Annotated in this window: 89 protein-coding genes, 1 tRNA gene, 3 rRNA genes and 1 pseudogene (2 of these 94 only partly in view); 25 read left to right on the forward strand and 69 right to left on the reverse strand. The window is 72.9% G+C overall.

From position 1 onward, the window contains the following. The 4 genes from LG274_RS03230 to LG274_RS03245 form a co-directional block, all read left to right on the forward strand. Positions 1-1,510: the 3' portion of a leucyl aminopeptidase gene (locus LG274_RS03230; protein ID WP_298985504.1), read on the forward strand. 26 nt of this gene lie to the left of the window's left edge; only the last 1,510 of its 1,536 coding nucleotides appear in the window; its start codon lies off the left edge, out of view; its stop codon occupies positions 1,508-1,510. A 117-nt stretch (positions 1,511-1,627) separates the two neighbouring features. Further along, positions 1,628-3,007 carry a dihydrolipoyl dehydrogenase gene (gene lpdA / locus LG274_RS03235; protein ID WP_298985502.1) on the forward strand — a complete coding sequence of 460 codons (1,380 nt, stop codon included), beginning with the start codon at positions 1,628-1,630 and terminating at the stop codon, positions 3,005-3,007. 108 nt (positions 3,008-3,115) lie between these two features. Next, positions 3,116-4,960, forward strand: a complete 1,845-nt coding sequence (gene sucB, locus LG274_RS03240) for a 2-oxoglutarate dehydrogenase, E2 component, dihydrolipoamide succinyltransferase (protein WP_404465386.1) — start codon at positions 3,116-3,118, stop codon at positions 4,958-4,960. Positions 4,961-4,970: 10 nt separating this feature from the next. After that, on the forward strand, positions 4,971-5,321 hold the full coding sequence (locus LG274_RS03245) for a hypothetical protein (protein WP_248115670.1): 351 nt from the start codon (positions 4,971-4,973) through the stop codon (positions 5,319-5,321). Positions 5,322-5,407: 86 nt separating this feature from the next. Here the strand turns inward: LG274_RS03245 and LG274_RS03250 are convergent, their stop codons facing one another. Continuing rightward, positions 5,408-7,141 (reverse strand): serine/threonine protein kinase, encoded by a 1,734-nt coding sequence (locus LG274_RS03250; protein WP_298711229.1) that lies wholly within the window; start codon positions 7,139-7,141, stop codon positions 5,408-5,410. Positions 7,142-7,317: 176 nt separating this feature from the next. Here LG274_RS03250 and lipB point away from each other — a divergent pair, with 176 nt between their 5' ends. From lipB to LG274_RS03265, 3 genes are read left to right on the forward strand one after another with little or no spacing between them, the layout of a single operon-like run. Further along, on the forward strand, positions 7,318-8,019 hold the full coding sequence (gene lipB / locus LG274_RS03255) for a lipoyl(octanoyl) transferase LipB (protein WP_404465389.1): 702 nt from the start codon (positions 7,318-7,320) through the stop codon (positions 8,017-8,019). Next, complete coding sequence (gene lipA, locus LG274_RS03260; RefSeq protein WP_298711235.1) at positions 8,016-9,023, forward strand: lipoyl synthase; 1,008 nt, start codon at positions 8,016-8,018, stop codon at positions 9,021-9,023. Before lipB ends, lipA begins: the two co-directional genes overlap by 4 nt. A gap of 27 nt (positions 9,024-9,050) precedes the next feature. Further along, entirely contained in the window at positions 9,051-9,857 is an 807-nt protein-coding gene (locus LG274_RS03265) for a DUF4191 domain-containing protein (protein WP_298711240.1), read from the forward strand. A gap of 85 nt (positions 9,858-9,942) precedes the next feature. On the opposite strand, the gene LG274_RS03270 is transcribed toward LG274_RS03265, so the two are convergent. After that, positions 9,943-10,458 carry an RDD family protein gene (locus tag LG274_RS03270; RefSeq protein ID WP_404465392.1) on the reverse strand — a complete coding sequence of 172 codons (516 nt, stop codon included), beginning with the start codon at positions 10,456-10,458 and terminating at the stop codon, positions 9,943-9,945. 158 nt (positions 10,459-10,616) lie between these two features. Here LG274_RS03270 and glnA (LG274_RS03275) point away from each other — a divergent pair, with 158 nt between their 5' ends. Both glnA (LG274_RS03275) and LG274_RS03280 read left to right on the forward strand, forming a co-directional pair. Then, positions 10,617-12,041 (forward strand): type I glutamate--ammonia ligase, encoded by a 1,425-nt coding sequence (glnA, locus tag LG274_RS03275; protein ID WP_404465394.1) that lies wholly within the window; start codon positions 10,617-10,619, stop codon positions 12,039-12,041. A gap of 207 nt (positions 12,042-12,248) precedes the next feature. After that, entirely contained in the window at positions 12,249-13,253 is a 1,005-nt protein-coding gene (locus LG274_RS03280; protein WP_404465398.1) for an LLM class flavin-dependent oxidoreductase, read from the forward strand. 15 nt (positions 13,254-13,268) lie between these two features. Here LG274_RS03280 and LG274_RS03285 read toward each other — a convergent pair whose 3' ends face one another. Both LG274_RS03285 and glnA (LG274_RS03290) read right to left on the reverse strand, forming a co-directional pair. Further along, on the reverse strand, positions 13,269-16,358 hold the full coding sequence (locus LG274_RS03285; RefSeq protein ID WP_404465400.1) for a bifunctional [glutamine synthetase] adenylyltransferase/[glutamine synthetase]-adenylyl-L-tyrosine phosphorylase: 3,090 nt from the start codon (positions 16,356-16,358) through the stop codon (positions 13,269-13,271). Between the two features lie 8 nt (positions 16,359-16,366). Continuing rightward, entirely contained in the window at positions 16,367-17,707 is a 1,341-nt protein-coding gene (gene glnA / locus LG274_RS03290) for a type I glutamate--ammonia ligase (RefSeq protein WP_404465402.1), read from the reverse strand. A gap of 39 nt (positions 17,708-17,746) precedes the next feature. Between glnA (LG274_RS03290) and panB the strand changes: the two genes are divergently transcribed. After that, the gene (panB, locus tag LG274_RS03295; RefSeq protein ID WP_404465404.1) at positions 17,747-18,631 is read left to right on the forward strand and encodes a 3-methyl-2-oxobutanoate hydroxymethyltransferase; all 885 of its coding nucleotides are present in this window, start codon (positions 17,747-17,749) and stop codon (positions 18,629-18,631) included. Between the two features lie 60 nt (positions 18,632-18,691). Here the strand turns inward: panB and LG274_RS03300 are convergent, their stop codons facing one another. Further along, positions 18,692-18,916, reverse strand: a complete 225-nt coding sequence (locus LG274_RS03300) for an SPOR domain-containing protein (RefSeq protein WP_248115681.1) — start codon at positions 18,914-18,916, stop codon at positions 18,692-18,694. 36 nt (positions 18,917-18,952) lie between these two features. On the opposite strand from LG274_RS03300, the gene map reads away from it, so the two are divergent. Both map and ppgK read left to right on the forward strand, forming a co-directional pair. Continuing rightward, the gene (map, locus tag LG274_RS03305; RefSeq protein ID WP_298985474.1) at positions 18,953-19,897 is read left to right on the forward strand and encodes a type I methionyl aminopeptidase; all 945 of its coding nucleotides are present in this window, start codon (positions 18,953-18,955) and stop codon (positions 19,895-19,897) included. 74 nt (positions 19,898-19,971) lie between these two features. After that, positions 19,972-20,781, forward strand: a complete 810-nt coding sequence (gene ppgK / locus LG274_RS03310; RefSeq protein ID WP_298985578.1) for a polyphosphate--glucose phosphotransferase — start codon at positions 19,972-19,974, stop codon at positions 20,779-20,781. A 132-nt stretch (positions 20,782-20,913) separates the two neighbouring features. On the opposite strand, the gene nrdR is transcribed toward ppgK, so the two are convergent. From nrdR to dinB, 24 genes are all read right to left on the reverse strand, one after another. Beyond that, positions 20,914-21,408 carry a transcriptional regulator NrdR gene (nrdR, locus tag LG274_RS03315; protein ID WP_298711262.1) on the reverse strand — a complete coding sequence of 165 codons (495 nt, stop codon included), beginning with the start codon at positions 21,406-21,408 and terminating at the stop codon, positions 20,914-20,916. 67 nt (positions 21,409-21,475) lie between these two features. Next, the gene (gene dnaE, locus LG274_RS03320) at positions 21,476-25,078 is read right to left on the reverse strand and encodes a DNA polymerase III subunit alpha (protein ID WP_298985471.1); all 3,603 of its coding nucleotides are present in this window, start codon (positions 25,076-25,078) and stop codon (positions 21,476-21,478) included. Between the two features lie 120 nt (positions 25,079-25,198). After that, a complete protein-coding gene (locus LG274_RS03325) occupies positions 25,199-26,176 on the reverse strand; it encodes an RluA family pseudouridine synthase (RefSeq protein WP_298985469.1) in 978 nt (325 codons plus the stop codon). A 5-nt stretch (positions 26,177-26,181) separates the two neighbouring features. Then, complete coding sequence (gene lspA / locus LG274_RS03330; RefSeq protein ID WP_248117795.1) at positions 26,182-26,640, reverse strand: signal peptidase II; 459 nt, start codon at positions 26,638-26,640, stop codon at positions 26,182-26,184. A gap of 74 nt (positions 26,641-26,714) precedes the next feature. Next, on the reverse strand, positions 26,715-27,344 hold the full coding sequence (locus LG274_RS03335) for a DivIVA domain-containing protein (protein ID WP_298985467.1): 630 nt from the start codon (positions 27,342-27,344) through the stop codon (positions 26,715-26,717). A 125-nt stretch (positions 27,345-27,469) separates the two neighbouring features. Then, entirely contained in the window at positions 27,470-27,781 is a 312-nt protein-coding gene (locus LG274_RS03340; protein WP_404465408.1) for a YggT family protein, read from the reverse strand. Further along, the gene (locus LG274_RS03345) at positions 27,768-28,388 is read right to left on the reverse strand and encodes a cell division protein SepF (protein WP_298985465.1); all 621 of its coding nucleotides are present in this window, start codon (positions 28,386-28,388) and stop codon (positions 27,768-27,770) included. The genes LG274_RS03340 and LG274_RS03345 overlap by 14 nt, the downstream gene beginning before the upstream one ends. A 111-nt stretch (positions 28,389-28,499) precedes the next feature. Next, a complete protein-coding gene (locus LG274_RS03350; protein ID WP_298985575.1) occupies positions 28,500-29,279 on the reverse strand; it encodes a YggS family pyridoxal phosphate-dependent enzyme in 780 nt (259 codons plus the stop codon). 49 nt (positions 29,280-29,328) lie between these two features. Continuing rightward, positions 29,329-30,159 carry a polyphenol oxidase family protein gene (locus LG274_RS03355; protein WP_404465411.1) on the reverse strand — a complete coding sequence of 277 codons (831 nt, stop codon included), beginning with the start codon at positions 30,157-30,159 and terminating at the stop codon, positions 29,329-29,331. Then, entirely contained in the window at positions 30,156-31,415 is a 1,260-nt protein-coding gene (gene ftsZ, locus LG274_RS03360) for a cell division protein FtsZ (RefSeq protein WP_298711282.1), read from the reverse strand. The genes LG274_RS03355 and ftsZ overlap by 4 nt, the downstream gene beginning before the upstream one ends. A 311-nt stretch (positions 31,416-31,726) precedes the next feature. Beyond that, positions 31,727-32,509 carry a cell division protein FtsQ/DivIB gene (locus LG274_RS03365; protein ID WP_298985460.1) on the reverse strand — a complete coding sequence of 261 codons (783 nt, stop codon included), beginning with the start codon at positions 32,507-32,509 and terminating at the stop codon, positions 31,727-31,729. After that, a complete protein-coding gene (gene murC / locus LG274_RS03370) occupies positions 32,506-33,990 on the reverse strand; it encodes a UDP-N-acetylmuramate--L-alanine ligase (protein ID WP_298985458.1) in 1,485 nt (494 codons plus the stop codon). The genes LG274_RS03365 and murC overlap by 4 nt, the downstream gene beginning before the upstream one ends. Further along, positions 33,987-35,120, reverse strand: coding sequence for an undecaprenyldiphospho-muramoylpentapeptide beta-N-acetylglucosaminyltransferase (gene murG, locus LG274_RS03375; protein WP_298711290.1), 1,134 nt, complete (start codon positions 35,118-35,120; stop codon positions 33,987-33,989). Before murG ends, murC begins: the two co-directional genes overlap by 4 nt. Then, complete coding sequence (gene ftsW, locus LG274_RS03380) at positions 35,120-36,514, reverse strand: putative lipid II flippase FtsW (RefSeq protein WP_404465414.1); 1,395 nt, start codon at positions 36,512-36,514, stop codon at positions 35,120-35,122. Before ftsW ends, murG begins: the two co-directional genes overlap by 1 nt. A gap of 32 nt (positions 36,515-36,546) precedes the next feature. Further along, the gene (gene murD / locus LG274_RS03385; RefSeq protein ID WP_404465993.1) at positions 36,547-38,127 is read right to left on the reverse strand and encodes a UDP-N-acetylmuramoyl-L-alanine--D-glutamate ligase; all 1,581 of its coding nucleotides are present in this window, start codon (positions 38,125-38,127) and stop codon (positions 36,547-36,549) included. 14 nt (positions 38,128-38,141) lie between these two features. Then, positions 38,142-39,269 carry a phospho-N-acetylmuramoyl-pentapeptide-transferase gene (gene mraY, locus LG274_RS03390; RefSeq protein ID WP_404465416.1) on the reverse strand — a complete coding sequence of 376 codons (1,128 nt, stop codon included), beginning with the start codon at positions 39,267-39,269 and terminating at the stop codon, positions 38,142-38,144. Then, positions 39,266-40,789, reverse strand: a complete 1,524-nt coding sequence (gene murF, locus LG274_RS03395; protein ID WP_298985453.1) for a UDP-N-acetylmuramoyl-tripeptide--D-alanyl-D-alanine ligase — start codon at positions 40,787-40,789, stop codon at positions 39,266-39,268. Before murF ends, mraY begins: the two co-directional genes overlap by 4 nt. Continuing rightward, a complete protein-coding gene (locus LG274_RS03400) occupies positions 40,786-42,528 on the reverse strand; it encodes a Mur ligase family protein (RefSeq protein WP_404465419.1) in 1,743 nt (580 codons plus the stop codon). Before LG274_RS03400 ends, murF begins: the two co-directional genes overlap by 4 nt. Before the next feature lie 38 nt (positions 42,529-42,566). Continuing rightward, on the reverse strand, positions 42,567-44,390 hold the full coding sequence (locus tag LG274_RS03405; protein ID WP_298711304.1) for a penicillin-binding protein 2: 1,824 nt from the start codon (positions 44,388-44,390) through the stop codon (positions 42,567-42,569). Next, entirely contained in the window at positions 44,390-44,989 is a 600-nt protein-coding gene (locus tag LG274_RS03410; RefSeq protein WP_298711307.1) for a hypothetical protein, read from the reverse strand. The genes LG274_RS03405 and LG274_RS03410 overlap by 1 nt, the downstream gene beginning before the upstream one ends. A 20-nt stretch (positions 44,990-45,009) precedes the next feature. Next, a complete protein-coding gene (rsmH, locus tag LG274_RS03415) occupies positions 45,010-46,035 on the reverse strand; it encodes a 16S rRNA (cytosine(1402)-N(4))-methyltransferase RsmH (RefSeq protein ID WP_298711310.1) in 1,026 nt (341 codons plus the stop codon). 158 nt (positions 46,036-46,193) lie between these two features. Beyond that, positions 46,194-46,625, reverse strand: a complete 432-nt coding sequence (gene mraZ / locus LG274_RS03420) for a division/cell wall cluster transcriptional repressor MraZ (protein WP_248117707.1) — start codon at positions 46,623-46,625, stop codon at positions 46,194-46,196. Between the two features lie 395 nt (positions 46,626-47,020). After that, positions 47,021-47,368, reverse strand: a complete 348-nt coding sequence (locus tag LG274_RS03425; protein ID WP_404465423.1) for a DUF3040 domain-containing protein — start codon at positions 47,366-47,368, stop codon at positions 47,021-47,023. Positions 47,369-47,477: 109 nt separating this feature from the next. Beyond that, on the reverse strand, positions 47,478-48,749 hold the full coding sequence (gene dinB / locus LG274_RS03430) for a DNA polymerase IV (protein WP_298985444.1): 1,272 nt from the start codon (positions 48,747-48,749) through the stop codon (positions 47,478-47,480). Positions 48,750-48,785: 36 nt separating this feature from the next. Here dinB and LG274_RS03435 point away from each other — a divergent pair, with 36 nt between their 5' ends. Beyond that, positions 48,786-49,907 carry a polyprenyl synthetase family protein gene (locus tag LG274_RS03435; RefSeq protein WP_343281956.1) on the forward strand — a complete coding sequence of 374 codons (1,122 nt, stop codon included), beginning with the start codon at positions 48,786-48,788 and terminating at the stop codon, positions 49,905-49,907. Positions 49,908-49,951: 44 nt separating this feature from the next. On the opposite strand, the gene LG274_RS03440 is transcribed toward LG274_RS03435, so the two are convergent. Next, positions 49,952-50,350 (reverse strand): Rv2175c family DNA-binding protein, encoded by a 399-nt coding sequence (locus LG274_RS03440; RefSeq protein WP_298985441.1) that lies wholly within the window; start codon positions 50,348-50,350, stop codon positions 49,952-49,954. Positions 50,351-50,619: 269 nt separating this feature from the next. Between LG274_RS03440 and LG274_RS03445 the strand changes: the two genes are divergently transcribed. Then, complete coding sequence (locus LG274_RS03445; RefSeq protein ID WP_343281958.1) at positions 50,620-51,960, forward strand: LysM peptidoglycan-binding domain-containing protein; 1,341 nt, start codon at positions 50,620-50,622, stop codon at positions 51,958-51,960. Positions 51,961-52,004: 44 nt separating this feature from the next. Beyond that, positions 52,005-53,930, forward strand: coding sequence for a Stk1 family PASTA domain-containing Ser/Thr kinase (pknB, locus tag LG274_RS03450; RefSeq protein WP_343281959.1), 1,926 nt, complete (start codon positions 52,005-52,007; stop codon positions 53,928-53,930). A gap of 21 nt (positions 53,931-53,951) precedes the next feature. Here the strand turns inward: pknB and LG274_RS03455 are convergent, their stop codons facing one another. Both LG274_RS03455 and LG274_RS03460 read right to left on the reverse strand, forming a co-directional pair. Then, positions 53,952-55,352 (reverse strand): class II 3-deoxy-7-phosphoheptulonate synthase, encoded by a 1,401-nt coding sequence (locus LG274_RS03455; RefSeq protein WP_298711332.1) that lies wholly within the window; start codon positions 55,350-55,352, stop codon positions 53,952-53,954. 64 nt (positions 55,353-55,416) lie between these two features. Further along, positions 55,417-56,130 (reverse strand): 1-acyl-sn-glycerol-3-phosphate acyltransferase, encoded by a 714-nt coding sequence (locus LG274_RS03460; protein ID WP_298711337.1) that lies wholly within the window; start codon positions 56,128-56,130, stop codon positions 55,417-55,419. 70 nt (positions 56,131-56,200) lie between these two features. Between LG274_RS03460 and LG274_RS03465 the strand changes: the two genes are divergently transcribed. Together LG274_RS03465 and LG274_RS03470 are read left to right on the forward strand one after the other, a co-directional pair. Beyond that, the gene (locus LG274_RS03465; RefSeq protein ID WP_298985434.1) at positions 56,201-56,980 is read left to right on the forward strand and encodes a carboxylesterase; all 780 of its coding nucleotides are present in this window, start codon (positions 56,201-56,203) and stop codon (positions 56,978-56,980) included. A gap of 103 nt (positions 56,981-57,083) precedes the next feature. Next, the gene (locus tag LG274_RS03470) at positions 57,084-58,919 is read left to right on the forward strand and encodes a long-chain fatty acid--CoA ligase (protein ID WP_298985432.1); all 1,836 of its coding nucleotides are present in this window, start codon (positions 57,084-57,086) and stop codon (positions 58,917-58,919) included. Positions 58,920-58,944: 25 nt separating this feature from the next. Here LG274_RS03470 and LG274_RS03475 read toward each other — a convergent pair whose 3' ends face one another. The 8 genes from LG274_RS03475 to LG274_RS03510 all read right to left on the reverse strand — a co-directional run bounded on the left by LG274_RS03475 (position 58,945) and on the right by LG274_RS03510 (position 68,739). Further along, positions 58,945-60,408 carry a mycothione reductase gene (locus tag LG274_RS03475; protein WP_298711345.1) on the reverse strand — a complete coding sequence of 488 codons (1,464 nt, stop codon included), beginning with the start codon at positions 60,406-60,408 and terminating at the stop codon, positions 58,945-58,947. Positions 60,409-60,446: 38 nt separating this feature from the next. Further along, positions 60,447-63,977, reverse strand: a complete 3,531-nt coding sequence (locus tag LG274_RS03480) for a pyruvate carboxylase (protein ID WP_404465429.1) — start codon at positions 63,975-63,977, stop codon at positions 60,447-60,449. 80 nt (positions 63,978-64,057) lie between these two features. Further along, positions 64,058-64,636 (reverse strand): MerR family transcriptional regulator, encoded by a 579-nt coding sequence (locus LG274_RS03485; protein ID WP_248117737.1) that lies wholly within the window; start codon positions 64,634-64,636, stop codon positions 64,058-64,060. Between the two features lie 246 nt (positions 64,637-64,882). Continuing rightward, entirely contained in the window at positions 64,883-65,404 is a 522-nt protein-coding gene (locus LG274_RS03490; protein ID WP_404465431.1) for a bifunctional nuclease family protein, read from the reverse strand. After that, on the reverse strand, positions 65,397-66,077 hold the full coding sequence (locus LG274_RS03495) for a MerR family transcriptional regulator (RefSeq protein WP_248117802.1): 681 nt from the start codon (positions 66,075-66,077) through the stop codon (positions 65,397-65,399). The genes LG274_RS03490 and LG274_RS03495 overlap by 8 nt, the downstream gene beginning before the upstream one ends. A gap of 91 nt (positions 66,078-66,168) precedes the next feature. Next, positions 66,169-66,594 (reverse strand): FHA domain-containing protein, encoded by a 426-nt coding sequence (locus LG274_RS03500; protein WP_298711355.1) that lies wholly within the window; start codon positions 66,592-66,594, stop codon positions 66,169-66,171. A 101-nt stretch (positions 66,595-66,695) separates the two neighbouring features. Next, positions 66,696-67,082, reverse strand: coding sequence for a glycine cleavage system protein GcvH (gcvH, locus tag LG274_RS03505; protein ID WP_248117743.1), 387 nt, complete (start codon positions 67,080-67,082; stop codon positions 66,696-66,698). Between the two features lie 178 nt (positions 67,083-67,260). Next, a complete protein-coding gene (locus tag LG274_RS03510) occupies positions 67,261-68,739 on the reverse strand; it encodes a peptide MFS transporter (RefSeq protein ID WP_404465996.1) in 1,479 nt (492 codons plus the stop codon). Between the two features lie 201 nt (positions 68,740-68,940). On the opposite strand from LG274_RS03510, the gene LG274_RS03515 reads away from it, so the two are divergent. Next, positions 68,941-69,462 carry an adenine phosphoribosyltransferase gene (locus LG274_RS03515; protein ID WP_248117745.1) on the forward strand — a complete coding sequence of 174 codons (522 nt, stop codon included), beginning with the start codon at positions 68,941-68,943 and terminating at the stop codon, positions 69,460-69,462. A 97-nt stretch (positions 69,463-69,559) separates the two neighbouring features. On the opposite strand, the gene LG274_RS03520 is transcribed toward LG274_RS03515, so the two are convergent. The 9 genes and pseudogenes from LG274_RS03520 to LG274_RS03560 form a co-directional block, all read right to left on the reverse strand. Continuing rightward, a tRNA-Pro gene (locus tag LG274_RS03520) sits at positions 69,560-69,633 on the reverse strand. Between the two features lie 338 nt (positions 69,634-69,971). Continuing rightward, positions 69,972-70,460, reverse strand: a complete 489-nt coding sequence (locus LG274_RS03525; protein WP_248117747.1) for a hypothetical protein — start codon at positions 70,458-70,460, stop codon at positions 69,972-69,974. A 103-nt stretch (positions 70,461-70,563) separates the two neighbouring features. Further along, positions 70,564-72,102, reverse strand: a complete 1,539-nt coding sequence (gene der, locus LG274_RS03530) for a ribosome biogenesis GTPase Der (protein ID WP_404465435.1) — start codon at positions 72,100-72,102, stop codon at positions 70,564-70,566. After that, a complete protein-coding gene (gene cmk / locus LG274_RS03535; protein ID WP_404465437.1) occupies positions 72,099-72,872 on the reverse strand; it encodes a (d)CMP kinase in 774 nt (257 codons plus the stop codon). Before cmk ends, der begins: the two co-directional genes overlap by 4 nt. A gap of 2 nt (positions 72,873-72,874) precedes the next feature. Beyond that, on the reverse strand, positions 72,875-74,017 hold the full coding sequence (locus LG274_RS03540; RefSeq protein WP_404465439.1) for a prephenate dehydrogenase: 1,143 nt from the start codon (positions 74,015-74,017) through the stop codon (positions 72,875-72,877). Beyond that, positions 74,014-74,973 carry a pseudouridine synthase gene (locus tag LG274_RS03545; RefSeq protein WP_404465441.1) on the reverse strand — a complete coding sequence of 320 codons (960 nt, stop codon included), beginning with the start codon at positions 74,971-74,973 and terminating at the stop codon, positions 74,014-74,016. Before LG274_RS03545 ends, LG274_RS03540 begins: the two co-directional genes overlap by 4 nt. Before the next feature lie 129 nt (positions 74,974-75,102). Continuing rightward, a complete protein-coding gene (locus LG274_RS03550) occupies positions 75,103-75,963 on the reverse strand; it encodes a ParA family protein (RefSeq protein ID WP_248117807.1) in 861 nt (286 codons plus the stop codon). 207 nt (positions 75,964-76,170) lie between these two features. Continuing rightward, positions 76,171-77,553 (reverse strand): annotated as a pseudogene (locus tag LG274_RS03555) (cation:dicarboxylate symporter family transporter). A gap of 150 nt (positions 77,554-77,703) precedes the next feature. Then, the gene (locus tag LG274_RS03560; protein WP_343281965.1) at positions 77,704-79,659 is read right to left on the reverse strand and encodes an AMP-binding protein; all 1,956 of its coding nucleotides are present in this window, start codon (positions 79,657-79,659) and stop codon (positions 77,704-77,706) included. A gap of 156 nt (positions 79,660-79,815) precedes the next feature. Between LG274_RS03560 and LG274_RS03565 the strand changes: the two genes are divergently transcribed. The 4 genes from LG274_RS03565 to LG274_RS03580 are packed head-to-tail and all read left to right on the forward strand — an operon-like array spanning position 79,816 to position 84,167. Next, positions 79,816-80,502 (forward strand): GntR family transcriptional regulator, encoded by a 687-nt coding sequence (locus tag LG274_RS03565; RefSeq protein WP_298988010.1) that lies wholly within the window; start codon positions 79,816-79,818, stop codon positions 80,500-80,502. Beyond that, entirely contained in the window at positions 80,499-82,025 is a 1,527-nt protein-coding gene (locus LG274_RS03570) for an MmgE/PrpD family protein (protein ID WP_404465444.1), read from the forward strand. Before LG274_RS03565 ends, LG274_RS03570 begins: the two co-directional genes overlap by 4 nt. After that, positions 82,025-82,963, forward strand: coding sequence for a methylisocitrate lyase (gene prpB, locus LG274_RS03575; RefSeq protein ID WP_404465446.1), 939 nt, complete (start codon positions 82,025-82,027; stop codon positions 82,961-82,963). The genes LG274_RS03570 and prpB overlap by 1 nt, the downstream gene beginning before the upstream one ends. Before the next feature lie 58 nt (positions 82,964-83,021). Further along, entirely contained in the window at positions 83,022-84,167 is a 1,146-nt protein-coding gene (locus tag LG274_RS03580; RefSeq protein WP_404465448.1) for a bifunctional 2-methylcitrate synthase/citrate synthase, read from the forward strand. A 197-nt stretch (positions 84,168-84,364) separates the two neighbouring features. Here the strand turns inward: LG274_RS03580 and xerD are convergent, their stop codons facing one another. The 14 genes from xerD to LG274_RS03650 form a co-directional block, all read right to left on the reverse strand. Further along, a complete protein-coding gene (xerD, locus tag LG274_RS03585; protein WP_404465450.1) occupies positions 84,365-85,402 on the reverse strand; it encodes a site-specific tyrosine recombinase XerD in 1,038 nt (345 codons plus the stop codon). Next, on the reverse strand, positions 85,399-86,106 hold the full coding sequence (locus LG274_RS03590; protein ID WP_298988004.1) for an NUDIX hydrolase: 708 nt from the start codon (positions 86,104-86,106) through the stop codon (positions 85,399-85,401). Before LG274_RS03590 ends, xerD begins: the two co-directional genes overlap by 4 nt. Continuing rightward, positions 86,099-87,853: a DNA repair protein RecN gene (gene recN, locus LG274_RS03595; protein WP_404465453.1), complete on the reverse strand. Its 1,755-nt coding sequence runs from the start codon at positions 87,851-87,853 to the stop codon at positions 86,099-86,101. The genes LG274_RS03590 and recN overlap by 8 nt, the downstream gene beginning before the upstream one ends. Further along, on the reverse strand, positions 87,850-88,947 hold the full coding sequence (locus tag LG274_RS03600; protein ID WP_298988000.1) for an NAD kinase: 1,098 nt from the start codon (positions 88,945-88,947) through the stop codon (positions 87,850-87,852). Before LG274_RS03600 ends, recN begins: the two co-directional genes overlap by 4 nt. A 70-nt stretch (positions 88,948-89,017) precedes the next feature. Then, the gene (locus tag LG274_RS03605) at positions 89,018-89,830 is read right to left on the reverse strand and encodes a TlyA family RNA methyltransferase (protein WP_404465456.1); all 813 of its coding nucleotides are present in this window, start codon (positions 89,828-89,830) and stop codon (positions 89,018-89,020) included. Continuing rightward, positions 89,823-90,638 carry an HAD-IIA family hydrolase gene (locus tag LG274_RS03610; protein WP_298987996.1) on the reverse strand — a complete coding sequence of 272 codons (816 nt, stop codon included), beginning with the start codon at positions 90,636-90,638 and terminating at the stop codon, positions 89,823-89,825. The genes LG274_RS03605 and LG274_RS03610 overlap by 8 nt, the downstream gene beginning before the upstream one ends. Continuing rightward, entirely contained in the window at positions 90,635-91,603 is a 969-nt protein-coding gene (locus LG274_RS03615; RefSeq protein ID WP_404465458.1) for a hypothetical protein, read from the reverse strand. The genes LG274_RS03610 and LG274_RS03615 overlap by 4 nt, the downstream gene beginning before the upstream one ends. Positions 91,604-92,285: 682 nt before the next feature. Further along, positions 92,286-92,402, reverse strand: a 5S ribosomal RNA gene (rrf, locus tag LG274_RS03620). Positions 92,403-92,586: 184 nt separating this feature from the next. Then, positions 92,587-95,679: ribosomal RNA gene (locus LG274_RS03625) — 23S ribosomal RNA — on the reverse strand. Positions 95,680-96,120: 441 nt separating this feature from the next. Continuing rightward, positions 96,121-97,641: ribosomal RNA gene (locus tag LG274_RS03630) — 16S ribosomal RNA — on the reverse strand. The 16S, 23S and 5S rRNA genes sit together here, the layout of an rRNA operon. A gap of 726 nt (positions 97,642-98,367) precedes the next feature. Next, positions 98,368-99,696, reverse strand: a complete 1,329-nt coding sequence (gene tyrS, locus LG274_RS03635; protein ID WP_404465998.1) for a tyrosine--tRNA ligase — start codon at positions 99,694-99,696, stop codon at positions 98,368-98,370. Between the two features lie 92 nt (positions 99,697-99,788). After that, positions 99,789-102,077 carry a HelD family protein gene (locus LG274_RS03640; protein WP_404465460.1) on the reverse strand — a complete coding sequence of 763 codons (2,289 nt, stop codon included), beginning with the start codon at positions 102,075-102,077 and terminating at the stop codon, positions 99,789-99,791. A 186-nt stretch (positions 102,078-102,263) separates the two neighbouring features. Next, positions 102,264-103,724, reverse strand: coding sequence for an argininosuccinate lyase (gene argH, locus LG274_RS03645; protein ID WP_298987430.1), 1,461 nt, complete (start codon positions 103,722-103,724; stop codon positions 102,264-102,266). Between the two features lie 16 nt (positions 103,725-103,740). Then, positions 103,741-104,982, reverse strand: coding sequence for an argininosuccinate synthase (locus LG274_RS03650; RefSeq protein WP_298987425.1), 1,242 nt, complete (start codon positions 104,980-104,982; stop codon positions 103,741-103,743). Between the two features lie 575 nt (positions 104,983-105,557). On the opposite strand from LG274_RS03650, the gene rpf reads away from it, so the two are divergent. Then, a complete protein-coding gene (gene rpf, locus LG274_RS03655) occupies positions 105,558-106,556 on the forward strand; it encodes a resuscitation-promoting factor Rpf (RefSeq protein ID WP_404465463.1) in 999 nt (332 codons plus the stop codon). Positions 106,557-106,691: 135 nt separating this feature from the next. Here the strand turns inward: rpf and argR are convergent, their stop codons facing one another. The 6 genes from argR to argC form a co-directional block, all read right to left on the reverse strand. Continuing rightward, the gene (argR, locus tag LG274_RS03660) at positions 106,692-107,180 is read right to left on the reverse strand and encodes an arginine repressor (protein WP_248117105.1); all 489 of its coding nucleotides are present in this window, start codon (positions 107,178-107,180) and stop codon (positions 106,692-106,694) included. After that, positions 107,180-108,166 (reverse strand): ornithine carbamoyltransferase, encoded by a 987-nt coding sequence (gene argF / locus LG274_RS03665; RefSeq protein ID WP_404465465.1) that lies wholly within the window; start codon positions 108,164-108,166, stop codon positions 107,180-107,182. The genes argR and argF overlap by 1 nt, the downstream gene beginning before the upstream one ends. Positions 108,167-108,239: 73 nt before the next feature. Next, on the reverse strand, positions 108,240-109,499 hold the full coding sequence (locus tag LG274_RS03670) for an acetylornithine transaminase (RefSeq protein ID WP_319076208.1): 1,260 nt from the start codon (positions 109,497-109,499) through the stop codon (positions 108,240-108,242). Further along, positions 109,496-110,467 (reverse strand): acetylglutamate kinase, encoded by a 972-nt coding sequence (argB, locus tag LG274_RS03675; protein ID WP_319076210.1) that lies wholly within the window; start codon positions 110,465-110,467, stop codon positions 109,496-109,498. Before argB ends, LG274_RS03670 begins: the two co-directional genes overlap by 4 nt. 11 nt (positions 110,468-110,478) lie before the next feature. Continuing rightward, the gene (gene argJ / locus LG274_RS03680; protein WP_404465468.1) at positions 110,479-111,639 is read right to left on the reverse strand and encodes a bifunctional glutamate N-acetyltransferase/amino-acid acetyltransferase ArgJ; all 1,161 of its coding nucleotides are present in this window, start codon (positions 111,637-111,639) and stop codon (positions 110,479-110,481) included. Beyond that, positions 111,636-112,676: an N-acetyl-gamma-glutamyl-phosphate reductase gene (gene argC, locus LG274_RS03685; RefSeq protein WP_298713717.1), complete on the reverse strand. Its 1,041-nt coding sequence runs from the start codon at positions 112,674-112,676 to the stop codon at positions 111,636-111,638. Before argC ends, argJ begins: the two co-directional genes overlap by 4 nt. A gap of 62 nt (positions 112,677-112,738) precedes the next feature. On the opposite strand from argC, the gene LG274_RS03690 reads away from it, so the two are divergent. Then, positions 112,739-113,743 carry a quinone oxidoreductase gene (locus LG274_RS03690; protein WP_298713720.1) on the forward strand — a complete coding sequence of 335 codons (1,005 nt, stop codon included), beginning with the start codon at positions 112,739-112,741 and terminating at the stop codon, positions 113,741-113,743. A 196-nt stretch (positions 113,744-113,939) separates the two neighbouring features. Next, a protein-coding gene (locus LG274_RS03695; RefSeq protein ID WP_298713723.1) for a Pls/PosA family non-ribosomal peptide synthetase crosses the window boundary here: on the forward strand, positions 113,940-115,343 show its 5' portion. The gene runs 2,598 nt beyond the window's last position; 1,404 of the gene's 4,002 nt are visible here — the first part of the coding sequence; it begins with the start codon at positions 113,940-113,942; the stop codon falls past the right edge of the window.

Below are 115,343 nucleotides of genomic sequence, written 5' to 3' on the forward strand. Positions count from 1 at the left end.
GACCGCCCGCACCCTCGAGGACGTGACCGCGTCCGCCCTGGTGGTGGGGGTGGGTTCCGGACCGGACGGGCCGCTGCTGCTCACGGATGCCCTGCCGGCCGAGGCGGCCACCGCGCTCGAGGCCTCGCTCGAGCTGTTGGGCGTGCGCGGCGGCGCGGACGAGGTCCACCGCCTCCCCGGCGTCGGCGGCTCCCCCGTGCCCCTGCTCGTGCTCGTGGGCGTGGGCCCGCTGGACGAGGAGGGCGGCGTGAGCTCCGAGGCGCTGCGCCGCGCGGCCGGCGCCGCCGTGCGCTCCCTGGCCGGCACCGACGCCGTGGCCCTCGCCCTGCCCTCCGACTCCGCGGAGCGCCTCGCCGCCGTCGCGGAGGGCGCCGCCATGGGCGCCTACGCGTTCACGGCCCTGAAGTCCGAGACCGTCCGCGAGGAGTCCCGCCGCTCCCGCCCGGTGCGGTCCCTCGAGGTCGTCACCGACCTGGGCGAGGACGTCGCCGGCCCCGCCCTGCGCCGCGCCGCCGTCGTGGGCGACGCCGTGTGCGCCGTGCGCGACCTCGTGAACACGGCCCCCTCACACCTCTACCCCTCCACCTTCGCGGACGCGGTGGAGCAGGACCTGGCCGGGACGTCCGTGGACGTCACCGTGTGGGACGAGGGGCGGCTGGCCGCCGAGGGCTTCGGCGGCATCCTGGCGATCGGCCAGGGCTCCTCCCGTCCGCCACGCCTCGTGCGCCTCGAGCACGCCCCGGAGGGCGTCGCCGCCCACATCGCCCTCGTGGGCAAGGGCATCACCTTCGACACCGGCGGCATCTCCCTCAAGCCGGCCGCCTCCATGATGACCATGAAGTCGGACATGGCCGGCGCCGCCACCGTGTTCGCCGTCGTCCGCGCCGCGGCCGCCCTCCAGCTGCCCGTGAAGGTCACGGGCTGGCTGGCCCTCGCGGAGAACATGCCCTCGGACACCGCCATCCGCCCCTCCGACGTCGTGACCATGTACGGCGGCAAGACCGTGGAGATCATGAACACGGACGCCGAGGGACGCGTCGTGATGGCCGACGCGCTCGTCGCCGCCACGGACGAGCGCCCCGACGCCGTGCTGGACATCGCCACCCTGACCGGCGCCCAGCTCGTCGCCCTCGGCACGCGCTACACCGGCGTGATGGGGGACGAGGCCCTGCGCGCGGAGGTCGTGGCGGCGGCCGACCGCGTGGGCGAGCTGGCGTGGGCCATGCCCATCCCGGAGAACCAGCGCGCCTCGCTGGACTCGCGCGTGGCGGACCTCTCGAACATGGGCGACAAGTTCGGCGGGATGATGACCGCCGCCGCCTTCCTGCGCGAGTTCGTCGACGCCGGCCGCGACGCCGCCGAGCGCGCCGAGAGCCCGACCCCGTGGGCCCACCTCGACATCGCCGGACCCTCCTTCAACGACGCCGCTGCCCACGGCTACACCCCCCGCGACGCGACCGGCGTGATGGTGCGCACCCTGGTTGGTCTCATCGCAGGACGCGCCGGGTAAGGTGGGCTCCGACGTCCGTCCCCCGTCCCGGTCCCGGCTCTGTGCCGGGCCGGCGGGGAGGCGGTGACCAGCAGGGATCCCCTGCTCCACCCACTCCCAGCACAAGGAGCATGACAAGTGGCCGATTCGGCAACCGCTCAGGAATTCGACGTCCTCGTCCTCGGCGGTGGCTCCGCCGGGTACGCGGCAGCCCTCCGGGCCGTCCAGTACGGCATGACCGTCGGCCTGGTCGAGAAGGCCAAGCTCGGCGGCACCTGCCTCCACTGGGGCTGCATCCCCACGAAGGCCTACCTCCACGCCGCCGAGGTGGCCGACGAGACCCGCCACGCCGAGAAGTTCGGCGTCAACGCCACGCTCGAGTCCGTGGACATGGCGAAGGTGCGCGACTACAAGGACGGCATCGTCGCCGGCAAGCACAAGGGCCTCACCGGCCTCATGAAGATGCGCAAGGTCCAGGTCATCGAGGGTGAGGGCAAGCTCGTCTCCCAGGACGAGATCGAGGTCGACGGCACCCGCTACAAGGCCAAGAACATCGTGCTGGCCTCCGGGTCCGTCTCGAAGACGATGGGCCTGCCGATCTCCAAGAAGATCATGACCTCCACCGAGGCCCTGGAGCTGGACTACACCCCCAAGTCCGCCATCGTGCTCGGCGGCGGCGTCATCGGGTCCGAGTTCGCCTCCCTGTGGAACTCGTTCGGCGTGGAGGTCACCATCATCGAGGGTCTGAAGAACCTCGTGGCCAACGAGGACCCCGCGATCATCAAGATCGTGGAGCGCGAGTTCAAGAAGCGCGGCATCAAGAGCAGCCTCGGCACCTTCTTCGACAAGGTCGAGGAGACCGAGTCCGGCGTCAAGGTGACCCTGGCCGACGGCAAGGAGTTCGAGGCCGAGGTGTGCCTCGTCGCCGTGGGCCGCGGCCCGAACACCGAAGGCCTCGGCTTCGAGGAGCAGGGCATCACCCTGGACCGCGGCTTCGTCATCACGAACGAGCGCCTCCACACCGGCGTGGGCAACATCTACGCCGTCGGCGACATCGTGCCCGGCCTGCAGCTCGCGCATCGCGGCTACCAGCAGGGCATCTTCGTCGCCGAGGAGATCGCGGGCAACACCCCGATGGTCGTCGAGGACATCAACATCCCGAAGGTCACCTTCACCGATCCCGAGATCATGTCCGTGGGCTACTCCCAGCCCAAGGCCGAGGAGAAGTTCGGCAAGGACAACGTCGAGGTCGCGGAGTACAACCTGGCCGGCAACGGCAAGTCCTCCATCCTCGGCACCGGCGGCATCATCAAGCTGGTGCGCCAGAAGAACGGCCCCATCGTCGGCGTCCACGGCGTGGGCAAGCGCATCAGCGAGCAGATCGGCGAGGCGCAGCTCATCGTGAACTGGGAGGCCTACCCGGAGGACGTCGCCCAGTTCGTGCACGCCCACCCGACGCAGAACGAGTCGCTCGGCGAGGCCGCGATGGCCCTGTTCGGCCACCCGCTGCACGGCTGACCGACCGAGCCAGACCCTTGACGGGGCCGTCCGACGGTCCCACCCACCCACCCCGGCGCGGCGGCGATCCGCAGCCGCCGCGCCACCCCCGTGAGGAGAGACGGTCCCATGTCCGAAACCGTGAACCTGCCCGCCCTCGGTGAGTCCGTCACCGAAGGAACCGTGACCCGCTGGCTGAAGGCCGTCGGCGACGAGGTCGCCGTCGACGAGCCCCTGGTGGAGGTCTCCACCGACAAGGTCGACACCGAGATCCCGTCCCCCGTGGCCGGCGTGCTCGAGGAGATTCTGGCCGACGAGGACGAGACCGTCGAGGTCGGCGCCCCGCTGGCGACCATCGGCGACGGCTCCGGCTCCGCGCAGTCCGACGACGCCCCGTCCGAGGAGCCCGCCGAGGCCGAGGAGCCGGCCACCGAGGAGGCCCAGGAGGACGAGCAGCAGCAGGAGCCCGCCGGTGAGCCCGCTCCCGAGGAGCGCGCCAGCACCGAGGCGGACCAGCAGTCCTCCGGCGACCAGGCCGGCGAGGCCACCGAGGTGACCCTCCCCGCCCTGGGCGAGTCCGTCACCGAGGGCACCGTCACCCGCTGGCTCAAGGAGGTCGGCGACGACGTGGAGGTCGACGAGCCGCTGCTCGAGGTCTCCACGGACAAGGTCGACACCGAGATCCCATCCCCCGTGGCCGGCACCCTGGTGGAGATCAAGGCCCAGGAGGACGAGACCGTCGAGGTCGGCGCCGTGCTGGCGCTCGTGGGCTCCGGCTCCGCCGGCGGCTCGCAGCCCTCGTCGGACGCCTCCCCCGCCGGGGACGAGGCCACCCCGGAGGAGATCGAGGACGCCGCCACCGAGGCCGCGGTCCCGACCGAGACCGAGGAGGCCGCCGAGGACGCCGGCACCGAGCCCGCCGCCGAGGCCCCCGAGGAGTCCGCCTCCGAGAAGGCGATCGAGCAGGAGTCCTCGGCGAAGGAGTCCGGCGAGGCGAAGGCCGAGCCCTCCGCGACCGAGCCCGGCCAGGGCTACGTCACCCCGCTGGTCCGCCGCCTGGCGCACCAGAACGACGTCGACCTCTCCACGGTGCGCGGCACCGGCGTGGGCGGCCGCATCCGCAAGCAGGACGTCCTGGCGGCCTCGCTCGCCAAGAAGTCCTCCGGTGACGAGGCCACTGCCCCCGCCGAGTCCGCCACCCCGGCCGCCTCTTCGGCCCCGCAGGCCGCCGCGTCCTCCGTGGACCCCTCGGTCCGCGGCGAGACCGAGAAGGCCCCGCGCATCCGCCAGGTTATCGCCCAGCGCATGCGCGAGTCCCTGGACCTCTCGACGCAGCTGACCCAGGTGCACGAGGTGGACATGACCCGCATCGTGCAGCTGCGCGCCAAGGCGAAGTCCTCCTTCCAGCAGCAGTCGGGCGTCAAGCTCACCTACCTGCCGTTCATCACGAAGGCCGTGGCCGAGGCGCTCAAGCAGCACCCCAAGCTGAACGCGTCCTTCTCCGAGGACAACAAGGAGATCACCTACCACTCCTCGGAGGACATCGCGATCGCGGTGGACACCGAGAAGGGCCTCCTGGTGCCCGTCATCAAGGACACCGGCTCGCTGAACCTGACGGGCATCGCGCAGAAGATCGCGGACGTGGCCGAGCGCACCCGGACCAACAAGATCTCCGCGGACGAGCTCTCGGGCGGCACCTTCTCCATCACCAACATCGGCTCCGTGGGCGCCCTGTTCGACACGCCGATCATCAACCAGCCGCAGGTGGGCATCCTGGGCACGGGTGCGATCGTGAAGCGCCCGATGGTGGTGGCCGACGCCGACGGCAACGACACCATCGCCATCCGCCACATGATGTACCTGTCCCTGACCTACGATCACCGCCTCGTGGACGGCGCGGACGCCGGACGCTTCCTCCAGACGCTCAAGCAGCGCCTCGAGGCCGGCGAGTTCGCTCCCGAGCTCGGCCTCTGAGGGGACCGTCATGGACGTCCTGACCACCATCCTGGTGACGATCCACGTGGTCTCGGCCGCGGCGATCGTGGGCGGCTGGTTCGCCCACTTCCGCAACCCCACCGTGACCGCCTCGCAGTGGATCGGCTCGATCGGCATGATCCTCACGGGCATCGCGCTCTTCGGCGTGGCCATGGCCACGTGGGAGGACCCGAACCACATGAAGCTGGGGATCAAGTTCCTGATCGGCGTCATCGTGTTCGTGGCCGCCCTGCTGGGTCGGCGCCGCCTCAACCGCGGCGAGGCCGTGCCCACCGGCCTGGCCCACGCCGTGGGCGGCCTGGGCCTGGTCAACATGCTGATCGCGCTGCTCTGGCACTGATCCGCCTCTGCGGCTGAGCCGCGTTCACGCCGTGTGCCCCGAGGAGAGATCCTCGGGGCACACGGCGTTCCCCGTCCCCGGACGGCTCAGCGAGGGTCCACCCGTTCCACGCGCCACCGCGTCCCGTCCGCGCGCAGGGTCAGCTCCACGGCCTCGTCTCGCTCCTCCACGTCCCCGACGACGGCGCCGGCGCCGTCCTGCACCGCGTGCGCACTCGTGACGATCCGGGCCGGCACCCGCAGCGCATCCCCCTCGACCTCGGCGGCCCCGTCCGGCTCCACGGACACCGTGAGCCCGGCGAACGCGTAGCCGCCGCCGGCCAGGTCCCGCTGCACTGCGGCGTCCCTGCGCCACGCGGGACTGCCCGGCACGGCGTAGGCCTCCAGCCGCTCCGCCCGCGGGTCCTCGAGCGCGGCCGTCCGCGCGCGGCCCACCCCCGCCAGGACCTCCTCGAGCGCGACGGCGTCCTCCGACAGCTCCTCCGGGCGGGCCGAGGCCTCGGTGCCGGTGGACGGGTCCCCGGGCGCCTCCCCGGAGGCCTCCCCCGACACCCCGTGCCGGGTGGACGACGCCGCAGCGTCCGGCGGCCGGCCGGGCGCACTCGACGAGGGCGGGGTGCCCGACGCGGGGGCGGCACCCGACGGCGCCGTCGGCGCCGCCGGTCCCTGTCCCTCCCCGGCTGCGGGGCCGTCCGCGGTCCGGTGCAGCACGGCGCCCGCCACGGCCAGCCCCGCCAGGAGCGCGACGGCCCCCGCCGCGAGTCCCACGGCCGGTCCAGGCGCCCGTCGGCCTCGCCGGCCCACCGCACCTCGGCCCCCGGTCCGCCTCCGCCGTCCGTGCCTCGTGCCCGGCCCTCCGCCGCCGCCGGGCAAGAGCGTGGGCAGCAGGTGGGCCACCTCGATCGGAGCCGCCTCGTGGAGGGGAACGGCCTCCGGAGCGGCGGCCGCGTAGGCGGCGGAGGCGCCCTCCAGGGCGCTCGGCCTGCCCGCGGGGTCGGGGTCGAGCGCCGCGTCCAGCAGGATCGCGAGCTCCGGGGGGACCTCCGGCACGAGCACGGGCAGCGGCGCCCGGCTGCCGTGGGGCCCGGGCGCCCGGCCGGTCAGCGCGAACCACCCGAGGGCCGCCCACGAGAACACGTCCGACGCGGCGGTGAGCGGGTCCGGCGCAGCGGCCCGCTCCCCGTCCGCCGGCGCCTCCGCCTCCTGCAGCGCCCGCAGCACCTCGGGCGCCGCGAACCCGGGCGTGCCGCCGACACCCTGGGCTCCCCCGACGACGCGCGCCACCCCGAGGTCCGCGAGGGCCGGGCTGCCGTCCACGCCGAAGAGCACGTTGCCCGGGGAGACGTCCCCGTGGACGATCCCGTGCTCGTGCAGCCGGGCCAGGGCCTGGGCCATGGGCACGAGGACGGTCACCGCCTGGCCCGGGGTGAGCGGCCCGGCCTCGCGCACGAGGTCCGCGAGCGAGCCCGCAGGCCGATGCTCGCTCAGCATGCCCGTGCCCTGGTCCGTCGGCACGGTTCCCAGCACGGCGACGAGGTGCGGATGCCGCACGTGCGCGAGGGCAGCCGCCTCCGCCGAGAGCGAATCCCCCGCGGCCGGGGAGCGGGGCACCTTGAGGGCGGCCTCGCCCCCGGCGGCGTCCCGGACCAGCCACACGCGAGCCTGGGACCCCTCGCCCAGCAGCCGCACGGCCTCCCAGCCGGGGACCCGGGGAGCGCCGCCCTCGGCCGCGTCCTCCGGCGCCGTCCCCGGCTCCGCTCCCGCGGGATCCAGGCGCCCGTGCCGAGCCTCGGGCCCCTCGCCCCCTCCGTGCGCCCCCATCGCGCGCTCCCCTCCCGATCCCTCCGACCGCCTCCGACAGGCGCCCGGGAGGGCCTCCTCCGGCCCCCGCCACCATCGTGCCTCCTCCAGGACCCGCGATCCGGGTTGTCCACAGGCCGAGGCGGACCCGTTCCTCCGCGTCCGGCTCCCGGGGCCCGAGGGATACAGTGGACGGCATGTCCGACCCCCTCCTCCCTCCCCTGCGCGTGCTCGGCCTGGCCCCTGGCCTCGTCGACTACCACGCGGCATGGGACCGCCAGAAGTCGCTCCACGACGACGTCGTCGCCGGCCGCTCGGACGGCGAGTTCCTGCTCCTCGAGCACGCCCCGGTGTACACCGCGGGCCGCCGCACCGAGGACCACGAGCGTCCCGCCGACGGCGCCCCCGTGGTGGACGTGGACCGCGGCGGGAAGATCACGTGGCACGGCCCCGGCCAGCTGGTCGGCTACCCCGTGGTGCGCCTGAAGGACAGCGCGCACGTGAAGGACTACGTGTGGTTCCTGGAGGAGCTGCTGATCCGCACGGCCGCCGAGTACGGCGTCACCGCCGTCCGCGTGGACGGCCGGGCCGGCATCTGGGTCCTCAGCGACACGGACGCCGACGGCGCGGCGCGCCCGGACCGCAAGCTCGGCGCCATCGGCCTGGCCATCCACGACGGCGTGTCCACCCACGGCTTCGCCCTGAACTGCTCCAACTCCCTCGCCCCCTACGCGGGCATCATCGCGTGCGGCATCGCCGACGCCGCCACCACCACGCTCACCGAGGAGACGGGCCGGACCATCACGCCGGCCGACGTCGTCCCCGTGCTCACCCGCCACCTGGAGGAGCTCGGTCCCCGGTACATCGCCGTCACCCCCACGGAAGGACCCACCGCATGAGCACCGCACCCGAAGGACGCCGCCTGCTGCGCGTCGAGGCCCGCAACGCCGAGGTCCCCGTGGAGCGCAAGCCCGAGTGGACCAAGGCCAAGGTGCACATGGGCCCGGAGTACATCTCCCTGAAGAACAAGGTGAAGGGCTCCGGCCTGCACACCGTGTGCGAGGAGGCCGGCTGCCCCAACATCTTCGAGTGCTGGGAGGACCGCGAGGCCACGTTCCTCATCGGCGGCGACATCTGCACCCGGCGCTGCGACTTCTGCGACATCGCCTCGGGCCGTCCTCTCCCCCTGGACATGGACGAGCCGCTCAAGGTCGCCGAGAACATCCGGGAGATGGACCTGCGCTATGCCACCGTCACGGGCGTGGCCCGCGACGACCAGAAGGACGGCGCCGCGTGGCTCTACGCGGACACCATCCGGCGCATCCACGAGCTGAACCCCGGGACCGGCGTCGAGATCCTGCCCCCGGACTTCGGGGCGGTCCCCGAGCTCGTGCAGCAGGTCTTCGACGCCCGCCCGGAGGTCTTCGCCCACAACCTGGAGACCGTGCCGCGCATCTTCAAGCGCATCCGTCCCGCCTTCACGTACGAGAAGTCCCTCCGCGTCCTGACGATGGCCAAGGCGGACGAGCTGGTGACCAAGTCCAACCTCATCCTGGGCATGGGCGAGACGGACGAGGAGATCGACCAGGCGCTCGTGGACCTCCACGAGGCCGGCTGCGACATCATCACGATCACGCAGTACGTGCGCCCGTCCAAGCTCCACCACCCGATCGACCGCTGGGTGAAGCCCACCGAGTTCGTGCAGTGGTCGGAGCGCGCCGAGCAGATCGGCTTCACGGGCGTCATGGCCGGCCCCCTCGTGCGCTCCTCCTACCGCGCCGGGAAGCTCTACGCGCAGGCCATGGAGCGCCTCGGCCGCACGCTGCCCGCGAACCTCACCCACCTCGCCGGCGAGCGGACCGCGCGCCAGGAGGCCTCGGCCGTCGTCGCGCGGATGTCCTGATCCGGCCCCGGTAGACTGGACCCCGCTATGGCCAAGAACACGCAGACCCCCTCGCCCTCCGCCGGATCCACCTCCCTCAAGGAGGTCAAGGCCATGCAGCGCGAGCGGCGCCGCCAGATGAAGGTGGACGCGAAGGCGGACCGCCGGCGCAAGCGCTCCTCCGGCGGCCCCGGCATCCTCACGCAGCTCAAGCAGGTCTTCGCCATGACCCGCCAGCACAACCCGAAGGTCGTGCTGTGGATGGCGCTGGCCTTCTCGGCTGCGCTGGTGGTGGGCCTGGTCATCGGCCTGCTGCTGCACAACTGGATCACGTGGCTGCTGATCGCCATCCCCTTCGGCGTGCTCGCCGCGGTGATCGTGATGAACCGCCTCGCGGAGCGGGCCATGTTCGCCCAGCTCGAGGGGCGTCCCGGATCCGTCGGCGCCGCCCTGTCCACGCTGCGCCGCGGCTGGATCGTGCCCGAGCAGCCCGTGGCCGTGAACCCGAAGACCCAGGACGTCGTGTACCGCGCGATCGGCCGCCCCGGCGTCGTGCTCGTCACCGAGGGCCCCGCCCCGCGCCTGGCGAAGCTGCTGTCCAAGGAGGAGCGCAGCCTCGAGCGCTTCCTGCCCAACGTGCCCGTGCACGTGGTGCAGGCCGGCAACGGGGAGGGCCAGACGCCCCTGCACCTCGTGCCCAAGACGCTGAAGTCCATGAAGAAGACGCTCACCGACCAGGAGGTCAGCGCGATCGACAAGCGCCTGTCCGCCCTGAACACCTCCCGCCCTCCGATCCCCAAGGGGATCGACCCGATGCGCGCCCGCGCCGACCGCCGAGGCATGCGCGGCCGCTGAGGCCCGCTCGGTGCCACGTCCGGACCGGACGCGACAGGGGCGGCCCACCAGCACGGTGGGCCGCCCCTGTCGCGTCTCGGCGCGCTCACATGCGGATCTCGACGGTGCCCGCCACGCGGTCATGCATGCCGCGCCCATCGGGGTCCACCACGACGGCGGGCAGCACGAGGCACAGCAGGACCGTCCGGACGAGGACGCGGTGGACGGGCGCGGTGCGGCCGCCCACGCGCACCACCTGGGTGCGCAGCAGGGCCTTGCCCACGGTGGTGGCCAGCAGGGAGATCCCGACGACGTGCACCACCGCGAAGACGAGCAGCGTGGCGATCGCCTCACCGCCGAACACGAGGTTCGAGACGACGAGGGCGAGCGCCCAGTCGATGCACAGCGCCCCGAATCGGCGGGCGGCCGTCGCCATGGAGGCCGGGCCGCGCTGGGGGAGGCCGAGGAGGTCGCCGGGCCACCGCCCCGCCGCGCGGCCGCCGCCCGGACCGTCCACCCACCCCGCGAGGTCCGAGCGCGTGATGAGCGGCTCGGCGCGGTCTCCGGCGCCGCGCCGGGACTCGTCGGGCCGGTCAGGGGGGTCGGTCGCTCGGTGTGCCACCCCTCCAGCGTAGTCGTCGCCCGGCGCGCCACAGCAGTCACGAAGAGTCTCTGGCTACGCTGGAACGTCGCCCCCTGAGTAGTATGGAGGGCGTCGGCCGGCGGGCCCGGGTGTCTGCCGGCGCCCCCGTTCCGTCCCAGGAAGGCCAGGAGAGAACCGTGTTCACCTCCCCCGCAGAAGTCCTCGCGTACATCGAGCAGGAGGGTGTCGAGTTCGTCGACATCCGCTTCACCGATCTGCCGGGCATGCAGCACCACTTCAACGTCCCCGCCTCCTCCGTGGACGAGGACTTCTTCGTCACGGGCCAGCTGTTCGACGGCTCCTCCATCCGCGGCTTCGCCGGCCTGGCCGAGTCCGACATGCAGCTCATCCCGGATGTGGAGACCGCCTACCTGGACCCGTTCCGCGTGCGCAAGACGCTCGCCATGAACTTCTCCATCGTGAACCCCCGCACCGGCGAGCCCTACCGCCGCGACCCCCGCGGCGTGGCCCAGCGCGCCGAGGCCTACCTCACCTCCACGGGCATCGCGGACACCGCGTTCTTCGCCCCCGAGGCCGAGTTCCACGTGTTCGACGACGTGCGCTGGGAGTCCTCCGCGCGCGGCGCCTCCTACGCCGTGGACTCCGAGGAGGCCTACTGGAACACCAACCGCGTGGAGGAGGGCGGCAACCTCGGCTACAAGACGCCCAAGCAGGGCGGCTACTTCCCCGTCTCCCCCACGGACAAGCAGGCCGACCTGCGGGACGAGATCTGCACGATGCTCGCCGAGGTGGGCCTGACGGTGGAGCGCTCCCACCACGAGGTGGGCTCGGCCGGCCAGGCGGAGATCAACTACCGGTTCAACACCCTCACCCACTCCGCGGACGACCTGCTGAAGTTCAAGTACGTCGTGAAGAACGTCGCCGACATGTTCGGCAAGTCCGCCACCTTCATGCCGAAGCCGGTCTTCGGCGAGGCCGGCTCGGGCATGCACTGCCACCAGTCGCTGTGGATGGGCGGCGAGCCGCTGTTCTACGACGAGAAGGGCTACGCCAACCTCTCGGACACCGCGCGCTGGTACATCGGCGGCCTGCTGCACCACGCCTCCGCCGTGCTGGCGTTCACCAACCCGACGGTGAACTCCTACCGCCGCCTCGTGCCCGGCTACGAGGCCCCGGTCTCGATGGTCTACTCGCAGGGCAACCGCTCCGCGGGCATCCGCATCCCGATCACCGGCTCCAACCCGAAGGCCAAGCGCCTCGAGTTCCGCGCCCCGGACTCCTCGGGCAACCCCTACCTCGCGTTCGCCGCGCAGCTGATGGCCGGCCTGGACGGCGTCCGCAACCGCATCGAGCCGGCCGAGCCGATCGACAAGGACCTCTACGAGCTGCCCCCGGAGGAGGCCGCGGACATCCAGAAGGCGCCCACGAGCCTCGAGGAGGCGCTCGGCGCGCTCGAGGAGGACCACGAGTTCCTCCTCGCCGGTGACGTGTTCACCGAGGAGATCATCCGCACCTGGATCGACTACAAGCGGGAGAAGGAGCTCACCCCGCTCTCGCTGCGGCCGAACCCCTACGAGTTCGAGCTGTACTACTCCTGCTGACCCGCGCCTCCGCGCGGTCCACGACGCCGGCCGGTCGTCTCCCCCGGGGAGGCGGCCGGCCGGCGTCGTGCCCGGGGAGGGCGGCACCGGGCGTGCAGCACGTGGCCTGAGACGTGGAGCACGGGGCGGGGCAGCGCTGGAATAGCCAAGCCCCCGCGGACGCTCCACTGGGGGAGAGCACTGCCCGCCTGCCGCCCGAGGAGCACCATGACCGAGACGCCTGACCCCACACCCCTCCCGCTGTCCCTCCTGGACCTCGCCGTGGCCCGCCCCGGCGAGGGGGCCGGCGAGGCCATCGCGCAGTCGGTGCGCCTGGCGAGCGTGGCCGAGGAGGAGGGCTTCCGCCGTGTCTGGTACGCAGAGCACCACAACATGCCCGCGATCGCCTCGTCGGCGACGTCCGTGCTGATCGCCCACGTGGCCGCCCGGACGAGCACCATCCGCCTGGGCAGCGGCGGCGTCATGCTGCCCAACCACTCCCCGCTGGTGATCGCGGAGCAGTTCGGCACGCTGGCCGAGCTCCACCCGGGTCGCATCGACCTCGGCCTCGGCCGCGCCCCCGGCACCGACCAGCGCACGCTCCAGGCCCTGCGGCGCTCGCCCGATGCCGCCGAGCACTTCCCGCAGGACGTCCTGGAGCTGCAGGGCTACCTGAAGGGCGAGAGCCGGATCCCCGGGATCGACGCGTACCCGGGCAAGGGCACCGACGTGCCGCTGTACATCCTGGGCTCCTCTGCGTTCGGCGCCCAGCTGGCCGCCCGCCTCGGCCTGGGGTACGCGTTCGCGAGCCACTTCGCCCCGCAGATGCTCGAGCACGCCGCCCGGGTCTACCGCGAGCACTTCCAACCCTCGGCCGACCAGGCCGAGCCCCACTTCATCGCCGCCGCGAACGTGATCGCGGCAGACACCGAGGAGGAGGCGCAGGCGCAGTGGGAGCGGGCCAAGCGCGACCGCATCCGCATGATGCTCGGCCGCGGCCGCACCCTCGGCGACGACGAGGTCGAGATGCTGCTCGACTCCCCCGCCGGCGAGCAGGTGCTCGGCATGCTCGCGCGCACCGCCGTGGGCACGGGCGAGACCGTGGCCGCCTGGCTGCGGGACTTCGCCGCCGGTGTGCAGGCCGACGAGGTGATCGTCACGACGGCGGCCCCGGACCCAGCCGTGCGCGAGCGCACGCTGCGGATCCTGGGCGAGCACGTGGTCCGCGGCTGAGCCCGGGCGCTCCGGTCAGAGCCCGTAGAACCGCGTCTCGAACACGGAGCGGGCCTGCCGGGTGACCCGCAGGTAGCGCTCCTCGAACGCCGCGGGGCCCACGTTGCCGTCCGCCCCACTGAGGCGCGCGATCGCGGCCAGGTCGCGCGCGTTCGTGGGCAGCACGTCCCCGGGCTTGCCGCTCCACAGCACCGTGGCGGCGCGGATGCGGCTGGCCAGGAGCCAGGCCTCCTCGAGCACGCCGGCCTCGGCGTCGGGGAGCAGGCCGTGCCGGGCGAGGGCCCGCAGGGCGGGCAGGGTCGAGGTCACACGCAGGTCCTCAACCTCGGGAGCGTGGCGCAGCTGCAGGGACTGCACGAGCCACTCCACGTCGGAGAGCCCTCCGCGGCCGAGCTTGACGTGCCGGGCCGGGTCGGCGCCGCGGGGCAGGCGCTCGGCCTCCACGCGCGCCTTGATGCGGCGGATCTCGCGGGCGTCGGCGTCGGTGAGACCCTGGGCGTGGCGCACGGAGTCCGCCCAGCGGCGGAACTCGTCGGCCAGCCCGTCGTCCCCTGCCACGGGCCGGGCGCGCAGCAGCGCCTGCCGCTCCCACACCTCCGCCCAGCGCCGGTAGTACTCCCGGTACGAGTCCAGGGTGCGCACGAGCGGGCCCTGCCGCCCCTCGGGACGCAGGTCCGCGTCCACCTCGAGCGGCCTCTCCCCCGGCAGGGGCGGCGCCGCCGGCTGCTTCAGCAGGGAGACCACGTGGCGGGCCACCGCCTCCGCCTGGGCGCCGGCGGCCTCGTCGTCGGCTCCCGGCCGCGGGCGGTGCACGAACATCGCGTCGAGGTCGGAGCCGTACATGATCTCGCGTCCGCCCTGGCGGCCCATGGCCACCACCACGACGTCGGTGAGGGGCTCCTGCCTCTGCGTGGCGGCGTGCACGGCCACGCGCAGCGCCCCGGCGACGGCCACCTGGTCGATGTCGGCGAGTGCCGCCCCAATCGTCTCGAGGCCGAGCTGCCCGGACATGTCCGCGAGCGCCACCCGCAGGATCTCGCGCTGGCGGATCTGCCGGACGTGGCGGATCGACTGGGCGGGGGACCCGTCGTCGCCGTGCCGGTCCAGGCGGGCGGCGACCTGACGCCACAGCGTCGCGGAGCCGCGGGGCTCCAGCTCACGGTCCTCCCCGACCCACGCCACCGACTCGGGGGCGTGCTCGAGGAGGTCGCCGACGAACCGCGAGCCGGCCAGCACGAGGCACACGCGCCGGGCAGCCTCCCCCGAGTCCCGCAGCATGCGCAGGAACCACGGCGAGGTGCCGAGGGCCTCGGAGAGGCGCCGGAAGGCGAGCAGCCCCGCGTCGGGGTCGGGCCCGTCGGGGAACCAGCCCAGCATGGCCGGCAGCAGCTGGCGCTGGATGGCCGCGCGTCGGGAGACGCCCTGCGTGAGCGCCTCGATGTGGCGCAGGGCGCCCTTCGGGTCGCGGTAGCCGAGGGCGGCGAGACGTTCGCGCACCGCGTCCGCGGAGAGGCGCACCTCGTCGTCGGAGAGCGCCGCCGTGGTGGAGAGCAGGGGACGGTAGAACACCGTCTCGTGGAGCGAGCGCACGTGGCGGCGGACGGCTCCGAAGCGCTCCCTCAGGCCCTCGGCCGCGGCGGGCTCCGTGCGCCCCGCGCCGCGCAGCGAGCGGGCGATCACGCGCAGGGCGTCGTCCTTGGCCGGCAGGAGGTGGGTGCGGCGCAGGTGCACGAGCTGGATGCGGTGCTCGAGGGCACGCAGCCAGCGGTAGTGCTCCTCGAACGCGGCGGCGTCCGCGGTGCTCACGTAGGAGGCGGCGTGGAGGGCCGCCACGGCGTCGAGGGTGCCCCGCACGCGCACGGACTCGTCCGCGCGGCCGTGCACCAGCTGCAGCAGCTGGGCGGTGAACTCGACGTCGCGCAGCCCGCCGGCGCCGAGCTTGATCTCCCGGTCCCGCTCGGCGGGCGCGATCGTGTCCAGCACGCGCCGGCGCATCGCGCGGACGGCGTCCACGAACCCCTCCCGCGCGGAGGACTCCCACACGCGCGGCCACACGGCCTCCACGTAGCGCTCGCCGAGGGCGCGGGAGCCGGCGATCGGGCGGGCCTTGAGCAGGGCCTGGAACTCCCAGCCGTGCGCCCAGCGGCGGTAGTACTCCACGTGGGAGTCCACGGTGCGGCTGAGCGCGCCGTCCTTGCCCTCGGGGCGGAGGTTCGCGTCCACCTCCCACAGGCCCGGCTCGGGGGCGGCGCCGGTGATGACGCGCGAGATCCCTGCGGCCAGCTCGGCCGCCACGGAGGCGGCGGCGCCGACGGGCGCGGCGTCCTCGGCCACGTCGTGCACGAACACCACGTCGACGTCGGACGCGTAGTTCAGCTCGCGCGCCCCGCACTTGCCCATCCCGATGACGGCGAGCTCGACCCCGCGGGCGGCATCCCCGTCGCGAGCGACCAGCTCGGCGCGGGAGACGGCGAGGGCGGCGTCGATCGCCGCACCGGCCAGGTCGGCCAGCCACGCGCCGACGGCCGGCATCACGGCGGACGGGTCGGGCGCGGCGAGGTCCGCGAGCGCGATCGCGGTGAGCTGGCGGCGGTACGCCCGGCGCAGCGCGACGGCGGCGTCCGCCCCCGTGAGCCCGGCACAGGGCCGCTCGGCCTCCGGGTCCGCCTCGACGGCCGCGAGCAGCAGGCGGCGCAGGTCCTCGCCCGGGGCGGCGTCCGGCCCGTCCCCGTGCTCGAGGCCGGTGAGGGCGGGGGCCGTGGCGGCCGCGGCCTCCGGGTCCAGCACGAGGTCGAGGTGCTCGGGGCACCGGATGAGGAACTCGCCCAGGGCGTCGGAGGCGCCGAGCAGGCGGACGAGGCGCGTCGCGTGGTCCGGGTCGGCCAGCGCGGTGTGGACGCGGGGCTCGCGATCGGCCAGGCGCACCCAGAGCAGCAGGGCCCGGTCCGGGTCCGCGGCGTGGCGGAGCACGTCCACGAGCGGTCCCACGTCGACCCCCTGGAGCTCGGGGGACTCGAGGAGGCCGACGGCGCGGGGCACGGCCTGCACACCCGCGCGCGTCAGGGCGCGGCGGTGGGGGCTGCCGGACGGGGGCAGGGTCGGCATCGTCGGCCTCAGAGGGCGCTGAGGTAGCGGCGCAGCTCGTAGGGGGTGACCTCGACGCGGTAGTCGTCCCACTCCTGGCGCTTGTGGCGCAGGAACGCGTCGAACACGTGCTCGCCGAGCACGGAGGCCACGAACTCGGAGTCCTCGGCCAGCCGCAGGGCGTCGTGGAGCGTGCCGGGCAGCGGGGTGTGGCCCAGCACGCGGCGCTCGTGGGGGCTCAGGGCGCTCACGTCGTCCGAGGCCGGCTCCGGCAGCTCGTAGCCCTCCTCGATGCCCTTCAGCCCGGCCGCGAGCAGCAGCGCGTAGGTGAGGTAGGGGTTGGCGGAGGCGTCGATCCCGCGGTACTCGATGCGGGCCGAACCGGCCTTGTCCGGCTTGTAGAGGGGCACGCGGACGAGCGCCGAGCGGTTGTTGTGGCCCCAGGACACGTACGAGGGGGCCTCGCCCCCGCCCCACAGGCGCTTGTACGAGTTCACGAACTGGTGGGTGACGGCGCTGATCTCCTCGGAGTGCCGCAGCAGGCCCGCGATGAAGCTGCGGCCCGTCTTGGAGAGCCGGAACTCGTCCGCCGGGTCGTAGAACGCGTTGGCGTCCCCCTCGAACAGGGAGAAGTGGGTGTGCATGCCCGAGCCCGGGTGCAGCGCGAACGGCTTCGGCATGAACGTGGCGTAGCTGCCCTGCTGCGCGGCCACCTCCTTGACCACGGTGCGGAAGGTCATGATGTTGTCCGCGGTGGTCAGGGCGTCCGCGGCGCGCAGGTCGATCTCGTTCTGGCCCGGCCCGTTCTCGTGGTGGCTGAACTCCACCGAGATGCCCATCTCCTCGAGCATGGTGACGGCGTCGCGCCGGAAGTCCTGCGCCTCTCCCCCGGGCACGTGGTCGAAGTACCCGGCGGTGTCCACCGGCTGGGGCTGGCCGTCCGGGCCGAGCTCCGAGCTCTTGAGCAGGTAGAACTCGATCTCCGGGTGCGTGTAGCAGCTGAAGCCCATGTCCGAGGCCTTCTCCAGCACGCGCCGCAGGGCGTGGCGGGGGTCGGCCGGGGCGGGGGCGCCGTCCGGGGTGAGGAGGTCGCAGAACATGCGGGAGGTCTGCCCCTGCTCCCCCCGCCACGGGAGGATGGTGAAGGTGGCCGGGTCCGGCTGCAGGAGCATGTCCGACTCGGAGATGCGGGTGTAGCCGTCGATCGAGGAGCCGTCGAAGCCGAGGCCCTCCGTGAACGCGGACTCCACCTCGGCGGGGGCGAGGGCGACGGACTTGAGGGTGCCCACCACGTCGGTGAACCAGAGGCGCACGAAGCGCACGTCCCGGTCCTCGATGGTGCGGAGCACGGCATCCTGCTGACGATCCATGCCGCCCACTCTATCCACGCCCGCCGTAGACTCCGGGGCATGTCCGCCACCCCCTCCGCCACGCCCGCCCCCGAGTCCCCGGCCCCCTACGGCGGCGCCGCGCCCGCGTCAGCCGGCCCGCCCGCGCGCTGGCGCACGGTGCACCTGCAGCGCGCGAAGGACGAGGGCCGGCGCTTCGCGATGCTCACGGCCTACGATGCGATGACGGCCGCGCTCTTCGACGAGGCCGGCGTCGAGGTGCTCCTGGTGGGCGACTCGGTGGGCAACACGGTCCTCGGCCATCCCTCCACCCTGCCCGTGACCCTCGACGAGATGGTGCTCTTCTCCACGGCCGTGGTGCGCGGAGCGACGCGCGCGCTCGTGGTCGCCGACCTGCCGTTCGGCTCCTACGAGGCCTCCCCGCAGCAGGCGGTGGCCGCGGGCGTGCGCCTCATGAAGGAGGCGGGTGTGGCGGCCGTCAAGATGGAGGGCGACGAACGCTTCGCCGAGCACGTCGCGGCGCTGACCGCGGCCGGCGTCCCCGTGATGGCGCACATCGGCTTCACCCCGCAGTCCGAGCACGTCCTCGGGGGCTACCGCGTGCAGGGCCGCGGCGAGGGGGCCGTCGAGCGCATGACCGCCTCAGCACGGGCACTCGAGGAGGCGGGCGCCTTCGCCGTGCTCATGGAGATGGTGCCCTCGGACGTGGCCGCCGCCGTCGACGCCTCGGTGCGCGTGCCCACCGTGGGCATCGGTGCAGGGCCGGGGACCACGGGCCAGGTGCTCGTGTGGCAGGACATGCTCGGCCTGCGTGAGGGGCGCATGCCCCGGTTCGTGAAGCAGTACGCGCAGCTGCACGCGGTCATGGGCGACGCGGTGCGCGCCTTCCGCGCGGACGTGCTCGAGGGCTCGTTCCCGGCGCCGGAGCACGGGTTCGAGGGCTGAGACGCCCCTCGCGGACCACCCTGGCCGGGTGGGCCGCGACGGGCCGGGTGCCGGGACGGCTCAGCTCGCGTCGTCGAGCGGGTTGGCATTCCATTTCTCGTCGTGGTCCTCGGCCTCGTCGAAGGCCTCGTTGCGGGCCTGGACGCGGGCCAGCGCGGACTCCGCCTCGGCACGCGAGGCGTACGGGCCGAGGAGCTCCTTCCAGTTGGACTGGGCCCCTTCCTCCACCTCGTGGGTGCGGACGTTGAAGTAGTACTCCCGAGCGGTGCTCACGTCGTCGTTCATGCGGGCCACCCTAACGGGGCCGATACGCTGGAGGACATGTCCGATCGCCAGAGCCCCGCCGCCCCGTCCAGCCACAACGGCCCCCGCCCCGCGGGGCCCCCGGCGCCGGAGCCGGGCTCGAGGGCCCCGGTGGGCACGCTCGCGCCGGGCGTCCTCTCCCCCGCCCCTCCCGTGCCCGCCGCGATCCCGCGCCCCGAGTACGTGGGGAAGGCCACGCCGGACGAGGGCCACGCCTCGGACGTGTACGACGCCGCCGGGATCGAGCGCATCCGCACGGCCGGCCGGCTCGCCGCGCAGGCCATGGAGGCCGCGGCCGCGCACATCGCCCCGGGCGTCACCACCGACGAGCTCGACCGCGTGGCCCACCAGTTCCTCGTCTCCCACGGCGCCTACCCCTCGTGCCTGGGCTACCGCGGCTTCCCCCGCTCCATCTGCACCTCGCTGAACGAGGTCATCTGCCACGGCATCCCGGACGGCACCGTCCTGGAGGACGGGGACATCGTCAACCTGGACATCACCGCCTACGTGGACGGCGTGCACGGCGACCACAACCGCACCTACCTCGTGGGCGAGGTGGACGAGGAGTCCCGCCTGCTCGTGGAGCGCACCGAGGAGGCCCTGCGGCGCGGCATCAAGGCCGTGAAGCCGGGCCGGCAGGTCAACGTGATCGGCCGGGCCATCGAGTCCTACGCCAAGCGCTTCGGCTACGGCGTGGTGCGCGACTTCATCGGTCACGGCGTGGGCACGGACTTCCACTCCGGCCTGGTCATCCCGCACTACGACGCCGCGCCCCTGCACGACACCGTCATGGTCCCGGGCATGGTGTTCACGATCGAGCCGATGATCACCCTCGGCACCATCGAGTGGGACCAGTGGGACGACGGCTGGACCGTGGTCACGCGGGACCGCCGGCGCACCGCGCAGTTCGAGCACACGCTCGTGGTCACCGACGACGGCGCGGAGATCCTCACCCTCCCGTGAGGGGTGTCCGTACACTGGCGCACGTGAGCAACCTCGAAGCCTCCCCCCCTGACCAGCCCGGCACCGAGCAGTCCGTGAAGGACCCCGGGGCGTCGAAGTACCCGACCGTGCTCGGCGTCGACATCGGCGGCACCGGCATGAAGGGCGGCCTCGTGCGCCTCGGCACGGGCCCCAAAGCCGGGACGCTGCGCGGGGACCGCTTCCGCGTCGCCACGCCGCAGCCGGCCATGCCGCTGCCCGTGGCGGAGACCCTCGCAGCCATCACGGCCGAGCTGGACCGGCGGGAGAAGGCCCCCGCGCCGGACTCCCCGATCGGCGTGTGCTTCCCCTCGATCGTGCGCGCCGGCGTGTGCCGCTCGGCCAACAACATCGACCCCTCGTGGATCGGCACGGACCTGCGGTCGATGTTCGAGGAGCGGCTGGGCCGCCCCGTCACCGTGGTCAACGACGCCGACGCCGCGGGCCTGGCCGAGGCCCGCTACGGCGCGGGACGCGGCCACGAGGGGCTCGTCCTGGTCATCACCCTCGGCACCGGCATCGGCGGGGCGATGATCAACGACGGGGTGCTCGTGCCCAACTTCGAGGTCGGCTCCATGGAGCTCGACGGCGTCATGGCCGAGACCCGGGCGTCCGCGAAGGCCCGCGAGCGCGACGGCTTGAGCTGGGCCGAGTACGCGGTGCGCCTGCAGCGCTTCTTCTCCCACCTGGAGCGGATCTTCTCCCCCGACCTGTTCATCGTGGGCGGCGGCATCTCCAAGCGCCCCGACGACTACCTGCCCCTGCTGCGGCTGGACACCCCGATCATCCCGGCGCAGCTGCAGAACAACGCGGGCATCGTGGGCGCCGCGCTCGCGGCCCACGGCTCGGCGGCCGACCACACCTGAGCCCCGGCCGGTGGAGACACCGAGGGCGGTTCCGGCTTCCCCTCCGGAACCGCCCTCGGCAGTCTGTGCGTCGCCCGCTGGGGGCCTCGCCACCCCCACTGTAGCCCCTCGGCGGGCTCCCCTGTCCAGCCCCTAGCGCGTGAACAGCCGGGGCTGCACCGCGGGCCGTCCGGGGGCCTCGCCCTCGGCGTCGCGCAGGTCCGCGATCGCGTCCTCGAAGTCGCTCAGCGACTCGAAGTCCCGGTAGACGGAGGCGAAGCGCAGGAAGGCGACCTGGTCGAGGCGGCGCAGGGGGTCCAGGATCGCCAGGCCCACGTCGTGGGCGTCCACCTCGGCGTTGCCCGAGGCGCGGACGGTCTCCTCGACCTCCTGGGCGAGCATGGCCAGGTCGTCGCTCGTGACCGGCCGGCCCTGGCAGGCCTTGCGGACCCCGTTGATCACCTTGGAGCGGTCGAAGGGCTCGGCCACGCCCGAGCGCTTGACCACGGTGAGCGCGGTGGTCTCCATGGTGGTGAAGCGCTTGCCGCACGCCTGGCACTGGCGGCGGCGGCGGATCGCCGAGCCGTCGTCGAGGGAACGGGAGTCCACCACGCGGGAGTCCTCGTGACGGCAGTACGGGCAGTGCACTCTCTCGCTCCCTCCTCGTGGACGACCTCGGCCTGACCTGCGCCCACTCTACGGCGGCGGCCGGCGATCAGCCCAGGCAGGCCGGACCGAGCAGGATCTTCAGATCGCCGAAGAGCGCCGGGTTCGGGCTCACGCGGAACTGCGGGCCGAGCACGAACTCCTGCGCTCCGCGCTGGCCCATCAGCGTTAGCCGCACCTCGGAGGAGCCCTCGTGGGTGCGCAGCACGTCTGCGAGCTGGCCGATCACCTGCTCCGTGGCCTTGAAGGAGGGCATCTGGATGCGCACGGGCCCGGACGTGCCGTCCGTGAGCTCGGGGATGGTCAGCTCCATCGCGGAGAGGGACACGGAGCCGTCGTCGCGGCGCTGCACGCGCCCCTTCACGGCGACGACGAGGTCCTCCGCGAGCATCATGGCGATCGGGGCGTACACCTGGCCGAAGAACATCACGTCCATGGATCCGCCGAGGTCCTCGATCTCGCACCGCGCGTACGCGTTGCCGGAGGACTTGGCGATGCGCCGCTCGAGCGTGGTGATGAGCCCCGCGATGGTGACCTGGGAGCCGTCGGCGGGCCCGTCGTCGTCGAGCACGCGGGTGATCTGCGTGTCCGCGTGCTGGGAGAGCACGGCGTCCAGGCCCTGCAGCGGGTGGTCGGACACGTAGAGGCCCAGCATCTCCCGCTCGTAGGCGAGCTTGTCCTTCTTGGACCACTCGGGCAGCTCGGGCACGGCGACGCCGTCCGAGGCGTCGGAGGCGTCCTCGGCCTCCGCCGCGCCGCCGAGGGCGAAGAGGTCGAACGTGAACTCGCCGTGGTCCTCCTTGCGCTTCTGCGCCACCGTGGCGTCCACCGCCTCCTCGTGCACCGCGAGCAGGGCACGCCGGGCGTAGCCGAGGGAGTCGAAGGCGCCGGCCTTGATCATGGACTCGATCGTCCGCTTGTTGCAGACCACGAGCGGCACCTTGGCCAGGAAGTCGCCGAAGCCGGTGTAGAGGCCCTTCTCCTCGCGGCCCTGCACCATGCCCTTCACCACGTTGGCGCCCACGTTGCGCACCGCCCCCATGCCGAAGCGGATGTCCCGGCCCACCGGGGTGAACGTCAGGTGGGACTCGTTGACGTCGGGCGGGAGCACCGTGATGCTCATGTGGCGGCACTCGTTCAGGTACATCGCGAGCTTGTCCTTGTCGTCGCCCACCGACGTGAGCAGCGCCGCCATGTACTCGGCCGGGTAGTGCGCCTTCAGGTACGCCGTCCAGTAGGAGACCAGTCCGTACGCCGCGGAGTGGGCCTTGTTGAACGCGTAGTCCGAGAACGGCAGGAGGATGTCCCACAGCGCCTTCACGGCGGCCTCGGAGAAGCCGCGGTCCAGCATGCCCTGGTGGAAGGCGGCGTACTGCTTGTCCAGCTCGGACTTCTTCTTCTTGCCCATCGCGCGGCGCAGGATGTCCGCCTGGCCGAGCGAGTACCCGGCCACCTTCTGGGCGATCGCCATGACCTGCTCCTGGTACACGATCAGGCCGTACGTCGTGTCCAGGATCTCCCGCAGCGGCTCCTCGAGCTCCGGGTGGATCGGCGTGATCTCCTGCTGCCCGTTCTTGCGCAGCGCGTAGTTCGTGTGGGAGTTCGCACCCATGGGGCCCGGACGGTAGAGCGCGATGGTCGCCGAGATGTCCTCGAAGTTGTCCGGGCGCATCATCTTCAGCAGGGAGCGCATGGGACCGCCGTCGAGCTGGAACACGCCCAGGGTGTCGCCGCGGGCCAGCAGGTCGTAGGAGGCCTGGTCGTCGACGTCGAGGGTCTCGAGGTCCAGGTCCACGCCCTGGTTCGCCTTCACGTTCTCGATCGCGTCCGAGATGATCGTGAGGTTGCGCAGACCCAGGAAGTCCATCTTGATCAGGCCCAGCGACTCCGCCATGGGGTAGTCGAACTGGGTGATGACCTGGCCGTCCTGGAGGCGGCGCATGATCGGCACGACGTCCACCACGGGCACGGAGGACATGATGACGCCGGCCGCGTGCACGCCCCACTGCCGCTTCAGGCCCTCGATGCCCTTCGCGGTCTCGAACACCTGCGCCGCCACCGGGTCCGTCGCGATCAGCTCGCGGAACGGCGCCGCCTCCCCGTAGCGCGGGGCGTCCGGGTTCTCGATGTCCTTGAGCGGGATGTCCTTGGCCATCACGGCCGGCGGCAGGGCCTTGGTGAGCGCCTCGCCCATGGAGAAGGGCTGGTCCATCACACGGGCCGAGTCCTTCAGGGCCTGCTTCGTCTTGATCGTGCCGTACGTGACGATCATGGTGACGCGCTCGTCGCCGTACGTGCGGGTGACGTAGTCGATCACCTCGGAGCGGCGCCGGTCGTCGAAGTCCACGTCGAAGTCGGGCATGGACACGCGGTCCGGGTTGAGGAATCGCTCGAAGATCAGCCCGTGCTTCAGCGGGTCCAGGTCGGTGATGCGCAGCGCGTACGCCACCATGGAGCCGGCACCCGAGCCGCGGCCCGGGCCCACGCGGATCCCGTTCTCCTTGGCCCAGTTGATGAAGTCGGCGACGACGAGGAAGTACCCCGGGAACCCCATCGAGATGATGACGTCCAGCTCGTAGTCCGCCTGCTTGCGCACGTGGTCCGGGACGCCGTCCGGATAACGGTAGTCGAGGCCCTTCGTGACCTCCTTGATGAGCCAGCTGGTCTCGTCCTCGCCCTCCGGCGTGGGGAACACCGGCATGTAGTTGGCGTCCGTGTCGAACGTGGACTCGCAGCGCTCGGCGATCACGAGGGTGTTGTCGCACGCCTCCGGGATCTCCCGGAAGAGCTCGCGCATCTGCCGCGGCGACTTCAGGTAGTACTCCGTGCCGGAGAACGCGAAGCGCGAGCCGCCCTGGTCGTAGCTGGGCTCGTTGAGCTTGGAGCCGGACTGCAGGGCCAGCAGCGCCTCGTGGGCCTTGGCGTCGTGCTCGTGCGTGTAGTGCAGGTCGTTCGTGGCCACGAGCGGCAGGTTCAGGTCCTTGGCCAGGCGGCGCAGGTCCGTGATGACGCGCTTCTCGATGTCCAGGCCGTGCTGCATGATCTCGCAGTAGAAGTTCTCGGCCCCGAAGATGTCCCGGAACTCGGCCGCCGCCGCCACGGCCTCCTTGTACTGGCCCAGGCGCAGGCGCGTCTGCACCTCGCCCGAGGGGCAGCCCGTGGTGGCGATGAGCCCCGAGGAGTACTGGCTCAGCAGCTCCCGGTCGATGCGCGGCCACTTGGCGTACACCGAGTCCAGCGAGGCGATGGAGCCCATGCGGAAGAGGTTGTGCATGCCCGTGGTGGACTGCGCCAGCATGGTCATGTGCGTGTAGGCGCCGCCGCCGGAGACGTCGTCGCCGCGCTGGTGCGGCTCCCCCCAGCGGATCTTCTCCTTGTCCGTGCGGTGCTGCGTGCCCGGGGTCAGGTAGGCCTCGAGGCCGATGATCGGCTTGATGCCCGCCGCGGTGGCCTGACGCCAGAAGTCGAACGCGCCGAACAGGTAGCCGTGGTCCGTGATGGCCAGGGACTGCATGCCGAGGCGGTCGGCCTCGGCGAACAGCTCGTCCAGCTTCGCCGCGCCGTCGAGCATCGAGTACTCGGTGTGCGTGTGGAGGTGGACGAAGCCGCCGTCCTTGAGGGCCTCGGCGCGGGTCTCGGAGGTCGCGGTCATGCGGGGTGGAGCTCCTTCGGAGAGGACGACGGCGGGCCCGCCCCAGCCTACTGCGCGTCACGGGGGGCGGGCGGGACGGGCCCGGCGGGCGTCGGGCCTGCGGTCTCCGGTCCCCGGCGGTCAGTCTCGTTCGCCCGCGGCGTCGGCGGCGTCGTTGCCGCGCAGCGCCGCCAGCGCGTGGGCGAGGTCGTCCGGGTAGGGCGAGGTGATGCTCACGGGCTCCCCCGTGACGGGGTGCGGGAAGGAGAGGTGGTGGGCGTGGAGCCACTGCCGCGTGAGCCCCAGCTCGGCGGCCAGGCGCGGGTCGGCGCCGTAGGTGAGGTCGCCCACGCACGGGTGCCGCAGCGCGGAGGTGTGGACGCGGATCTGGTGCGTGCGCCCGGTCTCGAGGTGCACCTGTAGCAGCGTGGCGCGGCCGAAGACCTCGAGGGTCTCGTAGTGCGTCACGGAGGGCCGTCCGCCCTCGAGCACGGCGAACTTCCACTGGTGCCCCGGGTGGCGGCCGATCGGGGCGTCGATCGTGCCCGCAAGCGGGTCCGGGATCCCCTGCACCACCGCGTGGTAGACCTTGTGCGGCACGCGCTCGCGGAACTGGTCCTTCAGGGCGGCGTACGCGCGCTCCGTCTTGGCCACCACCATCACACCGGTGGTGCCGACGTCGAGCCGGTGCACGATCCCCTGGCGCTCCGGCGCCCCCGAGGTGGTGATGTCGTAGCCCAGGCCCGCGAGGCCGCCGACCACGGTGGGCCCGTTCCAGCCCGGCGAGGGATGGGCCGCCACGCCGGTCGGCTTGTCCACGGCGAGCAGGTGCTCGTCCTCGTGCAGCACGGTCATCTCGTCCACGGCCTCTGCCCTCACTTCCAGCGGATCGGGATCGTTCGGCAGGTCCACGGCCAGGGTCTCCCCCGGCACCGCCCTGGCCGACTTGGCGAGCACCCGGTCCCGACGCCCGCCGCGCGTCTCGGCGCGGACGAGCCCGCGCGCGAACCAGTCCGCCAGCCGTGCGCGGGACACGCCGAGGGCCTCCGTGAGGACGGCGTCGGCGCGCCTGCCCGCCTGCTCGGCCGTGACCTCCACGCGCCGCACGCCTGCGCCCATGCCGCTCACGCCTCGCGGGTGCCGTCGAGCCGGCGGCCGGTCACCAGCAGCAGGCACACGAGGATCATGGAGCACACGATGAAGGAGTCGGCCACGTTGAAGACCGCGAAGCGGGGCACGGAGATCATGTCCACCACGTGGCCCTGGCCGAACGACGGCGGCCGGAACAGCCGGTCCGTGAGGTTGCCGAGCACGCCGCCGGCCAGGCCGCCCAGGGCGAGAGCCCACGGCAGCGAGCGCACGCGGGCGATCTGCACGAGCGCGACCACGGCGACCACGGCCTGGATGAGGGTGAAGACCCAGGTGTGCCCCTCCCCGATCGAGAAGGCCGCGCCCGGGTTCAGGATGTAGTGCCACCGCAGCAGACCCGGGATCACGACGATCGACTCGCCGAGCTCCATGGTGCGCTCGACCCACAGCTTGCTCAGCTGGTCGAGCGCGTAGGCGAGCACGGCGAGGGTCAGGGCGACGCCGACGGCGCGGCGGCCGGAGACCGCCGCGCGGGGGGTGCCGTCCCCGGCCCCGTCGAGCGCTGTGCTCACGCGGTCTCCCCGCGGGGCTCCACCCGCTCCTGGGATCGGATCTCGCGCAGCTGCCCCTCGATGTAGGCGGTCAGGCGGAGGCGGTAGTCGGTCTCGAAGCCGCGCAGCCGCTCGACCTCGGACTCCAGCTCGGAGCGCTGGGAGGCCAGCTCCGCGAGGGTCGCTGCCTTGGTCTCCTCGGCCTGGCCGAGCACCTCGGCGGCCGTGGCCTCGGCCTCGGCGATGAGCGCGGCGCGGCGCTGCTCGCCGTCGGCCACGTGCTCGTCGTGCAGCCGCTGGGCCATGGCGAGCACGGCGGCCGCCGAGGAGCCGGCCTGAGCAGGCCCGTCGGACGCGGCGGGTGCGGCCGTCTCCTCGGCCTCGAGAGCCGCGGCCTCCGCCTCGCCGGCGGCCAGCACGAGCTCCGGGCGCTCCTGCGCGGGGGCGTCGCCGGGCGCGAACGAGACGCCCGCCTCGGGGGCCTTGACGGCCCCGCCCGCGCGCAGCCGCTCGATCTCGGCGTGCAGGAGCTTGAGCTCCTCCGCGACCGCGTCGAGGAAGTCGTCGACCTCGTCCTGGTCGTACCCCTCCCGGAACTTGGTGTGCTGGAACTGCTTGTTGAGCACGTCTTCCCAGGTCAGAGCCACGGAGGGGCACCCTTCTCTCGCGCGCGCCGAGCACCAGCACGGCCCGCGGTGGTGGGCGCGGCCGACTGCGCGCGCCTCAGGTCGTCACCGCACGATACCACCGGGTGCAGCGGCGACTCCGGGGGTCAGCGGGCGAGGGCGAGCACCAGGACGCGCAGCAGCACCACGGCCATGAAGACCACCAGGAAGGCCACGTCGAGGCTGACGCCGCCGAGCCGCACCGGCGGAATGCGCCGCCGCGCGGTGTCCAGGAGGGGATCCGTGACCGCGTAGATGCCGCTCGCCACGACGAGGACGGCACCCGAGGGCCGCCACGAGCGGGCGAAGGACTCGGTCACGTCGAACACGATGCGGACCGTGAGGGCCGCGATCACGAGCGTGAGCGCGAGGTAGACGAGGGCGAGCAGCAGGTCCACGGCAGCCTCAGTCGGCGTCATACGGCGCGTCGGCCTCGGCCGACTCTGCGGTGTCCGCGCCCACGACCTCGACCGTGGCGGGGGTCAGGAGGAAGACCTTGTTCGTGATGCGCGCGATCGAGCCGTGCAGGCCGAACACGAGGCCCGCGGCGAAGTCCACGAGGCGCTTGGCCTCGTTCTCCCCGAGCTCCGTGACGTTCATGATCACCGGCATGCCGGTGCGGAACGCCTCGCCGATCGCCTTGGCGTCGTCGTAGGAGCGGGGGTGGACGGTGGAGAGGGTGCGCACGGGGGCTCCTTCGGCCGACGAGGCGGCGGCTCGCTTGATGGGGGTGACGGGAGCCCGGTAGCCCTGGTCCGCCGGCTCGGGCCGCGCGGCCCGCCGGACCTCGGTGGGCTCGGACACCACGGGGGCGGCGGTGGAGCCGGCGGCGTGGGCGGGCTGCTCCACACGCGCGGGAGCCTCCTCAACTGCGGGAGCCTCGTCCGACACCGGGGCACGGCGAGCCTCCACCACGTCGCGGCGGGAGGCCTCCTCGCGCGGAGCGGCGGTGCGCTCGTGCTCCTCGTACTCCTCGCCGTCGGCGAGACCGAGGTAGATCATCGTCTTCTTCAGTGCGCCAGCCATGACTCTTCCTTCACCACGTCCTGCGATCCGCCGGGGCGCGGATCGCCGTCGTTCGTCGCCCGCGCACGGGGCGCGGGGTGTCGCCCGCCTCGCGGGCATGCCCTCCCCACGTTATCCCACGGCGCCGCGCGCGCCGAGGACGTCCGAGCCGATCCGGACGTGTGTCGCCCCCGCACGCACGGCGGCCTCGAGGTCCCCGCTCATGCCCATCGAGAGCCGGTCGGCCTCGGGGTGGGCCGCCCGCAGGTCGCGGCCGAGACGGGCCAGGCGGCGGAAGGACTCCTCCGCGTCGAGTCCGCGCGGGGCCACGCACATGAGCCCGCGCAGGGCGAGCCCCTCGACGGCGGCGATCCGCTCGGCGATCGCGGAGGCGTCCTCGGGGGACGCCCCCCCGCGCGGTCCGATGCCCTCCGGGCGCTCGTCGTCGGACCGCGGGTCCACGTCCACCTGGACGAGGCACTCGAGGTTGGGCACTCCGTCCGCTCCCCCGTCCTCCCGCTCGCGCCGCAGCACCACGGCGCGGGAGAGCGCGTCCGCGAGCTCGACGCGGTCCACGGAGTGCACGGCGCTCGCGTACCGCACGACGAGCTTGGCCTTGTTGGTCTGCAGCTGGCCGATGAAGTGCCACCGCGGGGCGTCGGCGCCGAGCGCCTCGGCGACCTCGGCCGCCTTGGGCCGGGCCTCCTGGTCGCGGTTCTCCCCCACGTCACGCACGCCGAGGCGCGCCAGCCGGGCGACGTCGGCGGCCGGGTGGGTCTTGGTCACCACGATCAGCTCGGGCACGTCGGCGCGTCCGGCCTCGGCCGCGGCCCGCGCGATGCGCGCACGGACGGCGTCCAGCGCGGCGGCCAGCTCAGCGGCGCGGGCATCGGCGGCACCGTCGCCGTCGATGGGGACGTCCCCGGTGCCGGCATCGGGGGTGCAGGTGCCGGCGGGGCGCTCAGCCACGCTGCGCCTCCCCGGTGGACGCGTCCGCGGGGGTGCGCCACACGAGCCCGGCGAACCGGCCTCGGCCCGGCGCCCGCCGGTGGGAGAAGAGCCGATCGTCCTCGAGGGTGCACGCCCGGACGCGCTCCACGGCGGCACCCAGGGACGCGAGGACGGCCTCGGCGCCGGCCGGCAGGTCGAGCGCGGGGGTGCCCCACGAGGTGCGCGAGGCGACGGCGGGGATCCGCTCGGCCGCGTCGGCGCACATCTGCGGGGGGACCTCGTAGCAGTTCCCGCACACGCCGGGACCGATCCACGCGCGGATCCCCGGGGCCTCCCGGTCCTCGGCCGGGCGGAGGGAGAGGAGGCGCGCATGCGTGTTCTCCAGGACGCCGCCCAGCAGGCCGCGCCGGCCCGCGTGCGCGACCGCGGTGGCGCCCGTGCGCTCGTCCATGAGGACCACCGGGAGGCAGTCGGCCACCATGACGGCGAGGGGACGGGTCCCGTCGCGGCTCACCGCGGCGTCGGCGGTCACGGGGGCGTCGTGCTCCCAGCCGCGGCCCTCGGCCCACACCACGTCCGCCGAGTGGACCTGGTCGAGGTAGACGGTGGACCCGGGCGTCACGCCCATCTCCGCCTCGAGGCCGCGGCGCGCCGCCGCGACGTCCGCGCGTGCGGCGGGGGCGTCCGAGTCCAGGACGTGGAAGGCGAGGCTGCCCGCGTCCACGGACGTCCACGCCACGTGCACCGCGCTCCCCCGGCCGTCTGCCGGGAGGTCCACACGGTGCACGAAGGGGCCGGAGCGGCCCACGACGGTCCCCTCCGGCCCCTTCGAGGCGGTCACTTCAGGAAGTCCGGCACGTCCAGGTCGGACGAGCCGGCGCCCAGGTCGGGCTCGACGACGGTGGGCAGCTCGGGACGCGGGCGGGACTGCTGCTGGCCCTGCTGGCCGGACTGCGTCGGGACCGTGCCCGGCACCGCGGCACGCTGCGGCTGCTGCTGGGTGTATCCCTGCGGAGCCGACTGCTGCGGGGCCTGCTGCTGCTGCGTGGACGGGGCCTCGCGCTGCTGCGGCAGCTGCTGCGCCTGCTGGTAGGAGGAGGACTGCGCCTGCGGGGCGGGCTGCTGGTAGGCCTGCGGGGCGGAGGTGGCGTCCACCTGGTCGAACCCGGCGGCGATCACGGTGACGCGGACCTCGTCGCCCAGGGCGTCGTCGATCACGGCGCCGAAGATGATGTTGGCCTCGGGGTGCGCGACCTCCTGGACGAGGCGCGCGGCCTCGTTGATCTCGAACAGGCCGAGATCGGAGCCGCCCTGGATGGAGAGCAGCACGCCGTAGGCGCCGTCGATCGAGGCCTCGAGCAGCGGGGAGGCGATGGCGAGCTCGGCGGCCTTGACGGCACGGTCCTCGCCCTGCGCGTGGCCGATGCCCATGAGCGCCGAGCCCGCGCCCTGCATCACGGACTTCACGTCCGCGAAGTCGAGGTTGATCAGGCCGGGGGTGGTGATGAGGTCGGTGATGCCCTGCACGCCGGAGAGCAGGACCTGGTCCGCCTGACGGAACGCGTCCATGACGGAGACGTTGCGGTCCGAGATGGAGAGCAGGCGGTCGTTCGGGATGACGATCAGGGTGTCGACCTCGTCCCGCAGCGCGTCGATGCCGTTCTCCGCGGAGCCCGCGCGGCGGCGGCCCTCGAAGGTGAACGGGCGGGTCACGACGCCGATGGTCAGCGCCCCGAGCGAGCGGGCGATGCGGGCCACCACGGGGGCGCCGCCGGTGCCGGTGCCGCCGCCCTCTCCGGCGGTCACGAAGACCATGTCCGCCCCGCGCAGGACCTCCTCGATCTCATCGGCGTGGTCCTCGGCGGCCTGGCGGCCCACCTCGGGGTTCGCGCCGGCACCGAGGCCGCGGGTGAGCTCGCGGCCCACGTCCAGCTTCACGTCCGCGTCGGACATCAGGAGCGCCTGTGCGTCCGTGTTGATCGCGATGAACTCCACGCCGCGGAGCCCCACCTCGATCATGCGGTTCACGGCGTTGACGCCGCCGCCGCCGATGCCGACGACCTTGATGACGGCCAGGTAGTTCTGGGGTGCAGCCACGGTGTTCAGTCCCTTTGCTCGGAATCGCGATGTCCACGCCCGACGGGGTACGGACCCCTTGACGAGCCGCCTTCAAGCTCAGCTTGAATGATGCCGCTCACGCGCGTTCAGGACCACCGTACTGGCACGGGCGCGGCCAGCGCAAAGAAATCCGCATCACGGCGGGGCTCGCGCGTGTCGTTTTTCAACCTTCACATGAGAGTTGAACTTCAGGCCTTCGTCGGAGCAGGTCGACCGGGGGCGCCGGCCCGCCGCGCACAACCTTCAGCTTCACTTTCACCTTGAGACCCCGTCGCCCTCGGGAAGCCGCGTCAGCGGGTGATCGGCCGCTCCGGGACCGAGACGTCCAGCTCCTTCACACGGCTCAGGTCCGGGCCGCCGCCGTCCTCGTCCAGGAAGGCCTCGACGACGTCCCCCTTGAGGTCGGCGTGCGAGTCGTCTCCCCACACGAGGACCGTGCCGCCGTCGAGCCCGAGCCTCACCTGACCGGGCGCGCCCGCGCCCACCGTCTCCACGCGGGAGCGGACCGCGTCCGGCAGCGTGGTGAGGACGCGGGCCGCCTCGGCGCGCACCGCCTCGTCCCCGCCGGGCAGGGGATCCGCCATGGAGGGCAGCGCGCCGACCCCGGGCGCCTCGTCCGCGATGCCGGACAGGACGGAGCCGTCCGCGAGCAGCACGTCGACCCCGTCCCCCGCCTCCTTCCGCGCCACGGGGGTCTCCTCGCGCACGACCACCTCCACACCGGTGGGCGGCTGGGCCACGGAGCGCACCTCGGCGATGCCCGGGACGTCCGCGAGCAGGCCCTCCACCCGGCCCGTCCCGATGCGCGGCAGCGGCTCGCCCCGCAGCGGCTCGAGACGGCGCTCGACGTCGGCCCGGTCTACCAGCCGCGTGCCGGTCACCGACACGCGGTCGACCGCGAGGACGGGAGAGAAGAACAGGATCCAGGCGACGAGGGCCAGGAGCGCGGCGACGCCGGCGCCGATCGCCCAGCGGGCGGCCCGGCGCTGGCGGGCGCTGCGCCCGGGGAAGCGGACCACCGTGGACCCGGCGTCCCCCACGGGAGGCAGCGGACGGCCCGGCCGCTCGCTCACGAGGCGGGGGAGGACGCCGTGCCCGCGTCGTCGGCCAGGGCCGCCACGAGGTCGGCGCCATGGGCGGTGACGTCGCCCGCGCCCATCGTGAGGATCACGTCGCCGTCCGCCGCACCGCGGGCCAGCTGGGCCACGGCGGCGGCGCGGTCCTCCGCCACGGCCCGGTCTGCCGGGTCGGCGGTGGTCAGGCCGGACGCGATGAGCGAGGAGTCCACCCCCTCCATCGGCTGCTCGCGGGCCGCGTACACGGGCAGCACGCGCACGACGTCCGCTTCGGAGAGCGCCGAGGCGAACTCGGCGGCGAACTCGCGCGTCCGGGAGAACAGGTGCGGCTGGAAGAGCACGTGCACGCGGTGCCCGTCCGCCACCGCACGGGCCGCCGAGACGGCGGCCGCCACCTCGGTGGGGTGGTGCGCATAGTCGTCGAAGACGCGCACGCCACGGCCGGCGCCGCGGAACTCGAAGCGCCGGGCGGTGCCTCGGAAGGCCTCGAGGCCGCGCACGGCGTCCTCGAACGCCATGCCGGCCTCGACGGCGGCGAGCGCCACGGCCGCCGCGTTCAGGGCGTTGTGGCGTCCCGGCACCAGCAGCCGGACCTCCGCGGAGGTCCCGTCGGCGAGCGTGAAGCGGGCGCGCTGGCCCACCCCCGACTCCCCCGGCTCCACCGTGAGGTCCGAGACCAGCAGGTCCGGACGCACTCCGTCGCGCTCGGCGGAGCCGTAGGTGAGGACCCGCGCCGCGGTGTGGACCCGCACCCACGCGGCCAGGGCGGCCGCGCCGTCGTCGTCCAGGCACGCCACGAGTGCTCCGCCGTCCGCGGCGGCCGGCAGCCCGGCCGCGAAGTCGCGGAACACCTGGTGCACAGCCTCCTCCGTGCCGTAGTGGTCCAGGTGGTCGGCCTCCACGGTGGTGACCACGGCGATCGTGCTGGGGTAGTTCACGAGCGTGCCGTCGGACTCGTCGGCCTCCGCGATGAACCACTCGCCCCGGCCGGCCTGGGCGTTCGTGCCGAGCCCGGCGACGGCGGCGCCGACGGCGAACGTCGGGTCCCAGCCCGCGGAGGAGAAGGCCATCGCCGCCATGGACGAGGTCGTGGTCTTGCCGTGGGTGCCGGCGACGGCGAGCACCCGGTGCCCCGCCATGGCGAGGGCGAGGCCCTCCGAGCGGTGCAGCACGCGCAGGCCGCGCTCCACGGCGGCGTCGTGCTCCGGGTTGCCTGGGCCGGCGATCGAGGAGGCGATCACGGTGGTGACGTCCTCCCCCACGTGCTCGGCCGCGTAGCCCACCGTGATGCGGGCCCCGCCCGCGGCGAGCTCGCGCATGACGGGCAGGTCCTTGGCGTCCGACCCGGAGATCGCGACGCCCTGGTCCTGGAGGATGCGCGCGACGCCGGAGACGCCGACGCCGCCGATCCCGAGCAGGTGGACGCGGCCGAGGTCGGCGAAGCGCCCCTCGGATGCGGGGGTGGTCTGGTGGCTCATCGCCGTGCTCCTTCCTGGGCCGCCGCGCGCACGAGGCCGGCCATCGTCACGTCCGCGTCCCGCACGCCCAGGCGCGCGGAGGCCTCCGCCATCGCGGACAGGCGCGCGGGGTCGGTGGCCAGGGGGATCAGCTCGCGTCGGACCCAGTCCGCGCGGAACATGTCGTCGCGCACGAGGAGGGCGCCGCCGGCCTCCACCACGGGCCCGGCGTTGAGCGCCTGCTCGCCGTTGCCCACGGGCAGCGGGACGAACACGGCGGGCAGCCCCACCGCCGAGACCTCGCACACCGTGCCGGCGCCGGAGCGGGCGACCATGAGGTCGGCGGCGGCGTAGGCCTGCTCCATGCCGCTCAGGAACTCGCGCTGGACGTAGCCGTCGCGCTGGACCCGGTGGCCGGCGTCGTCGGTGAGCTCCTTGCCGCGGCCCGTGAGGTGGAAGACCTGCAGGCCCGCTCCGAGGAGGTCGTCCAGCGACTCGCGCACGGTGCGGTTCACGGCCAGCGCACCGGAGCTGCCTCCGGTCACCACCACGGTGGTGCGCTCCGGGTCCAGGTCGAGCTCGGCGCGGGCGGCGGCCCGTGCGGCGCTGCGGTCGAGGCCCGAGATCTCCGGGCGCATGGGCATCCCGACCCACTCCGCGCGCGGCAGGCGGGTCTGGGGCAGGGCGGTGCCGACGCGCGAGGCCCGGCGGGCGCCGAGGCGGTTGGCCAGCCCCGGCTTCGCGTTGGCCTCGTGGACCACGTACGGGATGCCGGCCCGCTGGGCGGCGAGGTACATCGGCGTGGCGACGTAGCCGCCCACGCCCACGAGCACGTCCGCCTCCCGCTCGGCGAGGATGCGGCTCGCCGCGCCGATGGCCGCGCGGAAGCGCCCCGGAAAGCGGACGACGTCCATCGAGGGGCGTCGGGGCATGGGGACGCGGTCGATGAGGTCCAGCTCGAAGCCGGCCTCGGGAACCAGGCGGGTCTCCATGCCGGAGGCGGTGCCCACCATGGTGCACACGGCGGGGGCCTGCCCCTGGTCCGCCCCCAGGGCACGGGCGATGGCGAGCATGGGCGAGATGTGGCCGGCGGTGCCGCCGCCGGCCAGGACGACGCGGAGCGGACGGTCGGTCTCGGGGATCTGCGGCATCAGGACTCCTGCGGTGCACGGGTGGGGGAAGGGACGAGCGGGATGGGATCGGTCTCCGGCTCCGCCGAGTCGGTGTGCGCCCGGGAGGCGGGCCGGGCGTCCGGCACGGCGTCGGCCGCCGGCCCGTCGTCGAGGCCGGCGGCGCCGTCGTCGTCGTGGGCCAGTGCCCGCAGCTCTGCGGCGCGCTGGCGCTCGTGGCGGGCGAAGGAGAGGACCACGCCCACCGCGGCCAGGGACAGCGTGAGCGCCGAGCCGCCGTAGGAGATGAACGGCAGGGGCACGCCCACCACGGGGATCATCCCGGAGACCATGGCGATGTTCACGAAGGCCTGTCCCACGAGCCACGCGAGGATCCCCCACGTGGTCAGGCGGATGAACGTGGACGTGGTGCGGGCGGCCACGCGGTACATGCCGACGGCCAGGGCGGCGAACGCCAGGATCACGGCGAGGGTGCCGACGAGGCCGAGCTCCTCGCCCAGGATGGTGAAGATGAAGTCGTTCTCCGCCTCCGGGATGTAGCTCCACTTCTGGCGGGACTGGCCGAGGCCCACCCCCCACCAGCCGCCCGAGGCGAGCGCGAACATGCCGTGGTCCGGCTGGAAGCACGGGTCCGTGGGGAAGTCGCAGATCCCGCGCCACGCCTGCACGCGCACCATGCGGTGCTGGGCGAACACGGTCATCAGGATCGCCCCCACCGTCACCACGGCTCCGGAGACGAGGAACACCCCCCGGTGGGTGCCGGCCACGAAGAGGACGGTCATGAGGACGAGGGCGAGGATGAGGGCGGTGCCGAGGTCCCGGCCGGCGAGCACGAGGCCGATCAGGAGCGCGGCCATGGGGAGCACGGGCAGCAGCGCGTGCTTGACGTGGGAGATGAGGCGGGCCTTGCGTTCCAGCACGGCCCCGCTCCACAGCGCGAGGGCGAGCTTGGCCGCCTCCGAGGGCTGCATCCGGAAGCCGCCGATGCCGAGCCAGTTGCGGTTGCCGCCGACCTCCACGCCCAGCGGGGTGAAGGCCACGAGCACCAGGAGCAGGATCGCCATGCCGATCGCCGGCCACGCCAGCGCCTTCAGCACCCGCAGGGGCGTGAGGGAGAACCCGATGAGCACGGCCACGCCCACGCCGGCCCACATGAGCTGGCGCAGGAACAGGTCGTAGGAGCCTCCGCCGGTGCCGATGGCCTCGACCGAGGACGAGGAGAGGACCATCACGAGGCCCAGCACGGTCAGGAGGGCCGCGCTGGTCCCGATCAGGAACGCGGAGAGGTCCAGGGCGCGGGCGCCCTCCAGGCCCGCCCAGACCCGGGTCATCGGGCTGCCGGAGCGGGCAGGACGGCCCGGGGCGCCGTGCGCTCCGCGCGTCGCCGCCGGGCGGCTCGGTGCGCTGTGCGGCATGGTGCTCCTCGGGGTGGCGGTCGGTCGGGTGGTCAGGACGGGTCCGGGGCGTCGGGGCCGGGGCCCTCGCCGTTCACGTCCCAGCCGTGCTCCTGCATCAGGGCCGCGACGGAGGCGATGAAGCTGTCTCCGCGCTCGGCGTACGAGCGGAACTGGTCCATGGACGCCGCGGCCGGCGCCATGAGGACGGTGTCCCCCGGCCGGGCGAGCCTGTCCGCGAGCCGCACGGCCTCGGCCATGACGGCCGGGCCGTCCGGCGATCCGGCGCCGTCGGCGGCCGCCAGCGGCGCGTGGACGGGCACGTCCGGGGCGTGGGCCGCGAGGGCCGCGCGCAGCACGGAGGTGTCCGTGCCGAGCAGGACCACGGCGCGCAGCCGCCTCGCGTGCGTGCTCACGAGCTCGTCGAAGGTCACGCCCTTGGGCAGTCCGCCCGCGAGCCAGACGATCGAGGTGAACGCAGCCAGGGAGGCGTCGGCGGCGTGGGGGTTCGTGGCCTTGGAGTCGTTCACCCACATCACGTCGCGGGAGGTGGCCACGAGCTGGATGCGGTGCTCGCCGCGGTCGTAGCCGCGCAGGCCCTCCGCGACGGCCTCGGGGCTCACGCCCACGGCACGGGTGAGCGCGGCGGCGGCCGCGGCGTTCGCCACCGTGTGCTTCGGGGCGACGGTGCCCAGGTCGGAGCGCGCGGCGAGGGCGACGGCCTCGTGCCGGCGGTTCTCGGTGAAGGCGCGGTCCACGAGGATGCCGTCCACCATGCCCACCGTGGACAGCCCGGGGGTGCCCGTGGTGAAGGCGATCGCGCGGCAGCCCTCCTGCACGTCCGCGCGCTCCACGAGGGTGCGCGTCAGGGCGTCGGCCTCGTTGTAGACACAGGCCACGCGCGCGTTCTGATAGACCTTCCCCTTGTCCGCGGCGTAGGCCTCCAGGGAGCCGTGCCAGTCGACGTGGTCCTCGGCGAGGTTGAGCACGGCGGCGGCGGCCGGGGCGAGGCTGTGCGTCCAGTGCAGCTGGAAGCTCGAGAGCTCGAGGGCGAGGACGTCGAAGCCCTCGGGGTCGCGGACGGCGTCGAGCACGGGCGTGCCCACGTTGCCGCACGCGATCGCGCGGCGCCCGTCGGCGCGCAGGATGGCCTCGACCATCGTCACGGTGGTCGTCTTGCCGTTGGTGCCCGTGAGGCAGACCCACTCGGCGGTCGGGCGGCCGGGCCGCTCCCGCACGCGCCACGCCAGCTCGATGTCCGACCAGATCGGCAGGCCGGCGGCGTGCGCCTCCATGAGCAGCGGCTGGTCCGGGCGCCAGCCCGGGGAGGTCACGACGAGGTCCGCCGGCTCCCCGGCCACGGCGGGCAGGGAGCGGGTCGCCTCGGCGTCGAGGAGCACCTCGGAGACGCCGACGATGCGCAGGGTCTCCGCGCGGGCCTGGTTCTCCGGGCCGTCGTTGCCGTCCACCACCGTCACGACGGCGCCGAGCTCGGCCAGCGTGTCCGCCACGGAGAATCCGCTGACGCCCAGCCCGGTGACCACGACGCGCAGGCCGCGCCAGCCCGGCGCGTCCCACCCGTGCAGGGACTCCGTGCGGGGGGTGTCCGCACGGGGGCTCAGCACGAGGCCCATCCCCTCGACGACGCTCACGGGGTCACCCCGGCGAGGCCGCCCTGGGCGAGCAGCCACTCGCCGTAGAAGACGGCGAGGGCGGCGATGACGCACATCAGCGCCACGAGCCAGAACCGGACCACCACGGTGACCTCGGCCCAGCCCTTCAGCTCGAAGTGGTGCTGCAGCGGCGCCATGAGGAACACGCGCTTGCCGCCGGAGATCTTGAACCAGCCCACCTGGATGATCACGGAGAGGGTGATGGCCACCATGAGGCCGGCGAGCAGCACCACGAGGATCTCGGTGCGCGTGAAGATCGCGAAGCCGGCGAGGGCGCCGCCGAGGCCGAGGGAGCCGGTGTCGCCCATGAAGATCTTGGCCGGCGAGGTGTTCCACCACAGGAAGCCGAGCAGCGCGCCGGTGAGCACGGCGGCCAGCAGGGCGAGGTCCATGGGGTCGCGGACCTCGTAGCACCCGGGCGCTCCGCCGAGCCCGCAGTGCTGGCTCGCCTGGAACAGGGACATGAGCACGTACGCGCCGGTCGCCATGGCGGTCGCGCCCGTGGCCAGGCCGTCCAGGCCGTCCGTGAGGTTCACCGCGTTCGTGGTGGCGGTGGTGATGAGGTTGGACCAGATCACGAACAGCACCACGGCCAGCACGGGGCCGGCGAAGGCGAGGTCGAGCCACGGCACGTCGCGCACGAAGGAGACCGCGGTGGAGGCGGGGGTGAGGCCCCGCTCGTCGCGGAAGTTCAGGGCCAGCAGCGCGAACGCGGTGCCGATCAGCGCCTGCAGGATGATCTTGCCGCGCGCCGTGAGGCCGAGGGACTGCTGCTTCGTGATCTTCGTGAAGTCGTCCACGAAGCCCACGAACGCCATGCCGACGGTCAGGAACAGCAGGATCAGGCCCGACGCCGTGGGGCCGGCCATGGGGCTGCCGATCAGGGCGAGCACCGCGTGCGCGAGGAGGTAGCCGAGCACGAGAGCCCCGATGATCACGGCGCCGCCCATGGTGGGCGTGCCGCGCTTGGTCTTGTGCGTGGTGGGACCGTCGTCACGGATGAACTGGCCGTACCCCTTCCGCACGAGGAACCGGATGAACAGGGGGGTGCCGACGATCGAGAGGATCAGGCCGAGGAGGCCACCGACGAGAAGGCCGATCACGGGCGGGGCTCCTTGAGAGACGGGACGGAGGGGGAGGCGGAGGGGTCGACGTCCGCGGTCGCGAGCCGCTCGCCGAGGGCGGCTAGACCGACCCCGTTCGAGGACTTCACGAGCACGATGTCGCCGGGCTCGAGGCGCGCGGCGAGGAACGCCTCGGCCTGCGCGGCGTCGTCCACGAAGTGGGCCTCCTCGCCCCAGCTGCCCTCGTTGAGGGCGGCGAGGTAGAGGGGGCGCGCGCCGGCGCCGACCACGAGCAGCTGGGCGATGTTCAGGCGCACGACGGACTCGCCCACGAGGGTGTGCTCGCGCACGCGGGCGTCGCCCAGCTCGAGCATCTCGCCGAGGACGGCCCACGTGCGGCGCCCCGTGGAGCGGCCGAGCGTGGCCAGGGTCCGCAGGGCCGCGCGCATGGACTCGGGGTTGGCGTTGTACGCGTCGTTGATGACCGTGACGCCGTCCGCGCGGTCCGTGCGCTCCATGCGGAAGCGGCTCGTGGGGCCGAGCCCGTCGAGGACGCGGGCGATCTCGGCGGGCTCCATGCCCGCGGCGTGGGCGGCCGCGGCCGCCGCGAGCGCGTTGGAGGCGTGGTGGGCGCCCGTCAGGCCCGAGCGGACCGGGTGGCGGGGCGCGTCGAGGTCGGCGCCGACCTGGAGGTCGAACTCGGGACGCTCCTCCGCGTCCATGCGCAGGTCGCGGGCGGCCACGAGGGCGGCGGCGCGGCCCGCGGCGACGTCCTCGGCCACGGAGGCGAGGGCGTCCTCGTCGGCGGAGAACCAGGTGACGGGGGCCTGGGTGCGGGAGGCCATCGCGGCGACCTTCGGGTCGTCCCGGTTGAGGATCGCGACGCCGTCGGCGGCCAGCGCCTCGACGAGCTCGCCCTTCGTCGTGGCGATGTTCTCCACCCCGCCGAAGCTGCCCGCGTGGGCGGTGCCCACCATGAGCACCACGCCGACGTCCGGCTGCACGATGTCGCACAGGTAGGCGATGTTGCCGACGTGGTCGGCCCCCATCTCCACGATCAGGAAGCGCGTGTCCAGCTCGGCGCGGAAGGCCGTCAGCGGCACGCCGACCTCGCCGTTGAAGGATCCGACGGGGGCGACGGTGGGGCCCTGCGTGGACAGCAGGGCCGCCAGCAGGTCCTTCGTCGTGGTCTTGCCGGCCGAGCCGGTGATCCCGACGACGGTGGTCTCGGAGTGCGCGCGGATGCGGCGGATCACCTCGCGGGCGAGGGCGCCCATCGCGAGCACCGCATCCGGCACGACGATCGCGGGATGCTCCACGCCGTCGGGGGCGTGGGTGACGCGCTCGGCCAGCACCGCGGAGGCGCCGGCGGCGAGGGCCGCGTCGATGAAGTCGTGGCCGTCGGCGCTCCCCCCCGGCTTCGCGACGTAGAGCGTGCCGGCCCCCTCCACCTGCCGGGAGTCCGGGGTGGCGTGCACGAGCACGGTCTCGGGGTCGAGGGCGGCGGTGAGCGCGCCGGAGACGGCGTCGGCGATCTGGGCGGCGGTGAGAGCGATCATGACGGGTCGACCTTACCCCCGGAGGACGCCTGCGACCGGCCGGTCGCGCGCTTGGCCAGCGCGGAGCGCAGCTCGACGCGGTCGTCCAGCGGCACGGCCACGCCGTCGAAGTCCTGCTCCGTCTCGTGGCCGCGGCCGGCCACGAGGATGCCGTCCGCGTCCCCCGCGAGCTCCACGGCCCGCCGAATCGCCGCGGCGCGCGGGACGACCTCCTCCACGAGCACCGTGCGGCCCTCGGCCGCCGCACGGGAGGCCTGCTCGCGGGCACCCGCGAGCACGTCGCCGCGGATGGGCGCGGGGTCCTCCGAGTGGGGCGTGTCGTCCGTGACGATCACGACGTCGGCGTGGTCGACGGCGATCCGCCCCATGAGCGGACGCTTCGTGACGTCGCGGTCGCCCGTGGCGCCGAAGACGATGAGCGTGCGCCCCGTCCGGCCGCCGGCCGCGCGGGCGTCCGAGAGGGAGGTGAGCGCCTGGACCATGCCGTCGGGGTTGTGGGCGAAGTCCACCACGGCGTCCGGCTCGCGCCCCACGACCTCCATGCGGCCGGGGACGGCCGCGGCGAACGGGCCCTCCCCCGCCGGGACGTCCAGCACGGCCTCGAGCGCGTCCAGCTGGTCCTCCCCGACGGCGTGCAGCACCAGGAGGGCCGCGAGCGCGGCGTTGGCCGCGTTGAAGCGCCCGGGCAGGCCCACGGAGGCCCGCAGGACCCGCCCCGACGCGGCGTGGTGCAGGGTGAACCGGTGGCCGAGGCCGTCCGGCGTCAGCTCCGTGATCGCCCAGTCCGCGCGGAAGTCCGGGTCCTCCTCGGCGAGCGCGCCGGGCACGGGGGCCGCGGGGCCGAGCGCGAGCGTGGTCACAGGCGCCTGCGCGGCCCGTGCCATGGCCAGGCCCCAGCGGGGGCCCTCGCCGCCGTCGACGGTGATGACGGCGCGGTCCGTGCGGTCGGCGTCGAAGAGCCCGGCCTTGGCCGCGAAGTACTCGTCCATGGAGCCGTGCAGGTCCAGGTGGTCCTGCGTGAGGTTCGTGAAGCCGGCCACGGCGTACCGCAGCCCCGCGATGCGCCGGTAGGAGACGGCGTGCGAGGAGACCTCCATGACCGTGGTGTCCACGCCCTCCTCACGCATGAGCGCCATGAGGGCGTGCAGCTGGGTGGACTCCGGGGTGGTGAGGGTGGAGGGCACCGTGCGCTCCCCCGCGCGGGTGAGGATGGTGCCGATGATCCCGCTGCGGTGCCCGAGCGCCTCGAGCAGCGCGGCGGCGAGGAAGCTCGTGGTGGTCTTGCCGTTCGTACCCGTCACGCCCACCAGTCGGGGCCCCGCATCCAGGCCCCGGCCGTAGACCGCCGCCGCCGCCACGCCGGCGGCGGTGCGCACTGACTCCACGTCCAGGACGGGCACGGCGTCGCGACCGGCCTCGGCCAGCAGCCGCACGCCGGCGGCGTCGGTGAGAACGGCGCGGGCGCCCGCGTCGAGGGCGGCCCCCGCGAACGCGGCACCGTGGGCACGCGCACCGGGCAGGGCGATGTAGAGGTCGCCGGGGCGGACGACCCGTGAGTCGAGGGCCGCCCCCGTGAGGCCCGCGGCGGGCGCCTCGCCGTGCACGCGGGCAGGCTGCCCGGCGGTCTCGAGAGCGCTCAGGAGGGCGTCCCACGGCAGCGGGTCCACGTGCGCGGGTCGGAACGCCCCGTCCTGCTCCGCCGGGCTCAGCGGCGCCTCGGGTCCGGGCGTCTGCGTCATGGGGTGCTCCTCCGTGCTCGTCACTGTCTGTCCGCGCGTCACCACGGGCGCTCCTGCGGGTCGTCCACGAACACACGGTAGTCGTGGGGGTCCGCCCCGGTGGCGGGGACGTTGGCCTGGCGCAGCATGTGCTCCATGATCCGCGCGGCGGCCTCCGCGGCCACCTTCGAGCTGCCGCCTGCCGTGGGGCGGTGCAGGGACACCGAGACCACGAAGCGCGGGTCGTCCAGCGGCGCCACCGCCGTGAAGCCGTAGTTGTACCCGTCGTAGCGCCCGGTCTGTCCGGCGGCCTCGGCGGTGGAGGACTTGCCGCCCACGCGGTACCCGGGGATCGCGGCGGCCTTGCTCGTCCCCTGGGTGATCACCGTCTCCATCATGCGCAGCATCTCTGCCGCGGTGTCCTCGGAGACCACGCGGCGCGGCGTGCGCCCGTCCTCCCAGCGCCGCTCCGCCCCGTCCGCGTCGACGGCCGCGTCGATCAGCCGCGCGGGCATGAGCATGCCGCCGTTGGCGAGGGCCTGGTACATCTGGGCGGTGTGCAGGGTGGTCTGCGTGTAGCCCTGCCCGAAGGCCGTGACGAGGCGCTGGCGGCCGTCCCACGCGGAGGGCGGGACGAGCACGGACGTCGCGGGCGCGGGAAGGCCGAGCGGGATCGGCTGGCCGATCCCGAAGGCGCGCATCGCGTCGTACCGCTGCTGGTCCGTGAGCCGCTCCGCAATCTGGACCGTGCCCGTGTTGTACGAGCGCGCGAAGATGCCCGCCGCCGTCATGTCGAAGGTCGGGTGCCGCCCGGCGTCGCTGATCGTCTGGCCGTGGAAGTCCATCCGGTTGGGGACGGTGAAGGCGTCCTCCGGCTCGACCACGCCGGCGTCGAGGGCCGCAGCCAGCGTGAGGGCCTTGCCCGTGGACCCCGGCTCGTACGGCGTGGTGAGCGTGGTGGGCGTGCGGAAGCGGGCGTCGGTGGCGTCCGGCTCCGCCGGGTCGACCGTGGTGGAGTCGGCCATGGCCAGCACGTCGCCGGTGCGGGCGTCCATCACGACGGCGTTCGCCCACTCCGCCTGGTGCTGGGCCGCGAGGGCGCCCATCTGCTCCTGCGCAAACCACTGGGCGTCCTTGTCCAGCGTGAGGCGCAGGTCCGCACCGTCCACCGCGGGTGTCTCCTCGTACTCCGCGTTGGGGATGCGGATGCCGTCCGCGCCCACTTCGAAGGTGCGCGTGCCCTCCGTGCCGGACATGACGGCGTCCTGGCTGAGCTCGAGGCCCTCGAGGGGTTCGCCGTCGCCGCCCATGAAGCCCACGACGCTGCCGGCCACCGCCCCGTTCGGATAGGTCCGACGGTCCACCGGATCGGCCAGGACGCCGGGCACGCGGACGGCGAGCGCCCGCTCACGGACCTCGGGGGTGACGGAGCGCTTGACCACCGCGTAGGGACGGTCGCCGAGGGTGGAGCGGCGCACCTCCTCCTCGGAGAGCTCCAGCACCCCGGCGAGCTCCCGGAGCCGCTCGTCCACGCTCACCCGCTTCTCCCCGCCACTCTCCCGGTCCCACTCGTCGAAGTCCTTGACGAGGCGCTGGTCCACCACGATGTCGTAGCGGCGGACGCTGGCGGCGAGGACGTCGCCGTCGCGGTCGAGGATGGACCCGCGCTCGGGCTCGAGCGTCTGGGTGCGCAGCCTCTCGTCCATGGCCCTGGCGGCCTGGCCCGTGGGGTCCACGCCCTGCACGAAGAGGAGGCGAAGCGCGAGGGCGGCGAGGAGTCCCAACACCACCAGCAGGGCGGCTCGGGTGCGGACGGTGGGCAGTCCGGGCGCGGAGAGGACCCGAGACCCGCCGTGGGCGGGGTGGGGGGCGGAACGCGTCATCAGTCGACGGAGGGCCCCGGCTGGCCTGCGGCGGGCGCAGACGGCTCGCCGGAGGCAGGGGCGGCCGCTGCCGGGTCGGCCGCGCCGGCCCCCGTGCGCGGCGCGGGGATGCGGCCCTCGGCGTCCGCGGGGCCCGCCGCGTCAGCGCCGGCGGGCGGGGCGACGAAGGCGGCCGAGACGCTGCCGGTGCCCGCCCCGACGGCCTCGCCGGAGAACTCCCCGGTGGAGGCGTCCAGGGCCGCGGTGCCGGCGGGGGGCACCATGCCGAGGGCGTCGGCGCGCGCGGCGAGGTTCTGGGGTGCTTCGAGGTAGCCCACCTGCTCGGCCAGGCGCTCGTTGGTCTGCATCAGGGTCTGCTGCTCTGCGCGCAGCTCGAGCAGGGCGTACTGACGGTTGGAGAGCGTGATGTTGAGCACGAGGACGGCCGCGAGGGCCGCGACCAGCAGGCTCACGCAGAACACGACGAGCCCCGGTCCGGAGCGCGGCAGCGGGGCGGGGACGACGGAGAGGGGGGTGCGCGGCTCGGGGGCCCGCGGCGGGACCGCCTCGTAGGGCGAGACCGGGTGCAGCGTGGTCTCGATCCGCGCCTGTGCGCTCATGCCCAACTCCTCATACGCCGTCATTGCGGTGTCCTCGTCGCCCTGATCTTCTCAACCGCACGCACTTTCGCGGAGGAGGCGCGGCGGTTCTCAGCGATTTCCCTGGAAGTGGGCTTCTCGGTGCCGCGGGTCAGCATGCGCACCACGGGCTCGTGCTCCTCCAGGACCACGGGGAACCCGGGCGGCGCGGTCGAGGTGGCCCAGGCGCTCAGGTGCCGCTTGGCGATCCGGTCCTCGAGCGAGTGGTAGCTCATCACGACGAGGCGGCCTCCCACGGCGAGGGCGTCCAGGACGGCCGGCACGGCGGCGTCGAGGATGTCGAGCTCCTCGTTCACCGCGATCCGCAGGGCCTGGAAGGTGCGCTTGGCCGGGTGGCCGCCCTTGGCGCCGGCGGAGACGGGCACGACATCCCGGATGACGTCCACGAGGCGGCCCGTGGTCTCGATGGGGGCCTCGTCACGGGCGCGCACGATCGCCGCGGCGATCGGCCCGGCGAACCGCTCCTCGCCGTCGCGTCGGATGATGCGACGCAGCTCGTCCTCGTCCAGGTCCGCCACCAGCGTCGCGGCCGAGCGCTCTGCGGTGGTGTCCATGCGCATGTCGAGCGGCGCGTCGTAGGAGTACGCGAAGCCCCGCTCCCGGTCGTCCAGCTGGTAGGAGGAGACGCCGAGGTCGTAGAGGGCCGCGTCCACGCGCCTCACGCCGGCGGCATCCATGGCCTCGGGCACCTCGTCGTAGGTGCCGTGGTGGGGGACGAGGCGCTCTGCGAGCTCCCCGAGGCGCTCCTGCGCCATGCGCAGGGCGTGGGGGTCGCGGTCGATCCCGATCACGCGCAGCGTGGGAAAACGGCGGAGCAGGGCCTGCGTGTGCCCGCCCATGCCCAGCGTGCCGTCGATCGCGACGGGGACGCGCCCGGCGCCGACGGCGGCCTGGACGGCGGGGGCGAGCAGGTCGACCACACGGTCGCGCATGACGGGGACGTGGCGGTCCTCGGGGCGGGGGGCGGAATCCGCGGAGCGGTCCGAGAGGGGGGCGTCGGCGTCCATGGGCGACCTCCTGCTCCTGCTCTCATCCATCGGGTGGGACATGGTCCCTCGGGCGGGATCCCCATCCGTCCGTCGCCGTGCCTGGCCCAGGGGAAGGCGGGTCAGGTGCGGCGACGTCGGGTGGAGGTCTCACGCGGGGGAAGTCGGTGAGTCGGTGGTCAGAACACGCCGGGGAGGACGTCCTCGTCGGTCTCGGAGAACGCGGCCTCCTGCTCCGCCAGGTACTCGTTCCAGGACGCGGTGTCCCAGATCTCGACCCGGGTCCCCGCGCCGATCACGGTCACGTCCCGGTCCAGCCCCGCGTACTGGCGCAGCGGAGCGGGCACGGTCACGCGGCCCTGCTTGTCCGGGACCTCGTCCGACGCTCCCGAGAGGAAGACGCGGATGTAGTCACGGGCTTGGCGGGAGGACAGCGGAGCCGCCCTCATCTGCTCGTGGACCCTCTCGAACTCACGGGCGCTGAAGACGTAGAGGCACCGCTCCTGCCCGCGCGTCAGGACGAGTCCCTCGGACAGCTCCTCACGGAACTTCGCGGGGAGGATCAGCCGGAACTTCTCGTCGAGCCGGGGGGTGTAGGTCCCGAGGAACATGGCACCCCCCTGACTCGCCGAGTGGTCCCTCCCGACCAGAGTCGGGACCACTGCTCTCTCCTGTGCTCCACTTTACCCCACTTTCCCCCACCGACAACCCCCTCCTCCCACCGCGTCGGCGCGGCGTTTCCCGTCGGCCCGATGACGCCGCTCACCTCCGCGGAATCCCGCGGTCGTCGGCGGGTGGGGGGCGGTGGAGAGCCGCCCACTCCGGGACACGCCGATGAGCCCCAGGACGCCGCCGGCCCCGATCCCGGGGCGGGATCGGGGCCGATGGAGGGCCGAGGAGGCGGTGGAGGAGGAAAGTGGAGGGGTCTGGTGGAGGAGAGTGGGGACGGGGCGGCGCGAGGACGGACCGGATCTCCCGCACCGGCGGGCTCAGCGCGCCGGTGCGGTCACGGCTCGCGGCGCCGGCGCTCGTCCCAGCGCTGCTCGAGGCGGGACATGAACTCGCCCCGCCCGGCGTCCGGGGTCGGACGCCCGGAGCGCCCGGGGCGGGCGGCCTGGGCCGGCCTCCGTGCCGTGAGCACCAGGATCCCGGCGCCCAGCAGGAGCGTTCCCAGCACGCCGACGAGGAGGAGGTGGGTGGACACGCCCGCCAGGATGACGAGCAGGCCGACGACGCCGAGCACCGCCCCCAGCACGATGCGACGCACCGGGAGGGCGGGTCGCGACGTCTCCGCGAGCTGGGTGGCGAGGCGTGGGTCCTCGTCGTTGAGCTGGCGCTCCAGCTGGTCCAGCATGCGCTGTTCGTGCTCCGAGAGAGGCACTCCCGCTCCTTCGATCACAGGCGTCGTCCGTGAGGCCGCGGACGCGGGCGCACGGGGGCGCCGGGTCAGACCAGGATAGTGCTCACCGGACGGGCGTGCCAGGAGCCCCGCGCGAGTCCGGCCGCGGGGCCGGCAGCAGCGACGCCGGACGGACGGCCGCCCCCGGGAAGCGCCGGGCGACGGCGTCGGCGGCGGTCTCGGCCTCCGTCCAGGCCGACGACGAGGCCGCCGGCTCCTCACCCTCGGCGGGGAAGAGCGCGTCCTGCTCGAGGACGGGCTCCCCCGCTGCCGTCAGGCGCTCGGCCCGCAGTCCCACGAGACGGACGGGGTGACGGCGTTCTGCCAGCAGCTCGTCGGCCAGCCGCCGGCCCGCGGCCACGAGGTCGTGGGCGGCCGCGCTCGGCCTCGGCAGCCGTGCGGTGCGGGCGCGCACCAGGCCGCGAGGGTCCTTCAGGCGCACCGTCACCCCCGCGGCCTCCACGCCGTCGGCGCGCAGCCGCGCCGCGACCCGGTGGCCGAGACGCAGCAGCTCGAGGGCCACCGCCTCCCCGTCGGTGGGGTCGACGTCGAAGGTGTGGTCGGCGCCCACCGTGCGCGCCGCCGCGCGCGGGGCCACCGGGCGGGGATCACGGCCGCGGGCGAGCTCGGACCAGGCCGCGCCGGCGGCGCCGAACCACCCGCGCAGCCGCTCGGGGTCGGTCCGCGCGAGGTCGCCGATCGTGGCGATCCCCCGGGTCTCGAGCCGTCCCGCCATCACCGGGCCCACGCCCCACAGGTGCCCCACGGGCCGGGGGTGGAGGAAGGCGAGGGTGCGCTCGGGCGGGACGATCAGCAGCCCGTCCGGCTTCGCGGCGGTGGAGGCCATCTTCGCCACGAACTTCACGGCGGCCCCGCCCACCGTGCAGGGCAGGCCCAGCTCGTCCGCGACCCGACGGCGGATGAGCCGGGCGATGCGCTCGGGCGGTCCCAGCCGCCGTCGGGCGCCGGCCACGTCCAGGAACGCCTCGTCCACGCTGAGCTGCTCCATCACCGGGGTGACGCTCCCCAGCAGCGCCATGACCTCCGCCGAGACCGCACGGTAGACGTCCTGCCGCGGGGCCACCACCGCGAGCGGGGGGCACAGCGCCTTGGCGTGGGCGAGCGGCATGGCGGAGCGGACGCCGTACGCGCGCGCCTCGTACGAGGCGGAGAGGACGACGGAGCGCCCGATCGGGGACGCGACGGCCGCGGGCAGGCCCCGGAGCCCGGGCCGCTCCCGCACCTCCACGGACAGGAAGAAGGCGTCCATGTCCACGTGCAGGATCGAGGCCTCCCGCACGGGTGCGGCGGCGGCATCGGACGGGCGTGCGGGCATGGGTCGAGCCTAGTGACCGGCGGCTAGGGTGTGGGCATGCCCGACGCCGCGACCCTGAGCCCCTCCCCCGCCGACGCGCCCTCGCCGGACACCCACCGCGCCGCCGTCGCGGCCCGGCTCGAGGAGATCCTGGACCGACGGCGGGACGACGCGCGGGCGATCCACCCCGGGGCCGTGCCGGTGGTGGACGCCATCGCCCGGCTCACCTCGGGCGGCAAGCGCCTGCGCGCCGTGCTGTGCTGGCTGGGCTGGCGCGCCGCCGGCGCGGACCCGGCTGACCCGCGCATCGTGACGGCAGGGGCCGCCTTCGAGCTCTTCCAGGCGGCGGCGCTCATCCACGACGACATCCTGGACCGCTCGGACACGCGCCGCGGCATGCCCAGCGTGCACCGGCACTTCGAGGCGACGCACCGCGCGGCGGGATGGCGTCACGAGGCGGAGCACTTCGGCGTCTCCGCGGCCATCCTGGCCGGCGACGTGTGCCTGGCCCTGAGCGACGAGGCGTTCGCCGAGGCGATCGCCGGCTCGCCGCGGGCGGGCCGGGCTCGTGCGGAGATGGAGCGGATGCGCTTCGAGGTGATGGCCGGCCAGTACCTGGACGTCCTCGCGGAGATGACGCCCCCGGACCCGGATCCCGCCGAGGCCGTGCGTTCCGCGGCCACCGTCGTGGAGTTCAAGTCGGCCCGCTACTCGGCCGTGCACCCCCTCGCCCTGGGCGCACTGCTCGCCGGGGCCGAGGACGCCCTCCTGGAGGCGTTCGCGGCGGTCTCGCTGCCGTTCGGCCTGGCCTTCCAGTATCACGACGACCTGCTGGGCGTCTTCGGCGACCCTGCCCTCACGGGCAAGCCGAGTGGAGACGACCTGCGGGAGGGCAAGCGGACGGTCCTGATCGCGCGGGCCGCGGCGCTCCTCGACCCCGCCGAGGCGGAGGCCCTGGACGCCGACCTGGGCGACGCCGACCTCGCGGACGACCGGGTGGCCCACTGGCAGCGCCGCCTGGAGGAGTGCGGCGCGCGCGCCGCGGTGGCGGCCGACGTCGACCGGCTCTCCGCCGAGGCGACCGCGGGGGTCGCCGCCTGGGAGGGGCTGGGCGTGGAGGACGCGGTCTGCTCTGCGGTGAGCGGGCTGATCGACGCGTTCACCCGCCGCTCCGCCTGAGGTGGGGCGCGCGCGGCACCACGGGAGGGCTCACCCGGCCGACGTCACCAGGCGAGTGCCTGCGCGCGCCGCCGCACCTCGGTCTTGTGTCCGCCGCGCAGCGCGTCGATCGGGCGGCCAGGGAGGGACTCGTCCGGTGTGAAGAGCCAGCGCAGGGCCTCGGCGTCGCTGTACCCGGCGTCCTGCAGGAGCACGAGCGTGCCGCGCAGGGAGTCGAGGATCCCCTCCTCGTCGAGGAAGAGCGCCGGGACGGCGCGCACCGCGGGATCGGGACGACGGACGGCGATGAGGCGGCGGTCCTTCACGAGGGAGTGCACGCGCGTCACCACGACGTCGAGCCGCTCGGCGACGTCGGGCAGCGCGAGCCACTCGCCCACGAGGGCATCGAGCTCGGCGGGGATGGCGTCGGCGGGGACGCGGGAGTCTGAGGAAGGAATGGTCACGCGTCAAGGGTACGCGCGGCCGCGGGACGCCTCCGGGCCCCCGTGACGGTGAATACAGGGTGAACTGCGAGTGACAATTGACGTCCGAGCTGCACAGAAATTCCTCAGCAATGGGGAATAGGAGATCAGATCACGTTCCGATAACATCGACGAGGTCGCACGGCACGACGGGGAGGGCTCACGCTCCCCCACTCCGCCCGACTGCTGGGGAACCCCCGGCGCTTCCCCACCGCCATGTCCCGCATGACCCTGGATCCGAGGTCCTCACCGTGCCCCTCTCCGCTCGCACCCCCGCCCGCCGCCGCCTGCGCTCCGCACTCGCCGGCGGAGCCGTCCCCCTGATGCTCCTGGCCGCCGTCCCGGCGCAGTCCCAGGCCGCTGAGACCACCTACACCGTGCGCCCCGGCGACGGCTGGTGGGTCATCTCGGAGCGCACCGGCGTCTCCATGTCCACCCTGTGGTCCCTCAACGGGATGAGCGCCTCCACGATGCTCCACCCCGGCATGGTCCTGAAGACCGGCGCGGCCGCCTCCACCCCGGCCCCCGCGCCGACCACCGGGTCCGGCACCTACACCGTGCGCCCCGGCGACGGCTGGTGGGTCATCTCGGAGCGCACCGGCGTCTCCATGTCCACCCTGTGGTCCCTCAACGGGATGAGCGCCTCCACGATGCTCCACCCCGGCATGGTCCTGAAGACCGGCGCGGCCGCCTCCACCCCGGCCCCCGCGCCGACCACCGGGTCCGGCACCTACACCGTGCGCCCCGGCGACGGCTGGTGGGTCATCTCGGAGCGCACCGGCGTCTCCATGTCCACCCTGTGGTCCCTCAACGGGATGAGCGCCTCCACGATGCTCCACCCCGGCATGGTCCTGAAGACCGGCGCGGCCGCCTCCGCCCCGGCCCCCGCGCCGACCCCGACGCCCGCCCCCGCGCCGACCACCGGGTCCACCGTGCGCTACACCGTGGTCACCGGCGACACCCTGTGGGGCATCTCCCAGCGCTTCGAGGTCTCCATCTCCCAGCTGCTCAGCCTGAACAGGATCACCGCGGAGTCCATCCTGCGGCCCGGCCAGGTGCTCGTGATCTCCAACGGCGCCGTGGCCCCGCAGCCCGTCTCGGACGTCCAGCCGATCGGCAACACCTTCCTGCACTACACGTACCCGCCGCACGTGACCGCCGCGGCCAACGAGAACTACCGCCTGCTCCAGTCCGTGCCGGTGCCCTCCCGCGAGCAGATGCAGCAGATCGTCCGCGAGACGGCCGCCAAGATGGGCGTCGACCCGCGCCTGGCCCTGGCCCACGCGTACACCGAGTCGCGCTTCAACCAGCGGGCGGTCTCCCCCGCCAACGCGATCGGCACGATGCAGGTCATCCCCGTGACGGGCGAGTTCGCGTCCCAGCTGGTGGGCCGGAAGCTGAACCTGCTGGACCCGTACGACAACGTGACGGCAGGCATCGCGTACATCAAGTACATCCAGGCCCGCACGCCCACCCTCGAGCTGGGGATCGGCGCCTACTACCAGGGCCTCGGCGGCGTGCTGCGCGACGGCCCCCGCCCGGACACCGTGGACTACATCGCCAAGGTGAAGGCCGCGATGGCCATGTTCTGAGCGGCGCCCGCCGCGGGCGGGATCCGGTCCTCTAGGCTGGAGCGATGAGCAGCACACGCCGCGACCCCCTCGTCGGGGGCATCGTCGACGGCCGCTACGAGGTCCGGGACCGCCTCGCCCGCGGCGGCATGTCCACGGTCTACCGGGCCGTGGACCTGCGCCTCGACCGCGAGGTCGCGCTCAAGGTCATGCACCCGCACCTCGCGGAGGACCCGGCCCTCGTGGGCCGCTTCGAACGCGAGGCGAAGACCGCCGCCCGGCTCTCGCACCCGCACGTCGTCGCGGTGCTGGACCAGGGGCACACCGACGACGGCGACGGCGGGGTGCTGGCCTACCTCGTCATGGAGCTCGTGCCGGGCCACACGCTGCGCACGGTGATCCGTGAGGACGCGCCGCTGACCCCGCGCGAGGCCCTCGACGTCCTCGCCCCGGCGGTGGACGGCCTGGCGGCGGCCCACCATGCGGGGCTCGTGCACCGGGATGTGAAGCCGGAGAACGTCCTGGTCTCCACGGACGGGCGGATCACCGTGGCCGACTTCGGCCTCTCCCGCGCGGCCACCACCCACACCGCCACGGGCCAGGCGCTCGTGGGCACGCCGGCCTACCTCGCCCCGGAGCTCATCACGGGCGGGACCGCGGACGCCCGCGCCGACGTGTACGCGGCGGGCATCGTGCTCTTCGAGCTGCTCACGGGCCGGCAGCCCTATCCGGCGGCGACCCCCATCCGCGTGGCCTACCGGCACGTGCACGAGCGCGTGCCCGTGCCGTCCTCGGTGGTCCCCGGGCTGCCCGAGCCCCTCGACGACCTCGTCCTGTGGTGCACGGAGCCGGACCCCGCGGATCGTCCCGCCGACGCCGGGGCGCTCCTCACCGAGCTGCGCTCCCTGGCCGTGCGGCTCACGCCCGAGGAGTTGGACCACCGTCCCCACGGCCATCCTGTCCCGGTGGACGACGAGACGCGGGTGCTGGCCTCTGCGCCGCGGCACTCCGGCGACCCCGAGACCGCCGTGCTCGACGCCGTCCACGGCGCCTCCACGCCCCGCTCCTCCCCGGCGCCCGCACCGTCGGCATCCCCGGCACCGGCGGCGGACCCGGCGCCGCTCCCGCGCACGGACCCGCCCGCGTCGCGAGACCGTCCTGACATGCGGGAGCCCGCCGCGTCCCGCGCGCGCCCCGCGGCCACCCCCCGTCCCCCCCGTCCGGCCCGTGAGGGCCGTCGCGCCGCGCGCCGGGCCGAGGTGCCGCTCGGCGAGGGGGCCGGCAGGACGGTGGCGATCGGCACGGCGGTCACCCTCCTGCTCACCGGTGCCGCGCTGCTCCTGGGATGGACGCTCGGCTCGGGCGGTGCCCCGCTCGGCGCGGCCGGCGTCGCCGTCATGCCGGCGCTCGAGGGGCTGGACCGCGCCACGGCGGAGGAGCGGCTCGCCCATGCCCGTGTGGCGGTCGAGGTCTCGGCCCGGGCCGACGAGCGCTACTCGGACGGCACGGTCGCGGCCGCCGCTCCGGCCGCGGGAGCCCCGCTGGCCCCGGGCACGCGCGTGGAGCTGACCGTCTCCACCGGCCCGGCCCCCGTGTCCGTCCCGGACCTGACGGGCTCCACCATCAGGCGGGCCCACGCGCGCGCCGCCGAAGGGCACCTGCGGGTGAGCGTGGCGGAGCGGCGGACCGACCGCGAGGTCCCGGCCGGCACCGTGCTCCTCCAGACCCCGGCCGCCGGAGCGCAGGCCGCGCCGGACTCCGCGGTCCGCGTGGTGGTGTCCGCGGGTCCGGCGCGCCGCGTCGTGCCCGAGCTCGGCGGGCAGGACGTGGCCCGGGCCCGGGCCGCCCTCGAGGAGCTGGGCTTCACGGTGCGCGTCCACGAGGCCCCGCTCACGCCGCTGCGGGAGCGCTCCCCCGTCGTGGCGCGCCAGAGCCCTGCCGCCGGGACGGAGCTGGACGAGGGCACCGCCGTCGAGGTCTGGGGCCTCTGACGGCGCCCTCCCCGCCGAAGGTCAGCCGCGCTCGGGGTGGGAGAGCGCGTCGGTGACGGCGAACGCCATCTCGAGCGACTGCTGATGGTTCAGCCGCGGGTCGCACAGGGTCTCGTAGCGCGCGTCGAAGTCGGCCTCGTTCACCGGCTCCGAGCCGCCGAGGCACTCGGCCACGTCGTCGCCCGTGAGCTCCACGTGCATGCCGCCCGGGTGGGTGCCGAGGGCGCGGTGCACCTCGAAGAATCCGCTGACCTCGTCCATGACGTCCTCGAAGCGGCGCGTCTTGTAGCCGTTCGCGGCGGTGACCGTGTTGCCGTGCATGGGATCGGTGACCCACACCGGCTGCACGCCCGCATCGCGCACGCCCTCCACGATCCCGGGGAGGACGTCGCGGATGACGCCCGCCCCCATGCGCGTGATGAAGGTGAGGCGGCCGGGCTCGCGCTCCGGGTCCAGCTTCTCCGCGAGCTCGAGCGCGTCCGCCGCCGTCGTGGTGGGGCCGAGCTTCACGCCGATCGGGTTGCGGACGCGGGAGAGGTAGTCCACGTGGGCGCCGGCCACGTCGCGCGTGCGCTCCCCGATCCACAGGAAGTGCGCGCTCGTGGCGTAGGGGTCGCCGCTGCGGGAGTCCACGCGCGTCAGCGCACGCTCGTAGTCGAGGAGCAGCGCCTCGTGCGCGGAGTAGAACTCGGTGCGGCGCATCGCCTCGAAGTCCACGCCGGCGGCGTCCATGAACCGGACGGCGCGGTCGATCTCCGCCGCGAGCTCCTCGTACTGCGCGTACGCGGGGTTGGCCATGAACCCCTGGTTCCACTGGTGGACGCTGCGCAGGTCCGCGAAGCCGCCCTGCGTGAACGCTCGCACCAGGTTCAGGGTGGAGGCGGCCGTGTGGTAGGCCCGCACCATGCGCCGCGCGTCGTGGCGGCGCGCCTCCTCCGTGAACTCGTAGCCGTTCACGATCTCCCCGCGGAAGCTCGGCAGGGTGACCCCGTCGCGGGTCTCGGTGTCCGAGGAGCGCGGCTTGGCGAACTGCCCGGCGATCCGCCCCATCTTCACCACGGGCATCGACGCCCCGTAGGTGAGCACGGCGGACATCTGGAGGATGGTCTTCACGCGGGCGCTGATGCGGTTGGCGGTGGAGCCGGCGAAGGTCTCGGCGCAGTCGCCGCCCTGAAGGAGGAACGCCTCACCGCGGGCCACGGCGGCCAGGCGGGTGCGCAGCACGTCCACCTCGCCGGCGAAGACGAGCGGGGGCACGGTGCTCAGCTCGGCGACGGCCGCCTCGTAGTCCTCCCGGTCCGCCCAGGAGGGGGCCTGCGTGATGGGCAGCGAGCGCCAGTCGTCGAGGCCCGGGGTGTCCGCGGCGCCCTCCGTGATGGCGGTGCCGAAGGCCAGGATCTGATCGCGGGGGTCCGAACTCATGCCTCCAGGCTAGGGGCGCACCGGGGCCGGGGCGCGCGCATGACGCGGCGCGGCGGCCCGCGCCTCACGCGCCCGGGCGTCTCCGGGGCGGGGCCACGGCGCGGCCCGCCTTCACGTCCCCGGCGTACGCATCCACGTACTCCTGGCCGGAGAGCCGGCGGATCGCCTCCATGACCTCGTCAGTGACCTCGCGCAGGACGCGCGGGTCGTCCGCGTCCGCGACGCGGTCGGAGAAGTCCAGGGGCTCGCCGAAGATCATCCCGAGGCGGCGGATCGAGGGCAGGCTGCGTCCGATCGGCTGCACGCGGTCCGTGCCGATCATGGCGATCGGCACCACGGGGGCGCCGGTGGCCAGGGCGAGCTTCGCCACGCCGATCTTGCCGCGGTGCAGCCGCCCGTCCGGGCTGCGGGTCCCCTCGGGGTAGATGCCCAACAGGTCCCCCCGGCGCAGGCAGTCCACGCCTGCCTCGAGCGAGCGCAGGGAGGCGGCCCCGCCCGAGCGGTCCATGGGCAGCTGGTTGGCGGCCTCGAAGAACTTCCGGGTGACCCAGCCCTTGACGCCGGGTCCGGTGAAGTACTCCTTCTTCGCCAGGAAGTGCACCTGGCGGTCGAGCATCGCCGGCATGAACACGGAGTCCGAGACGGAGAGGTGGTTGCACGCGAGGATCGCCGGGCCGGACGCCGGGACGTTGCCCAGCCCCTTGACCCAGGGGCGGAACAGCACGCGGGTGGCGGGGGCCACGACGAAGGTCTTGGCGGACCAGTAGAACGTGGACACGGCGGGGCCTTCCGGAGACGGGGCGGGTGCGGAGACCATCCTACGCAGGGGTCCGTCGTAGTCTGACGCCATGGTCCAGCACTCCGAAGTCCGCGCCGAGCACCGCCCGTTCCGCCTGCCCCCCGCCGCGCCCGCCCGCGTGCCGCACACCGTGGTGATGCTGCACGGCTTCACCTCCGGTCCCCACTCCGTGCGGGCGTGGGCCGAGGGCCTCGCGGCGGCGGGCTCCGAGGTCGCCGTCCCGCTGCTCCCCGGCCACGGCACCCACTGGCGCGACCTCGCGGACACCCCCGCCCCTGAGATCCGGGCGGCCGTGCGACGGACCGTCGACGCCGAGCTCGCCCGCGGGCTGCCGGTCGTCGTCGCAGGCCTGTCCCTGGGCGGCGCCCTGGCCCTCGACGCCGCCGCGCACCGGCCGGTGGCGGGCGTACTGCTCGTGAACCCCGCCCTGCGCTTCGCGAGCCCGCTCGCCCCGGCCGCACCGCTGCTGCGGCACGTGGTGCCCACCGTGGCCTCGATCGCCAACGACGTGGCCGACCCCGAGGCGGACGAGCTCGCGTACGAGCGCACGCCGGTGGCCGGCGTCGCGGCCGTGGGCGCGATCCAGCGGGCGGCGCGCCGCGGGCTCGGCCGGGTCACGGCTCCCGTGACGGTCTTCCGCTCGGCGCGCGACGCCGTCGTCCCCGCCGCGAGCCACCGCACCCTCCTGCGCGGACTGCGCCGCGCGCCCGTCCAGGTGGTGCCCCTGCCGCGCAGTCGGCACGTGGCCACGATGGACCTCGACAGGGAGCTGCTGGTCGAGCGCAGCCGGACCGCCGTCGCCGGCGCCGTGCAGGGGCTCCTGCGGTAGGCTGGCCTGTGATCCGCCTCACCTGACAGCCCCGTGCGTCGACGCCGCGACCCGCCCGGGTCCCCGCAGCGGCGCAGAGGAGGCACCCGACCCAAGGAGGACCATGCGCGAGGTCAGCGAGCCCTACCACCCCCGGCTGGCGCCGGAGTCCAACATCACCGACGTCCTGGAGCGCCAGGCCCGCGAACGCCCGGACGCCGCGCTCTTCGCCGTGCCCGAGGGCGAGGGCGGCTGGCGGGACGTCACCGCGGCGCAGGCCCGCGACCGCGTCGCCGAGCTCGCCCGCGGGCTCATGGCCGCCGGCATCGGTCCCGGGGACCGCGTGGGCCTCATGGCCGCCACGCGCCTGGAGTGGACGCTGGTGGACTTCGCCATCTGGTACGCCGGCGCCGTCACCGTGCCGATCTACGAGACCTCGTCCGCCTCCCAGGTGGCCTGGATCCTCGAGGACTCCGGTGTTCGCGCCGTGGTCGCCGACACCGCCGAGCGCGCCAAGACCGTGCGGGACGCCGTGCACCGTGAGGGGCTCGACGCCCTGGTGGGCCTCTGGACCATGGACGCCCCCGACGCCGAGCCGGGCGCCGGACTGGACGAGCTGACCCGCCTCGGGGCGGACGTCACGGAGGCCGACCTCGAGGCGCGGCGCTCCGCCACGCACCTGGCCGACCTCGCCACGATCATCTACACCTCGGGCACGACCGGCCGCCCCAAGGGGTGCGAGCTCACCCACGGGAACTTCGCGGAGCTGGTGAACCAGACCCTCTCCTCCTCGCTGGGCGAGGTCGTCACCGAGGACGCCAGCACCGTGCTGTTCATCCCGCTCGCGCATGTGTTCGCACGCTTCGTCTCGGTGCTCACCGTGGGGGCCGGCGCGCGCTGCGGGCACGTCGCGGACCTCGCGCAGCTCTCGGGCTCGCTGCAGTCCTTCCAGCCCACGTTCCTCCTGGCCGTGCCCCGCGTGTTCGAGAAGATCTACAACGCCGCACTGCTCTCCGCGCAGTCCGGGGGCAAGGGGCGGATCTTCGAGCGCGGCGCGGACATCGCGGTCCGCTACTCCAAGGCCCTGGACTCCGGGAAGGTGCCCGTGCCGCTGCGCGTCAGCCGCGCCTTCTACTCGGCGCTCATCTACCGTCGCATCCGCACCGCCATGGGCGGACGCCTGCGGTACGCGGTCTCCGGCGGCGGCCCCCTCTCCCCCGACCTCGCGCACTTCTTCCGCGGCCTGGGCGTCACCATCCTCGAGGGCTACGGCCTGACCGAGACGACGGCGCCCGTGACGGTCGGCCGTCCGGGCGGCCTGCGCATCGGCACGGTGGGTCTTCCGCTGGGCGGCAACGAGGTCCGGATCGCCGAGGACGGGGAGATCCTCACCCGCGGCACCTCGCTCATGCGCGGCTACCACAACCGTCCCGAGGCGGACGCCGAGGCCTTCGAGGACGGCTGGTTCCGCACCGGCGACTTCGGCAGCCTCGACGACGACGGCTACCTGCGCATCACGGGCCGCAAGAAGGAGATCCTCGTGACGGCCGGCGGCAAGAACGTGGCGCCGGCCCAGCTGGAGGACGCCATCCGCTCCGACGCGCTCATCTCCCAGGTGATGGTCGTGGGCGATGCGAAGCCCTTCGTCGCGGCGATCGTGACCCTCGACGCCGAGACCCTGCCCGCCTGGCTCGCCGCCCACGGCCTGCCCCGGACCCTGGATGTTGCCGCCGCCGCCCGGGAGGAGAAGGTGCGCGCCCACATCCAGGCCGCCGTGGACCGCGCCAACGCCACCGTGTCCCGCGCGGAGGGAATCCGCGAGTTCCGGATCCTGGACCGGGACTTCTCCCAGGACGAGGGCCACATGACGCCCTCGCTGAAGATGAAGCGCGCGGCCATCCTCCGCGACTTCCAGAAGGAGATCGAGGACATCTACGCGGGCGCCGCCCCCCGCCCCTGACCGGGGCGGCGTGGCGGGGGCGGCGTCAGAGGAGCCCGCAGTCCGGAACGTCGAGCCCCAGCAGGGCGTTCTCGATGACCTCCGTGAGGGCGGGGTGCGGCCAGTACTGCCCCCGCGCCATCGTGTGGGCGTCGAGCCCGAACGTCATGGCCTGCACGAAGGGCTGGATGAGGTTGGCGGCCTCGTGCCCGAGGATGTGGGCGCCCAGGATGCGTCCCGTCGCCCGCTCGGCCACCACCGTGCACAGCCCCTCACGGTCCTCCATGGCCCAGCCGTACGCCACGTCGCCGAACCGCTGGACCTTCACGGTGACGGCCTCCGCGCCGTGCTCGAGGAGGGCCTGGGCCTCGGTCTGCCCGACCGAGGCGACCTGGGGCCGCGTGAACACCGCGGCGGGGACCGGGACGTCGCCGATGGCGCGGAGGTCGTCGGGGTGCTCGAGGTTGTGCGCCACCACGCGGGCCTCGCGGTTGGCGACGTGCTTGAGCTGCCAGTCGTTGGCGGCGTCGCCCAGGGCGAAGACCCCCTCGGCCGGCTCGCCGCCGCGCAGCACGCGCTGGTGCTCGTCCACCGCGAGCACGCCGCCCTCGGTGAGGTCCAGGCCGGCGGCGTCCACGTGCAGCCGGTCCGTGTTGGGGATGCGGCCGACGGCCATGAGCACCGCGTCGGCCTCGATCTCCTCCTCCACCGTCCCGCTCTGCTCCTGGCCCTCGGCGGGGTCCAGGCGGACCCGCACCCAGCCGTCGGCGGCGCGCGCCTCGTCCTCGGCGGGCTCGACGCCGGCCAGCGTCCATCCGGTGCGCACGTCCCACTGCTCGCGGGCGATCTCGGTGAAGCGCGTGGACACCGTGAGGTCGTGCTCCTTCAGCAGCCGGTGTCCGCGGTTCAGCACGATCACCTCGGAGCCGAGGGCGGAGAAGATCGCGGCGAACTCCACGCCGATGTAGCCGCCACCGACCACCACCAGTCGGCGCGGGAGACGGTCCAGGCGCATCACCGTGTCCGAGGTGTGGACCGAGGGCAGGTCCATGCCCGGGACGTCCGGCACGGCCGGGCGGGAGCCGACCGCCACGACCACACGGTCAGCGGTGAGCACGCGCCCGGTCGCCGTCTCCAGGCGCCGCTCCCCCGTGAACCTGACCTCCTCGCGCACCACGGTGACGTGCGGCTGGTCCTCGCTGCGGAAGCGCAGCCCGTCGGCGCTGATGCCGTCGATGCGCGTGAAGATCCGATCGCGGATGGCCGGGAAGTCCGCCCCCGTGAAATCGAGCCCCACCCCGAGGCGCGCGGCCTCGGCGGGGGTCGCCGCGAGCTGGGCGGGGTAGGCGTACATCTTCGTGGGGATGCAGCCCACGTTCAGGCACGTGCCTCCGAAGGTGCCGGAGTCCACGAGGGCGACGCGGCGGCCCTCCCAGTGCTCCGTGATGAGCGTGTTGCCCGATCCGGAGCCGATGACGATCAGGTCGAAGTGTTCCTCAGACGTGGACATGCCCCCAGCCTAGGGGCTGGGGGCATGTCGTCGCTGGCTCACTGACCGTCGATCACCAGGATCAGGTCGCCACCGTTGACGGGCGTCACGCCCTCCGTCACCACTCGCGAGACCGTGCCGGAGACGGGGGCGGTGATGGCCGCCTCCATCTTCATGGCCTCGATCGTGGCCACGGGCCGGCCGGCCTCCACGGCGTCGCCCACGGCGACCTGCACCGTCACCGAGCCCGCGAAGGGCGCCGCCACGTGGCCGGCCGCCGCGGGGTCGGCCTTCTCGGCGGTGCGGACCGTGGACTCCACCGAGCGGTCCCGCACCATCACCTGGCGCAGCTGCCCGTTGAGGGTGAGCATGACGGTGCGCATGCCCTTCTCGTCGGGCTCGGAGACGGACTGCAGGACGGCCAGCAGGCGGACGCCGCGGCCGAGCGAGATGACGTGCTCCCGCCCCGGGACGAGCCCGTAGAGGAAGTCGCGCGTGTGCAGCGTCCCGGTGTCGCCGAACTCGTCGCGGTGCGCCTCGTACTCCCGCGTGGGGGCGGGGAAGAGGAGGCGGTTCAGGGTGTCGCGGCGCGCCTGGCCGCCGGCGGCCAGGGCGGCCGCGTCCTCGGAGCTCACCTCGGCCGTGCCGGCGCCCTCGCGGCGGCCCTGCAGGGCCTTCGTGCGGAAGGGCTCCGGCCAGCCCCCGGGCGGGTCGCCGAGCTCGCCGCGCAGGAAGCCGACCACGGAGTCGGGGATGTCGAAGTCCTGCGGCCGCTCCCCGAACTCCGCCGGGTCCACGCCCTGGCCCACGAGCTGGAGTGCGAGGTCGCCCACCACCTTGGAGGACGGGGTCACCTTCACGATGTTGCCCAGCAGGCCGTTGGCCGCCGCGTACATCGACTCGATCTGCTCGAACCGCTCCCCCAGCCCCAGGGCGATCGCCTGGGTGCGGAGGTTGGAGAGCTGGCCGCCCGGGATCTCGTGGCGGTACACGCGGCCGGTCGGTGCCGGCAGGCCGGCCTCGAACGGCGCGTACACGGTGCGCACGGACTCCCAGTAGGGCTCCATGGCCGTGGCCGCGTCGAGGCCGAGGCCGGTGTCCCGCTCGGTGTGCTCGAGCGCGGCCACCAGAGCGGACAGCGGCACCTGGCTCGTGGTGCCCGCCATGGACGCGGTGGCCGTGTCCACGGCGTCGACGCCCGCCTCGGAGGCCGCGAGCAGGGTGGCCAGCTGGCCGCCGGCCGTGTCGTGCGTGTGCAGGTGGACGGGCAGGTCGAACTCGGCGCGCAGGGCGCCCACGAGCTCCCGCGCGGCGGCGGGGCGCAGGAGCCCGGCCATGTCCTTGATGGCCAGCACGTGCGCGCCGGCGTCGACCATCCGGCGGGCGAGCCCCAGGTAGTAGTCGAGGGTGTAGAGGGTCTCAGCCGGGTCGGTCATGTTGCCCGTGTAGCACAGCGCCGCCTCCGCGACGGCGGTGCCCGTGGCCCGCACGGCCTCGATCGCCGGGGTGATCTGGGAGACGTCGTTGAGGGCGTCGAAGATGCGGAAGACGTCCACGCCGGTGGCGGCGGCCTCGGCCACGAACGCGTCCGTCACCTCGGTGGGGTACGGCGTGTAGCCCACGGTGTTCCGCCCGCGCAGCAGCATCTGGATCGGGATGTTGGGCAGCTCCGCGCGGAGCAGCGCCAGCCGCTTCCACGGGTCCTCGTGCAGGAAGCGCAGGGCGACGTCGTACGTGGCCCCGCCCCAGGCCTCCACGGACAGCAGCCCGGGGAGGGTGTGGGCGACGGCGGGCGCGGCGGCCAGGAGGTCGCGCGTGCGCACGCGGGTGGCGAGGAGGGACTGGTGGGCGTCGCGGAACGTGGTGTCCGTGACGGCCAGCGCGGTCTGCTCGCGCAGCGCGGCGGCGAAGCCCTCCGGGCCCCGCTCGAGCAGCACTTGGCGCCAGCCGGGCGGCGGCACGGCCGCGGGGTCACGGCTCGGCCCGTCGAACGGCGAGCGGTCGGGCTCCTGGCGCTTGTCCCCGGGGTGCTCGGGCAGCCGGTCGCGCGGGTCGATGCCCTCGACGCGGGGGCCGTGCGGCTGGTTGACCGTGACGTCTGCGAGGAACTGCAGCGCCTTGGAGCCGCGGTCCTGCGAGCGGTTCACGGAGGCCAGCTCGGGGTGCTTGTCGATGAAGTCGGTGGCCACGTCCCCGCTGAGGAACTGCGGGTCGTCCATGACGTTCATGAGGAAGGGGATGTTCGTCGCCACGCCGCGCACGCGGAACTCGGCCAGCGCGCGGCGGACGCGGCGCACGGCGGTGGCGTAGTCCCGCCCGCGGCACGTGAGCTTCACGAGCATCGAGTCGAAGTGGGGGCTGACCTCGGCACCGGCGTAGATGGTGCCGCCGTCGAGCCGCACGCCCGAGCCGCCGGCGGACCTGTACGCCGTGATGGTGCCGGTGTCCGGGCGGAACCCGTTTGCCGGGTCCTCGGTGGTGATGCGGCACTGCATGGCGAAGCCGCGCACGTGCAGGGAGTCCTGCGTGATGCCGAGCTCCGGCAGGGTGGCGCCGCCGGCGATGCGCAGCTGGGCCGCCACGAGGTCGACGTCCGTGACCTCCTCGGTGACCGTGTGCTCCACCTGGATGCGGGGGTTCATCTCGATGAACACGTGCTGGCCGGCGCGCTCGCCTGCGGTGTCCACCAGGAACTCGACGGTGCCGGCGTTGACGTACCCCATCTCCTTGGCGAAGGCGACGGCGTCCCGGTGCAGGGCCTGGCGGATGTCCTCGTCCAGGTTCGGTGCCGGCGCCATCTCGATGACCTTCTGGTGGCGCCGCTGCAGCGAGCAGTCGCGCTCGAAGAGGTGCACCACGTTGCCCTCGGAGTCCGCAAGGATCTGGACCTCGATGTGCCGGGGGCGCAGGACGGCCTGCTCGAGGAAGACCGTGGGGTCGCCGAACGCGGTCTCCGCCTCGCGCATCGCGGCCTGGAGGGAGTCCCGCAGGTCCTCGCGTCGCTCGACACGGCGCATGCCGCGACCGCCGCCGCCGGCGACGGCCTTGACGAAGATGGGGAAGCCGATGCCCTCCGCCTGTTCCAGGAGCCACTCGACGTCCGCGCTCGGCTCGGAGGAGGCGAGCGTGGGGATGCCCGCCTTCTTCGCGGCGCGCAGGGCCTCCACCTTGTTGCCGGTCAGCTCCAGCACGTCCGCGGGCGGGCCCACGAAGGTGATGCCGTTCTCGGCCGCCGCGCGGGCCAGGCCCGCGTTCTCGGAGAGGAAGCCGTAGCCGGGGTAGATCGCTTCCGCGCCGGCGTCCTTGGCGACGCGGATGATCTCGTCCACGTCGAGGTAGGCGCGGACCGGGTGGCCCTCCTCGCCGATGCGGTAGGCCTCGTCCGCCTTCTGGCGGTGGATGGAGTTGCGGTCCTCGACGGGGAAGACCGCGACGGTGCGGGCTCCCAGCTCGTAGCAGGCACGGAAGGCGCGCACCGCGATCTCGCCGCGGTTCGCCACGAGGACCTTGGAGAAGACGGGGGTCGAACCGGCCTCGGCCTGCCGACCCGCGGCGCTGCGGGTGGTGACGGATTCCTCAGGTGCATTCATACCCCGAGTGTGTCACAGCGCACCCTGATTTCCCTTGACCTGACCCACACATGACGCGCGGGGCCGCCGCCAGGCGGGTCTCAGGAGGCGCTGCGGGCGGGCCGGCGGGCGTGCCGACGCCGGGCGAGCTCGTCCGCGGGCTCGTCCGTCGCGGCGCCGAGCAGCTCGCTGGGGAGGTCGGCCAGGCTCCCCTCGACCTCACGCCACACGCGGCCCACGGCGATCCCGAAGACGCCCTGCCCGCCCTGCACGAGGTCCACGACCTCGTCCGCGGAGGTGCACTCGTACACGGAGGCGCCGTCGCTCATCAGGGTGATCTGGGCCAGGTCCGCGACGCCGCGCTCGCGCAGGTGCGCGACGGCGGTGCGGATCTGCTGGAGGGACACGCCCGTGTCCAGGAGCCGCTTGACGACCTTGAGCACGAGGATGTCGCGGAACGAGTAGAGGCGCTGAGATCCGCTGCCGGCCGCTCCGCGCACGGTGGGCACCACGAGGTCGGTGCGCGCCCAGTAGTCGAGCTGCCGGTACGTGATGCCCGCGGCCTTGCACGCGGTCGGGCCGCGGTAGCCGACGTCGCCGTCGGGTGAGGCGGCCTCGAAGAGGCTGTCCTGCCGGCCGTCGATCACGGGCGGATGGCCGGCACCTGTCCTCGGCGTCATGGGTGGACCCTTCTGATCATGGGCCCCCGTGCGAGATGCCGAGGACGCCCGGACGGCCCGGCCGGCGAGGCGGGGACGCGTCCTGGCGGTCCACGGCGCGGGACCCTTCTGCTCGACGGTACGTCCGAGCCCCGGGCCGGTCAACGAACCCGGCCGTGAACGGCGGTCGTGTCGCGCCCCCGGACCCTCCCGGCTCGCGCCCGCGGGGACTCGCCCGGCGTCACCGCGCGGGCCCGGGCGCACCGCTCAGCCGAAGTCCTCGGGGCGCACCGAGTCCAGGAAGTGACGGAAGTCGTCCAGCTCGCCCTCGTCTCCGGCCTCCTGCCCGCGCGCGTCCATCCCGGCCTCGGCCAGCACCGCGGGGTCGCACAGCACGGGGGCCTCGGCCCGCAGGGCCAGCACCACGGCGTCGGAGGCCCGGGCGTCCACGGTCGCGCCGCCGCTGAGGTGGAGCTCGGCGTGCACGACGTCGTCTCGCACCTCCGTGAGGCGGACGCGCTCGAGCGTCTGGCCCAGGGCCGCCAGGACGGAGACCAGCAGCTCGTGGGTGAGCGGCCGCGGGGTGGGTGCGGCGTCCAGGGCGAGCGCGGCGGCCGCGGCCTCCGGCGCCCCGACCCAGAGGGGCAGCATCGTGTCCCCCTCCGGGTTCAGCAGCAGGACGACGTGGTGCTGCTCCGGCAGCTCGACGCGCACGCCGAGCACCGTGAGCGGCACGTCCGGACCGCGCCTGTGCGGTCCGCGGGCCTTGCCGTCCCCGCCCTCAGTCATCCCACTGCTCCAGGCCGGTGCTCACCAGCGCGGAGTGCAGCTGGAGGCACGCCTCGGCGATCTCGTGGGCCCGGCGGGCCACGCGGGTGCGGGTCGCGGCGTCGCGGCGCGACGTCAGGGGCACGACGGCCCGCTCCACGAGGCCGAGCTCCCGGTCCGCCGCCGCACGGAAGGGGCGCAGGTGGCGCGGCTCGAGCCCGTGGGCGGCCAGGGCGACGGCGGCCCTCGCCACGCTCACGGCGTGCACGCTGTACCCGCCGTCGTCGTCCACGGGGAGCAGGGAGTACTTCTCGAGCTCCTCCAGCAGCTCCTCCGCCGCCCCGGAGTCCCGCGCGAGCTCGGCGCGGGACCGCCGCCGCTCGCCTCCGGCCACCTCGTGGCCGAGGCGCTCGGCCTCGGACTGGGGGGCCAGCGTGACCCCGCCCGGCAGGTCCTGGGGGCGCTCGCCGCGGTCGACGGCGTCGAGGTGCTCCCGGATCACCTTCAACGGGAGGAACTGGTCGCGCTGGAGGGTGAGCACGAACCGCAGCCGGTCGACGTCGGCCGGGGTGTAGCGGCGGTATCCGGCCGGGGTGCGCTCCGGATGGACCAGGCCGCGCTCCTGGAGGAATCGGACCTTGGAGGCGCTCACGGCGGGGAAGTGCGGCTTGAGCTCGGCCACCACGTCCCCGATGCCGAGCGCGCCGAGCGGCCGCGTCCCCGCATCGGTGCGGGACGGCGGCGTCGGCTCGTCGGAGGGGGCGCTCACGGAGCGGAGGCTGCGCTCAGGCGCCGGCGACGCCGGCGTAGTAGGCGAGGCGGTACTTGCCGATCTGCACCTGCATGCCGGAGCGCAGGCGCACCTCGTCCACCCGGTCGTTGTTCACGTAGGTGCCGTTGAGGGAGTTCATGTCCACGATCCGGTGCCCGCCGCCCTCCGCGCGCAGCTCGGCGTGGCGGCGGGAGACGGTCACGTCGTCGAGGAAGATGTCCGCGTCCGGATGGCGGCCCACGGTCACCACGGGCTGGTCCAGGAGGAAGCGCGCCCCGTGGTCGGGGCCGCCGTGGGCCAGCAGCAGCGCGGAGCCGACGGGCAGCGCGCGCACCGCATCGGACTCCTCCGGGGTGAGGTCGGCCGCCACGAGGGGGGCGAGCTCCGTCAGGCTGATGGAGGAGGTGTGGAGGTCCGGTTCGTGTCCGGGCTGCTGCATGGGGTGCTCCTGTGCGCGGGCCCCCGACGCGCGGGGGTGGTGTGGGTGCCGCCGACGCCGCCCCCGCGCGAAGGGGGCGGGGCGGCGTCGGAGGGAGGGGATCAGCTGACGTGCGAGGCGTAGCCCTCGGCGTCCATGAGGCCGTCGAGCTCGGCGGCGTCGGAGAGGGTGATCTCCAGCAGCCAGCCGCCCTCGTACGAGGCGCTGTTGACGAGGCCGGGCTCGCCGTCGAGCTCCTCGTTGACGGCCGAGACCGTGCCGGACACCGGGGCGTAGATGTCGGAGACCGACTTGGTGGACTCGACCTCACCGACAGCGGTGCCCGCGGTGACCTCGGTGCCGACCTCGGGGAGGTCGACGTAGACCACGTCGCCGAGGGCGTCCTGGGCGAAGTCGGTGATGCCGACGCGCACGGTGCCCGCGGCGTCGGCCTCGGCGATCCACTCGTGCTCGGCGGAGTACTTCAGTCCTGCGGGGATGGTGCTCATCGGGAGGGCCCCTTCACTGGTGGAGACGACGGTGGGTGCTCTCCAGCACCTTACCGAATCCGCGGGTGACTCGCGCCACCGCACGGCACTCGGAACGCTCGGCGCCCCGCACCGGGAGGGGTGCGGGGCGCGGAGCGGGCCTGCGACGGCGCGCGGGCCGGGAGGGGAACGGCGTGCGTCAGCGCACGCCGCGCATGCCGCGGCGGATGGCCGGGGCCAACAGGAGCATGAGCAGGCCCACGCCCACGGTCACGGCGCCGATGACGCCGAAGTAGCCGGCCTCGTTCTGCTCGGAGTAGGACCCGGCGAGGGACCCGGCGAGGGCCGAGCCCAGCGCGACGGCGAGGTTGAACAGTGCCACCGTCATCACGGGGAAGGCCGCGGGCGCCAGCTTCGTGGACAGGGAGAGGCCGACGGGCGACACCATCAGTTCGCCCAGCGTCATGACGAAGAGGATCAGCGTGAGCCACAGCAGCGGCACGGAGGCCACGCCCGCCATGGGGATGAAGAGCAGGAACGCGAGGCCGATCAGGAGGATGCCGATGCCGAACTTCACCGGGGTGGAGGGCTGGCGGTTCCCGAGGCGGGTCCACAGGGCCGCGTAGATCGGCGCGAAGGCGATGATGAACACCGGATTGATCGAGTTGACCCACTCCATCGGGGCCTCCCAGCCGGCGACGACGCGATCGAGGCGGTTCTCCGAGTACAGGGCCACCACGGTGAACTGCTGCTGGAACAGCGCGAAGAACACCGCGGTGCCGACGAAGAGCGGGATGAAGGCCTTCACGCGCGACCGCTCGTCCGCGTCCACCTTGGACGAGGTCAGGAGCACCACGAAGATCCCGACCGCCGCGAGGGCGGAGAGCACGACGACGGCGTCGGCGAGGTTGTCCACCGTCACCAGTCCGGTGAGGAACAGCGCCGCGACGACGGCCACGGCGGCGAGCGCGATGAGCGCCCAGCGGCCGTACTGGGAGCGCGGCAGCGGGTCCGGGACGCCGTGCACGCTGTCCGGGAGGTCCTTGCGCGTCAGGGCGTACTGCGTCAGGCCGATGGCCATGCCCGCCGCGGCAAGGCCGAAGCCCACATGGAAGCCCCACATGTCGCGGGCCCAGCCCGTGAGGAGCGGGCCGATGAGGGCGCCGATGTTCACGCCCATGTAGAAGATGGAGAAGCCGGCGTCACGGGCCCGGTCGCCCTTGGCGTAGAGCGAGCCCACGATGTTGGCCGCGTTCGCCTTGAGGCCGCCGGAGCCGATGGCCACGAGGAAGAGGCCGAGGATGAGGCCCGGCACGCCCGGGACGAGGGCGAGGGCGATGTGGCCGAGCATGATCCCGATGGCGGAGAAGAACAGGGTCTTCTCGGAGCCGATCAGGCGGTCGGCGACCCAGCCGCCGAGGATGCAGAAGACGTAGACCATGCCGCCGTACGCGCCCACGATGCCCGTGGCGACCGCGCGGTCGATCCCCAGGCCGCCGTCCGCGACGGACCAGTACATGTAGTACACGAGCATGGCCTGCATGCCGTAGAAGGAGAACCGCTCCCACATCTCCACGGAGAAGATGTTGGCGAGGGGTCCGGGCTGGCCGAAGAACCGCCGGCCCGAGGGGTTGTGCGCGTCCGGCGCGCCGGGCGACGGCGCCGTGGCGGGGTTCACGCGGGCGGAGGGCTCGACGTCGGGCGCGGAGCCGGGGGCGGTGTCTGTGCGATGGATCACCGATCCACTGTCCTCCCGGACGCCCTCGTTATCAAACTGACAAGGGGTGATGCTCGACACTCGACGGACGTTGCGGGGGCGGCGGGCTCTCTCATCCCGCGCCCGGAGGGCCACCCGCGGGCGCCCGTCTACGCTGGCCCCATGCCTCACTCCCCCGAGATCGACCGCGCCCGCTCCCTGATCCGCGTCGTCCAGGACCACCCCGTCCCGGGCGTGGCCTTCCAGGACATCACCCCGCTCCTGGCCGACGCCCGGGCGTTCCGGGCGTGCGTGGAGGCGCTGGTGGAGCCTTTCGCGGGGTCGTTCGACGTGGTGGCCGGGGTGGAGGCCCGCGGCTTCCTGCTGGCAGGCGCCGCCGCGATGCTCACGGGCACGGGACTCGTGCCGCTGCGCAAGGCGGGCAGGCTCCCCGCCCCGGTGGCCTCCGCGAGCTATGCGCTGGAGTACGGGGAGGCCGCCATCGAGGTCTCCGTCGACCTGCACACGGGAGACCGCGTCCTCGTCCTCGACGACGTCCTGGCCACGGGCGGCACGCTCGCCGCGGCGGCGCGGCTAGTGAGGGAGCGGGGGGCACACGTGGCCGGCGCGGCGTGCCTGCTCGAGCTCGAGAGCCTCGGCGGACGGGCGGCCGTGCCCGATGCCCACGCACTCATCCGCGTCTGACCCGGACAGGCGGTCACATGGACGGCCCGTCACACCGAGGGGCCCGGACGCAGAAGGACCCGGCCCCGCCTGCGGCGGAACCGGGTCCTTCGATCGGTCGGGCTGACAGGATTTGAACCTGCGACCCCTTGACCCCCAGTCAAGTGCGCTACCAAGCTGCGCTACAGCCCGTGGCGACTCCGCGTCCTGCGCGGTTCGGCACCCGATGATCCTACACCGCCCCCGGCCGGGAGGCGAATCGGCGAGGACGACGCGGCGGGGACCCACCGCTCGGAGACGAACAAGGGGCCCACGTCCGCTTCCGCGACCATGCACCCCTTGCCCCTGTACCAAGGGTGACCCGACCGAGAGTCCCCCAGTGTCCGCGGCCTTCGCCGAGGCGTCCCGCGGTGGTCTACACGCATCTGTGGCAGGGCCGTCCCGGGGGACGGCACGAACCATCGATGATCATGCGTACGCGGGTGAGGATAGCACGGGAGCCGCCTCCCGCCGTGCCACGGCGCCGCAGGTCAGAACGTGAACGCGCGGTCCCCCACGCGGAACTCCACGTCCTTCAGGTCTGGCATGGACTCCTTGGCCCTCTCGGCGGCGTCCCGCAGCTGACCCTCGAGCTCGGCGGGGTCCGCGGAGAGGACGTCGTCGGCGTAGTCCACGATCACCCTGCCCTCCTCCTTCATGGCCTCCACGTCCACGACGTCGTCCACGGAGGGCAGGGAGGACACGAGCTCGTCGGCCGTGGCCTGCGCGTCCTCGGAGGCGTCGCCGAGCCCGGAGAGGGCGTCCTCGGCCCGCTGCCGCAGGTCCGGGAGGTCGACCCGGCGGTCGGCCTCGTCCTCGAGCTCCTGGATGCGCTGCTCGGCCCGGGAGATCCGCTCGTTCGCGCTCTCCAGGGCGGCCTGGGTCTCGGAGTCGTCCGCGGCACAGCCGCTGAGGGTCAGCGCCAGGGCGGCGACGGCGGCCATCGAGGCCGCGGGGCGGGGGCGTCGGCGGGTTCTCATGGATCCAGGCTAGCCGGGCGGCATGGACGTCGCATGGGAGCACCGCCTCCGCCGCCTGGGAGTTCACGAGCGGCGGACTCTTCCGGCGGAGGGGGTGCCGGCGTCAGCGGCGGCGGCCGCGCTTCTCGCGCACGCGCATGCCGATCTCGATCGGCGTGCCCTCGAACCCGAAGGTCTCGCGGAGGCGGCGCGTGATGAAGCGGCGGTAGCCCGGATCCAGGAAGCCCGTCGTGAACAGCACGAACTTCGGGGGACGGACCGAGGCCTGCGTCGCGAAGAGGATGCGGGGCTGCTTGCCGCCGCGCAGCGGGTGCGGGTGCGCGGCCACGAGCTCGCCGAGGAACGCGTTGAGCTTGCCCGTGGGGATGCGGGTCTCCCACGAGTCGAGCGCCGTGTCCAGCGCGGGCACGAGGCGGTCCTTGTGCCAGCCGGTGAGCGCCGAGATGTTCACGCGCGGAGCCCACGCCACGTGCGCGAGGTCCCGGTCGATCTCCTTCTCGAGCTGCTCACGGCGGTCCTCGTCCACCTTGTCCCACTTGTTGAACGCCACCACGAGGGCGCGGCCGGACTCGAGCGCCATCTGCAGGATGCGCACGTCCTGCTCCGAGATGACCGAGGGGGCCTCCAGGAGGACCACGGCCACCTCGGCCCGGTCCAGGGCGGACGCGGTGCGCAGGGAGGCGTAGTAGTCCGCCCCGTGCGCCATGTGCTGGCGGCGGCGGATGCCCGCCGTGTCCACGAAGCGCCACAGGCGCCCGCCGAGCTCGATCAGCTCGTCCACCGGGTCACGGGTCGTGCCCGCGAGGTCGTCCACCACCACGCGGTCGGAGCCCGCGAGCTTGTTCAGCAGGGAGGACTTGCCCACGTTCGGGCGGCCCACGAGAGCGATGCGGCGGGGGCCGCCACGCGGCACCAGGCCCCCGTGCGCCGACTCCTCGGGGAGCGCCTCGAGGGCGGCGTCCAGCAGGTCGGCCACGCCGCGGCCGTGCACGGCCGAGACGGGGTGGGGGTAGCCGAAGCCGAGGGACCACAGCGAGGCCGCCTCGGCCTCCTGCACCATGTCGTCCACCTTGTTGGCGGCCACGATCACGGGGCGGTCCTTGCGACGCAGCATGGTCACCACGGCCTCGTCGGTGGAGGTCATGCCCACGGTGGAGTCCACCACGAACACCACGGCGTCGGCCACGTCCACCGCCAGCTCGGCCTGCTCGGCCACGCGGCGGTGGATGCCCTTCGCGTCGTGCTCCCAGCCGCCGGTGTCCACCACGGTGAAGGTGCGGCCGTTCCACTCCGCCTCGTAGGAGACGCGGTCACGGGTCACTCCCGGCACGTCCTCCACCACGGCCTCGCGGCGGCCGATGATGCGGTTCACGAGGGTGGACTTGCCCACGTTGGGGCGGCCCACGATCGCGAGCACCGGGGGCACGGGCACGTCGGGCTCGAGGTCGTCGTCCACGTCCCAGTCGCCCAGGAGCGCGGCGTCCTCGTCGTCCAGCTCGTAGTCGGCCAGGCCGGCGCGCAGCGAGGCGGCCCGCGCGGCGGCATCCTCGTCGCTCATCGCGGCGAGGCGCTCGGCCACCTTGTCGTCGCCCGCGGGCGTGTACTCGTCGTCCTCGGGGCGGTTCTGCGGGTTCTCGCTCATCGTCCCTGTCCCTTCTCGGCCGGGCGCGCCCCACGGGCTGCCTCCCCGGCCTGTTCCTCGACGGCGGCCATCACGGCCGCCACGGTCTGCTCGAAGTCGAGCTCGGTGGAGTCCACGAGCACCACGCCCTCGGCGGGGCGGTCGAACGTGGAGACGGCGGCGTCGCGCGCGTCGCGCCCGACCACCTGGCGATTCAGCGTGCCGGCGTCGACGCCGGGCTCGCCGGCGGCGGCCAGCTGGCCTGAGCGGCGGGCCGTGCGCACGGCCTCGGAGGCCGTCAGCAGGACGCGGGCGTGGGCATCGGGGGCCACCACGGTGGTGATGTCCCGACCCTCGGCCACCATGCGCCCGGCGTCCGCGATGGCCGCGCGCTGGCGGCGGCGCAGCTCCTCACGCACGGGGATGACGACGGCCACGGTGGAGACGACGTCGGTCACCTCGGCACCGCGGATGGCCTCGGTGACGTCCGCCTCGCCCACGAGCACGACGTCCTCGTCCGGGTGGGTCGACTGGGTCAGCGGCATGGTGCGCGCCGCCTCGAGGATGGCCTCGGGGTCGGCGAGGTCCACCCCGGAGTCCAGGCAGTGCCACGCCACGGCGCGGTACATCGCCCCCGTGTCCAGGTAGGCGGCGCCCAGGCGCCGGGCCACCTCGCGGGACACGGAGGACTTGCCGGACCCGGAGGGGCCGTCGACGGCCACCACGAGGGGCGCGGCGTCCGTGCGCGCGGCCTCGGCCGCGCGGGCGTGCTCAGCGGTGTTCTCGGTCATCCTCAGACCACCTTCCATCCGGCGTCGGCCAGTGCCGACACGAGTTCGTCCTTGCATCCGGGCAGCACGGACACGTCCACCATGCCCGCCCGATGCCCGGAGGCGTGCTCGAGGCGCAGGTCCTCCACGTTGACGCCCGTGCGGCCGACGGCCTCCAGGAGCGCTGCGATCTGGCCCGGGGCGTCGTCGACGACCACGGTCACCACGGCGAACGCCTGAGGCGGCGTCCCGTGCTTGCCGGGGATGCGGGCCCGGCCCGCGTTCCCCTCGGCGATGAGCCGGGCGATCCCCAGGCGCGCGCCCGGCGCCGCTGGCTCCTCGAGCACGTCGAGCAGGCCGTCCAGGTCGTCCCGGAGGCTGCGCAGGGCAGGCACGATCCGCTCGGCGTTGCCCGCCAGGATCTGCACCCACAGCTGCGGGTCCGACGCGGCGATCCGGGTGGTGTCCCGCAGCCCGTTGCCCGCGAGGGCGAGCGACGCGTCCGCGGTGTCCTGCAGTCGCGCCGCCACGAGGGAGGCCGCGATCTGGGGGAGGTGCGAGATCAGGGCCACCGCCTCGTCGTGCGCCTGCGCGTCCATGCGGGTCGGGGTCGCCTTCAGGACGCGGGCGAGGGCCTCCCCCGCCGCCAGGGCCGCCGGCGCGGTCGTGGGCTCGGGGCACAGCACCCACGGGCTTGCCGTGAACAGCGTCCCGCGGGCGGCCACGGGGCCCGAGCGCTCGGAGCCGGCCATGGGGTGAGTGCCCAGGTGGCGATCGGCGTCGGCGGCGGAGATCTCCCCGCGCTCCACGGCCTCCCGCACCGCGCGGGCCACGCCCTCCTTGACGGAGGCGATGTCCACCACGACGGCGCCCGGCCAGCGCCGCAGCGAGTCCACCACGACGGCGGCCGTCACGTCCGGCGGCGCCGCCACCACCACGAGGACGGGCGGGGTGTCCCGGAGAGCGTCGCCGTCGAGGTCCACCGCGACGCCGGCCCCGATGTCCTGGGCCACGCCGCTCGCCGAGGGCGAGGGGTCGTGGAGGAGCACGGTGGACCCGGCCGCGCTGAGGCCGATGCCGATCGAGGTGCCGAGCAGGCCCGTGCCGCGGATGAGCACGGGATCCGGGACGCCGACCGCGGCGGCGGGCGCCTCGGCGGTGCTCACAGCCCGACCAGGGCCTTGAGGTGGCCCAGCTCCTGCTGCGAGAGCGGACGGACGCTGCCCTGCTTCTGGTCGCCCAGGAGGATCGGGCCCACCTTCACGCGGACGAGACGCTCCACGGGGTGGCCGATCTCCTGGAAGAGGCGGCGCACGATCCGGTTCTTGCCCGAGTGCAGGACGACCTCGACGAGCACGTGGCCCGGCGTGGAGTCCACGAGCTTGAAGGAGTCCACCTTGGCGATGCCGTCCTCGAGCTCGATGCCCTCGCGCAGGCGGTTGGACACGCCCTTCGCGAGCGGGCCGCGCGTCTGCACCACGTAGGTCTTGGGGACCTCGTAGCTGGGGTGGGTGAGGCGGTTGGCCAGCTCGCCGTCGTTGGTGAGGAGCAGCAGCCCCTCGGTCTCGTTGTCCAGGCGGCCCACGTGGAAGAGGTGCTCCTGGCCCGGCTTGAGGTACGTGGCGATCGAGGGACGGGCCTCGGGGTCGATCATCGTGGAGATGACGCCGCGGGGCTTGTTGAAGACGAGGTACTGACGGGAGGTGTCCGTCTGCACCGTGATGCCGTCCACGCGGATCACGGCGGAGCGGGGCTCCACGCGGACGCCGGGCTCGGTGACGATCTTGCCGTTGACCTCCACGCGGCCCTCGGCGATCAGGTCCTCGCACACGCGACGGGACGCGACGCCGGCCGAGGCCAGCACCTTCTGGAGGCGCTCGCCGTCCTCGGTGTGGACGCCCGTGAGGTCCGCGGCCTTCGCGCGGGCGGCGCCGGCGCCGCGGCCGCGACGCCCGCGGGGGCGCTCGACGGCGTTCTCGTCGAAGGGGGCCTCGCCCTGCGGACGGGCGGCGGCCCCGCGGCGGGGGCCGATCTGACGCTGGAAGTCGCGCTCCTGGAACGGGCCGCCTCGTCGTCCGACGGCGGGGGTTCGTCCGGAGCCTCGCGGCTTGCGGGAGTTCATGGGAGGGTGCTTCCTTCCGGGAGGCGTTCGACCGCAGACCGTCCGCCAGGGGCCGGAATGCGGAGGGGTTCACGCGGCGGTTCGCACGCGTGCACCCTCCATTGTCGCAGATCCCGGACGCTCAGCGGATCACGGGGCGCCGCCGCGGCTGATGAGCTCGCGGGCGAGCTGGCGGTAGGCCCGGGCGCCGTCGTGGTTCTCGGCGTAGCTGGTGATCGGCGTGGCGGCCACGGTCGCGTCGGCGAACTTGATGGAGCGCTTGATCACGGTCTCGAACACCTTGTCCCCGAAGCCGGCCACGAGCGAGCCCACGACCTCCTTCGAGTGGAGGGTGCGCTGGTCGAACATCGTGGCCAGCACGCCGTCGATCTCCAGGTCAGGGTTGAGCCGATCCTGGACCTTCTCGATGGTCTCCACGAGCAGCGCGACGGCGCGCAGCGCGAAGAACTCCGCGGTGAGCGGGATGATCACGCCGTGGGAGGCCGTCAGCGCGTTCACGGTGAGCAGGCCGAGGGAGGGCTGGCAGTCGATGAGGACCACGTCGTAGTCGTCGCGCACCTGGCGCAGGGCCCGGTCGAGCACCTGCTCCCGGGCCACCTCGTTCACGAGCTGCACCTCCGCGGCCGAGAGGTCGATGTTGGCCGGCAGCAGGTCCATGTTCTCGAAGGGGGTCCGCAGGATCGCGTCCCGCGCCGTCACGGAGCGCTCCATGAGCACGTTGTACACGGTGGTGTCGAGCTCGTGGGGGCTCGCGCCGAGGCCCGCGGAGAGCGCGCCCTGGGGATCGAAGTCCACCATGAGCACTCGGCGCCCGTACCCGGCGAGGGCGGCGCCCAGGTTGATGGTCGACGTCGTCTTCCCGACGCCGCCCTTCTGGTTCACCATCGAGATGATGCGGGCCGGGCCGTGGCCCTCCAGGGGCGCAGGCTCGGGGAACTCGTGCTTGGGGCGGCCGGTGGGGCCGATCACGGGCTCCCCGTGGATGGTCATGACGGGGGTGGGTTCCTTCGAGGTCACGGCGGTGCCGGCTCCTTCCACGGGGGGTGTGGCGCCCTGCCGGCGCCTCGCCCGGTCACGGGCGCGCGGCTGCCGTCGGCGCGATGCTCGCCCTCCACCCTAGTGCCTGGGCGGAGACGCCGAGGGGCCGAGGGCAGCAGCCCCCGGCCCCTCCGCGACGGCGGCGCGTGCGCCGTCCGGTCAGCGGCGCGTCGCCTCGTCCGGGATCGCGGTGTGCAGGCTCGACCCGGGGTGGCCCTCGAACGCCTGCTCGGCGGCCGTGGGCGACTCGACGACGTCGTGACCGACCACGGAGGCCTCGTCGAACTTCACCTCGCCGGCGAGGACGGCGCGCGCGCGCTCCCCGTCGAGCTCCCCGACCCAGCGGCCGATGAGGAGGGTGGCCACGGCGTTGCCGGTGAAGTTGGTGAGCGCGCGGGCCTCGGACATGAACTTGTCGATGCCCACGATCACGCCCATGCCGCCGAGCAGCTCGGGGCGGTGCGCCTGCAGGCCGGCGGCCAGGGTGGCCAGGCCGGCGCCCGTCACGCCGGCGGCGCCCTTGGAGGCGATGATCATGAAGAGCAGCAGGCCGACCTGCTCGCCGAGGTTCATCTCCATCCCCATCGCGTTGGAGACGAAGAGGGCGGCCATCGTCAGGTAGATGGCGGTGCCGTCCAGGTTGAAGGAGTAGCCGGTGGGCACGGTCACGCCGACCACGGACTTGTGCACGCCGGCGTGCTCCATCTTGGCGATCAGGCGCGGCAGGGCGGACTCGGAGGAGCTCGTGGCGAAGATGAGCAGGTACTCGCGGCCCAGGTACTTCATGAGCGAGAAGATGCTCAGGCCCGTGACCACCTTCAGGAGGGTGCCCAGGATCAGGGTGATGAACAGGATGCAGGTCAGGTTGAACGAGCCCATCAGCAGGAGCATGGCGCCGATCGCGGACCAGCCCGTGGACCCGACGACGGCCGCGATCGCCCCGAAGGCGCCGATGGGAGCGATCCACATGATCATCATGAGGATGCGGAACACGACGCCCTGGATGAGCGTGAGGCCGCGCAGCAGCGGCGCGCCGGCCGGGCCCGTCTGCTGCAGCGCGAAGCCCACGAGCAGCGCCACGAACAGCACGGGGAGCACGGGCACGGAGCCCGGGATGATGTCCAGCAGGAACTTGACCGTGGAGGCCATCTCCGGCTTGGGGGCGCTCGGGTCATAGGGCTTCAGGGCCAGGCCCTCGCCCGGGTGCACGAAGTTGCCGACCACGAGGCCGATGGCCAGGGCGAAGGTGGACATCGTGATGAAGTAGAGCAGCGCGATGCCGCCGACCTTGCCGACGGTGGCGGCCTTGGCGATCGAGCCGATGCCGAGCACGATCGTTCAGGAGATGACCGGGCCGATCATCATCTTGATGAGGGAGACGAAGCCGTCACCCAGGGGCTTGAGGGACGTGCCGAACTCCGGGAACAGCAGGCCCACGAGGGCGCCGAGGACCACCGAGGCGATCACGGAGATGTAGAGCCAGTGGGTGCGGTCCTTCGGCTTCTTCGCCGTGGGCGGCGCGGCGGCGGTCGTGTGCGCCATGGGCACGGTCGTTTCAGAGGGTGCGAGAGATGTCAAGGATCACCCTCGATGAGATGAGCGCCACTTCGGCCACGCACGGCATTGCAACGGGGGCGGGAGAGGCCGGCCGGCCTTCCCACCCCCGTCACGGCGCGTGCCCTCGACGCGGCCTCAGCGCTGCGGGTGCAGGAGCCGGCGCAGATCGTCCAGGACGGAGGCGTCCTCGATCGTGGAGGGCACCGTGTACTCCTCGCCGTCCGCCATCTGGCGCATGGTCTTGCGCAGGATCTTGCCGGAGCGGGTCTTGGGCAGGGCGTCCACGATCGCGACGTCGCGGAAGTCGGCCACGGGGCCCACGCCCCGCCGCACCGCCTGGCGCAGCTCCTCGAGGAGCGCGGCCTCTGCCGGGGAGCCCGGCTCCGGCGTCTCCACCCCGGACTTGAGCACCACGTAGCCGGAGGGGCGCTGGCCCTTGAGCGGATCCGCGAGCCCGACGACGGCGCACTCCGCCACGGCCGGGTGCGCGGCGAGCGCCGCCTCGAGGACGCCCGTGGAGAGGCGGTGCCCGGACACGTTGATGACGTCATCGGTGCGGCCCAGGACGAACACGTAGCCGTCCTCGTCCACGAGGCCCGAGTCGCCCGTCGCGTAGTGGCCCTCGAAGGCGGAGAGGTAGGAGTCGATGTACCGCTGGTCGTCGCCCCACAGGGTGGGCAGGGTGCCCGGGGGCAGGGGCAGGCGCACCGCGATGTTCCCCTCCTCTCCGGGGCCCACCGGCTCGCCCAGGCCGTCCAGCACCACGAGGTCGAAGCCGGGCGAGGGCACAGACGAGGAGCCGATCTTCACGGGCAGCTCCTCCAGCCCCACCGGGTTCGCGGCGATCGCCCAGCCCGTCTCCGTCTGCCACCAGTGGTCGATGACCGGCATGCCCAGCAGGCCCTCGATCCAGCGCTGGGTCTCCGGGTCCAGGCGCTCGCCGGCGGCGTAGAAGTGCGCGAGCGTGCTGAGATCGTGCTCCTTCATGAGCGCGCCCTCGGGGTCCTGACGGCGGATGGCGCGCAGCGCGGTGGGGGCCGTGAAGAAGGAGCGGACGCCGTGGTCCTCGATCAGGCGCCAGAACGCCCCCGCATCGGGCGTGCCCACGGGCTTGCCCTCGTACATGACGGTGGTCGCCCCGGCCAGCAGCGGACCGTAGACGATGTAGGAGTGACCCACCACCCAGCCCACGTCCGAGGCGGTGCACATGGCCTGGCCCGGGCCGACGTCGTAGATGTTCTCCATGGTCCACCGCAGGGCCACGGCGTGTCCGCCGTTGTCCCGGACCACACCCTTGGGCCTGCCCGTGGTCCCGGAGGTGTAGAGCACGTAGAGCGGATCGGTGGCGGCGACGTCCACGCAGGCGGCCGGCTCAGCGGCGGCCACGGCCTCGTCCCAGTCCTTCCACGCCGCTCCCCCGCGCTCGGCGACGTCGGCCAGCGCGGTCTCGAAGCCGTCGCGGTGGTGGACGAGGACCGTCCGCACCGGGTGCGAAGCCGTCTCGAGCGCCTCGGCGACGGCGGGCAGGTACTCCACGCGGCGCTTCGGCTCGATGCCGCCCGAGCACGTCAGCACGACGTCGGGCGCGGCGTCGTCGATGCGGGCGGCGAGCTCGCGCGGGGCGAAGCCGCCGAAGACCACCGAGTGGACGGCGCCGAGGCGGGCGCACGCGAGCATCGCGACGGGCGCCCGCGGGATCATCGGCAGGTAGACGAGCACGCGGTCCCCCTTGCCCACCCCCTGGGCCGCGAGGGCGCCCGCGAGCGCGGCCACCTCGTCCCGCAGCTGCGCGTAGGTGTAGCGGGTGACCGTGCCGGTCATCGCCGAGTCGTGGACCAGCGCGAGCGCGTCGCCGCGGCCAGCGTCCACGTGGCGGTCCAGGCAGTTGTGGGCGGTGTTCAGGACGCCGTCCGGGAACCAGCGGTGCAGGGGCGCGTTCGAGGAGTCGACCGCGCGCGTGGGCGGGGTGGTCCAGTCGATCGCCTGGGCGGCCTCGAGCCAGAACCCCTCCGGGTCGGCGAGGGAGCGGGCGTGGACGTCTGCGTAGGAGCTGCGGGTGCCGGGGGCCGGGGATGCGTCGGGAGTCGCCATGCCGCGATCGTAGTGCGCCGCATCACAGAGATCAAGGGTTTCTGTATACATGTTCTCGCAACTACAGGCCTGCATGAGGCCACCGAGGCGATTCTCAGGCGCATTCACCCTGAAGGGGCCTTGGCGGTGGAGGGTGCCCGTGTATACACTTCTGGCATGCGAGCGAGTGAGCGGGCCTACCAGACGCTGAGGACGGAGATCCTCGACTGGTCCCTGCCGCCCGGCGCCGGGCTCGCCGAGGTCGAGCTGGCCGAGCGGCTGGGGATCTCCCGCACCCCGGTGCGGGAGGCCATCTCCCGGCTCGTCGCGGACGGCCTGGCCGAACAGGCCACGGGGCGCGGCGCCGTCGTGGCCGACATCTCCCTCGAGCAGGCGGACCAGCTGTTCGAGCTGCGGATCGCGCTCGAGTCCCTCCTCGCCCGGCGCGCCGCCCAGCGGGCGACGGACGAGGCGGCCGAGTCGCTGGCCGATCTGGCCGAGCGGTTCGCGGCCGCCGCGCCGTCCCTGCGCACGGGGTCCGACCCGACCGCGTACTACGCGATGACGTCCGAGCTGGACGCCTCGCTCGACGCCGCGGCGGACAACCCGTACCTCGTCTCGACCCTGCGGACGCTGCGCCTGCACCTCGCGCGCCTGCGCCGGCTCGCGGCGAACGACCCGGCGCGCCTGGCCACCTCCGCCGAGGAGCACGCGGACATCGCGTCCGCCGTCGCCTCCGGCGCCGCCGACCTGGCCGAGGCCACCACCCGCGTCCACCTGCACCACGCCTTCCACCATCTCACCCGGAGCCGTCGCGACGACGCCGGGGCCCTGCTGACCCCCACCGAAGGAGACCGACCATGAAGAACCACCACGTCCGCGTCCACCGCTCCGAGGAGGACCTCGAGCGCAAGGACCAGCTCGCCATGAAGCTCGCCGAGGTCGCCGTGGACCCGGTGGAGATCCTCCCGGAGGTGGAGGAGATGATCGTCAACCGCATCATCGACAACGCCTCCGTCGCCGTCGCCTCGCTCAAGCGCGGCCCGATCGTCGCCGCCCGCGCCCAGGCGCTCGCCCACCCCGCCTCCACCGGCGGCGAGGGCGCCACCGTGTTCGGCATCGACCAGAAGGTCTCCCCCGAGTGGGCGGCCTGGGCCAACGGCGTGGCCGTGCGCGAGCTCGACTACCACGACACGTTCCTGGCCGCCGAGTACTCCCACCCCGGCGACAACATCCCGCCGATCCTCGCGGTCGCCCAGCACACGGGCCGTTCCGGCAGGGACCTCGTGCGCGGCATCGCGACCGGCTACGAGGTGCAGGTGGACCTCGTGAAGTCCATCAACCTGTACGGCCACAAGATCGACCACGTCGCGCACATCGGCCCCTCGGCCTCCGCCGGCATCGGCACGCTCCTCGGCCTCGACGCCGAGACGATCTTCCAGGCCATCGGCCAGGGCCTGCACACGACGACGGCCACCCGCCAGTCCCGCAAGGGGGAGATCTCCACGTGGAAGGCCCACGCCCCGGCCTTCGCCGGCAAGATGGCCGTCGAGGCCGCGGACCGCGCGATGCGCGGCCAGACCTCCCCCGTGCCGATCTACGAGGGCGAGGACGGTGTCATCGCGTGGATGCTCGACGGTCCGGACGCCTCCTACGAGGTCCCGCTGCCCGAGAAGGGCGAACCCAAGCGCGGCATCCTGGACACCTACACCAAGGAGCACTCCGCGGAGTACCAGGCGCAGGCCTGGATCGACCTCGCCCGCAAGCTGCACGGCGAGCACCCCGAGGCCACGGACCCGAAGAACGTGGCGTCCGTGCTGATCAAGACCTCGCACCACACCCACAACGTCATCGGCTCCGGCGCGAACGACCCCCAGAAGTACGACCCGACGGCGTCCCGCGAGACCCTCGACCACTCGATCCCCTACATCTTCACGGTGGCCCTCCAGGACGGCGCGTGGCACCACGTGGACTCCTACGCCCCGGAGCGCGCCGCGCGCCCGGACACCGTGGAGCTGTGGCACAAGGTCACCACGGTGGAGGATCCCGAGTGGACCCGCCGCTACCACTCCCTCGACCTGTCCGAGAAGGCGTTCGGCGGCGCCGTGGAGATCACGCTGACCGACGGCACCGTCATCACGGACGAGATCGCGGTGGCCGACGCGCACCCGCTCGGCGCGCGCCCGTTCTCCCGCGAGCAGTACATCCAGAAGTTCCGCACCCTCGCCGAGGGCATCGTCACGCCCGAGGAGCAGGACCGCTTCCTCGCGGCCGCCCAGCGCGTGTCCGAGCTGGAGGCCGGCGAGCTGGACCAGCTCAACGTCAAGGCCGACCCGGCCTACCTGTCCGAGGCCGACCTGGCCGCCGCTCCGAAGGGCCTCTTCTGATGCTGTACTCCACGAAGACCGCCGAGCAGAAGCGCAGGGATCTCCGCGAGACCCTCGCGAAGGGCGGCGCGCAGCAGTTCCCCGGCGCGTTCACCCCGCTCACCGCGAAGCTCATCGAGGAGAAGGGGTTCCCGGGCGTCTACATCTCCGGAGCCGTGCTCGCCAATGAGCTCGGCCTGCCCGACGTCGGGCTGACCACGCTGACCGAGGTGGCCCAGCGCGGCGGGCAGATCGCCCGCCTCACGGACCTGCCCTGCCTGATCGACGCGGACACGGGCTTCGGCGAGCCGATGAACGTGGCCCGCACCGTGCAGGAGCTCGAGAACGCCGGACTCGCCGGATGTCACATCGAGGACCAGTTCAACCCGAAGCGGTGCGGCCACCTCGACGGCAAGAACATGGTGGACCTGGACACCGCCGTCAAGCGCATCGCCGCCGCGGTGGACGCCCGCCGGGACCCGAACTTCCTCGTCATGGCGCGCACCGACCTGCGTGCCGTGGAGGGCCTGGACGCCGCGATCGCCCGCATGAAGGCGCTCGTGGAGGCCGGTGCGGACGCGATCTTCCCGGAGGCACTGAAGGACATCGGCGAGTTCGAGACCGTGTGTCGCGAGCTGGAGCCCCTCGGGGTCCCGGTCCTGGCGAACATGACCGAGTTCGGCAAGTCCGAGCTGTTCACCCGCCGGCAGCTGGCCGACGCCGGCGTCGCGATGGTGATCTACCCGGTCACCCTGCTGCGCTCCGCGATGGGCGCCGCCGAGCGCGTGCTTGACGCCATCAAGGAGGAGGGCACCCAGGCCTCGCAGGTGGACCAGATGCTCACCCGTGCGCGCCTGTACGAACTCGTGGACTATGAGGGTTACAACGCGTTCGACACCGGCATCTTCAACTTCGACGTCCCCACGCTGGACATCGACGAGAACAACGCCAACCTCTGACACCCGTCACCGCGGCCCGCCCACCCGGGCGGGCCGCCTCTCCTCTAGGAGGCACATCATGACCGAGACCGAGATCAAGAAGGGCCTGGCCGGCGTCGTCGTGGACACCACGGCGATCTCCAAGGTCAACCCGGACACCAACTCCCTGCTCTACCGGGGCTACCCCGTGCAGGACCTCGCGGCGAAGCTGCCGTTCGAGTCCGTCGCGCTGCTGCTGTGGAACGGCGAGCTGCCCACCGACGAGGAGCTGGCCGAGTTCCAGCGCTTCGAGCGCGCCCACCGCGCCCTCGACCCGAAGGTGAAGCAGGCCATCGACCTGCTGCCCACCGACTGCCACCCGATGGACGTCGGCCGCACCGCCGTGTCCGTGCTGGGCGCCAACCACCCGAAGGCGGAGGACTCCTCCCCCGAGGCCGAGCTGGAGAAGGCCAAGGCCCTCTTCGCGGCGTTCCCGGCCGCCGTCGCCTACGACCAGCGCCGCCGCCGCGGCCAGGACGTCGTGGAGTCGCGCGAGGACCTGGACTACTCGCAGAACTTCCTGTGGATGACGTTCGGCGAGGAGGCCGCCCCGGAGGTCGTGGACGCGTTCCGCGTCTCGATGGTGCTGTACGCCGAGCACTCGTTCAACGCCTCGACCTTCACCGCGCGCGTGATCACCTCGACGCTCTCCGACCTGCACTCGGCCGTGACCGGTGCGATCGGCGCGCTCAAGGGCCCGCTGCACGGCGGCGCCAACGAGGCCGTGATGCACACCTTCGACGAGATCGGCATCCGGAAGGAGGAGTCCCGTGAGGACGCCGCCGCCCGAGCGAAGGCGTGGATGGAGGACGCCCTGGCCCAGAAGAAGAAGGTCATGGGCTTCGGCCACCGCGTCTACAAGAACGGCGACTCCCGGGTGCCGACCATGAAGGCCGCGCTCGACCGGATGATCGAGCACTACGGCCGCGAGGAGTTGCTCGGCCTGTACGACGGTCTGCAGCAGGCCATGGACGAGGCCAAGCAGATCAAGCCGAACCTCGACTACCCGGCGGGCCCGACCTACCACCTCATGGGCTTCGACACGGAGATGTTCACGCCGATCTTCATCGCCGCGCGCATCACGGGCTGGACCGCCCACATCATGGAGCAGCGCGCCGCCAACGCGCTGATCCGCCCCCTCTCGGCCTACGACGGCCCCGAGCAGCGCGAGCTGCCCCAGCAGTGAGCACCCCCTCGCCGCAGAGTGGTCACGACACGCCGTCTGCGGAAACGGCACACGGCGTGTCGTGACCAGCCTGCGGGGTCAGATCCAGGGCCGCGGCCGGACCGGCCGTCACGACCTGACCCACGACGACGGCGGGTCGCCCCCCACACGGGAGGCGGCCCGCCGTCGTCGTGCCGGCCCGGGTCAGCGTGCGCGGATCAGCGTGCCCGCGGGTGCGCCGTGGCGTAGACCTCGCGCAGCGACTCGACGGTGACGAGCGTGTACACCTGCGTGGTGGTGACGGAGGCGTGGCCGAGCAGCTCCTGCACGACGCGCACGTCCGCGCCGCCGGCCAGCAGGTGTGTGGCGAAGCAGTGGCGCAGCGTGTGCGGGGAGACCTCGGCGTCGATCCCGGCGCGCTCCGCCGCTCGCTTCAGCACGGCCCATGCGGACTGCCGGGAGAGCCGCCCGCCGCGCCGGTTCACGAACAGCGCGGGCGAGGAGGCCGTCGCCCCGCCCACCATCGCGGGCCGGCCCCGCACGAGCCACGCCTCGAGGGCCTCGGACGCGTACGAGCCGACGGGCACCACGCGCTCCTTCGAGCCCTTGCCGAACAGGCGCACCACGGGCTGGCCGCCGTCGCCGTCCTCGCCGTCCTCGACGCCCCTGAGCCCCACGACGTCGTCCACGTCCAGGCCGACGACCTCGGAGATGCGCGCTCCGGTGCCGTACAGGAACTCCAGCAGGGCGCGGTCGCGCAGCCCCGCCGGGGTGTCCACGGAGACGGACTCGAGCAGCGCGGTCACCTGCTCCACGGGCAGCGCCTTCGGGAGGCGGGCACCGGGCCGCGGGGGGTGGACGTCCCGCGCGGGGTCGGACTCGGTGATCCCCTCGAGCGCCCAGAACCGATGCAGGCCGCGCACCGCGGCGAGCACCCGCGCGGCCGAGCGCACCGCGAGGGGACGGCCGCCGTCGGCTCCGGAGCCGAGCGCCTGGAGGAAGCCGGAGACGTGCCCCGGCTCCACGGCGCGCGGCTCGCTGATGCCGTGTGCGTCCAGCCAGGCCCGGTAGCGCTCGAGGTCGCGCCGGTACGCGGCCAGCGTGTTCGCGGCCAGTCCCCGCTCGACGGCGAGGTGGTCCAGATGTCGCCGGATCGGGGCCGCGAGCGGCGAGGGTGCGTCGGGTTCGCGCCCGGTCTCGCCGGGCCCGCCCTGTCCCCCCGGGCCGCCGGCCGTCGTCGTCCTCGCCGCGTTCACGCGGGCCAGTCCGCCCCCGGGCCCTGCCGGTCCGGCACGAACGGGGCGTCCACGGGGCGCAGCCGCCGCCAGCCGCGCGCGCGGTGCGCCTGGAGGGCGAGCACGGCCACCACGGTGGAGGGGTTGTGCACCCGTCCGTCGAGGACGGCGTCGACGACCTCGTCCACGCCCACCCAGGCCAGCGGCATGGCGGCCTCCTCGTCGGTGCGGGCGAAGCGCTCCTCCTCCCCCACCTCGCGCACCTTCCGGGCGAGGAACACGCGGATGGCCTCGGTGGAGCCGCCCGGGGTGGTGAAGTAGTCCACGAGGGTGTGCCACTCGTCGGCGCGCAGGTCCGCCTCCTCGTGCAGCTCGCGCACGGCGACCTCGTGGAGCGCCTCGCCGTCCACGTCCCGCAGCCCGGCCGGGATCTCCCACAGCTCCATGCCCACGGGGTGCCGGTACTGCCGCACGAGGGCGACCTGCTCCTGCGGTCCGGCCCCGGTCATGGCGGTGCGCAGGGCCAGCACGGCGACGGCGCCGGGGTGCACCATGAGCTCGCGCGTGATCGGCTCGACCTCCTTCTCGTCCGGGTCCAGCCGGAAGGTCTCGCGGGCGATGTCCCACACGCGCCCCTCGAACACGGTCTTGGCCTTCTTCACCTTGCGCGGGACGTGCAGGTCGCGCAGCGGGGCGCGGCCCGCGGCGGCGGGGATCTCAGGCATCGTCGTCCTCCTCGTGGGTGCGGGATTCGAGCAGCTCTCGGGCGTGGGCCCGGGCGGCCGCGGAGTCCCCGTGGCCGGCCAGCATGCGGGCCAGCTCCTCGACGCGTTCCTCCTCGCTGAGGGTCACGACGTCGGAGACGGTCACGCCCGCTCCGGGATCCGAGTTCTTCTCCACGCGCACGTGGCGGTCCGCGTAGGCGGCCACCTGGGGCAGGTGGGTCACGGCGATCACCTGCACGTGGCGGGCCAGGCGGGCCAGGCGGGCGCCGATGCGCACGGCGGCCTCGCCGCCCACGCCGGCGTCGACCTCGTCGAAGACGAAGGTGGGCACCGGGTCCGTGGCGGCCAGGACGACCTCGAGCGCGAGCATCACGCGGCTCAGTTCGCCGCCCGAGGCGCCGCGGCCCAGTGGACGCGGCTCGGAGCCGGCGTGCGGGCGCAGCGCGAGGGCCACCTCCTCCGCGCCGTGCGGTCCGAGCTCCTCCCCGGGCAGGGGGGTGAGGCCCACGTGGAAGGACGCGTCCGGCATGAACAGGGCGTGCAGCTCCTCGGTGACGGCCGCCTCCAGCTGCTCGGCGGCGGCGGCGCGCAGGGCGCTGAGCTCCGCGGCGCGCTCGCGCAGGACGGCGTCCAGGCGGGCGAGCTCCGCGTCGAGCTCCTCGAGGCGGCCGGTGTCTCCCTGCAGCTCGTCGAGGCGCGGGCGTTGCGTCTCGGACCACGCCACGACGTCCGTGAGCTCGGGCCCGTAGAGGCGCTGGAGACGGGTGAGCTCGGCCAGCCGGGACTGGGCGGCGTCGAGGTCTCCGGCGGCGTCGGCGTCGAGGTCGGCGCCGTAGCCCGCGAGGTCCCCGGCGATGTCCGTGAGCACGAGGGAGGCCTCGGCCAGGCGCGCCGCCGCGGCCTCGAGGTCCGCGTCCTTCCCGGGGGCGGCCGCCAGGGCCTGCCGGGCCGCCTCCACGAGAGCCACGGCCCCGGGGATCTCCTCGGCGGCGTCCACGTCGCCGCCCGTCAGGTGGGCGTACGCGGTGCCGGAGGCGGCGCGCAGCTCCTCGACGTCCTCGAGGCGGCGGATCCGCGTCCGCAGCTCCTCGTCCTCCCCCGCGGCCGGCTGGGCGAGGTCGATCTCCTCGAGGGAGCGCTGCAGGGCCTCGGCCTCGCGGGCGCGCTCCTGCTGGTGGGTGCTGAGCTCGTCGCGTTCACGGCGGGCGGCGCTCCACGCCGCGTGGTCGCCGCGGTAAGCGGCGAGCACGGCCTGCAGCGGCGTCCCGCCGAACGCGTCGAGGGCGCGCCGCTGGGCCTGCGCGCTCTGCAGGCGCACCTGGTCGTTCTGGCCGTGCACGGCGACGAGCGTGGCACCGATCTCGGAGAGCAGCCCCACCGGGACCGTGCGTCCTCCCGCGCTCGCGCGGGACCGGGTGCCGTCCCCGGAGGCGGTCACGGAACGGCTGAGCACCAGGTCGCGCACCCCGGCCTCGTCCCCCTCGTCGACGACGGCGCCGGCCCCCTCCGCGAGCGCCAGCGCCGCGTGCCCCTCGGGGACGCGGACCTCGGCGTCCACCGCGGCGCACCTGGCGCCGCGCCGGACCACGCCGGCGTCGGCCCGCGCGCCCAGCAGCAGGCCGAGCGCGGTGACCACCATGGTCTTGCCGGCGCCGGTCTCACCGGTGACGACGGTGAAGCCGGGGTCCAGCTCCACGCTGGCCTCCCCGATCACCCCGAGACCGGAGATGCGCAGGACGTCGATCACGAGCCCTCCTCCGAGCGGCGCCACGGGCGGCCCTCTTCCCGGTGCCGCCGCAGCTCCTCCGGGGAGAGCACGGGCAGGCTGGCGGTGGCCGGGGCGACGACCTCAGGACGCGGACCCGCGTGCCGCGGCTCGACCGTCTCCACGGCGTAGCCCGCGGCCGCGTCCCTCTCCTCGGCCGTCACGGGGCCACGCCACCCCTCGGTGGGCAGGCGGAACTTGCGCACGAGGCGCTCCGCGAAGGGGGTGGGGTTCAGCCGGGCCAGCCGCACCGGCTCCGCCGAGCGGGACACCTCGACCCGCGCCTGGGGCGGCAGCTCGACGGTGCGGCGGCCGTCGCACCACAGCACGCCGGTCTCCCGCGTGCGGGTCATGACGTCCACGGCGATCGTGCTGCGCGGGCCGACCACGCACGGCTTGGCGAAGAGGGCGTGAGCGCTAATGGGCACGAACAGCAGGGCCTCCACCCCGGGCCACACCACGGGACCGCCCGCGGAGAACGCGTAGGCGGTGGAGCCGGTCGGGGTGGCCAGGACGACACCGTCGCAGCCGAAGGCCGTCAGCGGCGAGTCGTCCACCGAGACGACGACCTCCAGCATGCGCTCCCGGTTCGACTTCTCGACGGAGGCCTCGTTCAGCGCCCACGTGCGGGCCACCTCATGCCCGTCCACCCGGACCACGACGTCGAGCGCCATCCGCTCGATGACCACGTACGCCTCGTCCGCGATCGCCTGGACCGTGCGGTGCAGGTCGGTGCGCTCCGACTCGGCGAGGAAGCCGACGTGGCCGAGGTTGACGGCGAGGAGCGGGACCCCGTGCCCGCGCACGAAGTCGGCGGCGCGCAACACCGAGCCGTCGCCGCCGAGCACGAGTCCGAGGGCGACGTCGGTCAGCGCGCAGTCCACGCCGAGGGTGAGGGGCGCGAAGCCGTCCGGCTCGTCGGCCGCCTCACGGATGGCCCGGATGTCCTGCTCGAGCATCACGGTGCTCAGGCCCTCGTCCGCGAGGGCCGCGGTGGCCTGGAGCGCCGCACTGATGGCGTCCTGCCGCCCGGTGTGGGCGAGCACGAGGACGCGGCGTGCGGGGTTCTGGGGCATGGTTCCTTCCGCGGGCGGACGGCGGGGTGGGGCGAGACGCGTCCGACCAGGATAACCAGGCGGGGCGGCCTCAGCCCCAGTCGACGGCCTGGGCGGTGCACAGCCGCTCCGCGTGCCCGGCCGCGTCGTCGGTGGAGGGCGAGGCGGCGGCGCGCAGGCGGAGGAAGAACTCCACGTTGCCGTCCTGGCCGGGCAGGCCCGAGCGGGCCACGCCGGTGGCCTCGAGCCCTGCGCGATGCGCCGCGGCCACCACGTCGGTCACCGCGCGCCGGCGCGCCGAGGGGTCCGTCACGACGCCGGTGCGCGGCAGCGCGGTCCGGCCCACCTCGAACTGGGGCTTCACCATGAGCAGCAGGTCGGCGTCGGGCGCGCACACGCCCGCGATGGCTCCCACCACGAGGCGCAGGGAGATGAAGGAGAGGTCGGAGACGACGAGCTCGACCGGCCCTCCCGTGTGCGCGGCCGTGAGATCGCGGACGTTCAGCCCCTCATGCACGGTCACCCGCTCGTCCGCCCGGATCTCGGCCGCCAGCTGGTCGTGGCCGACGTCGACGGCCACCACGGGGGCGGCCCCGCGTTCGAGGAGCACCTGGGTGAAGCCGCCCGTGGAGGCCCCGGCGTCCAGGGCGCGGCGCCCGGCGACCGCCACGTCCGGGAAGGCCGCGAGGGCGCTCACGAGCTTGTGGGCGGCACGGGACACGTACCGCGGGCCGTCGTCCACGAGGGCGAGCTCGACGCCGGGCCCCACGGGCTGGGCGGGACGGCGCACCGGCGTCCCGTCCGCCAGGACCTGGCCGGCGCGGATCAGGGCGGCGGCGTCCGTGCGGGAACGGGCGAGGCCCCGGGCGGCCAGGACGACGTCGGCGCGTCCGACCTCAGGCATCGGCCCCGAGCGCCTCGAGGAGGGCGGAGAGGTCCGCGACGATCCACGCGGGGCGGTCCCCCGCGGGCGCCGCCTCGGCTGTCGCACGCGTGTCGATGCCCGTGAGGACGAGGACGGTGTCGAAGCCGGCGGCGTTGCCCCCGCGGATGTCCGTGTCCAAGCGGTCTCCCACCACGAGGGGACGGGAGAGGCCGAGCGCGCGGGCAGCGCTGCGGAACAGGTGCGGCTCGGGCTTTCCGGCGGCCACAGGGGACGTGCCCGTCGCGTGGCCGACCGCCGCCACGAGGGCGCCGTTGCCGGGGGCGACGCCCTCGCCCCGGGGGATGGACCGGTCGAGGTTGGTCGCCACCCACGCGGCGCCGGCGTTGACGGCGTAGGCCGCCTCCGCGAGGTCGGACCACGCGAGGGACGGGTCGAAGCCCTGGATGACGGCATCCGGGTGCTCGGCCGCGGACTCCACGAGGGTGTGGCCGCGCTCGGCCACGACCTCCCGCAGGTATGGCGACCCGACGACGAGCACACGGCCGGCCTGCGACCCGAGCGTCTCCCCGAGCAGGTCGGCCCCCGCAACGGCGGAGCCGAAGACCTGGGACGGCTCGGCGGGGATGCCCAGCGCGGTGAGGTGCTCGGCGACCGCCTCGGGGGCGCGCGAGGCGTTGTTGGTGACGAACGCGACCGGGACACCCCGGTCCTGCAGGGTGGTCAGGGTCTCGACCGCACCCGGGATCGCGGCGCCGCCGGCGTAGACGACCCCGTCGAGGTCGCAGAGCAGGCCGTCGTGTCCGTGGAGCACACCGTGGGCCGTCATCGGGCGTCGCCCTCCGCCGCCGCACCGTCCTCCGAGGCCCGATCTGCCGCGGGGACCTCGGCCGAGGCGTCCGCCGGAGCGTCGAAGAGGGCCATCTGTTCCGGGTCGTGGTCGACGACGACCGAGGGAGCGGCCTCGCCGGTGTCCGCGGCATCGGGCACCGACGCCTCCTCGTGGGGGCTCGCGGGGCGAGGAGGACGGTCCTCGCGGCGGTCATCGGCGCGTCCGTGGCGGGCACCGCCCCGGTCGCCGGCCCGAGCACCCCGGTCGGGCTCCTCCGCCGGCTCCACCTCGATGTCCATGATCTCGGGCTCGGCGAACCCGCCGATGCCGAGCGCCTTCTCCGCCACACGGACGGAGCGCGCCCACAGGCGGGCCTCCTCGCGTCGGCCGAGGGCTGCCAGGACGTCGGCCTGCCGCTGGAAGAGGCGCGGAGAGAAGGGGTATCCGCGTCGGCGGTCCAGCTCGGGGATCTGGAGCGCGTCGTGGGCGCCCTGCAGGTCACCCAGGTCCTCGTGCACGCCGGAGACGACCATCACCAGCTCGACCCGGGCCTCACGGCTGAGCTCCGCGGGGTCGACCTCAGCGGCCAGCTGCAGCGCCTTGTCGAGACGGCCGAGGGCCCGCTCGCTGTCCACCTGCGCCGCGATGTGGGTGTCGTCGCCGGTCATGCGACGGTAGGTGCGGAACTCGCGCAGGGCGTCGCCGTACTCCCCCGCCGCGTAGGCGGTGAGCGCGACGGCCTCACGGACGCGGGAGAGGCGGCCGCCCTTGCGGGACGCGGCGAGGGCGTGCTGGAACGCCAGGGCCGGATCGTCCTCGAGGTAACGGCCGGCCATCACCAGGTGCTTGGCCACCCACTCCGCGGGGCGCTCGTCGAGGCCGCCGATCTCCTTGAGAGTGCCGCGGTCCAGCTCCTTGCCGGTCACATCGTGGTCGATGTCCGGGGAGCGCTCCTGGTCCACCCGGTTCGCGGCGCGCAGATCCCGGGGGTTGTGGGCAGGGCGCTGACGTTCGGCGTCCGGGCGGCGCCGGTCCTCGAACGGACGTCCGCCGCGGGCGTCACGGTCGCCCTGCCGCCGGGCTCCCTGAGGGGCACCGTCCCGGCGCCGCTCCCCCGCGCCGCCGCGGCGATCACCGAAGGAGGCGCGCCGCTCGCCACTGCCCGCACCGTCGCGCCGGCGATCATCGAAGGAGGACCGCCGATCGCCCGCTGCCTCGTCGCGGCGACGGTCGCCACCCCACGCGCGCCGCTCTCCGCCGCCGGCGTCGTCGCGACGACGGTCCCCGGAGAAGGCGCGACGCTGACCACCCCCGGCGTCATCCCGGCGGCGGTCCCCGCGTCCCGCCCCTGCCTGGGGAGAGCGAGAACGCTGACCGCCGTCGGAGGAGCGCTCCAGATGCCCACGGCCTCCGGAGGGTCGATCGCGGCGATCGTCTCGGGGGGTCTCCCCGCGGGGGGTGCCGTCTGCCATGTGGTGTCCTCTCTCCCCGCCGCCCCGTGGAAAGGGACGCATCGGGCGGTGCTCAATCCGCGCTCGTCCTCGAGGTCCGAGGCAACGCGAGGTCTGTCGTCCAGCGTAGTGGTGCAGAAACAGAAAAAGGCCCTGCACACTCGGTGCAGGGCCTTTTCCCTCGTCAAAAGATGTCCGGCGGCGACCTACTCTCCCACAACCTCCCGGTTGCAGTACCATCGGCGCTGTGGGCCTTAGCTTCCGGGTTCGGAATGGAACCGGGCGTTTCCCCCACGCTATGACCGCCGTAACCCTAACCCCACCTACACACCCAAACAGGCGCAGCGGGAAACCATCGGGTCACACAACAGTGACACACTCTTCAATTCTCAACCCCACCCCCCACAAGGAACAGGACCGGTTGCAATCAGACAACCGCACAGTGGACGCAAGCACCATCACCCCTCCCGCTTGAAGCAGCAGAAGGAACATGTGTGTAAAAATCATCGGCCTATTAGTACTGGTCAGCTCCACGAGTCTTCAGTCCTCGCTTCCACATCCAGCCTATCAACCCAGTGTTCTCGCTGGGGGCCTCACACCCTCAAGGGGCAAGGAAATCTCATCTCGAAGCCGGCTTCCCGCTTAGATGCTTTCAGCGGTTATCCATCCCGAACGTAGCTAATCAGCCATGCACCTGGCGGTACAACTGACATACCAGAGGTTCGTCCGTCCCGGTCCTCTCGTACTAAGGACAGACCTTCTCAAATTTCCAACGCGCGCAGAGGATAGGGACCGAACTGTCTCACGACGTTCTGAACCCAGCTCGCGTACCGCTTTAATGGGCGAACAGCCCAACCCTTGGGACCTACTCCAGCCCCAGGATGCGACGAGCCGACATCGAGGTGCCAAACCATGCCGTCGATATGGACTCTTGGGCAAGATCAGCCTGTTATCCCCGAGGTACCTTTTATCCGTTGAGCGACGGCCGTTCCACAACGAGCCGCCGGATCACTAGTCCCGACTTTCGTCCCTGCTCGAGCTGCCACTCTCACAGTCAAGCTCCCTTGTGCACTTGCACTCGACACCTGATTGCCAACCAGGCTGAGGGAACCTTTGGGCGCCTCCGTTACATTTTGGGAGGCAACCGCCCCAGTTAAACTACCCATCAGGCACTGTCCCTGACCCGGATCACGGGCCGAAGTTAGATATCCAGAGTGACCAGAGTGGTATTTCAACGATGACTCCACGAACACTGGCGTGCCCGCTTCAAAGTCTCCCACCTATCCTACACAAGCCACACCGAACACCAATACCAAACTATAGTAAAGGTCACGGGGTCTTTCCGTCCTTCTGCGCGTAACGAGCATCTTTACTCGTAATGCAATTTCGCCGAGTTCACGGTTGAGACAGCGGGGAAGTCGTTACTCCATTCGTGCAGGTCGGAACTTACCCGACAAGGAATTTCGCTACCTTAGGATGGTTATAGTTACCACCGCCGTTTACTGGGGCTTAAATTCTCCGCTTCGCCGAAGCTAACGGGTCCTCTTAACCTTCCAGCACCGGGCAGGAGTCAGTCCGTATACATCGTCTTACGACTTCGCACGGACCTGTGTTTTTGATAAACAGTCGCTTCCCCCTGGTCTCTGCGGCCCCGATCCCCTCACACCAGCAAGTGATGCTCAAGGTTGGGGCCCCCCTTCTCCCGAAGTTACGGGGGCATTTTGCCGAGTTCCTTAACCATGATTCTCTCGATCGCCTTAGTATTCTCTACCTGACTACCTGTGTCGGTTTAGGGTACGGGCAGTTTGAACCTCGCGCCGATGCTTTTCTAGGCAGCATAGGATCACCGGATCACCCACCAAGTGGGCGCCCATCAGGTCTCAAGCACAAAGCTGGCGGATTTACCTACCAGCAGCCCTACACCCTTAGACCAGGTCGATTCCATTGCCTGGCCCGGCTACCTTCCTGCGTCACACCTGTTAATACGCTTGCCTCCCCGGTTCAGGTCCCGCGCTCCCCACCACCATCCTGATCAAAGACCAGGTTTGGGATGGTTCGGGCGGTTAGTATCACCGGCTCAGCAGGGACGGTTCTTCACTGGTACGGGAATATCAACCCGTTGTCCATCGACTACGCCTGTCGGCCTCGCCTTAGGTCCCGACTTACCCAGGGCAGATTAGCTTGACCCTGGAACCCTTAGTCATCCGGCGGACGGGTTTCTCACCCGTCTTTCGCTACTCATGCCTGCATTCTCACTCGTCCACAATCCACCAGAAATCACTCGCTGGCTTCACCTCGTGAACGACGCTCCCCTACCCATCCAACAAAAGCTGAATGCCACGGTTTCGGCGGTGTACTTGAGCCCCGCTACATTGTCGGCGCGGAATCACTTGACCAGTGAGCTATTACGCACTCTTTCAAGGATGGCTGCTTCTAAGCCAACCTCCTGGTTGTCTCAGCAACTCCACATCCTTTCCCACTTAGCACACGCTTAGGGGCCTTAACCGGTGGTCTGGGCTGTTTCCCTCTCGACTATGAAGCTTATCCCCCACAGTCTCACTGCCACGCTCTCACTTCCCGGCATTCGGAGTTTGGCTGAAGTCAGTAACCTTGTAGGGCCCATCGTCCATCCAGTAGCTCTACCTCCGGGAAGAAACACGTGACGCTGCACCTAAATGCATTTCGGGGAGAACCAGCTATCACGGAGTTTGATTGGCCTTTCACCCCTACCCACAGCTCATCCCCTCCATTTTCAACTGAAGTGGGTTCGGTCCTCCACGCGCTCTTACACGCGCTTCAACCTGGCCATGGGTAGATCACTCCGCTTCGGGTCTAGGACACGCGACTCAATCGCCCTATTCAGACTCGCTTTCGCTACGGCTTCCCCACACGGGTTAACCTCGCCACGTATCACTAACTCGCAGGCTCATTCTTCAAAAGGCACGCCGTCACCCCTACAAGGAGGCTCCGACGGTTTGTAGGCACATGGTTTCAGGTACTATTTCACTCCCCTCCCGGGGTACTTTTCACCATTCCCTCACGGTACTTATCCGCTATCGGTCAACAGGTAGTATTCAGGCTTACCAGGTGGTCCTGGCAGATTCACACGGGATTTCTCGGGCCCCGTGCTACTCGGGCAACCCTCCAACGGCGGCGGAATGCATTTCGACTACGGGACTCTCACCCTCTACGGTCCGCCATCCAAAGCGGTTCGTCTATACACCCGCACCTCACCGCGCCATGCCGGCAGACATGACAAGGAGGGGCCCACAACACCGCACATGCAACCCCTGCCGGGTATCACACACATACGGTTTAGCCCCATCCGCGTTCGCTCGCCACTACTAACGGAATCACTTTTGTTTTCTCTTCCTGTGGGTACTGAGATGTTTCACTTCCCCACGTTCCCTCCAACCCGTCTATGTGTTCAACGGGCGGTCACACGACACGTCGTGCGGGGTTTCCCCATTCGGAAATCCTGGTCTCAACGTCCGGTTATCGACTCCACCAGGCTTATCGCAGATTCCCACGTCCTTCTTCGGCTCCTGTTGCCAAGGCATCCACCATGCGCCCTTAGAAACTTTCACACACATGAAAGCCCTAAAATGAGCAAATATAACTAAGATGTCATTTTCGGCGTCACCACACCTCACACCACGTCCCCAGGGGGAAACACGGCGATCAACAGTGCAGCAACAAAAATAAGATGCTCGCGTCCACTATGCAGTTCTCAAACAACAACCCCCACACCCGCTCACCACACCACAACGATGCGACTCACCAAGCAAGGGAAACAGAAACAACACCACCCAACAACCCCAAAAGGCTGCCAGGCGCCTGCTGTCCCAGGACCCAACAGTGTGCCAACACCAGAAACCATCACCAGCCCCAACCATTCCAACCAGCTGCAAACAGCCGGCGTACTCAGCCAGAACCAGGACACTCCCCAGCACCATTCGTTGATGTTCCACCCATGAGCAACCCGCCATCACACACGCGGTGATGCAACGGGCACTAATGCTCCTTAGAAAGGAGGTGATCCAGCCGCACCTTCCGGTACGGCTACCTTGTTACGACTTAGTCCCAATCGCTGGTCCCACCTTCGACGGCTCCCTCCACAAGGGTTAGGCCACCGGCTTCGGGTGTTACCGACTTTCGTGACTTGACGGGCGGTGTGTACAAGGCCCGGGAACGTATTCACCGCAGCGTTGCTGATCTGCGATTACTAGCGACTCCGACTTCATGGGGTCGAGTTGCAGACCCCAATCCGAACTGAGACCGGCTTTTTGGGATTAGCTCCACCTCACAGTATCGCAACCCATTGTACCGGCCATTGTAGCATGCGTGAAGCCCAAGACATAAGGGGCATGATGATTTGACGTCGTCCCCACCTTCCTCCGAGTTGACCCCGGCAGTCTCCCATGAGTCCCCACCCGAAGTGCTGGCAACATGGAACGAGGGTTGCGCTCGTTGCGGGACTTAACCCAACATCTCACGACACGAGCTGACGACAACCATGCACCACCTGTGAACCCGCCCCAAAGGGGAAACCGTATCTCTACGGCGATCGAGAACATGTCAAGCCTTGGTAAGGTTCTTCGCGTTGCATCGAATTAATCCGCATGCTCCGCCGCTTGTGCGGGCCCCCGTCAATTCCTTTGAGTTTTAGCCTTGCGGCCGTACTCCCCAGGCGGGGCACTTAATGCGTTAGCTGCGGCGCGGAAAACGTGGAATGTTCCCCACACCTAGTGCCCAACGTTTACGGCATGGACTACCAGGGTATCTAATCCTGTTCGCTCCCCATGCTTTCGCTCCTCAGCGTCAGTTACAGCCCAGAGACCTGCCTTCGCCATCGGTGTTCCTCCTGATATCTGCGCATTCCACCGCTACACCAGGAATTCCAGTCTCCCCTACTGCACTCTAGTCTGCCCGTACCCACCGCAGATCCGGGGTTAAGCCCCGGACTTTCACGACAGACGCGACAAACCGCCTACGAGCTCTTTACGCCCAATAATTCCGGATAACGCTCGCACCCTACGTATTACCGCGGCTGCTGGCACGTAGTTAGCCGGTGCTTCTTCTGCAGGTACCGTCACTTTCGCTTCTTCCCTACTGAAAGAGGTTTACAACCCGAAGGCCGTCATCCCTCACGCGGCGTCGCTGCATCAGGCTTTCGCCCATTGTGCAATATTCCCCACTGCTGCCTCCCGTAGGAGTCTGGGCCGTGTCTCAGTCCCAGTGTGGCCGGTCACCCTCTCAGGCCGGCTACCCGTCGTCGCCTTGGTGAGCCATTACCTCACCAACAAGCTGATAGGCCGCGAGTCCATCCATGACCGAAATTCTTTCCAACACCCACCATGCGGTAGACGTTCCTATCCAGTATTAGACCCAGTTTCCCGGGCTTATCCTAGAGTCAAGGGCAGGTTACTCACGTGTTACTCACCCGTTCGCCACTAATCCACCCAGCAAGCTGGGCTTCATCGTTCGACTTGCATGTGTTAAGCACGCCGCCAGCGTTCATCCTGAGCCAGGATCAAACTCTCCGTAAAAAAAATACAGAACGACCTCACAACACCCGGAAATAAGTGTCATGACATCAATTCAATCGCTGGCAGACCACCACCACTCACACGGGGGTGCGGGGTGTATGGTCAACCAATGTGTTAAAACAATTGGCATCAACAAACTTGGCACACTATTGAGTTCTCAAACAACAGGCGCTTCCAGACTCACCATCCCGCCTCGCGGAACGTTTCGCTCTGGAGCAACTTCTCCATCCTAGACCATCCGATCAGACCCTGTCAACCCCGTTTCCGAAGTCTTCAGCAGCTGTTCACGTTATCCGGTTTCGCAACCTTACCACACGATCAGTTCCTGTCAACTCCGTCATCCGACGTCGTCACCCAGTGAAAATTCATGAAGAAGGCTACAAAAGCCTACCACACGATCACCAGCAGTCAAACCAGATCATCTCTTCAGGAATACCAGCATCCCCTCACAGGAACACTGCACACTGTGTGAGCACATCCGCCCTGGACCTGCCATTCTCGGCAAGAATCCGCGGATTCCATGTTCTTCACCCGGCCGTCCGATTCCTCGAACCGCGCCTCAGCACGAGATGGAACTCTACACACACCACGACCCCCACGCAAAATCGGGTGGTCATCGGCATGCGAGAGGCCCCGTCTTCCGCAGGATCCTGCGGAGGACGGGGCCTCGGGTCTCTGCCGGCAGGACGCTGGCGGCAGAGGCAGCGGCTGTGACGCCGCCCTCACTCACCGCGCGGTCAGATCCGCGCCGGCCATGTTCTTCTTGCCCCGTCGCACCAGGAGGTAGCGACCCGCGAGGGCGTCGGCCGCGCCGAACCTCTGCTCCGCGTCCGTCATCCGCACGTTGTTCACGGACGCGCCGCCCTCCTTGATGGTGCGCCGTGCCTCGGACGTCGAGGAGGCGAGGCCGGTGGAGACGAGCAGCTCGACCGCCGTCGCCGTGCCGGCCTCTCCCTGCCACTGCGCGGGATCCGCCTGGGGCAGCTCGGAGAGGACCGCGGCCAGCGTCTCCCCGTCCACGGTGGAGAGGTCCCCTCCCCCGAACACGGCCGCGGACGCGTCGATGACCTTCTGGGTCGCGTCCTCCCCGTGGGCCAGGGCGGTGACCTCCCACGCGAGCCGCTTCTGCGCCTCCCGGCGGAACGGCTCCTCGGACACCTTCCGCTCGTACTCCTCGATCTCGGCACGGGTGAGGAAGGTGAACACCTTCAGCCGGGAGACCACGTCGGCGTCTGCGGTGTTGAGCCAGAACTGGTAGAACGCGTAGGGCGAGCACATCTCCGGGTTCAGCCACACGGCGTTCCCCTCGGACTTGCCAAACTTCGTGCCGTCCGCGTTCGTGATCAGCGGGGTGCCAAGGGCGTGCACGTGTGCACCCTCCACCTTGCGGATCAGCTCCGTGCCCGAGGTGAGGTTGCCCCACTGGTCCGAGCCTCCCGACTGCAGGCGCACCCCGTGGCGGCGGTACAGCTCGAGGAAGTCGTTGCCCTGGAGCACCTGGTAGGAGAACTCGGTGTAGGAGATCCCCTCCTCCGAGTGGAGGCGCTTGGCCACGATCTCCTTCTTGACCATGGTGCCCACGCGGAAGTTCTTGCCCACCTCGCGCAGGAAGTCGAGCGCGCTCAGCTGGGAGGTCCACTCGAGGTTGTTGACCATCGTGGCGGCGTTGTCCTCCTCGAAGGACAGGTAGGGCTCGATCTGCGCCCGCAGCGAGTCCACCCACGCGGCCACTGTCTCGCGCGTGTTCAGCACGCGCTCGGAGGTCTGCCGGGGATCGCCGATGAGGCCGGTGGCACCGCCGACCAGGGCGACGGGGCGGTGGCCGGCCAGCTGCAGGCGGCGCATGAGCAGCAGCTGGACCAGGTGGCCCAGGTGCAGGGACGCCGCCGTGGGGTCGAACCCGCAGTAGTACGAGATCGGCTCCCCGGCCAGCGCCTCCTGGAGGGCGGCCTCGTCTGTGGAGACGTGGACGAGCCCGCGCCAGCGCAGCTCCTGCCACACGTTCTCGAAGGAGGGATCGTTGGCCTGCTCCCGCAGGCGCTGGGCACGGTTCACGGTCGATTCAGCCACGCCGCCACCCTACCGACGTCCCGCTCCCCCGCGACGGCGACGCGCCGCCGTCGTGGGGGACCACGCCGACGCCGGCCTCAGCGGGGCACGGCGCTGAGGCCGGCGGGCAGCCGCGCCTCCTCCGCCGTGGAGACGATCGTCAGGGCCTGCGTGCACCGCGTCATGGCCACGTAGAGGTCGCCGACGACGCCGTGCGCGTCCTCCACGATCCGCTCGGGGGCCGCGAGGACCACGGTGTCGAACTCCAGTCCCTTGGTCTCGCGGGGGCTCACCACGACGACCTCCACCCCGGGCAGCGGCGCCCGGTCCACGCGCGCCGTTCCCCAGCGCTCCCGCAGGGCGGCCACCTGGGCGGGCACCTCGGCCTCGGGCACGATCACCGCGGTGAGTGCATCCGGGACCAGGTCGCGCTGGCGGGCGACGGCGTCGCCGACCAGCCCGGTGAGCGTGCCGCCCGGCTCCGCGACGAGCTCGGGGGCGTGGTCGCCCTCGCGCACCGCCTCGGGCTGCGAGACGGCGAGACCGGCCGCCTGTGCCACCTGCGCCGCCCAGCGCATCACCCGGGCCGGCGAGCGGTAGTTCACCGTCAGCTCCTCCAGCCGCCAGCGGTCCCCGAAGAACGGCGTGAGCGCCGCGTCCCACGAGCCGGCCGCGTCGAGCCGCGAGGACTGCGCGATGTCCCCCACCACCGTGAAGGACTTCATGGGGCAGCGGCGCGCGAGCAGCCGCCACTGCATCGGGGAGAGCTCCTGTGCCTCGTCCACCACCACGTGGCCGTACGTCCACGAGCGGTCGTGGGCGGCCTGGTCGGCCGTCGTCCTGCGGACGCCGCCGGGCTCGTTGGCCGCGGCGAGCTGCTCGGCGTCCACCACGCCGTCGATCCCCATGTCCTCGAGGCTCTGGTGCATGTTCTCCAGCGAGGCGCGCGCGTTGTCCACGTTGCGGCGGTGCTGCGCCTCGGACTCCCGGCCGGTCGGCGGGGCCTCCACGGCGCCGAGCAGCTCCGCGGCCTCGTCCAGGAGCGGCACGTCCGCCTCGGTCCACGGGGAGCCGGCGGGCCGCAGCAGCGCGGCGATGTCCTCGTCGGAGAGCCACGGGGCAGCCGCGCGCAGCAGGGGCTCGCGGGAGAGGAGGTCCCCGATGAGCCACTCCGGCGTCATCGGCATCCAGCACAGGTTGAGCGCCACCCGCACGTCGCGGGCGGTGCGCACGTCCTCCAGGAGGAGGTCCCGCTGCACGGGGGCGCCGGAGGATTTCTCCAGCTTCTTGCGCAGCTTCTCCGCGAGGTCCTTCACGAGGATCTTCACGAAGGTCGCGCGCGCCTCGTTGTGCGGCTTGCCCGTGGCACGGGCGCGTTCGCGAGCGCGCCGCACCATGGCCGGCTTGAGCTTGACCACCGTGCCGTCGATGTTCAGCCGGCGGGGCTCCACGAGGAGGCGCTGGCGCTGCGCGACGGCGTTCACCACCACCTCTGCCATCTCGAGGCGGCCCTTCACCGCCGCGGCGGCCGCCCGCGGCTCCGGTCCGGCCTGGAACCCCGGCATGAGCGTGCCGAGCGAGGCCATCACGACGCCCGTCTCGCCGAGCGAGGGCAGCACCCGCTCGATGTACCGCATGAAGGCGGTCGAGGGGCCCACCACGAGCACGCCGGAGCGGGCCAGCCGGTCGCGGTGCGTGTACAGCAGGTACGCGGCGCGGTGGAGGGCGACGGCGGTCTTGCCCGTGCCCGGCCCGCCCTGGACGACCAGCGCGCCCGAGACACCGGCGCGGATGATCTCGTCCTGCTCCGCCTGGATCGTGGCGACGATGTCCCCCATGCGACCCGTGCGGCGCGCCGTGACGGCGGCCAGCAGGGCGCCCTGGGAGTCCGGGCTGATGTGGTCGTCGTCCGCGAGCAGGCCCGGGTCCAGGATCTCGTCGTCCAGGTCCCGCACCTCGCGGCCGCGCAGCATGAGGTGACGCCGGCGGCGCACGTGCTGGCGACGGGCCGCCGTCGCCTGGTAGAAGGCACCGGCCTCGGCGGCGCGCCAGTCCACGAGGAGCCGCTCCTGCTGGGGGTCGGTGAGGCCGATGCGCCCGATGTAGCGCTGCTCCGACACCCCGTCCTCGTCCGGGTCCAGGTCGAGGCGGCCGAACACGAGCCGCTCATCGACGGCGTAGAGCTGGGCGAGGCGGTCCTCGTAGAGCGTGGCGAAGGCGTCCCGCTCGGAGTGGTTCTGGAGCGATCCCTCGAGCCCGGTGCGGCGCACGCGGGCGAGCTGCTCCTCCTTCTCGACGCGCAGGGCGTCCAGCCGGGCGTAGCGCTCGGACACCCGCCCCTGTTCGAGTTCGAGCTCCGTCTGGCGGGCGGACACGACGTCGGTCATCGCGGTGGTCCTTCACAGGGGCGGTCGGGGGTGGGCGGGCTCGGCGCGCCGCGCACCCGGTGGAAAAGTGACCACCCATGCTACAGCGACACAGATGAACGACAGATGGCCGCGCGGTGGACCTCCCCGCACGGCCATCCCCGTCCCATCCGGGCCTCGGCGCCCCCGCGAGGGCACCGGCGCGCCTCACCGCGCGTCGACCACCGAGCCCCGGCTGGCCGCGAACGCCCGGAGGGGCTCCAGGGCTGCGGCCAACGCCTCGATCTGCGCGGCGACGGCCGAGGGGGCCGTGCCGCCCTGCCCGCTGCGCGAGGCCAGGGAGCCCTCGGTGCTGAGCACCTCGCGCACCGCCGGCGTCAGGTGCGGGGAGATCCGCGCGTACTCCTCGTCGGAGAGGTCCCACAGCTCGACGCCGCGGGCCTCGGCCGCCTGGACGGCCTCCCCCGAGAGCTCGTGCGCCTCGCGGAAGGGCACGCCCTGACGGACGAGCCACTCGGCGACGTCCGTGGCGAGCGCGAAGCCCTGGGGGGCCAGCTCCGCCATCCGCTCGGTGCGGAAGGTCAGCGTCGCGATCATCCCGGAGACCGCGGGGAGCAGCAGCTCGAGGGTGTCCGCGGCGTCGAACACGGGCTCCTTGTCCTCCTGGAGGTCCCGGTTGTAGGCCAGGGGCATCGCCTTGAGCGTGGCCAGCAGGCCTGTGAGGTCGCCGATCAGACGTCCGGACTTGCCGCGCGCCAGCTCCGCCACGTCCGGATTCTTCTTCTGCGGCATGATCGAGGACCCCGTGGAGAAGGAGTCGTGCAGGGCCACGAACCCGGCCTCCTTCGTGGCCCAGAAGATGACCTCCTCGGAGATGCGCGAGAGGTCCACGCCGATCATGGCCGCCACCCAGGCGAACTCGGCGTAGACGTCGCGGGAGGCCGTGCCGTCGATGGAGTTCCACACGGCCGAGTCGAAGCCGAGCTCCGCGGCCACCGCGTTCGGGTCCAGGCCGAGGGAGGATCCGGCCAGGGCCCCCGAGCCGTACGGAGAGACCGCGGCGCGGGCGTCCCAGTCCGCGAGGCGCTGCAGGTCCCGGGCGAAGGCCCACGCGTGGGCCAGCAGGTGGTGGGACAGCAGCACCGGCTGGGCGTGCTGGAGGTGGGTGCGCCCCGGCATGGGCGCGTAGGGGTGGGCCTCGGCCTGGGCCAGGAGGGCGTCGATCGTGTCGAGGACCCCCCGCGCCACGATCCGGGCGTGGTCCCGGAGGAACATGCGCCCGAGCGTGGCCACCTGGTCGTTGCGCGAGCGGCCCGCGCGCAGGCGCCCGCCCAGCTCCGGCCCGGCGCGCTCGATGAGACCGCGTTCGAGGGAGCCGTGCACGTCCTCGTCCGAGGCCGAGGGCGCGTACGCGCCCGAGCGCACGTCCTCCTCCAGGCGGTCCAGTGCCGCGAGCATGTCCCCCAGCTGATCCGCCGTGAGCAGGCCGGCCGCGTGGAGGACGCGGGCGTGGGCCCGCGAGCCCGCGATGTCGTAGGGCGCGAGCCGCCAGTCGAAGTGCGTGGACTTGCTGAGCGCGGCGAGGGCCTCCGAGGGTCCCCCGGCGAAGCGGCCGCCCCACAGGGCGCCCTCATTCGTGCCGTGCCGCGGCGTGGACTGCTCCGTCACGTGTCTCCCCTCGCGATCAATCGTTGCTCAGGCGGGCGACGTCGGCGAGGTCGGCGGTGCCGGCCAGGCGCTGCTCGCGCTCGGACGCGGTCTTGGCCGAGAGCCCGAAGATGTCGATGAAGCCGCGGGCCGAGGACTGGTCGAACGCGTCGCCCTCGTCGTAGGTGGCGAGGTTGAAGTCGTAGAGGCCCGTCTCGGAGCGGCGGCCCTGCACCGTGGCGCGGCCGCCGTGGAGCTCGAGGCGGATCTCGCCGGTCACGTGCTCCTGAGTCGCGTCGATGAAGGTATCGAGGTTGCGCTTCAGGGGGGAGAACCACTGGCCGTCGTAGACCAGCTCGGTCCAGCGCTGCTCCGCCTGGCGCTTGAAGCGGGCCTGCTCGCGCTCGAGGGTGACGTGTTCGAGCTCGCGGTGGGCGGCGATCAGCGCCATCGCGCCCGGGGCCTCGTAGATCTCGCGGGACTTGATGCCCACGAGGCGGTCCTCCACGATGTCGATCCGGCCCACGCCCTGGGCGCCGGCGCGGCGGTTGAGCTCCTCGACGATCTGCAGCGGCGAGAGCGCGCGGCCGTCGAGGGCGGTGGGGACGCCCTTCTCGAACGCGATCGTGACCACGTCCGGCGCCGGCGGGAAGGCGGGGTCGTCGGTGTAGTCGTAGACGTCCTTCGTGGGCCCGTTCCAGATGTCCTCGAGGAAGCCGGTCTCGACCGCGCGGCCCCAGACGTTCTGGTCGATCGAGAAGGGGTTCTTCTTCGTGGTGGCGATCGGCAGCCCGTTGCGCTCCGCGTAGTCGATCGCCTTGTCGCGGGTGAGCGCGAGGTCGCGCACGGGGGCGATGCACTTCAGGTCCGGGCCGAGGGTCTGGATGGACACCTCGAAGCGCACCTGGTCGTTGCCCTTGCCCGTGCAGCCGTGGGCCACGGTCGAGGCGCCGAACTGGCGGGCAGCCGCCACGAGGTGGCGGGAGATCACGGGGCGCGAGATCGCGGACACCAGCGGGTACGCGTCCATGTACAGGGCGTTCGCCTTCAAGGTGGGCATGCAGTACTGCTCCGCGAACTCGTCGCGCGCGTCCGCGACGTAGGCCTCCACCGCGCCGCAGTCGAGGGCGCGCTGGCGGATGGTCTCGAGGGACTCGCCGCCCTGGCCCACGTCCACGGCGACGGCGACGACCTCGGCACCCGTGGCCTCCGCGATCCAGCCGATGGCCACGGAGGTGTCCAGGCCTCCTGAGTAGGCAAGGATGATGCGTTCCTTCACGATGAACTCCTCTGTCTCCTGTGTGCTGCGTCCGGGGCGGGCGCGCGGGCCCGGTCGGCCCCGCACTGCTGACCGATCGTACCCAGTATTTGCATAACTATTCAATGCGTCGCATATGGAACCCCCGCGGCGCAGGGATGACGTCTGCCACACATCGAGCGCGTTCGGACCCCCTCGATGCACGGGGGGACATCCCCCGGGGGCACGCCCCCTCCACCGTTGTCCACACCCCTGGGTGGACGGATCGCGCGGCAACGAGCCGCTTCATGCCGGATCGTCCGACCGGGATGGGCGATACGGAGCGGATCGTCCTCGCATACAGCCCCTCGGTCCCTCCCGGCCGCCGCCACGGGTGCCCGATTTGACGGGCCGCCCCCGAAGGGCGTTGACTCGTTCGTAGCCGATTCGTGATCTCACCGTTATCTGCCTGAGCGGATGACGCGATGATCTCGTGATCGAAATGCTTCGTCGGTCGCCCGCTGTGGGGTCGTCCCGAGCCGACGGAGTCTTTGACCCGACCAAGGAGTAGACGACCCCGGTGCGCCCCGGCCCGCCGAACAGCGAGGACTCGACACATGGACATCATGACTCTCTTCGCTTCTTCCGCCACCCGCTCCCGCCGTGCGACCGCGACCGTCGTCGCCGGCATGACCCTGGCCGGTGCTGCCGCTGTCGGCGGCGCCGTTCCCGCCCAGGCCGCCTCGGTGGCCACCTGGGACCGCCTGGCCCAGTGCGAGTCCGGCGGCGACTGGTCCATCAACACCGGCAACGGCTTCTACGGTGGCATCCAGTTCACCTACTCCTCCTGGCGCATGGTCGGTGGCTCGGGCTACCCGCACCAGGCCTCGAAGGCCGAGCAGATCAAGCGCGGCGAGATGCTCCTCGACATGCAGGGCTGGCGCGCCTGGCCCGCCTGCTCCAAGAAGCTGGGCCTGACCGCCTCCGATGCCGCGGGCACCCCGTCCGTTGCCGTCGAGCGCACCGCCACCGTGCAGCGTCAGGATGCCGCTGCCGCCGAGCGTGCCGCTGCTGAGCGCGCCGCCGCCGAGCGCGCCGAGGCCCAGCGTGCCGCAGCCGCCGAGCGCGCCGAGCGCGCCGAGGCCCAGCGTGCCGCAGCCGCCGAGCGCGCCGAGGCCCAGCGTGCCGAGGCCAAGCGTGCCGCAGCCGCCGAGCGTGCCGAGGCCCAGCGTGCCGCCGCCGAGCGTGCCGAGGCCCAGCGTGCGGCAGCCGCCGAGCGCGCCGAGGCCAAGCAGGCCACTGCTGAGCGCGCCGAGGCCAAGCAGGCCACTGCTGAGCGCGCCGAGGCCAAGAAGGCCGCTGCCGCGAAGTCCGCTCCGGTGAAGGCTGCGGCTCCCGCAGCCAAGGCCGCCCCCGCCGCCAAGGCTGCGAAGGCCGCTCCCGCCGTCAAGGCCGAGCAGACCGTCGTGGTCGCCAAGGGCGACACCCTGAACAAGCTGGCCGCCGAGCACGGTGTCGACGGTGGCTGGAAGGCCATCTACGAGGCCAACAAGGACCTCATCGAGGATCCGAACCTCATCTTCATCGGCCAGGAGTTCGTCCTCCCCCAGGCCTGATGAGCCTCGCGTGACCATCAGCGTCACGCACCACAAGAAGGCCCCCGCCGTCCGGTGGGGGCCTTCTTGCGTGTCCGGAGCGGTGGCGCCCACGCCGGCGGCCGGCAGGTGGACGCCCCGGGACGCCGGTCCCGGTCAGCCGGCGAGGCCCAGCAGCCGGGAGGCCACGACGGGTGCGTTCTCCGAGCAGGCCGTGATCAGCAGGATGGTGTCGTCGCCGGCGATCGTGCCGAGCACGTGCTCCACCCGGGCGTGGTCGATCACGCTGGCCAGGAACTGGGCGGCCCCCGGCGGGGTGCGCAGCACGACCAGGTTCTCGCTCGGCTCGGCGGAGATCAGCAGCTCGCGGGCCATGCTCGCCAGGCGGCCCTGCTGGGACTCCGAGCTGCGCGGCGGGACCGCGGACTCCTCGCCCTCGGCCGGCACCGCGTAGACCATCCCCGCGGCGCCGCGCACCCGGACGGCGCCCAGGTCCACGAGGTCGCGGGAGAGGGTGCCCTGGGTGACGGAGAGGCCGCGATCCCCCAGGGCGGCGGAGAGCTCGGCCTGCGAACGGACCTCGCGCGTGGCCAGCAGCTCGCGGATCGCGGCCTGCCGGGCGGTCTTGGTGGTCGGCACGGCCATCAGCGCGCCCCCTCCGCCGTCGCGCGCGGATCCTCCGCCAGCCCGGAGCGGTACAGGAGCCAGGCCATGAGGGCCTTCTGCGCGTGCAGGCGGTTCTCCGCCTCGTCGAAGACCACCGAGGCCGGGCCGTCAATGACGTCGGCGCTCACCTCGTAGCCGCGGTAGGCCGGCAGGCAGTGCAGGAAGATCGCGTCCTCGGCGGCCCGGGCCATCGCGGCCCCGTCCACCTGGTAGGCGCGGAAGAGGGTGTGCCGATCCTCCTTCTCGTCCTCCTGGCCCATGGAGATCCAGGTGTCCGTCACGACCACGTCGGCGCCGTCCAGGGCCTCGCCCGGATCCGAGGTGATGAGCACCGAGCCGCCGGTCTCGAGGGCACGCTCCCGAGCGGCCGCCACGACGTCGTCGGCGGGGAGGAAGCCGGCGGGGCCGGCGATCCGCACGTGCATGCCCGCCGTGACGCCGGCCAGGAGGTAGGAGTTGGCCATGTTGTTGGCCGCGTCCCCCACGTACGCCAGGGTCAGGCCCGCGGTGCGGCCCTTGTGCTCCCGCACCGTGAGGAGGTCGGCGAGCAGCTGGCACGGGTGGTAGTCGTCGGAGAGCGCGTTGACCACGGGGACCCGGGAGTGGGCGGCCATCTCCTCGAGACCGGCCTGCGCGAACGTGCGCCACACGATGATCCCGACCATGCGCTCCAGGACCTGGGCCGTGTCCGCGACGGACTCCTTGTGGCCCAGCTGCGACTCCCCCGGGTTGACGATCAGCGGGCTGCCGCCGAGCTCCGCGATCCCGGCGGAGAAGGACACGCGGGTGCGCGTGGAGGTCTTGTCGAAGAAGACCACGCCGGTGCGGGGACCCGCCAGCGGGCGGTGCAGGAAGCGGTCCCCCTTCATCTCCAGGGCCAGGTCGAGGACCTCGGCCTGCTCCGCGGGGCTCAGGTCCGTGTCCACCAGGAAGTGGCGGGTCGGGGGGTGGGGGGCGGTGCTCATGGGGTCTCCTCCCGGAGAGGTGGGGCGGACGGGTGGGGCGGGCGGGCCCGCCAGGTCGGTGGCGCGAGGTCGCTCAGGCGGCGGCCACGAGGGCCGGCAGCGAGTCCGTGAAGCGGTCGAGGTCGGCCCGCCCGATGGTCAGGGGCGGGGCCAGGCGCAGGGTGGCGGGACCGGTGGCGTTGAGGATCCATCCGGCGTCGAGGCCGGCCCGCACGACGCCGGGGGCGAGCCCGCCCTCCGGGTCCGCGCCCGCCCTCTCGGCGAGGTCCACGCCGATCCACAGGCCGTAGGCGCGCACGGCGCTCACCTCCGGCAGCGCCGACAGGCGGGCGGCCAGGCGCACGCCCTCCGCGCGGACACGCTCCAGCAGCCCCTCGGCGCGGATCGTCTCGACGACGGCCAGGCCGGCCGCCGTTGCGAGTGGATTGCCGCCGAATGTGGTGCCGTGCTGGCCCGCGGTGAGCAGGCCGGAGGCGCGCTCGCCCACGCACACGAGCGCGCCGATCGGCACGCCGCCGCCCAGGCCCTTCGCAAGGGTGAACGCGTCCGGGAGGACGGGCACGTCCGAGCCGGTGACCTCCGGGCTCTGGAAGCCGAACCACGCCCCGGTGCGGCCCATGCCGGACTGCACCTCGTCGAGGATCATGAGGGCGCCGGCCTCACGGGTGGCCTCGCGCACCCCGGACAGGTAGCCGGCGGGCCAGCCGTGCACGCCTGCCTCGCCCTGCACGGGCTCCAGCAGCACGGCCGCCACGGTGGCCCCGTCCGCGTCCGGGGCGAGCGCGGCGCGCAGCGCGGGAAGATCCCCGCCCGGGACGTGCTCGACGCCGCCGGGCAGCGGCTCGAAGGGGGCGCGGTAGGCCTGCTTGTGGGTGAGGGCGAGGGCGCCCATGGTGCGGCCGTGGAAGGCCCGCTCGAGGGCGATCACCCGGGTGCGCCGCCCCGAGGGGTCCTCGCCGCCGTGGCGGCGGGCCAGCTTGAAGGCGGCCTCGTTGGCCTCGGTGCCGGAGTTGGCGAAGAAGACAGTGGAGCCCTCGGGTGCGCCGGCCGCCGCGAGCAGCTCCTCCGCGAGCCGGACCTGCGGCTCCGAGGTGAAGAGGTTGGAGACGTGCCCGAGCGTGCCGACCTGCTCGGTCACCGCGCGCACGATCGCCGGGTGGGCATGGCCGAGCGAGTTCACGGCGATCCCGGCCAGCAGGTCCGTGTACTCCTTCCCGTCCGCGTCCCACACGCGGCTGCCCTCCCCGCGCACCAGGACGCGCGAGGGGGGCCCGAACACGCCGGTCAGGGAGGCGCCGTAGCGCTGGAGCAGCTGGGACTGGGTGGTGCTCATGCGTCCTCCTGGCCCGGGGCCGGTGCGTCGTCGTCGGGGACCACCTGGGTGCCCACGCCCGCCGACGTGAACACCTCCAGCAGCATGGAGTGGGGCCGGCGGCCGTCCACCACGTGGGCGCGCTGCACGCCGGCCTCCACGGCGTCCAGGCACGCGGCCATCTTCGGGATCATGCCCGAGGCCAGGGAGGGCAGCAGTGCGCGCAGCTGGCCGGCGGTGAGGGAGCTGATGAGGGATCCGCGGTCGGGCCAGTCCGCATAGAGTCCCTCGACGTCCGTGAGGAGGACGAGCTTCGTGGCCCCCAGGGCGGCCGCGAGCGCGGCGGCGGCCGTGTCGGCGTTGACGTTGAGCACGTGGCCGGTGGGGTCGCCGTCCGGCCCGATCTCGGGGGCGACGGAGGAGACGACGGGGATGCGCCCGGCGTCGATCACGTCCCGGATGGCGGCGGGGTTCACCCCCGTCACCTCGCCCACCAGCCCGAGGTCCACCTCGACGCCGTCCACGACGGCCCCGGTCCGGCGGGCGCGGAACAGGCCGGCGTCCTCCCCCGAGGACCCCACCGCGTACGGCCCGTGCGAGTTGATCAGTCCCACGAGCTCGCGGCCGACCTGGCCGGTGAGGACCATGCGCACCACCTCCATGGCCTCCGGCGTGGTGACGCGCAGTCCGCCCCGGAACTCGGAGGAGATCCCGAGGCGGTCGAGCATCGCGTTGATCTGCGGACCGCCTCCGTGCACCACCACGGGGTGCACGCCCACGTGGTGCAGGAACACCACGTCCTCGGCGAACGCCGCCCGCAGCTCCTCCGAGACCATGGCGTTGCCGCCGTACTTGATGACCATGGTGGTGCCGGCGAAGCGGCGGATCCACGGGAGCGCCTCCACGAGGACCTCGGCCTTCGAGGCGGCCCGCTCGAGGCGGTCCGCCGTGGAGAGCACGGGCGGGGCGGCGGTGGGGTTCTCGCTCATGTCGGGTCTCCTCACGTGGAGTAGGCGGAGTTCTCGTGCACGTAGTCGTGGGTGAGGTCATTGGTCCACACGATGGCCTCCGCGGAGCCGGCGTGCAGGTCGATCTCCACGCGCACCTCCCGGGCGCCCAGGTCCACGAGGGAACGGTCCTCCCCCACGCCGGAGGCGCGGCACACCTGCACGCCGTTGAAGGAGACGTCCAGGGCGTCCGCGTCGAAGGGCGCGAGGGCCTCCGGCACGGTGCCGACGGCCGAGATGACGCGTCCCCAGTTCGGGTCCTGGCCGAACACGGCGGCCTTGAAGAGGTTGGACCGGGAGACCGCGCGGGCCACCGCCTCGGCGGCCGCTTCGGTGCTCGCTCCCACCACGCGGATCGCGATCTCGTGCGACGCGCCCTCGGCGTCGCCGATGAGCTGGCGGGCGAGGTCCGCGCACACCCCGCGCAGCAGCTCGGTGAACTCGCCCGGATCCGGCGTGGCGCCCGAGGCGCCGGAGGACAGCAGCACCACGGTGTCGTTCGTGGACATGCAGCCGTCGGAGTCGGCGCGGTCGAACGTGGTGCGCACGGCCTCCCGCAGCGCGGCGTCGAGCACGGCGGAGGGCAGCAGCGCATCCGTGGTGAGGACGCACAGCATGGTCGCCAGTCCGGGCGCGAGCATGCCGGCGCCCTTGGCCATGCCGCCGATGACGTGGCCCTCGCCCGTCGCCAGCGCCTGCTTGGGCACGGTGTCCGTCGTCATGATCGCGACGGCGGCGTCCCCGCCGCCGTCGGCGGAGAGCGAGCCCGCCGCCGCAGAGACGCCCTCGAGCAGGAGCGGCATCGCGAGGCGCTCGCCGATCAGACCCGTGGAGCAGACCACGACGTCGGCGGGGTCCACGGACAGGGCCGCTGCCGTGTGCTCCACCGTGCGCCGGGCGTCCTCGAGGCCGGCCGCGCCCGTGGCCGCGTTGGCCCCGCCCGAGTTGAGCACGACGGCGGCGGCGCGCCCGTCCGCGAGCGCCGCGCGGGAGAGGCGCACGGGGGCGGCCGCCACGCGGTTCGTCGTGAACACGCCGGCGGCGGCGTGCTGCGGCCCGTCGTTCACGACGACGGCGACGTCCGGCCTCCCCGACGGCTTGAGCCCGGCCGTGACGCCGGACGCGCGGAACCCCTGTGCTGCGGTGACGCTCACGGCGCGACCCCCTGGTGCTCGAGCCCGGTCTGCTCCGGCAGTCCCAGGGCGATGTTCATGGACTGCACGGCGCCGCCGGCCGTGCCCTTGGTGAGGTTGTCGAGGGCGGCGGTGACGATCACGCGCCCGGCGCGCCCGTCCACGGCCAGCTGCAGCTGCACGTGGTTGGAGCCCAGCACGGCCTTGGTGGCCGGCCACTGCCCCTGGGGAAGCACGTGGACGAAGCGCTCGCCCGCGTAGGCGGCCTCCCACGCCGCGCGCACCGCGTCCGGCGCGACCCCGGGGCGCAGGCGCGCGGTCGCCGTCGCGAGGATGCCGCGGGGCATGGGGGCGAGGGTCGGCGTGAAGCTGATCTGCACGCGCTCCCCGGCCGCCTGGGACAGGCCCTGCTCGATCTCGGGGGTGTGCCGGTGCCCGCCGCCCACGCCGTAGGGGCTCATGCCTCCCATGACCTCGGAGCCGAGCAGGTGCGGCTTGGCGGCCTTGCCCGCGCCCGAGGTGCCGGACGCGGCCACGATCACGACGTCGGAGGTCTCGAGCAGGCCCGCCGCGAACCCGGGGGCCAGGGCCAGGATCGACGTCGTGGGATAGCACCCGGGGACGGCGATGCGGCGGGCGCCGGCCAGCCTCGCGCGCTGGCCCGGCAGCTCGGGCAGGCCGTAGGGCCACGTGCCCGCGTGCTCAGATCCGTAGAAGGCCTCCCAGTCCTCGGCGGACTCGAGGCGGTGGTCCGCGCCGGCGTCGATGACGAGCGTGTCCGGGGAGCGCTCCGCGATCTGCGCGGCGAGCGCGCCCGAGGCGCCGTGGGGCAGGGCGAGGAGGACGACGTCGTGCCCGGCGAGCACGTCCGCGGTGGTCTCCTGCAGCACGCGGTCCGCGAGGGTGTGCAGATGCGGCTGGAGGGCGCCGAGGCGCTCCCCCGCGTTCGAGTGCGCCGTGATGGCGCCGATGCTGACCTCGGGGTGGTCCGCGAGCAGGCGCAGGGCCTCTCCCCCGGCATAGCCGCTGGCGCCGGAGACGGCGACGGTGTGAGTCATGGGCCCACCCTACCTGGTGTATGCGAGATTCGGAATATGTATGCGATCGTACAGTGGACGGCATGAGCCTCGAACACGCCTCCCCCGCCCACCCCTCCACCCACCACGCCGTCGTCGTCGCCTCCGCGGGCGGACCCGAGGCACTGGCGTGGACCGAGGTCCCCGTGCCGACGCCGGCCGCCGGGCAGGTCCTCGTGCGCACGGCGGCGGCGGGCCTGAACTTCATCGAGACGTACCAGCGCTCCGGCGTGTACGCCGTGGACGTCCCCTTCACCCCCGGCACCGAGGGTGCGGGCGAGGTCGTGGCCGTGGGCGACGGCGTCGACGGCTCCCTCGTGGGGCGCCGCGTGGCGACGGCCGCCGGGCACGCCACGTACGCCGAGCACTTCACAGCCCCCGCCGACCAGCTCCTCGACGTGCCGGACGCCATGGACCTGGCCGACGCGGCGGCCCTGCCCCTGCAGGGCATGACGGCGCACTACCTGTGCCGCTCGACCTTCGAGGTGTCCGAGGGGCAGACGGTGGCGCTCACCGCCGGCGCGGGCGGCGTGGGCCTGCTCCTGACCCAGCTGGCGTCGGCCCGCGGGGCGCGCGTGATCGCCGCCGCCTCCACCGAGGAGAAGCGCGAGCTCTCGCGGGCCGCCGGGGCACACGCCGCCGTCGGCTATGCGGAGCTGAGGGACGCGGTCCTCGAGGCCACCGGCGGAGAGGGGGCGCACGTCGTCTACGACGGCGTCGGCCGAGACACCTTCGAGGCCTCGCTGACGATGCTGCGCGTGCGCGGCCTGCTGGTGCTCTTCGGGGGCGCCTCCGGCCAGGTCCCCCCGTTCGACCTGCAGCGCCTGAACTCCGGCGGCTCGCTCTACGTGACCCGGCCGTCCCTGGCGGCCTACACACGCACCGCCGAGGAGACCCGGCAGCGCGGCGCAGAGCTCTTCTCCGCGTGGACTCAGGGCTCCCTCGACGTGCGGATCGGCGCCCGCATCCCGCTCTCCGACGCCGGACGCGCGCACCAGCTGCTCGAGTCCCGCGCGACGACCGGCAAGGTGCTCCTGACGCTTCCGTGACCCCGCCGTGACGGTGTCACGACGTCCTCGCGGGGCGGCGCGGAAGAGCCTACGCCGCCGCCCGGGGAGGGAGGACACCGCGCACGAGTCGTCAGGTTAACAACAGGTGAACTACACTGGGCTGGTTCGGCGGCCCGTCGTGAATCTCCCGACGCCGCGCCGCCCACCCATCGACTGACCCTTCATCGGAGGTCCCATGACCGAGCCGACCGCCCGCGTCCACCCGCCGCAGCTCCCCGGATCCGACCGCACCCCGCCCCCACGGACCCTCCTCGACCTCTTCGAGGCCACGGTGCGTGAGCATCCCGACTCCCCCGCCCTCGACGACGGCCGCGAGCAGCTGACCTACGCGGAGCTGCACGAGCGCGTGCTGGAGTCCGCCCGCTTCCTCGCGGAGCGCGGCGTGCGACCCGGGGACCGGATCGGCGTGCGGATCGCGTCCGGCACCGTCGGCCTCTACGTCTCCATCCTCGCCGTGCTGGCCGCCGCCGCCGCCTATGTCCCCGTGGACGCGGACGACCCGGAGGAGCGCGCCCGCCTCGTGTTCGGCGAGGCCCGCGTGGCCGGGATCCTCACGGACGAGCGCGTGCTGAGCGCCTCCCGCGAGCCCGCCGCCGACGTCGGGACGGGCGAGCCCGTGCGCCCGGGCCTGGGCGACGACGCGTGGATCATCTTCACCTCCGGCTCCACGGGCACCCCGAAGGGCGTGGCCGTCTCGCACCGCTCCGCCGCCGCGTTCGTGGACGCTGAGGCGCGGATCTTCCTCCAGCAGGACCCGCTCGGCCCCGGCGACCGCGTGCTGGCGGGCCTCTCCGTGGCCTTCGACGCCTCCTGCGAGGAGATGTGGCTGGCCTGGCGCCACGGCGCATGCCTCGTGCCGGCCCCCCGCGCCCTCGTGCGCTCGGGCATGGACCTCGGCCCGTGGCTGGCCGAGCGCCGGATCACCGCCGTCTCCACGGTGCCCACCCTCGCCGCGATGTGGCCGACCGAGGCCATGGACAACGTGCGTCTGCTCATCTTCGGCGGCGAGGCCTGCCCGCCGGAGCTCGCCGCGCGCCTGGCGGTGGAGGGCCGCGAGGTGTGGAACACCTACGGCCCCACCGAGGCGACCGTGGTGGCCAGCGCTGCCCCTCTCACGGGCGAGGGGCCCGTGCGCATCGGGCTGCCGCTGGACGGCTGGGACCTCGCCGTCGTCGATCCCGCCACGGGGGTCCCCGTGGCCGCGGGCGAGACGGGCGAGCTGATCATCGGCGGCGTGGGGCTGGCCCGCTACCTGGATCCCGCGAAGGACGCCGAGAAGTACGCCCCCCTGCCCTCGCTGGGCTGGGAGCGCGCCTACCGCTCGGGCGACCTCGTGGTCTTCGACCCCGCGGGCCTGCTGTTCGTGGGCCGCGCCGACGACCAGGTGAAGCTCGGCGGCCGTCGCATCGAGCTCGGCGAGGTCGACGCCGCCCTCCAGGCACTGCCCGGGGTGCACGGCGGCGCGGCCGCGGTGCGCTCCACCCCCGCCGGGCACCAGATCCTGGTGGGCTACCTCAAGCCCGGCGGTCCGCTCGAGGACTTCGACCTCGCGGACGCCCGCGAGCGCCTCACCGAGGAG

This window comes from Micrococcus antarcticus, from assembly GCF_044872765.1.
Classification (GTDB): Bacteria; Actinomycetota; Actinomycetes; order Actinomycetales; family Micrococcaceae; genus Micrococcus.

Coding starts and splice junctions, on each gene's coding strand:
- LG274_RS03300 (WP_248115681.1), bottom strand. CDS start 18,916: ATGAACGACGACGTGAGCACCGCTCGGGAGTACTACTTCAACGTCCGC.
- LG274_RS03490 (WP_404465431.1), bottom strand. CDS start 65,404: ATGACTGAGGGCGGGGACGGCAAGGCCCGCGGACCGCACAGGCGCGGT.
- LG274_RS03345 (WP_298985465.1), bottom strand. CDS start 28,388: ATGGCTGGCGCACTGAAGAAGACGATGATCTACCTCGGTCTCGCCGAC.
- rpf (WP_404465463.1), top strand. CDS start 105,558: ATGGACATCATGACTCTCTTCGCTTCTTCCGCCACCCGCTCCCGCCGT.
- argF (WP_404465465.1), bottom strand. CDS start 108,166: ATGAGCACCGCCCCCCACCCCCCGACCCGCCACTTCCTGGTGGACACG.
- LG274_RS03280 (WP_404465398.1), top strand. CDS start 12,249: ATGACCGAGACGCCTGACCCCACACCCCTCCCGCTGTCCCTCCTGGAC.
- rsmH (WP_298711310.1), bottom strand. CDS start 46,035: ATGGACGCCGACGCCCCCCTCTCGGACCGCTCCGCGGATTCCGCCCCC.
- ftsW (WP_404465414.1), bottom strand. CDS start 36,514: ATGCCGCACAGCGCACCGAGCCGCCCGGCGGCGACGCGCGGAGCGCAC.
- mraZ (WP_248117707.1), bottom strand. CDS start 46,625: ATGTTCCTCGGGACCTACACCCCCCGGCTCGACGAGAAGTTCCGGCTG.
- argC (WP_298713717.1), bottom strand. CDS start 112,676: ATGACTCACACCGTCGCCGTCTCCGGCGCCAGCGGCTATGCCGGGGGA.
- LG274_RS03475 (WP_298711345.1), bottom strand. CDS start 60,408: ATGTCCACGTCTGAGGAACACTTCGACCTGATCGTCATCGGCTCCGGA.
- LG274_RS03600 (WP_298988000.1), bottom strand. CDS start 88,947: ATGCCCCAGAACCCCGCACGCCGCGTCCTCGTGCTCGCCCACACCGGG.
- LG274_RS03250 (WP_298711229.1), bottom strand. CDS start 7,141: ATGGGGGCGCACGGAGGGGGCGAGGGGCCCGAGGCTCGGCACGGGCGC.
- lipB (WP_404465389.1), top strand. CDS start 7,318: ATGTCCGACCCCCTCCTCCCTCCCCTGCGCGTGCTCGGCCTGGCCCCT.
- murF (WP_298985453.1), bottom strand. CDS start 40,789: ATGATCGCTCTCACCGCCGCCCAGATCGCCGACGCCGTCTCCGGCGCG.
- LG274_RS03470 (WP_298985432.1), top strand. CDS start 57,084: ATGCGCGAGGTCAGCGAGCCCTACCACCCCCGGCTGGCGCCGGAGTCC.
- LG274_RS03455 (WP_298711332.1), bottom strand. CDS start 55,352: ATGAGTTCGGACCCCCGCGATCAGATCCTGGCCTTCGGCACCGCCATC.
- LG274_RS03640 (WP_404465460.1), bottom strand. CDS start 102,077: ATGACCGACGTCGTGTCCGCCCGCCAGACGGAGCTCGAACTCGAACAG.
- LG274_RS03565 (WP_298988010.1), top strand. CDS start 79,816: ATGCGAGCGAGTGAGCGGGCCTACCAGACGCTGAGGACGGAGATCCTC.
- panB (WP_404465404.1), top strand. CDS start 17,747: ATGTCCGCCACCCCCTCCGCCACGCCCGCCCCCGAGTCCCCGGCCCCC.
- LG274_RS03610 (WP_298987996.1), bottom strand. CDS start 90,638: ATGACGGCCCACGGTGTGCTCCACGGACACGACGGCCTGCTCTGCGAC.
- LG274_RS03580 (WP_404465448.1), top strand. CDS start 83,022: ATGACCGAGACCGAGATCAAGAAGGGCCTGGCCGGCGTCGTCGTGGAC.
- murC (WP_298985458.1), bottom strand. CDS start 33,990: ATGAGCCACCAGACCACCCCCGCATCCGAGGGGCGCTTCGCCGACCTC.
- LG274_RS03670 (WP_319076208.1), bottom strand. CDS start 109,499: ATGAGCACCACCCAGTCCCAGCTGCTCCAGCGCTACGGCGCCTCCCTG.
- cmk (WP_404465437.1), bottom strand. CDS start 72,872: ATGACCGAGAACACCGCTGAGCACGCCCGCGCGGCCGAGGCCGCGCGC.
- dnaE (WP_298985471.1), bottom strand. CDS start 25,078: ATGACCGCGACCTCCGAGACCCGCGCCGAGGCCCTCAAGGACGGCGGC.
- LG274_RS03485 (WP_248117737.1), bottom strand. CDS start 64,636: ATGACGCCGAGGACAGGTGCCGGCCATCCGCCCGTGATCGACGGCCGG.
- LG274_RS03480 (WP_404465429.1), bottom strand. CDS start 63,977: ATGAATGCACCTGAGGAATCCGTCACCACCCGCAGCGCCGCGGGTCGG.
- der (WP_404465435.1), bottom strand. CDS start 72,102: ATGAGCGAGAACCCGCAGAACCGCCCCGAGGACGACGAGTACACGCCC.
- gcvH (WP_248117743.1), bottom strand. CDS start 67,082: ATGAGCACCATCCCCGCAGGACTGAAGTACTCCGCCGAGCACGAGTGG.
- LG274_RS03550 (WP_248117807.1), bottom strand. CDS start 75,963: ATGACCATCCACGGGGAGCCCGTGATCGGCCCCACCGGCCGCCCCAAG.
- LG274_RS03590 (WP_298988004.1), bottom strand. CDS start 86,106: ATGCCTGAGATCCCCGCCGCCGCGGGCCGCGCCCCGCTGCGCGACCTG.
- LG274_RS03500 (WP_298711355.1), bottom strand. CDS start 66,594: ATGCAGCAGCCCGGACACGAACCGGACCTCCACACCTCCTCCATCAGC.
- dinB (WP_298985444.1), bottom strand. CDS start 48,749: ATGCCCGCACGCCCGTCCGATGCCGCCGCCGCACCCGTGCGGGAGGCC.
- LG274_RS03285 (WP_404465400.1), bottom strand. CDS start 16,358: ATGCCGACCCTGCCCCCGTCCGGCAGCCCCCACCGCCGCGCCCTGACG.
- LG274_RS03265 (WP_298711240.1), top strand. CDS start 9,051: ATGGCCAAGAACACGCAGACCCCCTCGCCCTCCGCCGGATCCACCTCC.
- LG274_RS03560 (WP_343281965.1), bottom strand. CDS start 79,659: ATGGCGACTCCCGACGCATCCCCGGCCCCCGGCACCCGCAGCTCCTAC.
- LG274_RS03425 (WP_404465423.1), bottom strand. CDS start 47,368: ATGCTGGACCAGCTGGAGCGCCAGCTCAACGACGAGGACCCACGCCTC.
- sucB (WP_404465386.1), top strand. CDS start 3,116: ATGTCCGAAACCGTGAACCTGCCCGCCCTCGGTGAGTCCGTCACCGAA.
- LG274_RS03690 (WP_298713720.1), top strand. CDS start 112,739: ATGAGCCTCGAACACGCCTCCCCCGCCCACCCCTCCACCCACCACGCC.
- prpB (WP_404465446.1), top strand. CDS start 82,025: ATGCTGTACTCCACGAAGACCGCCGAGCAGAAGCGCAGGGATCTCCGC.
- LG274_RS03405 (WP_298711304.1), bottom strand. CDS start 44,390: ATGACGCGTTCCGCCCCCCACCCCGCCCACGGCGGGTCTCGGGTCCTC.
- LG274_RS03545 (WP_404465441.1), bottom strand. CDS start 74,973: ATGAACTCCCGCAAGCCGCGAGGCTCCGGACGAACCCCCGCCGTCGGA.
- LG274_RS03410 (WP_298711307.1), bottom strand. CDS start 44,989: ATGAGCGCACAGGCGCGGATCGAGACCACGCTGCACCCGGTCTCGCCC.
- LG274_RS03525 (WP_248117747.1), bottom strand. CDS start 70,460: ATGAGAACCCGCCGACGCCCCCGCCCCGCGGCCTCGATGGCCGCCGTC.
- argB (WP_319076210.1), bottom strand. CDS start 110,467: ATGAGCGAGAACCCCACCGCCGCCCCGCCCGTGCTCTCCACGGCGGAC.
- LG274_RS03400 (WP_404465419.1), bottom strand. CDS start 42,528: ATGACGCAGACGCCCGGACCCGAGGCGCCGCTGAGCCCGGCGGAGCAG.
- map (WP_298985474.1), top strand. CDS start 18,953: ATGTCCGATCGCCAGAGCCCCGCCGCCCCGTCCAGCCACAACGGCCCC.
- glnA (WP_404465402.1), bottom strand. CDS start 17,707: ATGGATCGTCAGCAGGATGCCGTGCTCCGCACCATCGAGGACCGGGAC.
- pknB (WP_343281959.1), top strand. CDS start 52,005: ATGAGCAGCACACGCCGCGACCCCCTCGTCGGGGGCATCGTCGACGGC.
- argR (WP_248117105.1), bottom strand. CDS start 107,180: ATGGCCGTGCCGACCACCAAGACCGCCCGGCAGGCCGCGATCCGCGAG.
- LG274_RS03570 (WP_404465444.1), top strand. CDS start 80,499: ATGAAGAACCACCACGTCCGCGTCCACCGCTCCGAGGAGGACCTCGAG.
- murD (WP_404465993.1), bottom strand. CDS start 38,127: ATGGGCCTCGTGCTGAGCCCCCGTGCGGACACCCCCCGCACGGAGTCC.
- LG274_RS03465 (WP_298985434.1), top strand. CDS start 56,201: ATGGTCCAGCACTCCGAAGTCCGCGCCGAGCACCGCCCGTTCCGCCTG.
- LG274_RS03245 (WP_248115670.1), top strand. CDS start 4,971: ATGGACGTCCTGACCACCATCCTGGTGACGATCCACGTGGTCTCGGCC.
- LG274_RS03325 (WP_298985469.1), bottom strand. CDS start 26,176: ATGGGCGCAGGCGTGCGGCGCGTGGAGGTCACGGCCGAGCAGGCGGGC.
- murG (WP_298711290.1), bottom strand. CDS start 35,120: ATGCCGCAGATCCCCGAGACCGACCGTCCGCTCCGCGTCGTCCTGGCC.
- LG274_RS03515 (WP_248117745.1), top strand. CDS start 68,941: ATGCCTCACTCCCCCGAGATCGACCGCGCCCGCTCCCTGATCCGCGTC.
- LG274_RS03435 (WP_343281956.1), top strand. CDS start 48,786: ATGCCCGACGCCGCGACCCTGAGCCCCTCCCCCGCCGACGCGCCCTCG.
- lipA (WP_298711235.1), top strand. CDS start 8,016: ATGAGCACCGCACCCGAAGGACGCCGCCTGCTGCGCGTCGAGGCCCGC.
- LG274_RS03605 (WP_404465456.1), bottom strand. CDS start 89,830: ATGCCTGAGGTCGGACGCGCCGACGTCGTCCTGGCCGCCCGGGGCCTC.
- LG274_RS03340 (WP_404465408.1), bottom strand. CDS start 27,781: ATGACGCCGACTGAGGCTGCCGTGGACCTGCTGCTCGCCCTCGTCTAC.